At 44.5% G+C, this 115,343-nt stretch carries 104 protein-coding genes and 6 pseudogenes (1 of these 110 only partly in view); 52 read left to right on the top strand and 58 right to left on the bottom strand.

What is annotated here, in order from left to right; translation table 11 throughout:
• Nucleotides 1-575: 575 nt before the first annotated feature.
• The 9 genes and pseudogenes from NLZ44_RS11680 to rfbF form a co-directional block, all read right to left on the bottom strand.
• The gene (locus tag NLZ44_RS11680) at nucleotides 576-1,094 is read right to left on the bottom strand and encodes a DUF192 domain-containing protein (RefSeq protein WP_493752847.1); all 519 of its coding nucleotides are present in this window, start codon (nucleotides 1,092-1,094) and stop codon (nucleotides 576-578) included.
• A 31-nt stretch (nucleotides 1,095-1,125) separates the two neighbouring features.
• Nucleotides 1,126-1,821: a response regulator transcription factor NblR gene (gene nblR, locus NLZ44_RS11675; protein ID WP_493752846.1), complete on the bottom strand. Its 696-nt coding sequence runs from the start codon at nucleotides 1,819-1,821 to the stop codon at nucleotides 1,126-1,128.
• A gap of 47 nt (nucleotides 1,822-1,868) precedes the next feature.
• A pseudogene (locus NLZ44_RS11670) lies at nucleotides 1,869-2,785 on the bottom strand (NAD(+) kinase).
• A gap of 133 nt (nucleotides 2,786-2,918) precedes the next feature.
• Nucleotides 2,919-3,896, bottom strand: coding sequence for an SDR family oxidoreductase (locus NLZ44_RS11665; RefSeq protein ID WP_493752845.1), 978 nt, complete (start codon nucleotides 3,894-3,896; stop codon nucleotides 2,919-2,921).
• A gap of 283 nt (nucleotides 3,897-4,179) precedes the next feature.
• Nucleotides 4,180-4,281, bottom strand: coding sequence for a cytochrome b6-f complex subunit PetM (petM, locus tag NLZ44_RS11660; RefSeq protein ID WP_006618540.1), 102 nt, complete (start codon nucleotides 4,279-4,281; stop codon nucleotides 4,180-4,182).
• Between the two features lie 115 nt (nucleotides 4,282-4,396).
• A complete protein-coding gene (locus tag NLZ44_RS11655) occupies nucleotides 4,397-5,626 on the bottom strand; it encodes a class I SAM-dependent methyltransferase (RefSeq protein WP_493752844.1) in 1,230 nt (409 codons plus the stop codon).
• Between the two features lie 69 nt (nucleotides 5,627-5,695).
• Nucleotides 5,696-6,928 carry a methyltransferase domain-containing protein gene (locus tag NLZ44_RS11650; RefSeq protein WP_493752843.1) on the bottom strand — a complete coding sequence of 411 codons (1,233 nt, stop codon included), beginning with the start codon at nucleotides 6,926-6,928 and terminating at the stop codon, nucleotides 5,696-5,698.
• Nucleotides 6,929-7,146: 218 nt separating this feature from the next.
• Complete coding sequence (locus NLZ44_RS11645) at nucleotides 7,147-8,184, bottom strand: NAD-dependent epimerase/dehydratase family protein (protein WP_493752842.1); 1,038 nt, start codon at nucleotides 8,182-8,184, stop codon at nucleotides 7,147-7,149.
• Nucleotides 8,108-8,962 (bottom strand): glucose-1-phosphate cytidylyltransferase, encoded by an 855-nt coding sequence (rfbF, locus tag NLZ44_RS11640; RefSeq protein ID WP_493752841.1) that lies wholly within the window; start codon nucleotides 8,960-8,962, stop codon nucleotides 8,108-8,110. The genes NLZ44_RS11645 and rfbF overlap by 77 nt, the downstream gene beginning before the upstream one ends.
• A gap of 220 nt (nucleotides 8,963-9,182) precedes the next feature.
• Here rfbF and pdxA point away from each other — a divergent pair, with 220 nt between their 5' ends.
• Nucleotides 9,183-10,235, top strand: coding sequence for a 4-hydroxythreonine-4-phosphate dehydrogenase PdxA (gene pdxA / locus NLZ44_RS11635; RefSeq protein WP_008051579.1), 1,053 nt, complete (start codon nucleotides 9,183-9,185; stop codon nucleotides 10,233-10,235).
• Here pdxA and NLZ44_RS11630 read toward each other — a convergent pair.
• Nucleotides 10,219-10,731 carry a hypothetical protein gene (locus tag NLZ44_RS11630; protein ID WP_111893006.1) on the bottom strand — a complete coding sequence of 171 codons (513 nt, stop codon included), beginning with the start codon at nucleotides 10,729-10,731 and terminating at the stop codon, nucleotides 10,219-10,221. The two genes, pdxA and NLZ44_RS11630, sit on opposite strands and share 17 nt — an antisense overlap.
• A 142-nt stretch (nucleotides 10,732-10,873) precedes the next feature.
• Between NLZ44_RS11630 and rpsD the strand changes: the two genes are divergently transcribed.
• Complete coding sequence (rpsD, locus tag NLZ44_RS11625) at nucleotides 10,874-11,482, top strand: 30S ribosomal protein S4 (RefSeq protein ID WP_493752840.1); 609 nt, start codon at nucleotides 10,874-10,876, stop codon at nucleotides 11,480-11,482.
• A gap of 224 nt (nucleotides 11,483-11,706) precedes the next feature.
• Nucleotides 11,707-12,081 (top strand): annotated as a pseudogene (locus NLZ44_RS11620) (zinc ribbon domain-containing protein); the annotation flags it as partial.
• 22 nt (nucleotides 12,082-12,103) lie between these two features.
• Here the strand turns inward: NLZ44_RS11620 and moaA are convergent.
• Both moaA and NLZ44_RS11610 read right to left on the bottom strand, forming a co-directional pair.
• Nucleotides 12,104-13,094 (bottom strand): annotated as a pseudogene (gene moaA, locus NLZ44_RS11615) (GTP 3',8-cyclase MoaA).
• 41 nt (nucleotides 13,095-13,135) lie between these two features.
• A pseudogene (locus tag NLZ44_RS11610) lies at nucleotides 13,136-13,579 on the bottom strand (zinc ribbon domain-containing protein); the annotation flags it as partial.
• Between the two features lie 62 nt (nucleotides 13,580-13,641).
• On the opposite strand from NLZ44_RS11610, the gene NLZ44_RS11605 reads away from it, so the two are divergent.
• Nucleotides 13,642-14,518, top strand: a protein-coding gene (locus NLZ44_RS11605) for an IS630 family transposase (RefSeq protein ID WP_493752839.1) whose coding sequence is annotated in 2 segments (ribosomal slippage) — nucleotides 13,642-13,971 and nucleotides 13,973-14,518 — 876 coding nt in all. Because the reading frame shifts where the segments join, the coding sequence is not laid out codon by codon here.
• A gap of 15 nt (nucleotides 14,519-14,533) precedes the next feature.
• On the opposite strand, the gene NLZ44_RS11600 is transcribed toward NLZ44_RS11605, so the two are convergent.
• The 3 genes and pseudogenes from NLZ44_RS11600 to NLZ44_RS11590 form a co-directional block, all read right to left on the bottom strand.
• Nucleotides 14,534-15,073 (bottom strand): hypothetical protein, encoded by a 540-nt coding sequence (locus NLZ44_RS11600; protein WP_493752838.1) that lies wholly within the window; start codon nucleotides 15,071-15,073, stop codon nucleotides 14,534-14,536.
• Nucleotides 15,063-15,206, bottom strand: coding sequence for a helix-turn-helix domain-containing protein (locus NLZ44_RS11595; RefSeq protein ID WP_493752989.1), 144 nt, complete (start codon nucleotides 15,204-15,206; stop codon nucleotides 15,063-15,065). The genes NLZ44_RS11600 and NLZ44_RS11595 overlap by 11 nt, the downstream gene beginning before the upstream one ends.
• Nucleotides 15,169-15,773, bottom strand: a pseudogene (locus NLZ44_RS11590) (IS607 family transposase). The gene NLZ44_RS11595 and the pseudogene NLZ44_RS11590 overlap by 38 nt, the downstream one beginning before the upstream one ends.
• 650 nt (nucleotides 15,774-16,423) lie before the next feature.
• On the opposite strand from NLZ44_RS11590, the gene NLZ44_RS11585 reads away from it, so the two are divergent.
• The gene (locus NLZ44_RS11585) at nucleotides 16,424-18,049 is read left to right on the top strand and encodes an outer membrane protein assembly factor BamB family protein (RefSeq protein WP_493752837.1); all 1,626 of its coding nucleotides are present in this window, start codon (nucleotides 16,424-16,426) and stop codon (nucleotides 18,047-18,049) included.
• 28 nt (nucleotides 18,050-18,077) lie between these two features.
• Nucleotides 18,078-19,228 (top strand): annotated as a pseudogene (locus tag NLZ44_RS11580) (IS630 family transposase).
• Here NLZ44_RS11580 and NLZ44_RS11575 read toward each other — a convergent pair.
• A complete protein-coding gene (locus NLZ44_RS11575) occupies nucleotides 19,204-19,545 on the bottom strand; it encodes a hypothetical protein (RefSeq protein WP_493752836.1) in 342 nt (113 codons plus the stop codon). The pseudogene NLZ44_RS11580 and the gene NLZ44_RS11575 overlap by 25 nt on opposite strands.
• A gap of 584 nt (nucleotides 19,546-20,129) precedes the next feature.
• Between NLZ44_RS11575 and NLZ44_RS11570 the strand changes: the two genes are divergently transcribed.
• Nucleotides 20,130-21,752 (top strand): beta-alanine-activating enzyme beta-propeller domain-containing protein, encoded by a 1,623-nt coding sequence (locus NLZ44_RS11570; RefSeq protein ID WP_493752835.1) that lies wholly within the window; start codon nucleotides 20,130-20,132, stop codon nucleotides 21,750-21,752.
• Nucleotides 21,753-22,131: 379 nt separating this feature from the next.
• On the opposite strand, the gene NLZ44_RS11565 is transcribed toward NLZ44_RS11570, so the two are convergent.
• The 4 genes from NLZ44_RS11565 to metG form a co-directional block, all read right to left on the bottom strand.
• Nucleotides 22,132-23,136, bottom strand: a complete 1,005-nt coding sequence (locus NLZ44_RS11565) for a phosphoribulokinase (protein ID WP_410244206.1) — start codon at nucleotides 23,134-23,136, stop codon at nucleotides 22,132-22,134.
• A gap of 348 nt (nucleotides 23,137-23,484) precedes the next feature.
• A complete protein-coding gene (gene lptC / locus NLZ44_RS11560; RefSeq protein WP_493752834.1) occupies nucleotides 23,485-24,681 on the bottom strand; it encodes an LPS export ABC transporter periplasmic protein LptC in 1,197 nt (398 codons plus the stop codon).
• Nucleotides 24,678-25,295 carry a LabA-like NYN domain-containing protein gene (locus tag NLZ44_RS11555; RefSeq protein ID WP_006625038.1) on the bottom strand — a complete coding sequence of 206 codons (618 nt, stop codon included), beginning with the start codon at nucleotides 25,293-25,295 and terminating at the stop codon, nucleotides 24,678-24,680. The genes lptC and NLZ44_RS11555 overlap by 4 nt, the downstream gene beginning before the upstream one ends.
• A gap of 130 nt (nucleotides 25,296-25,425) precedes the next feature.
• The gene (gene metG / locus NLZ44_RS11550) at nucleotides 25,426-27,030 is read right to left on the bottom strand and encodes a methionine--tRNA ligase (RefSeq protein WP_493752833.1); all 1,605 of its coding nucleotides are present in this window, start codon (nucleotides 27,028-27,030) and stop codon (nucleotides 25,426-25,428) included.
• 451 nt (nucleotides 27,031-27,481) lie between these two features.
• Between metG and NLZ44_RS11545 the strand changes: the two genes are divergently transcribed.
• From NLZ44_RS11545 to NLZ44_RS11530, 4 genes are all read left to right on the top strand, one after another.
• Nucleotides 27,482-28,276 carry an alpha/beta fold hydrolase gene (locus NLZ44_RS11545; protein ID WP_006625036.1) on the top strand — a complete coding sequence of 265 codons (795 nt, stop codon included), beginning with the start codon at nucleotides 27,482-27,484 and terminating at the stop codon, nucleotides 28,274-28,276.
• A gap of 36 nt (nucleotides 28,277-28,312) precedes the next feature.
• The gene (locus tag NLZ44_RS11540) at nucleotides 28,313-29,242 is read left to right on the top strand and encodes a class I SAM-dependent methyltransferase (RefSeq protein WP_006625035.1); all 930 of its coding nucleotides are present in this window, start codon (nucleotides 28,313-28,315) and stop codon (nucleotides 29,240-29,242) included.
• Between the two features lie 171 nt (nucleotides 29,243-29,413).
• Complete coding sequence (locus NLZ44_RS11535) at nucleotides 29,414-31,585, top strand: alkaline phosphatase D family protein (RefSeq protein ID WP_493752832.1); 2,172 nt, start codon at nucleotides 29,414-29,416, stop codon at nucleotides 31,583-31,585.
• A gap of 159 nt (nucleotides 31,586-31,744) precedes the next feature.
• The gene (locus NLZ44_RS11530) at nucleotides 31,745-32,011 is read left to right on the top strand and encodes a DUF1816 domain-containing protein (protein WP_111893096.1); all 267 of its coding nucleotides are present in this window, start codon (nucleotides 31,745-31,747) and stop codon (nucleotides 32,009-32,011) included.
• A 23-nt stretch (nucleotides 32,012-32,034) separates the two neighbouring features.
• On the opposite strand, the gene NLZ44_RS11525 is transcribed toward NLZ44_RS11530, so the two are convergent.
• Genes NLZ44_RS11525 through NLZ44_RS11515 form a run of 3 tightly spaced genes read right to left on the bottom strand, consistent with a single transcriptional unit; the run spans nucleotide 32,035 to nucleotide 35,352 of the window.
• Nucleotides 32,035-32,868: an alpha/beta fold hydrolase gene (locus tag NLZ44_RS11525; protein WP_006625032.1), complete on the bottom strand. Its 834-nt coding sequence runs from the start codon at nucleotides 32,866-32,868 to the stop codon at nucleotides 32,035-32,037.
• 4 nt (nucleotides 32,869-32,872) lie between these two features.
• Nucleotides 32,873-34,228, bottom strand: a complete 1,356-nt coding sequence (locus NLZ44_RS11520) for a serine hydrolase (RefSeq protein WP_008048644.1) — start codon at nucleotides 34,226-34,228, stop codon at nucleotides 32,873-32,875.
• 53 nt (nucleotides 34,229-34,281) lie between these two features.
• Nucleotides 34,282-35,352 (bottom strand): RNA-guided endonuclease InsQ/TnpB family protein, encoded by a 1,071-nt coding sequence (locus NLZ44_RS11515; RefSeq protein ID WP_493752831.1) that lies wholly within the window; start codon nucleotides 35,350-35,352, stop codon nucleotides 34,282-34,284.
• A 1,243-nt stretch (nucleotides 35,353-36,595) separates the two neighbouring features.
• Between NLZ44_RS11515 and NLZ44_RS11510 the strand changes: the two genes are divergently transcribed.
• Nucleotides 36,596-38,320: a hypothetical protein gene (locus NLZ44_RS11510; protein WP_493752830.1), complete on the top strand. Its 1,725-nt coding sequence runs from the start codon at nucleotides 36,596-36,598 to the stop codon at nucleotides 38,318-38,320.
• Nucleotides 38,321-38,346: 26 nt separating this feature from the next.
• Here the strand turns inward: NLZ44_RS11510 and NLZ44_RS11505 are convergent, their stop codons facing one another.
• Nucleotides 38,347-40,503 (bottom strand): Tex family protein, encoded by a 2,157-nt coding sequence (locus tag NLZ44_RS11505; protein ID WP_493752988.1) that lies wholly within the window; start codon nucleotides 40,501-40,503, stop codon nucleotides 38,347-38,349.
• Between the two features lie 222 nt (nucleotides 40,504-40,725).
• On the opposite strand from NLZ44_RS11505, the gene NLZ44_RS11500 reads away from it, so the two are divergent.
• The gene (locus NLZ44_RS11500) at nucleotides 40,726-41,868 is read left to right on the top strand and encodes a SpoIID/LytB domain-containing protein (RefSeq protein WP_493752829.1); all 1,143 of its coding nucleotides are present in this window, start codon (nucleotides 40,726-40,728) and stop codon (nucleotides 41,866-41,868) included.
• Between the two features lie 24 nt (nucleotides 41,869-41,892).
• Here the strand turns inward: NLZ44_RS11500 and NLZ44_RS11495 are convergent, their stop codons facing one another.
• Both NLZ44_RS11495 and NLZ44_RS11490 read right to left on the bottom strand, forming a co-directional pair.
• Complete coding sequence (locus NLZ44_RS11495) at nucleotides 41,893-43,110, bottom strand: ABC transporter permease (protein ID WP_493752828.1); 1,218 nt, start codon at nucleotides 43,108-43,110, stop codon at nucleotides 41,893-41,895.
• A gap of 36 nt (nucleotides 43,111-43,146) precedes the next feature.
• Nucleotides 43,147-44,808, bottom strand: a complete 1,662-nt coding sequence (locus tag NLZ44_RS11490) for an efflux RND transporter periplasmic adaptor subunit (RefSeq protein ID WP_493752827.1) — start codon at nucleotides 44,806-44,808, stop codon at nucleotides 43,147-43,149.
• 107 nt (nucleotides 44,809-44,915) lie between these two features.
• On the opposite strand from NLZ44_RS11490, the gene era reads away from it, so the two are divergent.
• Entirely contained in the window at nucleotides 44,916-45,848 is a 933-nt protein-coding gene (era, locus tag NLZ44_RS11485) for a GTPase Era (RefSeq protein WP_493752826.1), read from the top strand.
• A 9-nt stretch (nucleotides 45,849-45,857) separates the two neighbouring features.
• Complete coding sequence (locus tag NLZ44_RS11480) at nucleotides 45,858-46,256, top strand: hypothetical protein (RefSeq protein ID WP_046319319.1); 399 nt, start codon at nucleotides 45,858-45,860, stop codon at nucleotides 46,254-46,256.
• On the opposite strand, the gene NLZ44_RS11475 is transcribed toward NLZ44_RS11480, so the two are convergent.
• Nucleotides 46,239-46,838, bottom strand: a complete 600-nt coding sequence (locus NLZ44_RS11475; RefSeq protein WP_008048661.1) for a TetR/AcrR family transcriptional regulator — start codon at nucleotides 46,836-46,838, stop codon at nucleotides 46,239-46,241. The genes NLZ44_RS11480 and NLZ44_RS11475 overlap by 18 nt on opposite strands.
• A gap of 128 nt (nucleotides 46,839-46,966) precedes the next feature.
• Between NLZ44_RS11475 and NLZ44_RS11470 the strand changes: the two genes are divergently transcribed.
• The 3 genes from NLZ44_RS11470 to NLZ44_RS11460 are packed head-to-tail and all read left to right on the top strand — an operon-like array spanning nucleotide 46,967 to nucleotide 50,342.
• Nucleotides 46,967-48,379 carry an HlyD family secretion protein gene (locus NLZ44_RS11470; RefSeq protein ID WP_493752825.1) on the top strand — a complete coding sequence of 471 codons (1,413 nt, stop codon included), beginning with the start codon at nucleotides 46,967-46,969 and terminating at the stop codon, nucleotides 48,377-48,379.
• Nucleotides 48,376-49,563, top strand: coding sequence for an ABC transporter permease DevC (gene devC, locus NLZ44_RS11465; protein WP_493752824.1), 1,188 nt, complete (start codon nucleotides 48,376-48,378; stop codon nucleotides 49,561-49,563). The genes NLZ44_RS11470 and devC overlap by 4 nt, the downstream gene beginning before the upstream one ends.
• 44 nt (nucleotides 49,564-49,607) lie before the next feature.
• Nucleotides 49,608-50,342 carry a DevA family ABC transporter ATP-binding protein gene (locus NLZ44_RS11460; protein ID WP_008048666.1) on the top strand — a complete coding sequence of 245 codons (735 nt, stop codon included), beginning with the start codon at nucleotides 49,608-49,610 and terminating at the stop codon, nucleotides 50,340-50,342.
• 3 nt (nucleotides 50,343-50,345) lie between these two features.
• Here the strand turns inward: NLZ44_RS11460 and NLZ44_RS11455 are convergent, their stop codons facing one another.
• From NLZ44_RS11455 to NLZ44_RS11430, 6 genes are all read right to left on the bottom strand, one after another.
• Nucleotides 50,346-50,834: a hypothetical protein gene (locus NLZ44_RS11455; RefSeq protein WP_006625021.1), complete on the bottom strand. Its 489-nt coding sequence runs from the start codon at nucleotides 50,832-50,834 to the stop codon at nucleotides 50,346-50,348.
• A gap of 60 nt (nucleotides 50,835-50,894) precedes the next feature.
• Nucleotides 50,895-52,910, bottom strand: coding sequence for a tetratricopeptide repeat protein (locus tag NLZ44_RS11450; RefSeq protein WP_493752823.1), 2,016 nt, complete (start codon nucleotides 52,908-52,910; stop codon nucleotides 50,895-50,897).
• 61 nt (nucleotides 52,911-52,971) lie between these two features.
• Nucleotides 52,972-53,916 carry a HEAT repeat domain-containing protein gene (locus tag NLZ44_RS11445; protein WP_006625019.1) on the bottom strand — a complete coding sequence of 315 codons (945 nt, stop codon included), beginning with the start codon at nucleotides 53,914-53,916 and terminating at the stop codon, nucleotides 52,972-52,974.
• A gap of 84 nt (nucleotides 53,917-54,000) precedes the next feature.
• Entirely contained in the window at nucleotides 54,001-54,783 is a 783-nt protein-coding gene (locus NLZ44_RS11440) for a calcium-binding protein (RefSeq protein WP_111893894.1), read from the bottom strand.
• A 121-nt stretch (nucleotides 54,784-54,904) separates the two neighbouring features.
• The gene (locus NLZ44_RS11435; protein ID WP_493752822.1) at nucleotides 54,905-55,747 is read right to left on the bottom strand and encodes a glycosyltransferase family 2 protein; all 843 of its coding nucleotides are present in this window, start codon (nucleotides 55,745-55,747) and stop codon (nucleotides 54,905-54,907) included.
• 214 nt (nucleotides 55,748-55,961) lie between these two features.
• Nucleotides 55,962-57,014 (bottom strand): glycoside hydrolase family 10-like protein, encoded by a 1,053-nt coding sequence (locus tag NLZ44_RS11430; RefSeq protein ID WP_006670802.1) that lies wholly within the window; start codon nucleotides 57,012-57,014, stop codon nucleotides 55,962-55,964.
• 370 nt (nucleotides 57,015-57,384) lie between these two features.
• Here NLZ44_RS11430 and NLZ44_RS11425 point away from each other — a divergent pair, with 370 nt between their 5' ends.
• Nucleotides 57,385-57,654 (top strand): hypothetical protein, encoded by a 270-nt coding sequence (locus tag NLZ44_RS11425; protein ID WP_493752821.1) that lies wholly within the window; start codon nucleotides 57,385-57,387, stop codon nucleotides 57,652-57,654.
• A gap of 194 nt (nucleotides 57,655-57,848) precedes the next feature.
• Entirely contained in the window at nucleotides 57,849-58,904 is a 1,056-nt protein-coding gene (locus NLZ44_RS11420; RefSeq protein WP_008048674.1) for a pentapeptide repeat-containing protein, read from the top strand.
• A gap of 15 nt (nucleotides 58,905-58,919) precedes the next feature.
• Here the strand turns inward: NLZ44_RS11420 and NLZ44_RS11415 are convergent, their stop codons facing one another.
• Nucleotides 58,920-59,081, bottom strand: a complete 162-nt coding sequence (locus NLZ44_RS11415; RefSeq protein ID WP_216082495.1) for a hypothetical protein — start codon at nucleotides 59,079-59,081, stop codon at nucleotides 58,920-58,922.
• 27 nt (nucleotides 59,082-59,108) lie between these two features.
• Here NLZ44_RS11415 and speD point away from each other — a divergent pair, with 27 nt between their 5' ends.
• On the top strand, nucleotides 59,109-59,549 hold the full coding sequence (gene speD, locus NLZ44_RS11410) for an adenosylmethionine decarboxylase (protein WP_008048675.1): 441 nt from the start codon (nucleotides 59,109-59,111) through the stop codon (nucleotides 59,547-59,549).
• Between the two features lie 93 nt (nucleotides 59,550-59,642).
• Here speD and NLZ44_RS11405 read toward each other — a convergent pair whose 3' ends face one another.
• Nucleotides 59,643-60,227, bottom strand: coding sequence for a hypothetical protein (locus NLZ44_RS11405; protein WP_315639050.1), 585 nt, complete (start codon nucleotides 60,225-60,227; stop codon nucleotides 59,643-59,645).
• 144 nt (nucleotides 60,228-60,371) lie between these two features.
• Between NLZ44_RS11405 and queF the strand changes: the two genes are divergently transcribed.
• From queF to NLZ44_RS11385, 4 genes are all read left to right on the top strand, one after another.
• Nucleotides 60,372-60,806 carry a preQ(1) synthase gene (gene queF / locus NLZ44_RS11400; RefSeq protein WP_035760159.1) on the top strand — a complete coding sequence of 145 codons (435 nt, stop codon included), beginning with the start codon at nucleotides 60,372-60,374 and terminating at the stop codon, nucleotides 60,804-60,806.
• A gap of 68 nt (nucleotides 60,807-60,874) precedes the next feature.
• On the top strand, nucleotides 60,875-61,072 hold the full coding sequence (gene rpmI / locus NLZ44_RS11395) for a 50S ribosomal protein L35 (protein WP_006617369.1): 198 nt from the start codon (nucleotides 60,875-60,877) through the stop codon (nucleotides 61,070-61,072).
• 40 nt (nucleotides 61,073-61,112) lie between these two features.
• Nucleotides 61,113-61,469 (top strand): 50S ribosomal protein L20, encoded by a 357-nt coding sequence (rplT, locus tag NLZ44_RS11390; protein WP_006617370.1) that lies wholly within the window; start codon nucleotides 61,113-61,115, stop codon nucleotides 61,467-61,469.
• A 90-nt stretch (nucleotides 61,470-61,559) separates the two neighbouring features.
• Nucleotides 61,560-62,108 (top strand): tetratricopeptide repeat protein, encoded by a 549-nt coding sequence (locus NLZ44_RS11385; RefSeq protein ID WP_315639041.1) that lies wholly within the window; start codon nucleotides 61,560-61,562, stop codon nucleotides 62,106-62,108.
• Between the two features lie 56 nt (nucleotides 62,109-62,164).
• Here NLZ44_RS11385 and NLZ44_RS11380 read toward each other — a convergent pair whose 3' ends face one another.
• Entirely contained in the window at nucleotides 62,165-63,022 is an 858-nt protein-coding gene (locus NLZ44_RS11380; protein WP_006625006.1) for a transporter substrate-binding domain-containing protein, read from the bottom strand.
• 136 nt (nucleotides 63,023-63,158) lie between these two features.
• Here NLZ44_RS11380 and NLZ44_RS11375 point away from each other — a divergent pair, with 136 nt between their 5' ends.
• A complete protein-coding gene (locus NLZ44_RS11375) occupies nucleotides 63,159-63,944 on the top strand; it encodes a hypothetical protein (RefSeq protein ID WP_493752820.1) in 786 nt (261 codons plus the stop codon).
• Here NLZ44_RS11375 and NLZ44_RS11370 read toward each other — a convergent pair whose 3' ends face one another.
• Both NLZ44_RS11370 and NLZ44_RS11365 read right to left on the bottom strand, forming a co-directional pair.
• Nucleotides 63,945-64,433: a DUF4168 domain-containing protein gene (locus tag NLZ44_RS11370; protein ID WP_493752819.1), complete on the bottom strand. Its 489-nt coding sequence runs from the start codon at nucleotides 64,431-64,433 to the stop codon at nucleotides 63,945-63,947. It lies immediately after the preceding gene.
• 75 nt (nucleotides 64,434-64,508) lie between these two features.
• Nucleotides 64,509-65,003 (bottom strand): DUF4168 domain-containing protein, encoded by a 495-nt coding sequence (locus NLZ44_RS11365; RefSeq protein ID WP_315639034.1) that lies wholly within the window; start codon nucleotides 65,001-65,003, stop codon nucleotides 64,509-64,511.
• A gap of 168 nt (nucleotides 65,004-65,171) precedes the next feature.
• On the opposite strand from NLZ44_RS11365, the gene ggt reads away from it, so the two are divergent.
• The gene (gene ggt / locus NLZ44_RS11360; RefSeq protein ID WP_493752818.1) at nucleotides 65,172-66,728 is read left to right on the top strand and encodes a gamma-glutamyltransferase; all 1,557 of its coding nucleotides are present in this window, start codon (nucleotides 65,172-65,174) and stop codon (nucleotides 66,726-66,728) included.
• A gap of 174 nt (nucleotides 66,729-66,902) precedes the next feature.
• On the top strand, nucleotides 66,903-67,982 hold the full coding sequence (psbA, locus tag NLZ44_RS11355; RefSeq protein WP_111893958.1) for a photosystem II q(b) protein: 1,080 nt from the start codon (nucleotides 66,903-66,905) through the stop codon (nucleotides 67,980-67,982).
• 90 nt (nucleotides 67,983-68,072) lie between these two features.
• On the opposite strand, the gene NLZ44_RS11350 is transcribed toward psbA, so the two are convergent.
• The gene (locus NLZ44_RS11350) at nucleotides 68,073-68,420 is read right to left on the bottom strand and encodes a hypothetical protein (RefSeq protein WP_493752817.1); all 348 of its coding nucleotides are present in this window, start codon (nucleotides 68,418-68,420) and stop codon (nucleotides 68,073-68,075) included.
• Nucleotides 68,421-68,800: 380 nt separating this feature from the next.
• Between NLZ44_RS11350 and tmk the strand changes: the two genes are divergently transcribed.
• Both tmk and NLZ44_RS11340 read left to right on the top strand, forming a co-directional pair.
• Nucleotides 68,801-69,496, top strand: a complete 696-nt coding sequence (gene tmk / locus NLZ44_RS11345) for a dTMP kinase (RefSeq protein ID WP_006624998.1) — start codon at nucleotides 68,801-68,803, stop codon at nucleotides 69,494-69,496.
• Entirely contained in the window at nucleotides 69,483-70,490 is a 1,008-nt protein-coding gene (locus tag NLZ44_RS11340) for a DNA polymerase III subunit delta' (RefSeq protein ID WP_008048691.1), read from the top strand. Before tmk ends, NLZ44_RS11340 begins: the two co-directional genes overlap by 14 nt.
• 39 nt (nucleotides 70,491-70,529) lie before the next feature.
• Here NLZ44_RS11340 and NLZ44_RS11335 read toward each other — a convergent pair whose 3' ends face one another.
• The 4 genes from NLZ44_RS11335 to NLZ44_RS11320 are packed head-to-tail and all read right to left on the bottom strand — an operon-like array spanning nucleotide 70,530 to nucleotide 74,382.
• Entirely contained in the window at nucleotides 70,530-71,426 is an 897-nt protein-coding gene (locus NLZ44_RS11335) for a coiled-coil domain-containing protein (protein ID WP_006624996.1), read from the bottom strand.
• A 59-nt stretch (nucleotides 71,427-71,485) separates the two neighbouring features.
• Nucleotides 71,486-72,412 (bottom strand): hypothetical protein, encoded by a 927-nt coding sequence (locus NLZ44_RS11330; RefSeq protein ID WP_493752816.1) that lies wholly within the window; start codon nucleotides 72,410-72,412, stop codon nucleotides 71,486-71,488.
• 53 nt (nucleotides 72,413-72,465) lie between these two features.
• Nucleotides 72,466-73,464 carry a hypothetical protein gene (locus NLZ44_RS11325; protein WP_315639023.1) on the bottom strand — a complete coding sequence of 333 codons (999 nt, stop codon included), beginning with the start codon at nucleotides 73,462-73,464 and terminating at the stop codon, nucleotides 72,466-72,468.
• Between the two features lie 18 nt (nucleotides 73,465-73,482).
• Nucleotides 73,483-74,382, bottom strand: coding sequence for a hypothetical protein (locus tag NLZ44_RS11320; RefSeq protein ID WP_493752815.1), 900 nt, complete (start codon nucleotides 74,380-74,382; stop codon nucleotides 73,483-73,485).
• A gap of 299 nt (nucleotides 74,383-74,681) precedes the next feature.
• On the opposite strand from NLZ44_RS11320, the gene NLZ44_RS11315 reads away from it, so the two are divergent.
• From NLZ44_RS11315 to NLZ44_RS11300, 4 genes are all read left to right on the top strand, one after another.
• The gene (locus tag NLZ44_RS11315) at nucleotides 74,682-76,097 is read left to right on the top strand and encodes a WD40 domain-containing protein (RefSeq protein WP_493752814.1); all 1,416 of its coding nucleotides are present in this window, start codon (nucleotides 74,682-74,684) and stop codon (nucleotides 76,095-76,097) included.
• On the top strand, nucleotides 76,067-76,141 hold the full coding sequence (locus tag NLZ44_RS11310; RefSeq protein ID WP_493752987.1) for a hypothetical protein: 75 nt from the start codon (nucleotides 76,067-76,069) through the stop codon (nucleotides 76,139-76,141). Before NLZ44_RS11315 ends, NLZ44_RS11310 begins: the two co-directional genes overlap by 31 nt.
• Nucleotides 76,142-76,233: 92 nt before the next feature.
• Nucleotides 76,234-77,706, top strand: coding sequence for an FHA domain-containing protein (locus NLZ44_RS11305; protein WP_493752813.1), 1,473 nt, complete (start codon nucleotides 76,234-76,236; stop codon nucleotides 77,704-77,706).
• 36 nt (nucleotides 77,707-77,742) lie between these two features.
• A complete protein-coding gene (locus tag NLZ44_RS11300) occupies nucleotides 77,743-79,806 on the top strand; it encodes an FHA domain-containing protein (RefSeq protein ID WP_493752812.1) in 2,064 nt (687 codons plus the stop codon).
• Between the two features lie 3 nt (nucleotides 79,807-79,809).
• On the opposite strand, the gene cobU is transcribed toward NLZ44_RS11300, so the two are convergent.
• Entirely contained in the window at nucleotides 79,810-80,376 is a 567-nt protein-coding gene (cobU, locus tag NLZ44_RS11295; RefSeq protein WP_493752811.1) for a bifunctional adenosylcobinamide kinase/adenosylcobinamide-phosphate guanylyltransferase, read from the bottom strand.
• A gap of 52 nt (nucleotides 80,377-80,428) precedes the next feature.
• Here cobU and NLZ44_RS11290 point away from each other — a divergent pair, with 52 nt between their 5' ends.
• The 3 genes from NLZ44_RS11290 (at nucleotide 80,429) to NLZ44_RS11280 (ending at nucleotide 83,187) form a co-directional block, all read left to right on the top strand.
• Entirely contained in the window at nucleotides 80,429-80,821 is a 393-nt protein-coding gene (locus NLZ44_RS11290) for a 6-pyruvoyl trahydropterin synthase family protein (RefSeq protein WP_006670643.1), read from the top strand.
• A gap of 45 nt (nucleotides 80,822-80,866) precedes the next feature.
• Nucleotides 80,867-81,883: a succinate dehydrogenase/fumarate reductase iron-sulfur subunit gene (locus NLZ44_RS11285; RefSeq protein WP_008048708.1), complete on the top strand. Its 1,017-nt coding sequence runs from the start codon at nucleotides 80,867-80,869 to the stop codon at nucleotides 81,881-81,883.
• 110 nt (nucleotides 81,884-81,993) lie between these two features.
• Nucleotides 81,994-83,187, top strand: a complete 1,194-nt coding sequence (locus NLZ44_RS11280) for a DNA-methyltransferase (protein WP_006624986.1) — start codon at nucleotides 81,994-81,996, stop codon at nucleotides 83,185-83,187.
• A gap of 83 nt (nucleotides 83,188-83,270) precedes the next feature.
• On the opposite strand, the gene NLZ44_RS11275 is transcribed toward NLZ44_RS11280, so the two are convergent.
• Both NLZ44_RS11275 and NLZ44_RS11270 read right to left on the bottom strand, forming a co-directional pair.
• The gene (locus NLZ44_RS11275) at nucleotides 83,271-84,212 is read right to left on the bottom strand and encodes an ADP-ribosylglycohydrolase family protein (protein ID WP_493752810.1); all 942 of its coding nucleotides are present in this window, start codon (nucleotides 84,210-84,212) and stop codon (nucleotides 83,271-83,273) included.
• A complete protein-coding gene (locus tag NLZ44_RS11270; RefSeq protein WP_493752809.1) occupies nucleotides 84,212-85,588 on the bottom strand; it encodes a nicotinate phosphoribosyltransferase in 1,377 nt (458 codons plus the stop codon). The genes NLZ44_RS11275 and NLZ44_RS11270 overlap by 1 nt, the downstream gene beginning before the upstream one ends.
• Before the next feature lie 410 nt (nucleotides 85,589-85,998).
• On the opposite strand from NLZ44_RS11270, the gene NLZ44_RS11265 reads away from it, so the two are divergent.
• From NLZ44_RS11265 to NLZ44_RS11255, 3 genes are all read left to right on the top strand, one after another.
• Nucleotides 85,999-87,402 carry a sensor histidine kinase gene (locus NLZ44_RS11265; protein WP_493752808.1) on the top strand — a complete coding sequence of 468 codons (1,404 nt, stop codon included), beginning with the start codon at nucleotides 85,999-86,001 and terminating at the stop codon, nucleotides 87,400-87,402.
• A 209-nt stretch (nucleotides 87,403-87,611) separates the two neighbouring features.
• Nucleotides 87,612-88,841, top strand: coding sequence for a DUF1501 domain-containing protein (locus NLZ44_RS11260; RefSeq protein ID WP_493752807.1), 1,230 nt, complete (start codon nucleotides 87,612-87,614; stop codon nucleotides 88,839-88,841).
• An 88-nt stretch (nucleotides 88,842-88,929) separates the two neighbouring features.
• On the top strand, nucleotides 88,930-89,844 hold the full coding sequence (locus NLZ44_RS11255; protein ID WP_493752806.1) for an aspartoacylase: 915 nt from the start codon (nucleotides 88,930-88,932) through the stop codon (nucleotides 89,842-89,844).
• Between the two features lie 489 nt (nucleotides 89,845-90,333).
• Here the strand turns inward: NLZ44_RS11255 and NLZ44_RS11250 are convergent, their stop codons facing one another.
• From NLZ44_RS11250 to efp, 3 genes are all read right to left on the bottom strand, one after another.
• Nucleotides 90,334-90,744, bottom strand: a complete 411-nt coding sequence (locus NLZ44_RS11250; protein ID WP_493752805.1) for a hypothetical protein — start codon at nucleotides 90,742-90,744, stop codon at nucleotides 90,334-90,336.
• Between the two features lie 50 nt (nucleotides 90,745-90,794).
• Nucleotides 90,795-91,328: an acetyl-CoA carboxylase biotin carboxyl carrier protein gene (accB, locus tag NLZ44_RS11245; RefSeq protein WP_493752804.1), complete on the bottom strand. Its 534-nt coding sequence runs from the start codon at nucleotides 91,326-91,328 to the stop codon at nucleotides 90,795-90,797.
• Between the two features lie 92 nt (nucleotides 91,329-91,420).
• Nucleotides 91,421-91,978 carry an elongation factor P gene (gene efp, locus NLZ44_RS11240; protein WP_006619604.1) on the bottom strand — a complete coding sequence of 186 codons (558 nt, stop codon included), beginning with the start codon at nucleotides 91,976-91,978 and terminating at the stop codon, nucleotides 91,421-91,423.
• Between the two features lie 140 nt (nucleotides 91,979-92,118).
• Between efp and NLZ44_RS11235 the strand changes: the two genes are divergently transcribed.
• The 3 genes from NLZ44_RS11235 to NLZ44_RS11225 are packed head-to-tail and all read left to right on the top strand — an operon-like array spanning nucleotide 92,119 to nucleotide 95,953.
• Nucleotides 92,119-94,077, top strand: coding sequence for an ABC transporter ATP-binding protein (locus tag NLZ44_RS11235; RefSeq protein ID WP_493752803.1), 1,959 nt, complete (start codon nucleotides 92,119-92,121; stop codon nucleotides 94,075-94,077).
• A gap of 58 nt (nucleotides 94,078-94,135) precedes the next feature.
• Complete coding sequence (locus tag NLZ44_RS11230) at nucleotides 94,136-94,411, top strand: glutaredoxin family protein (RefSeq protein WP_006624975.1); 276 nt, start codon at nucleotides 94,136-94,138, stop codon at nucleotides 94,409-94,411.
• Nucleotides 94,412-94,456: 45 nt separating this feature from the next.
• Nucleotides 94,457-95,953 (top strand): UDP-N-acetylmuramoyl-L-alanyl-D-glutamate--2,6-diaminopimelate ligase, encoded by a 1,497-nt coding sequence (locus NLZ44_RS11225; RefSeq protein WP_111892965.1) that lies wholly within the window; start codon nucleotides 94,457-94,459, stop codon nucleotides 95,951-95,953.
• Nucleotides 95,954-96,044: 91 nt separating this feature from the next.
• On the opposite strand, the gene NLZ44_RS11220 is transcribed toward NLZ44_RS11225, so the two are convergent.
• From NLZ44_RS11220 to NLZ44_RS11190, 7 genes are all read right to left on the bottom strand, one after another.
• Nucleotides 96,045-97,412 (bottom strand): ABC transporter substrate-binding protein, encoded by a 1,368-nt coding sequence (locus tag NLZ44_RS11220; protein ID WP_493752802.1) that lies wholly within the window; start codon nucleotides 97,410-97,412, stop codon nucleotides 96,045-96,047.
• 19 nt (nucleotides 97,413-97,431) lie between these two features.
• Nucleotides 97,432-98,892, bottom strand: coding sequence for a methyl-accepting chemotaxis protein (locus NLZ44_RS11215; RefSeq protein WP_493752801.1), 1,461 nt, complete (start codon nucleotides 98,890-98,892; stop codon nucleotides 97,432-97,434).
• 84 nt (nucleotides 98,893-98,976) lie between these two features.
• Nucleotides 98,977-99,165: a hypothetical protein gene (locus tag NLZ44_RS11210; RefSeq protein ID WP_006619610.1), complete on the bottom strand. Its 189-nt coding sequence runs from the start codon at nucleotides 99,163-99,165 to the stop codon at nucleotides 98,977-98,979.
• Between the two features lie 53 nt (nucleotides 99,166-99,218).
• Entirely contained in the window at nucleotides 99,219-99,986 is a 768-nt protein-coding gene (locus NLZ44_RS11205) for an HAD family hydrolase (protein ID WP_493752800.1), read from the bottom strand.
• A gap of 5 nt (nucleotides 99,987-99,991) precedes the next feature.
• Nucleotides 99,992-100,186 carry a hypothetical protein gene (locus NLZ44_RS11200; protein ID WP_008048752.1) on the bottom strand — a complete coding sequence of 65 codons (195 nt, stop codon included), beginning with the start codon at nucleotides 100,184-100,186 and terminating at the stop codon, nucleotides 99,992-99,994.
• 22 nt (nucleotides 100,187-100,208) lie between these two features.
• The gene (locus NLZ44_RS11195; protein WP_006668271.1) at nucleotides 100,209-100,631 is read right to left on the bottom strand and encodes a hypothetical protein; all 423 of its coding nucleotides are present in this window, start codon (nucleotides 100,629-100,631) and stop codon (nucleotides 100,209-100,211) included.
• 107 nt (nucleotides 100,632-100,738) lie between these two features.
• Nucleotides 100,739-102,553: a CapA family protein gene (locus NLZ44_RS11190; protein ID WP_493752986.1), complete on the bottom strand. Its 1,815-nt coding sequence runs from the start codon at nucleotides 102,551-102,553 to the stop codon at nucleotides 100,739-100,741.
• A 145-nt stretch (nucleotides 102,554-102,698) separates the two neighbouring features.
• Between NLZ44_RS11190 and NLZ44_RS11185 the strand changes: the two genes are divergently transcribed.
• The 5 genes from NLZ44_RS11185 to hrcA all read left to right on the top strand — a co-directional run bounded on the left by NLZ44_RS11185 (nucleotide 102,699) and on the right by hrcA (nucleotide 109,580).
• Nucleotides 102,699-105,704 carry a CHAT domain-containing protein gene (locus NLZ44_RS11185; protein ID WP_493752799.1) on the top strand — a complete coding sequence of 1,002 codons (3,006 nt, stop codon included), beginning with the start codon at nucleotides 102,699-102,701 and terminating at the stop codon, nucleotides 105,702-105,704.
• Nucleotides 105,705-105,764: 60 nt separating this feature from the next.
• A complete protein-coding gene (locus NLZ44_RS11180) occupies nucleotides 105,765-106,577 on the top strand; it encodes a tetratricopeptide repeat protein (RefSeq protein WP_187757690.1) in 813 nt (270 codons plus the stop codon).
• A gap of 128 nt (nucleotides 106,578-106,705) precedes the next feature.
• A complete protein-coding gene (rfbB, locus tag NLZ44_RS11175) occupies nucleotides 106,706-107,809 on the top strand; it encodes a dTDP-glucose 4,6-dehydratase (RefSeq protein ID WP_493752798.1) in 1,104 nt (367 codons plus the stop codon).
• 133 nt (nucleotides 107,810-107,942) lie between these two features.
• Complete coding sequence (gene petJ / locus NLZ44_RS11170; protein ID WP_493752797.1) at nucleotides 107,943-108,299, top strand: cytochrome c6 PetJ; 357 nt, start codon at nucleotides 107,943-107,945, stop codon at nucleotides 108,297-108,299.
• Between the two features lie 210 nt (nucleotides 108,300-108,509).
• Entirely contained in the window at nucleotides 108,510-109,580 is a 1,071-nt protein-coding gene (gene hrcA / locus NLZ44_RS11165; protein ID WP_008048758.1) for a heat-inducible transcriptional repressor HrcA, read from the top strand.
• On the opposite strand, the gene NLZ44_RS11160 is transcribed toward hrcA, so the two are convergent.
• Nucleotides 109,577-109,882, bottom strand: a complete 306-nt coding sequence (locus NLZ44_RS11160; RefSeq protein WP_111893040.1) for a YkvA family protein — start codon at nucleotides 109,880-109,882, stop codon at nucleotides 109,577-109,579. The genes hrcA and NLZ44_RS11160 overlap by 4 nt on opposite strands.
• A gap of 536 nt (nucleotides 109,883-110,418) precedes the next feature.
• Here NLZ44_RS11160 and NLZ44_RS11155 point away from each other — a divergent pair.
• Together NLZ44_RS11155 and NLZ44_RS11150 are read left to right on the top strand one after the other, a co-directional pair.
• A complete protein-coding gene (locus NLZ44_RS11155) occupies nucleotides 110,419-110,826 on the top strand; it encodes a hypothetical protein (protein ID WP_111893046.1) in 408 nt (135 codons plus the stop codon).
• Between the two features lie 251 nt (nucleotides 110,827-111,077).
• Nucleotides 111,078-112,079 carry an NAD-dependent epimerase gene (locus NLZ44_RS11150; RefSeq protein ID WP_111893042.1) on the top strand — a complete coding sequence of 334 codons (1,002 nt, stop codon included), beginning with the start codon at nucleotides 111,078-111,080 and terminating at the stop codon, nucleotides 112,077-112,079.
• A gap of 118 nt (nucleotides 112,080-112,197) precedes the next feature.
• On the opposite strand, the gene NLZ44_RS11145 is transcribed toward NLZ44_RS11150, so the two are convergent.
• Entirely contained in the window at nucleotides 112,198-113,295 is a 1,098-nt protein-coding gene (locus tag NLZ44_RS11145; RefSeq protein WP_493752796.1) for a thiamine phosphate synthase, read from the bottom strand.
• Between the two features lie 216 nt (nucleotides 113,296-113,511).
• Between NLZ44_RS11145 and NLZ44_RS11140 the strand changes: the two genes are divergently transcribed.
• Both NLZ44_RS11140 and NLZ44_RS11135 read left to right on the top strand, forming a co-directional pair.
• Nucleotides 113,512-114,795: a DUF1565 domain-containing protein gene (locus tag NLZ44_RS11140; protein ID WP_493752795.1), complete on the top strand. Its 1,284-nt coding sequence runs from the start codon at nucleotides 113,512-113,514 to the stop codon at nucleotides 114,793-114,795.
• Nucleotides 114,767-115,343, top strand: partial view of an SPOR domain-containing protein gene (locus NLZ44_RS11135; RefSeq protein WP_493752794.1) — the 5' portion only. The gene runs 188 nt beyond the window's last position; the window shows 577 of its 765 coding nt (coding positions 1-577); it begins with the start codon at nucleotides 114,767-114,769; its stop codon lies beyond the right edge, outside the window. The genes NLZ44_RS11140 and NLZ44_RS11135 overlap by 29 nt, the downstream gene beginning before the upstream one ends.

Raw genomic sequence — 115,343 nt, 5'->3', positions numbered from 1 at the left:
GATTGTTCCCTCAATTCAATTAATGTTTTGACAATATGAGGCTGAAGATACGAGAGTTTAAATTGTAATCTTTTTCGGTTGATTTCGTCAAACTTTCCCAGATGTGGCGATCGCATTACCCCTAAACTACTTAAAGCCTAGTAGAAGGCTACTAGGCTCTAAACCGACTGAGTAAACTCAGTTGACTCAAGCAGACGTTGGATAAGTTACTCAGAAAAATGATAGGATCTAAATTTGGTTAACAAAACTTGCAACAACCCTGACTCAGGGAACTCACCTTAGAAATCAAGCCGATACAGGCTCCGTTTATAGCACCGATCCCAAACAAACTCAACTTACGAGAGCCTCCAGGCCGGGAGTTTACCCCTTTGACGATGCCAACAAGTTATAGCTCGAACACACTGTTCAGACGCTGCAAGTGGACTCAAGCAGGCGGACACAGGCTCTAAGTCCGAAACTGGGTTACTCAAAGAATTAACTTCGTTTTGTGTCCCTATACTGGTAATATAGCACCATTTTGGGACTAGGCAAGCATAATTTACAAAGTTTTACAATAGGAGTGGCTAAAGACTATTTTATGGAGATTTGAGAAAGCGAACGGAGATGCGATCGCCCAATTGTAGCCCCAATTCCTCAGTTAGTCCCCCTCGCAACTCAATCACCCTGTCCACCATCACATCAGTAGGTCCATAGGTCGGACAAGGTTCAGCCTCGCAGGGGAGAGCATTAACCTGAATATAACGAACCACCCCATCACGCATAAAAACCATATCCAAAGGAATCTTACAGTTTTTCATCCAAAACTGTGCAAACTCAGGGCGCGCGAAGACAAATAACATACCGCGATTGTCGGGGAGGAAAGTCCGAAACATCAACCCCAAAGTCTGTTGTTCAGGAGTTCTCGCCACTTCGAGCTGAATTTCGCGATCGCCAATCATAGCTTTAGCCGTAATCGGTAGCATCTGACCCTGATTAAAAACCTGCACCATATCCTGATCCAACTGATTAGGAGGAACAGACACCATTGGCGTATCACAGCCTACCAAAAACCAGGTAATAGTCACACAACTTAATCCCAATCGCCGCCAATCCATGCGCCAGCCCCCGGACCCACCGCCACTCAACCTAGGCATCCCGCAAAACATATCCTACACCTCTGACAGTCTGAATCAATCGTTTTTCCCCTTCCTCCTCAATTTTTAGTCGCAAATAGCGAATATAAACCTCAATCACATTAGACTCTCCCAAAAAATCATATCCCCAGACATTTTCCAGGATCTGTTCACGAGTCAAAACTTCCCGAGGATGCTCCATTAAATATTTGAGCAAATCAAATTCCTTCATGGTTAAATCGATCGCCCGATGGTTACGAATAGCGCGTCTGGTAGCCAAATCTAAGACCAAATCCGCAAACCGCAACATATCCGAGTGATTATCTTCCGATTTGAGATATAGCTTCACCAAATCGAGGAACCCTTCACAGCGATAGGGTTTGAGAAAATAATCATCAGCCCCTGATTCCAAACAAGCCACCCGGTCATCAACCGTATCACGAGCCATAAATATTAATATAGGCGCAGTACAGCCCATTTCCCTCAGATGGCGACACAGAGACAATCCCGACTCTCCCCCCAGCATCCTATCTATGACAATCAAAGCCGGTTGCAGTTCCGTTACCTGATGTAAACCCATGGCGGTATTGTGAGCCACTACCGGAAAGTAACCGGACTCCTGCAAGTCTACACTGATATTTTCAGCCAACAGTTGATCACTTTCAATAATCAATATGGAAGCACGGGAATCTAGGGCGATCGCATTCATAGGGGAACAGTTTACCGTGTAAAATTAGTTAATTCGACTCAGTTGCCTCAAGGTAGTTCCACAGAAGTAGGTTTAGCAATATGAGGGAGTCCCCAGCCTAGTTTTTCTCGCAAAATTTGGAAAAATTCCGGTGGTTTCAGACGAATAAAACGAGCCGGAAAAGGCGATCGCTCAACTCGGACGTGATATTCTGGTAGAACATAACACCCGCCATTGCCATCAACCACCATCACCAATTGATTAGGACTAGCCGGGTAAATACTCACCACTTCCCGGTCTGCATAAACCAAAGCCCGCGAAGCCAGAGAATGGGGACAAATTGGCAACAATTGCAGAACTCCCACCCCCGGCGTAACTACTGCTCCCCCCGCCGACAGACAATAAGCAGTAGACCCAGTCGGGGTAGAAATAATCACCCCATCAGCAGCAATATCAACCGGAGCATGGCGACCGATTTCTATTTCAAAATGGCACATACAGGTCATCGGTTCCCGGTGTAGCACCATTTCATTTAAACATAGAGCCTCCCAGAGCAAACTTTCCTGGTTAAATACCCGCACCAATAGCATTGTGCGTTCCTCAACCAAATATTCCCCAGCCAACACCGCTTCTAAGGCTTGGGGTAACTGATTTAGATAAGTTTCCGTCAGAAATCCCATGTGGCCTGTATTTACCGCTAACATGGGGATACCCTGGGGCGCTAATTGTCGGGACGCAGAAAGAACAGTACCATCTCCCCCCAGGACAATAGCAAGACTCATATCGCGATCGAACTCTGGCGGCGCTAACCCCTCGATCGCAGTATGACACAGAGGGCGATCGGGATTAGAATAACCCAAAATCCCCCCATTCCTGTCGCCACAAAAACATCCCAACCCAGGTTGGTTAACTTGTCCTTTAATTCAATGGCACTGCGACAAGCAGCAGCCTTAGCATCGTTATAAAGAATCCCTACTTTTGGCACGGGGATAAACTTAATAATGGTTGAGCAACAATCATTGGGGCAAATTTACTTAGCGCCCCATTTTACCACAATCAGCCAAATAACTGACCGATTCCATTAGCCTACTACAACAAAAGCCTACAGCCAAATCTTCTCACGATTTGAACGGGCTGCGCTTTTGTTTACGTTTTTTCTGTTTTTCTCGTTCATATTCCAGCTCTTTCAGTTTTTTCATGATCCGACCAAAGTATTCTTGCAGGTAACTTTCCAGGGTAGTATTTTCTTCTGGGTTCATACCCAGTATCTGATACGTCTCATCCATTGACGCTTTCAGAGGTTGACCCGTCGCTAGAACTTCCACAAACGCCAGACGATCCGAAATGTTCAGACTCCACTGGAAAAATCGAGTAACTTTGCGGACAATACGGACAATGCTGTTAGGTGTGCGCGTGACTCTGGCTTGTTTCCCTGACAGTCTTTCGCACAAGCGGATAATTTCATCCGCTGTCCAAGCTCTCGAACCCACCACCGGAAACGTTTGATTTTCAGCTTCCGGAACTGATAACGCCCGGATCGTGATTTTAGCGATATCCTGAGTATCCATATAGGCGATCGGAGAACTTACCCCCGGAACCCATACAGACTGACCATCTAAAATCGGGATCGCAAATTGACCAATTAAGCCTTGCAAAAAGCCACAGGGTCTCAGAATTGTATATTTAAGGCCAGATTCAGCTAAAAACTTTTCTGTACAGCGTTTAATCTCTAATAATGGCACTTGCGTATATTTTTCCGCATCCAGGAACGAAAAAAACACAAATCTCTCTACTCCTGCCGCTTTAGCAGCCTGAATCAGGGCCACCTTCCCTTTCCAGTCTACATCTTTAATACTTAGCGAATCCGTCGGGCGCGCCGTCGCCGCATCAATTACCACCTTTACCCCCTCTAGCGCCGGTTTTAAGGTTTCTGGATCACATAGGTTCCCCGGAACCAGTTCTGCACCCCACTCTTTTAGGAAAGCAGCTTTTTTGTAACTACGCGCTAAACAGCGGACTTGGTAGCCTTCATCTAATGCTCGGCGGGCTATCTGTCTACCTAGAGTACCTGTGGCACCAACAATTAATAATGTCATGAATAACCAATATGGGGCTTAAACTTTACTTAAAATACTATCAAAGATTCTCTCATTTTTTTACAAAACTTCATAATTTGCTCAGATTAGAGTCCCCAGTGGGACCGCGCCAGCAGTCAATTATCCCCTATTGATTACCATTTCCCGGTCTGACACACCCTACTTATGCCCTTATTTGTCAAACAGGAGTAGCGCCAATGGCTATCACTACCATTAGCGCCAATAGCAATCAGCAACGGATAACTCCTTCCTGATTTACCTAGTGGGGTTCCGCCTCTGGTGACTATTCCCCACCTTGGATTTTCAGGAGGAGGAACCCGCCACCTAATCCCACCAGAATCAGAACAAAGGACAGAAACGCCGCATTGAAAATTTCACCAGCCATAAATTTTGGATCTCCTGTACAAGTCTAACAATTGCCCTATCTATTTTAGGGTGAACAGGTAGCGATCGCACCAAAAATAGGCATCAGCGCCACCCAGACCCGGTAACCACCCCCATTAACTCAAAGCAATCAGTTCTGTTGATACCCCCATCTCATCCAGCATTTTCTGGATTTCTCCACAGTAAATCGGGTTCATCACAATAATCTCATCCGGCTGATATTCCTTCAAAAATTCCGGCGACATAATTTCATGACCAACACCCGGAATAAACTGTCCGTGTCGGTGAGGATTAATATCCACAATATACTGCACCTGATTCTCAGTTTTTAAAGTCGTCAGAAACGCCACACATTTAGAGCCAGAACCCCAAACTACAACCCGCTTTCCTTCTTCCTGGGCGGTTTGTAGATGTTCTTTCCAATGGTTAATTTTACCTTGCACATGAGTAGCAAAATGTCTCATATCCTGTTTTACTTGGTCGGGACTTTCCTCAAAAGGATGAATTTTACCCGACAAATCCGAGACAGGTTCCGCCTCAATTAACAGATATTGGTCACTATATGCTAAATATACATCCGTCACCTCAAACCCAGAAGCGCGGAATAAACGAGCCAAAGTTCCTGGTGTAAAATAAGAACAATGCTCATAGTAGATATCCTCAAAAGCCAAATCCTTGAGAACTCGACCCATATCAGGAATTTCCAAAAACACAGAAGTTGGGCGATTCCCAATAGAGCGCCGCACCGTCCCCACAAATTCAGCCGTTGGGTAGATATGTTCTAAAGTATGGCGACAGCAGATAAAATCCCCTACATATTCAGTGTAGCGCTCTGAATAATAGTCTTGAATAAACCTAATGCGTTCCGTGGCTGGACTTTGGACTCGTCCCACCACCGCCGAAGGGTCAATACCTACCCCTCGGTTATTCCCTAACTCGCACATTAGCACCAAAAAATCACCCTTGCTACAGCCGATTTCAACTACATCTTTATCCCGGAGATTATACTTGTCAATCAGCCGATTCGCTAAATCCAGAGCAAACTGATTAAATGTCGGCGAAAAACTTTGCTGGTCTTCATAATTCGGGGCGTAGGCTGACCATTTAGAATCAAATTCCGTATTGGTAATAAAACCGCAATTTTCACAGTACCCTAACACCACATCCCCCCGCGGAAAATCTAAGGCTTCCTGTCTAGTTGGCATCATTAAACAACTATGAACTGGCACATCCCGCACCTCATAGAAAACCCACATTTCTTGATGACCGCAGTTCGGACAAGTATGCTCAACTAACTTAAACTCAGGTTCAGTATTCGCTCCCTTAGCTACCGATTGACTACTCATATTTATCTCCTAATTATTTGACCGATAAAAAACAATATGGGCGCTATTTAACTCACGATTTGGGGATCATCAATCTACAATTTTGGGCTCAGGTATGGGAATGATAAACTTACCACCCCGGTCTCTGTAAGCCTGTTGCTGCTTGATAATTTCTTCCGCAAAATTCCAAGCCAAAATTAAAACATAATCTGGCTGGTCTTCTACTAACCTCGAAGGTGGTACAATCGGTAAATGATTGATACTCATAAAACGTCCATGTTTAAAGGGGTTTAAGTCCGCCACATAATCTAACAGCGTTTTATCAATACCAAAATAGCTTAACAATGTCGTCGCTTTCGCCGCCGCACCGTAACCTACTACCCTTTTATCCTGTCGCTTTAAGTCCCACAGAATATTCAGTAAATTATCCTTAATAACTTCTATGCGATCGGCAAAATCTCTATAATAGTCCATACGGTCTACCTTTAATTCCCTTTCCTGTTCCAGCAGAGATTTCACCGAATCTTTAACCGCCTCCTTGGGTTCCACAAACAACCGCAAAGAACCCCCATGAATAGCCGTCCGCTGAATATCATTTAAATACAGAGAATGGCGGCGGAATAGCCTATCAAGGGCGGTTACTGAAAAATAGCACAAGTGTTGGTGATAGATAGTATCAAATTCACAATGATCTACTAAATCCACGACATACGGGGCTTCAATTACTGCTACACCATCTGGCTTTAATAGCGTATAAATACCTTCCACAAAGCCATTTAAATCCGGTACATGAGCCAAAACATTGTTAGCCAAAAATACATCCGCTTTTTTTCCCTCAGAATGTAATTTTTCAGCTAAATTTTTAGTGAAAAAATCATGAATTGTGGTAACTCCTGATTCTCTGGCTTTTTCTACCGGACCCGTCGCGGGGTCAATCCCTAAAACCGGAATCCCTTGTTCCAGAAATTTTTTCAGCATATATCCATCATTGCTCGCCGCCTCAATTACCAGACTATTACTATCCAATTTTCTGGATTTAATAATGTTTTGGGCGCTATCAGCAAAATGCTTCAGTAAGGAAGGAGAAACCGACGAAAAATAAGGATAATCTCGACCAAACAGAATTTCCGGGGGAACACTAACCGTTATCTGAACCAGTCCACAGTCTGGACAAAATACTAAATCCAGAAGGGCTGTATATTCCGGTTTATCAATATTCTCGCGGGTGATTAATCCATCAGCTAGGGGAGTATAGCCAAAGGAAATAATTAGTTCTAGGTTTTCCGAACCACAAGAACGACAGACTGGTATGGAATTAGGCATATTTTACAGATGTTTGATTGCTACAGGATCAGAATATTTTGACACGGACTGAATTAGGTAATCAGAAACCTATAGCTATTTGAGAGTTTTTAAGCAGTAATTAAGTTAAAAATATTGACTCATTTAACATACTTTTAACTACTATTAACTAACTGGTTTCTGATACTATTTTTTGATAGTGAGAAGATGATTTAAGCCTTGGCTAAATAGTTGTATATTTAGACATTTACGGGGCTTTTCCAGCGCAAGCTATTATCTAAACTTCCTTCTCCAATGAGTTTCTGAATGTGAGCAATACGTTTGTAGCGTTCACCCTCAAACTCTTCGAGAGTCAGTCCAATTTTTTGATAAGCTGCATAGAGTTCTGATGCACCACGACGGGCATTCCATTCCGGTTGAAACTCTGGTAAGGCTTCTAAAATCTTGCTACAATTTACCCGATAACAACGCTTGTCTGGCCCGCCATCTTCTGCATATTCAATGGTGCAATTAGGCACAATTTCTTCGACTATATTGGCTAGGTCGCGGATGCGGTAGTTATCCTCATTACGACCGACATTAAAGGCTTGATTATGCACTACTTCTCGCGGGGCGTGTAAGGTAGCAATGAAGGCGCGACAAATATCCTCAATATGAACAATTGGTCGCCAGGGAGTACCATCACTCTTGATATAAACCCGCCCGGTAGTGACAGCCCAAGCCACTAGGTTGTTTAATACTAAGTCAAACCGCAAACGGGGAGAAACACCATATGCTGTAGCATTACGCAGAAAAGTAGGACTAAAGTTGTCGTCTGCTAGTTTGCTAACATCTTGTTCAACCATTACCTTGGAAATACCATAGGGGGTTACTGGATTAAAAGGTGATTCCTCTGTTAGCCAGTCGTCTCCTCCTGCGCCATAGTTACTACAAGATGATGAGAAGATATAGCGACTTACTCCGGCTTCTTTGGCTAGTTTTGCTAACTTCACAGAAGCCTGATGATTGATTTCGTAAGTTAAGTCAGGATTTAGATTTCCTAGGGGGTCGTTTGACAGTCCCGCTAGGTGCAAAATTGCATCGAAACCCTCAACGTCTGAGGCTTCAATGTCGCGAATATCCTTACATATTTCGGGAATTTCTGTAATCCCTTCCCCAAATGTACACTGTTTGAATATGTCGCTGTCTAGTCCAATAACTTCATGCTTTTTTGCTAACAGCATTGGGACTAATATTGTCCCGATGTAACCCTTGTGTCCCGTCAGTAATAATTTCATCTTCTTCTCTCCAAGTTTTCCAAGGTGCTTGATTGGTTTCCCACAGTGCTTCTAACCGACGTTTATCTCGCAGAGTATCCATGCACTGCCAAAAACCGTCATATTGATAAGCCATTAATTGACCATCTTTGGCTAGGTTTTCTAGCGGTTCTTTTTCCCACTGCGTATCATCCCCAGCAATGTAGTCATAAATTCCGGGCTCTAGTACAAAGAAAGCACCGTTAATCCATCCTTCACTGATTTGAGGTTTTTCGGAAAATTCAACTACTTGATTTCCGTCTATTTTGGGGAGTCCAAAACGCGCGGGGGGGCGCACGACTGTCATGGTGGCTAGTTTGCCATGACTTTGATGGAATTCTAATAGTTTCTTGAGGTTAATATCGGAAACTCCATCCCCCCAGGTTAACATAAATGTCTCATTATTTACATGGGGAATAAGTTGCTTTATACGCCCACCAGTGTTGGTATATAACCCGGTGTCTAGTAGTTCAACTATCCAATCCTGACGGTAGCCTCCATCAATGTTAACTTTGCCTGTCCCTAGATTGACGGTGAGCTTATTACTGTTTAAAGAACAGTAATCTACCATGTATTTTTTAATGACTTCTGATTTGTAACCTAGGGCAATAATAAAGTCTTTAAAACCATGGTAGCCATAGTGCATCATGATATGCCAGAGGATAGGACGACCTCCGATTTCTACCATGGGCTTGGGTTTACTTTCTGTTTCTTCGGCGAGGCGGGTTCCCAATCCACCTGCTAGGATTCCAACTTTCATAGATGTTACTCAATGGGGAGTTTGGGTTGATACAATTTGAATCTGTCGAGTCTGGAATGAGCCTGAAAATTAACACATTGTTTAGTATAAGCTGTTGACTTAAATGGAGATAGAGGCTATTGTAAAACTTAACATCCTGATTGTGAAGATTTGGTAAAACGATCGCAGTTTATGAGAGACTGAACCTCAATAATAAAATTATGTTAAGTTGAGGGTATAAATGTTAAGACGTTTGGCGATTACTTTGGGAGATCCAGCGGGAATAGGGCCAGAGGTGGTTTTGAAGGCTTTGGCTAATTCCACTTGGACGGAAAACTGCGAGATAACTGTGGTGGGTACCCGTTGGGTGTTGGAAAATACCTATCAACAACTCAGGAAAACTACTCCAGCGATCGCTAATCCCGATCATCTCAATATTTTAGATATTAATGACGGACCCTCCCCATCCTCGATTAAATTTGGGGTCGGAAATGCCAGCAGTGGGGCGGCGAGTTTTGCTTATTTGGAAACAGCGATCGCCTCCACCCTCAAAGGGCAATTTCAGGGAATTGTTACCGGACCTATTGCCAAAAACCACTGGAAAGCCGCCGGACATGACTACCCAGGACAAACGGAACTTTTGGCGGTGCGTTCCCAAGTTAACCGCTACGGAATGCTATTTGTAGCCCGATCGCCCCATAGTAACTGGACTTTACGCACCTTACTCGCCACCACCCATATTCCCCTATCACAAGTCCCTCAAACCTTGACCCCTCAACTCCTAGACCAGAAACTAGATTTACTTATACTCTCCCTCAACCAGGACTTTGGTATTAAAACCCCCAAAATAGCCGTTTCTGGACTTAATCCCCACAGCGGCGAAAACGGTCAGTTGGGAACCGAAGAAAAAGATTGGCTAATTCCCTGGATACAACAAAAACGCGATCGCTATCCCCAAATTCAACTAGACGGACCTATCCCCCCCGATACATTATGGGTTAAACCCGGTCAAGCCTGGTATGGCCAAAACACAGCCGCCGCCCATGATGCTTACCTCGCCCTGTACCATGATCAAGGGTTAATCCCCGTTAAGCTAATGGCATTCGATCGCGCCGTTAATACCACCATTGGTTTACCCTTTATCCGCACTTCCCCCGACCACGGAACCGCCTTTGATATCGTCGGTCAAGGTATTGCTGACCCTTCCAGCTTTCAAGCCGCGATCGCCTTAGCCATAGAATTAGCCCATAGCGCGCAGCCACCATCCCCAGCCCATCCTATAACCTATCAGTAAACTGTTCTGGGGGATTTAGACAAACCCTAAGTAAGTCATTAACAGCAAATTCCGTACTACCGCGACCCATTCCCACCACACAAGAAGCATAACGTTCTGGTAGAAGAGAGCGACCGCAACCTTCCAATACAGTTAAAGGATTAGCCTCACTATTGCTCCTAGTAATATTAACCACACAATTAGCCAACTCCTGCGGGCGGCGGACATTCATACATCCCAAAACCGCCTCATCCCCAGCGATACCAGCATCACGAGTCATAAGAGTCACACACTCACCAATATTTGTAGGTCTAATCGCCATGCCACAAGCCGTCGCTGTAGCCCGAGGAGACACCCCAGCATCCTGCAATTGTTGCACACATCTAGCATAATCAGCCTCTGTCACCAATCGATAAGACGGGAAACCCTGAGCCGCCGATTTTACCGGAATCATAGCCCATACCAGGCTAACTACTGTCAGGGGAAGACCCCAAGCCAATTTTTGGGAATTCAACATTTGCCTAAATATAGCTAATCAAATTTTCGCTCATCATACCACTGCCCGTTTTGGAAAGCGATCGCTTCTGTCTCTTGCCCTTTTTGGTTTTAAGAACTTATAATAGAAGGTTGGTGAAATTTTTATGTTGAGAGGAACTTAGATGTCTCGATATCGAGGACCCCGGCTTCGGGTTGCACGTCGTTTAGGGGATCTTCCCGGACTAACCCGGAAAACAGCCCGACGTGCCTATCCCCCTGGTCAGCACGGTCAAGCTCGCCGCAAACGTTCAGAATATGCAGTCCGTTTAGAAGAAAAGCAAAAACTGCGGTTTAACTATGGTTTGTCCGAACGACAACTGTTGCGTTATGTCCGCAAAGCGCGCCGCGCCTCCGGTTCCACCGGTCAAGTCTTACTGCAATACCTAGAAATGCGTTTAGATAACACCGTGTTCCGTCTGGGTATGGCTCCCACTATCCCCGCAGCCCGACAGCTAGTTAACCACGGTCATATCACCGTTAACGGTAACGTTGTAGATATTGCCAGCTATCAGTGTCGTCCTGGGGAAACCATTGGCGTGAGAAATAGAGACAAATCTCGCGAAATGGTCAAAGCTAATCTTCAATATCCTGGTTTAGCTAACGTCCCTAGCCATTTGGAGTTAGATAAAAATAATCTCACTGCTACAGTAAATGGTGTGATTGAACGGGAATGGGTCGCTCTTTCCATCAATGAACTACTCGTCGTTGAATACTATTCCCGTATGGCTTAATTATTGGCATTCTCCCGTTACACAAACTTGATAACGGGAGCATGATTTAATCTCAAATTAGGTTAACATTTTACGGCAATACGGTATAATACCAAGTATGGTGCGAGACCTTCGGGTATGAAATAGAGCTGAAATGGGCGTGGGGACTACCCGGTGAGGACTTCAACCCCTTGGTTGATTGGGTCGCATCCCTGGCCATCCCATAACACAGCCTGATTTTTTAGCCCACCTTCGAGACTTCCAATATGGTTGCCAAGGTGAAGCGTCTAATCAGGTCTAAGACTGCCCGCGCCATGCTGACATGGGCGCATTATCGATTCAAACTAACCCTGAGACATAAGCGCGGAAATAACTGAACAGTTGTAGATGTGACCGAAGAATACACCAGCAAAACCTGTACTCACTGTGGTCATGTCCATTCCCAGCTAGGTGGCTCAAAAGTGTTCCGATGTCCGGAGTGCGGGTTCACTCTACCACGGGACTGGAACGGTGCTTTTGGAATCTTTCTAAAAGCTTTGCGGGATACCGCCTCTGTTACCTTAACGGGTAATAGTGCTATCGTTGCATTGTCCGGGAACAACCGGAAAAATGTCGCGTAAATGTATCAGAATATCAATTCCATTAACCACCAATTTGCGACATCGTGCGGCTGTATCCGTTGGGGGTTCCTGTGTCCCTGTCCTTAAAATTGATTTCCGGTTTTATACCTAGTAAATCCCTAACCTGTTTTTGTAGGTCCTCCACCGGAACACCCGACCGCAAAGCCGTTTTGAGGTCGATCTGACCTGTTTCGTTGAGTAAACAAGTGCCTTAACCAACCATCCGCTGATAGGCGCATTCGGTTACAGCGATCGCAAAAACATTCCGACATTTGGCTGATAAATCCTAGGGTTCCCTTAGCGCCCGGAATTTTAAAAACATCTGCGGGTCCGTTCCCTCGCACCTGGGATTCTGCTAAACCCCAACGACCCCGAATTTGCTCTCTCAACGTTTCCGAAGCTACCCAACCGCGATCGCCAAATAACTGGCCATTGCCAATAGGCATAAATTCGATAAACCGAACGTGCCAATCTCGGTCTATCGTTAACCCCGCTAAATCTAGGATTTCATGGTCATTTACCCCCGGAATTACCACCACATTCAGCTTCAGTGGGTTGAACCCTACCCGATAAGCCGATTGAATTCCATCCCAAACCTGTCGCCAGCGATCGCGCCCACGATTACCAATAATTTGATTAAAAATCTCAGGATCTAGAGAGTCTAAGCTAATATTAATCCGCCTTAAACCTGCCTGGTAAAGAGATTCTGCCATCGAGGATAGCAAAAAACCATTAGTCGTCATTGATAGATCCTCCGTTTCCGGAAATCCCGCGATTTTTGACACTAATTCCGTTACCCCAGGACGCAGCAACGGTTCACCCCCCGTTAGACGAAACCTAGTGAACCCCACCGGGATAAAAACTTCCCTCAGCAGTTTCAGCAGTTCCCAGTTGGTCAGTAAGTTCATCTCTAGGATATAGTCAATTTCCGCACCCTCCGGCATACAATACTGGCATCGAAAGTTACACCGATCTATTAGGCTCACTCGAAGATAATCAACAACATTATTCATCTGGTTTTTGCTAACTTATAAATTTCACCTGGCTGATACATTTACGCGACATTTTTCCGGTTGTTCCCGGACAATGCGACGATAGCACTATTACCCGTAAAGGTAACAGAGGCGGTATCCCGCAAAGCTTTTAGAAAGATTCCAAAAGCACCGTTCCAGTCCCGTGGTAGAGTGAACCCGCACTCAGGACATCGGAACACTTTTGAGCCACCTAGCTGGGAATGCACATGACCACAGTGAGTACAGGTTTTGCTGGTGTATTCTTCCGTCACATCTACAACTGTGGTTCCAGTTATTTCCCCTTGATGTCTCAGGGTTAGTTTGAATCGATAATGCGCCCATGTCAGCATGGCTCGGGCAGTCTTAGACCTGATTAGACGCTTCACCTTGGCAACCATATCGGAAGTCTCGAAGGTGGGCAAAAAAATTAGGCTGTAGTTGTGAGTCAAGTAGTGAGCAATTTGTTTGTGGGCTTCATCAACTATAGCACAAGACAGGAAAGTTAGGACGTATAATGGAGAGGACGAGATGACTAAGAAGACCAAAAATGCCAGCCCCCTATAGTTACGATCTCAGACAAAAAGTTATTAATGCAATTGAACTAGACGGTATGCCCAAAACAGAAGCCAGTCAAGTTTTCAATGTCAGCCGGAACACCATTAATCTCTGGCTGCAAAGAAAAGCACAGACCGGAGACTTCCTCCCTAAACCTAATCACCGACCTGGCAATAACCACAAAATTACCGACTGGCAGAAATTCAAGGCTTTTGCCCAAGAGCATGGCCACAAAACCTCCGCTCAAATGGCTCAACTTTGGGATGACGACATCTCTCCTCGCACCATATCCAGAGCCTTGAAGAAAATTGGCTTCACCAGAAAAAAAAACTTACGGCTACCAAGAACGTGATGAGCAACAGCGAGAGGAGTTTATTGCTCAGATTGAACAGATGGAGCCGGAAGAAGTGGTCTACCTCGATGAAGCCGGCATGAATAGTCAGGACTCGGATTACCCTTATGGTTACGGCGAGGAAGGAAAACGCTTCCATGCCCTCAAATCAGGGAAGAGGCAGGGCCGGGTGAGCATGATGGCCGCATGGTGTTATCAACAACTCTTAGCTCCCTTTAGCTTTGAGGGTTGTTGTAATCGGACAGTGTTTGAGTTGTGGTTGGAGTTCATCTTAATTCAAACACTGAAGCCAGGTCAGACTCTAGTATTGGACAATGCAACGTTTCATAAAGGGGGGCGGATTGCTGAACTGGTGGAGGCAGCTCAATGCCGTTTACTCTATCTTCCACCTTATTCGCCAGACCTCAACAAGATAGAGAAATGTTGGTCGTGGCTGAAAGCCCGTATTCGCCACTGTATTGAGCAGTTTGATTCTCTCCATGATGCCATGGATTCCGTTCTCCAAGCTGCGTCCTAACCACCTTGACTAATGCTATAGATTGCGGATTTTGGTTCTCATTCGTTGAGCCGCTTGCCTCATCCGTCGCCTTCTTGAACGACAGGGTTCCTTGGCGATTCGGCTCATCAAATCATCCAAATGTTGACATAGCCTAGTAATGCGTCCTATATCCCCGGAGCCCAATTCCAGAAACCGAGAGCCATCAAACCCGGTTATGAAAGTTCGGACACCTGGGTCTAATGCAATTACGCCAGTAGCTTCAGTTGGGGTAACGGCAACTGGTTCAGGGAAAATCGCCAACCATCGACCTTTGGTAAACACCAACTGAGTCCCTTGCCCGCAAGTTTTAGGGATGGGTTCGGAAACCATGAAAGTTAATCCTTTCGTTAGTCTTGGATACCAACTCCCTGAAGAGAAATTAGTATTATTGAACTTAATCCCTTGAGAGCTGTCACGACAACTTCTAAACCTGGCATCAGGACTGGCGGTCAAAGCCTGATAGGCATCAAAGATGGCATTTTGCCGAATGTGGCAGGGTGTTTCTTTGACCCATTCGGGTAAGTCACTCTGCATCACTTCCCCAGCGTAACTTTAACTTGCTTAGTCGTTTACCACTCCGGGATAATGCAATTGCTTGGTTGTAGCAATACCGACAAGCAGCCAGCCATTTACGCCAGACTTGATTTAGCTCCGGGCTGGGGTAAATCCGGATCTTCTTTGACCTGAGTTTTGTATTTACTCCGTCCGTATAATCTGGAGCTAAAGCAGTGGAAGAGGGCGAGGATGTCCTCAACCATTTCTCGTTCTGGACTGAGACTTGTCTCGTTGAGAACCACGAGTTCGCACCTGTTTTGCTCACAGAGCCATCGAAACAAGTCCAATCCAAATCTGGCCAATCGGCCCTTGTGGGCAACGACAACCATGCGGACATCTCCTGACAAGACTTGTCCCAGTAAGGCCAGCATTTTCTTTCCCTTGAAGTTGAGCCCGCCTCCGATTTCTGAGACGATTTCGGCTTCGGGGTTTCGGCTTGACAATGGGGCCACCTGTCGGTTGAGGTTTGGCTGTTGAGGGCGACTACTGACTCTGGCATAGATAACGACTTACGTTTATCATTACCTGATTTGGCAGTATATGACTCAACGTTGTATCGTCATTGCCCAGCGGGGGTTCTGATGGTCTCGATGGCTCCGTTTTCATCCCATCTGCACAGTGTTCTTTCATGGACTCCAAGGATGAACGCCGCTTCCTTGGGCTTGACATATCTGGCAATAGGTTCATCCTCAAGTATTCTCGCCTATTGTACCGCATCGCCCTAATTGGTTCAACTAATCTGCGATTCAATTAAACTCTGTATTCTCTATATTGTTACCCATCAGCTATTTACTGGCACTTTGTTAATTTTTGTAAAGTTTTGTTAACTTTTATAAAAAAATAGCCTTTTTTTGGGAGGGGGTTGCTTTTTGGTGAGGTTGCTGCTACACTTCTAGTATAATGGGATATTTTCAATTTTTTTATTTTTGCTAATGTTCAATTATTGAGCAATATGTCAATATTATAACCGCGATCGCCACCCCTTGTCAACCCCCCCGTCGGTTCAAGCTGACATGAAGGGAGAGGGGAGTCCGTATCTCAACAGCACCAGTAAATTTATGGTTCAATCTGGTGGCGAACTTAGTAACAGTCAAAAAATCAAAGAATCTGGAGGAATTCACCCTGTTTATCAGAGAGCGATGGTGTATTAAAATAATATAGCGATCGCTTTTTTGGGATTCATTTCCATCTAGCTGTTCATCCAGCCATCACCGCCAAAGTGTTACATCCTTTTTTAGAACTCTTACCCGAAAATCGGCGATCGACATTTAGACAGGGTGACCAAAAATTTATCCTCAAACCCAATTCAATTACCAAGTCTAGTCAGTTATGATATCCTACTGTCAAATTTTAAGCGATCGGCCTCAGCGCCGCCTATCCGAACCCGAAGTTAAAGCCATCCTCCAAACCATCTTAATCCAGTTAGTGCCTCTGCACCGTCAGGGAAAAGCCCATCAAACCATCTCCTTACAGACCTTGCAACAAGAAGGGGAACAGACAATTCTGTTACCCCCAGAACACCCCAATATCAGCGGTTCTCCAACCCAAGATATTTACGACCTAGGTTTAGTAGTTCTGGAATTGCTCACCGGACAAGTACCCAGTCCCCGCCGCATCGACCTAACCTGGGACTGGAATCAACACTGTTTAATCAGTGACCAACTCAACGCCATTTTGGAACAGATGGTCACTCCCAACCCCGACCAGCGTTGGCAGAATGCTAGTCAAGTTTTATCAGCCATGGGTGTAGCAGTTCCCCCCCTGAAACCCCCCCTGACACCATGGCAATTCCGACTCGTGGGTGCAGCGACAACATTAGTCCTCCTAGTCGGTGGTTTGGCAATTGGCAGCCAGTTTATTCCCGCCCTCAGACCCCTAGTCCCCAGCGCTATCTGGAGTTGGCAGATTGAACATGAGAATACTGCCATGTTTCGGGGTAATCCCCAGCGAACCGGAGTCTATCCTCCAGGGAGACCCACAGAATTGACTCGACTGGTGTGGAAGTTTACAACAGAAAGTTCCATTCGCTCTTCCCCAGCCATCTCTGAAGGGGTTATCTATTTTGGTAGTAGGGATAATCACCTCTACGCCCTAGATGCTAAAACTGGAAACGAACTCTGGCGTTTTAGAACACAAGGTTGGATTGACTCTTCCCCAGCCGTCGAAGCCGGGATTGTCTATTTTGGCAGTAGGGATAATCACCTCTACGCCCTAGATGCTAAAACTGGAAACGAACTCTGGCGCTTTACAACAGAAAGTGATATCCCCTCTTCCCCAGTCGTCTCTGAAGGTATTGTCTATTTTGGCAGTTACGATAATCACCTCTATGCCCTAGATGCTAACACCGGACAGCAACGCTGGCGCTTCAGAACAGAAAATTGGATTTTCTCTTCCCCAGCCGTCTCTGAAGGCATTGTCTATTTTGGCAGTGGCGATAATCACCTCTACGCCCTAGATGCTAACACCGGAAACGAACTCTGGCGCTTTACAACAGAAAATTGGGTTCGCTCTTCCCCAGCCGTCTCTGAAGGTATTGTCTATTTTGGCAGTTTCGATGGTTACCTCTACGCCCTAGATGCTAACACCGGAAACGAACGCTGGCGCTTCAGAACAGAAAATTGGATTGGCTCTTCCCCAGGCGTCTTTGAAGGCATTGTCTATTTTGGCAGTGCCGATAGTCACCTCTACGCCCTAGATGCTAACACCGGAAACGAACTCTGGCGCTTTAGAACACAAGCCGTCATTGATTCTTCCCCAGTCGTCTCAGGAGAGGTTGTCTATTTTGGCAGTTGGGATAGACACCTCTACGCCCTAGATGCTAACACTGGACAGCAACTCGCGCGGTTCCTAACAGAAAACTGGGTTCGCTCTTCCCCAGCCGTCTCTGAAGGCATTGTCTATTTTGGTAGTGGCGATAATTACCTCTACTGGACTGTTTCGGCTAAAATAGGGTAATAGATACCGAGGACGGAGGACTGCAATTATGGGAAGAGGTCGGCGAGATAAAGTCTATCTAACGGTCGAACAGAGAGAAAATCTGGAACAAATCAGTCGAAATGGTCATGCACCCGCCAAAAAAATCCTACACGCTCGTATTTTGCTGATGTCTGATGAAGGAGAAATGGCTCCGAGAAAATGGACAGACCAACAAATAGCAGAAGCTTTACAAGTCCATCAGAATACAGTGGGGCGGATTCGCCAAAGATTCCTTCACAAAGGGGAACAAGTGGCTCTCAATCGGCAACCGAGAAAAACTCCACCGACTCCACCCAAAGTAGATGGAGCCACCGAGGCTCAAATTATTGCCCTGTGTTGTTCGGACCCCCCATCTGGGAGAGCTCAGTGGACGCTCAGACTGTTAACATCCGAACTCAAAAAACGGCAAATTGTCACCGAAATTTCCTGTACGACCGTGTGGCGGACTCTAAAAAAAACCAATTGCGACCTTGGAAAACCCAACGATTCTGTATTCCCGAACGAGATTTAGCCAGATTTGTGGCTCAAATGGAAGTCGTTCTCGACCTCTACAGTAGCGTCCACAGTGAAGAGGAGCCTTTAATCAATATGGATGAAGCCTCAATCCAACTCCGAGGACATCTCTATGAGGCGGTCGCCATGAAACCCGGACATGACAAAAAAGAGGACTATCACTATACCCGTGAAGGGGTGCAAGCTTTGTTCATGTTTTTCGATCCCAATCGGGGCTGGCGACGGGTCAGCAACCGAGACTCTCGGACGAGGGTAGATTGGGCTGAGGAAGTGCGTCAACTTTTAGATGAAGACTATCCTCATGCTCGAAAAGTCAAGCTGGTGTGTGACAATCTGAATACCCATAACATCGCCTCACTTTATGAGGCTTTTCCGGCTCCCGAAGCCCATCGTTTCGCCCGGCGGCTGGAAATTTATCATACACCCCGGAATGGCAGTTGGTTAAATGTCGCCGAAATTGAACTGAGTATTTGATCCAAGCAATGTTTGGCCCGAAGGATCGCCACCAAAGAAGCGCTGCACCGGGAGATAGAAGCCTGGCAAAAAGAGCGAAATCAGACCGCATCTCGGGTAATCTGGAAATTTGCCACCGGCGATGCCCGCCTCAAATTAAAACATCTTTATCCGGTTTTTGAAATGGCTTGACCTCCAGAATTCCCCCACACTTTCTGAGAGTTAGTTGGGAGCGATCGCCCGTTTGGTGTTGTCCCTTTGACGCGATCGCCTGTTTCTTGCTGTCCGTTTTCGGCGATCGCCCGTTTGGTGTCGTCCTTTTGACGCGATCGCCTGTTTTGTGCTGTCCGTTTTCGGCGATCGCCCGTTTGGTGTCGTCCTTTTGACGCGATCGCCTGTTTTGTGCTGTCCGTTTTCGGCGATCGCCCGTTTGGTGTCGTCCTTTTGACGCGATCGCCTGTTTTGTGCTGTCCGTTTTCGGCGATCGCCTGATAGTTTTTGAGCGTCACTGTTTGTGGAGCATACTAAAGCAGCAAATTAGCCGAAACGGTCCACTACGCTGTCAAATAAAAACTAACCCTGTCCTGTGCTGTCCTGTGCTGTCCTGTGCTGTCCTGTGCTGTCCTGTGCTGTCCTTTTTCCCCCAACTTGAATTATCAAGCTAGGAATCATGTTAACTTTTGTAACTTTTTATTAACTTTTGTGAAAAAATCGGCTTTTTTTGGGGGGAGGGGTTGCCTTTGGCTGGGGTTGCTGCTATACTTCTAATATAATTGGATATTTGTAATTTTTTTGTTTTTGCCAATATTCAATTATTAAACAATATGTCAATATTGTAACCGCGATCGCCACCCCTTGTCAACCCCTTGGTAGTCCATTTAATTAATTGAATAAAAAATCAACACGAGAGGAATCCGGGGGGGTGCGATCGCTTTTTTGGGATTCATTTCTATCTGGCTGTTCATCCAGCCATCACCGCCAAAGTGTTACATCCTTTTTGAGAACTCTTACCCGGAAATCGGCGATCGACATTTAGACCGGGTAAAAACCAATATTTTGTTAAACTTAATTCAATCACAAACTCTAGTCAGTCATGATATCCTACTATGAAGTTTTAAATCATCGGAGCCAACGTAGACTATCCGAACCCGAAGTTAAAGCCATCCTGGAAACCGTCTTAATCCAGTTAGTTCCCCTGCACAGTCAGGGAAAAGCCCATCAAAAGATTTCCTTGCAGACCTTGCAACAAGAAGGGGAACAGACAATTCTCTTGCTCAAACACAACCCCAATGTCAGCGGTTCTCCGACTCAAGATATTTACGACTTAGGTTTAGTAACCCTGGAATTGCTCACCGGACAAGTCCCCAGTCCCCGCCGCCGCCACCCCGACTGGGACTGGGATAAGCACTGTTTAATTAGTGACCAACTCAACGCCATTTTGGAACAGATGGTCACTCCCAACCCCGACCTGCGTTGGCAGAATGCTAGTCAAGTCTTATCAGCCATGGGTGTAGTAGTTCCCGCAACTCGTCCCCCCCTGAAACCCCCCCTGAAACTATGGCAGTGGGGACTGGTGGGGGCCGCGACAACATTAGTCCTCGTAGTCGGTGGTTTGGCAATTGGCAGCCAGTTTATCCCTGCCCTCAGAACCCTAGCCCCCAGTGCTATCTGGAGTTGGCAGATGCAACGCGACGGTGCAACCATGTTTCGGGGTAATCTAGAGCGAACTGGAGTCTATCCTCCAGGTGGACCCACAGAATTGACTCAACTGGTGTGGAGGTTTAGCACACAAGCTGCGATTGACTCTTCCCCAGCCGTCTCTGAAGGAATTGTCTATTTTGGCAGTCACGATGGTAACCTCTACGCCCTAGATGTTAACACTGGACAGGAACGCTGGCGCTTCAGAACACAAGCTGTGATTGGCTCTTCCCCAGCCGTCTCTGAAGGAATTGTCTATTTTGGCAGTTGGGATAGACACCTTTATGCCCTAGATGCTAACACTGGACAGGAACGCTGGCGCTTCAGAACACAAGGTTGGATTGGCTCTTCCCCAGCCGTCTCTGAAGGAATTGTCTATTTTGGCAGTCACGATGGTAACCTCTACGCCCTAGATGCTAACACCGGAAACGAACGCTGGCGCTTCAGAACACAAGCTGTGATTGACTCTTCCCCAGCCGTCTCAGGAGGAATTGTCTATTTTGGCAGTCACGATAATTACCTCTACGCCCTAGATGCTAAAACCGGAAACGAACGCTGGCGGTTTAGAACAGGAGATGGTATTTTCTCTTCCCCAGCCGTCTCAGCCGGGGTTGTCTATTTTGGCAGTAGGGATAATCACCTCTACGCCGTAGATGTTAACACTGGACAAGAACGCTGGAAATTTAGAACAGGAGATGGTATTTTCTCTTCCCCAGCCGTCTCAGCCGGGGTTGTCTATTTTGGCAGTAGGGATAATCACCTCTACGCCCTAGACGCTAACACCGGAAACGAACGCTGGCGGTTTAGAACAGGAGATGGTATTTTCTCTTCCCCAGCCGTCTCAGCCGGGGTTGTCTATTTTGGCAGTAGGGATAATCACCTCTACGCCCTAGATGTTAACACTGGACAGGAACGCTGGAAATTTAGAACAGAAAATTGGATTGGCTCTTCCCCAGCCGTCTCAGCCGGGGTTGTCTATTTTGGTAGTGGCGATAATTACCTCTACGCTGTCAAATAACAACTAACCTCCCCTGTCCTGTGCTGTCCTGTGCTGTCCTCCCCTGTCCTTTTTCCCCCAACTTGAGTTATCAAGCTAGGGATTATGTTAACTTTTGTAACTTTTTGTTAACTTTTGTGAAAAATCGGCCTTTTTTGGGGGTAGGGGTTGCCTTTGGCTGGTGTTGCTGCTATACTTCTAATATAATGGAATATTTTTTATTTTTTTATTTTTGCCAATATTTAATTATCTAACAATATGTCAATATTGTAACCGCGATCGCCACCTTTTGTCAACCCCTAGGCGGGGACAATCTCAGGTTGAATAAAAAATCAACACTACAGTAAAAACAAGCCCTCAGCGAATAGCCAAGGGCGAGTTCAAATCAAATAGCGTATAGCTAAACAGCCGCCGCCACTTTTTCACCTTTTCCGACCAAGCGTTCATAAGTGGCTCGCATTTTCAGACCGACCAGAACTTGGAACAGTCCAGTGCCATCATTAGAACCGGGGTAATCTTGGTGTTCCCGCAACAGATGGGTGAGTTCACCGTAGTATTTGGTAGCAATATTGCTCATGTGACCTTCAACATAGATCATCTCTTCGAGGTTATCGAACTTCCCATCCACCTCTAGTACAGAGACCTCATTTCCATAGTAAGCATCAGGACCATAGAACATCTTGATACCGGGATAAGAACAAGTCAGCTTACGACCGCAAGGAGTCCAGTGGATAGTTGATCCCTCATCAAACAGATAAGCCGGTTCAAAACCTTCTACTCCATCGCGCTGCATGAGGCGTACCCGTAGGACTTTGTGTTCCTTATCATCAGGAATCAATTGGGTAGGTAGAATTTGGATGACCACATCTGCATATTGCTTCTGAGGATCGATATAGGCTTCAAAGTCAGGACGACGAGCATTAATAGAAGCCAGAACATCCTCATAGCGGTGTCCCCGTTCAGCCATATCTCGCTGTATTTTCCAGGAGATCTTGACCTCATCACTAATATCGAGGTAAACGCTAAAGTCTAACAGACCTCTGACACGCTCATCATACAAGGGGTGTAGACCTTCAATAACCACAATGTGATTAGGATCGATACGTTCTGGCGGATCGATCAGACCAGTTTCATGGTTATAGATAGGTTTATTGATAGATTGACCACTTTTGAGCGTTTTAATCTGCTCATACATCAGGTCGAAATTGTTAGCGCGGGGGTCGAGAGCGGTAATCCCGGTTTCCTTACGTTGCTTGCGATCGAGACTATGATAATCATCTAAACAGATGACCGTAACAAAATCTTCTCCAAAGATATCTGTTATACGACGCAAAAAGGTAGATTTTCCGCACCCGGAATCCCCAGCAACACCAATTAAAACTACGCGATCCGGCTGATTTACCATAGGTTCCCTCTAAGCAAAAAACTGTTTACAAGCTCAACCACTCTATTTTGAGCAGGACAACCCAGGCCAGTGTGATAATTGAGAATTGGCGACTACCCATGTAGGTATAGCCAATCTCCATCGGTAGACAGCTTACTGACTCCCCACTGACACAATGGCCTGGTTATCTGGTAAGCTAAGTATTTTATACTAACTTTAGATATTGATTTTACCAGAAGGGGATCATCCCTACAAGATGTAATCGTTCTCACTTAGCGCGAGAAAAATTGAAGCCAGAATAGGGGTTATTGACTTCGCAAGTGGTGTGGGGCTATTTTAACATCAATTGCCAGCGTGATTGAATTTAGTTTAGGGGAAAATTTCGGTAATTACCCGATCGCCCTGATTTCTGCCAGTGACCACGACAGTTTGAGTAGAAAATTGTCCTGTGGCTACTTCTCCCCGCAGAGTCATCTGGGGGTCAACTTGGCGGTAAATCACATCACCTTCAGCTTTAAATGCTTGTTGTGGTACATACCAGGTAAGTAGATCAGCATTAATTTGGGCCTGTCGGTTTTCAGCCACGCCCAGAACATTACCAATCAGGTTAAAAATTTGGTTGTCTAAATCTCCCCAGCCCTGATCACCCGAGAAGGTCAATTGCTGTTGGCGATCGATAATAGTGATTGGCCCTGGGGAATTAAGAGTTTGTTCTTGGTAGTTCCACTGTAATTTATCACTAGAAAGCTGTAATGGCGGGTTAGACAGGGCAATCTGAACATGATCTTTGAAAGTGGCTATAGCTGTAGTTAAATCTAGTTCGGCACTTTTAGCGACAGCGCGATCAGTAACCACCATATTTTCTAGGCGATCGATTTCCACCCGACGGTCAGAAATAAATCTTTCTTCTTCCCATCGCCAGATGACATGATCAGTGCGTAGCTGCACCCCTACTTCCTTAAAGTTGATCACCACTTGGTTCCAAAATTCCACGCGCTTGTCATCGTTGAACAATTGGACCTCAGTAGCGATCGCCTGCATTTTTTCATGTTCTCCGGTCACATTGTCACGAACAATCAGAATTTGCTCATTAACAATCCATTCCAACTCTTGACCGCGCAAAACAATACCATTTTCCAGATCAACAGCGACAATATCATCTCGGAGAAACAGTCGCTGACCATCTTGGTGCAGTTCCCCCTGTTTAGCTTCAATTTTATAGCGTAACTCACCCTTGACAAACAGTTCCCCCACAGGTTCAGTCACTGTGGCAATTTTCTGATCTTGACTATAACTTGCTTGTTTAGCCTCGACCTGCCACAGCAGTTGACCATCTTCGTCTACTTGTTCGAGTACCACATCTTCCAGGGTAAGGGTGTTCTCAAACTCTTCTGAGGGTTGCCCTTCAGTGGGGACAAGGTTGGCATTGTCTTTGGTGTCTGAAGGGTCAGGGGATTGACACCCTACCAGTCCCCCGCCAGAAATGACCAAGATCAGCAACAGAATTGCGCCCAGACGAAAACTGGGTATTTTCTGCTGGCTGGAGTTTGAGTTATTAAATATCACGCGCCTTCAACCTTTCCATCAATCAAACTGATGCTTGATAGCGGACGGTAGCTATATCCAGGACTGCGGGGTGTTTTTTGAATTTCGTCTTTGATGGCTTCAAGATCAATATAGCGATCGGCTACATTAATCAGGCTATCGCTAGTCATCGCCCGCAAACTAATCACTTCTACCCGCACACCTCTATAGCTTACACAATCGACGGCATAAGCTAAATCGCCATCGCCACTAACCAGCACTGCCGTATCATAAGCACCCACTAGAGCGATCATATCTACGGCAATTTCTACATCTAGGTTAGCTTTTTTAGAACCATCTGGCAGTTGTACTAAGTCTTTAGCAACTACCCGGTAGCCATTGCGACGCATCCACAGCAAAAATCCCTGTTGCTTTTCATTCGTGCGATCGACCCCGGTATAGAAAAACGATCGCAATAACCGGGAACCACTGGTTAGCCTGCACAGTAATTTGGTGTAATCAATTTCAATCCCTAATTGCAAAGCCGCATAAAACAGATTCGAGCCATCGATAAATATGGCCACACGCCCTCGATTTTCTAAAATCTGTTCAGGGGTGAATATGTCGTTACTACTGTTGTTGATATGATTCAACATGATTTTTAAACCTCATTTATTATTTATGATGCAGAACAAATAGGTGTATCTCAATCCAACCTTGAGTTGTCAATAATTAAGGGATTAAATCGGCTCCCTCGTCTCTGTAAGTCTCCGGGAGATAAATTTATCAGACCACAGAGCTGGGTAATTCCAGCTTTTTAAAAACTGGTTTAGCTTCTCCCAGGACTTGCTCGCTTGGTAAAATACCCCAGTGAGCATGGCTATCTAAAGCCGTGATTTTGGCTGCCAATTCAGGGTCTTGAAAATCCAGGGAGTATCCCAGTTGCTGGTAGACAGCGGTGCTAAGATTTGGCACAATTGGCGCTAATAAATAAGCCGATTGTCGGACGGACTCAAGCACGGAGTAGATCACTTCCCTCAGGGCTGATAGTTCCCCTTGTTTATACAGTGACCAGGGTGCTTGTTCGTCTACATATTTGTTACCAGCTTGAACTAGAATCAGAACCGCCTCACACACTTGGCTAAACGCCAGTTTTTCATAGAATTGACTAACGCTGTTACCGAGGGAACTACCAATGGATTTTAGGTGATTGTCTGTCTGGATATTATCTACAGCGATCGCCGGAACTCTACCTTCAAAGTATTTGGCAGCCATTTTCATAGTCCGGTTAAGTAAGTTTCCCAGATCATTGGCGAGGTCGGCGTTTAGGGTATTAATAAATCTGGTCTGATTATAATCACCGTCTTGTCCAAATTCTATCTCCTTTAAGAAATAGTAACGGACGGCATCGGTACCAAATTGGTTCACCAACTCTACGGGATTAAGTGTATTCCCTAAACTCTTACCCATCTTTTTACCATCTTTAGTTAGAAAACCGTGTCCAAAGATACGACCAGGTAAAGGTAAGTCGGCAGACATTAACATAGCTGGCCAGTAAACAGCATGGAAGCGTAAGATGTCTTTACCAATTAGGTGCAGGTCTATCGGCCACCATTTAGCGATCGCTTCAGAGAGGGTAGGTTCCGAGTCGGGATCAACTAGGGCGGTGACATATCCTAGTAGTGCATCAAACCAAACATATAGGGTTTGACTGGGATCAATGGGAACTGGGAAACCCCAGTCAAGATTCACCCTAGAAATGGAGAAATCCTGTAATCCTTGGTTGACAAAACTGATAACTTCATTCCGGCGACTTTCTGGCCCGATGAAGTCGGGGTGATCATGATAAAGGGCTTCTAGCTGTTTTTGATATTTTGACAGACGGAAAAAGTAGTTCTGCTCGTCCCTCCATTCTACTTCTTTATTCACGTGGATGGGGCAATATTTCTCGTCTATTAGTTCCCGTTTTTCTTTGAACTCTTCACAGCTGACACAATACCAGCCCTGTTGTTGGCTCAAATATATGTCGTCATTTTGCCACACCCGCTGGAAAAATTCTTTGACGATCGCCTCGTGACGGGGGCTGGTGGTCCGACTAAAACGATCATACTGAATTTCTAGCAGTTTCCACAGACTCTCAAAACTGCTGACTATCCGATCACAGTGAACTTGAGGAGAACATCCCGCCTCCTCGGCTGTCCGTTGAATTTTCTGGCCGTGTTCGTCGGTACCAGTAATTAGCAGCACTTCATATCCCTGTAGTCGCTTCCAACGGGCGATCGCATCGGCGGCGATCGTCGTGTAGGCGCTGCCAATATGGGGAACGTCATTCACATAATATAGGGGTGTTGTTAAGGAAAACGTCTTTTTAGTTTTTGGTGTCACATCCATGACTGATATACAAGTTTCTCTCTTAAACTGATCTTACTTAGGTTTGATCTGCCTTCGGGGCGGAGTCGGTTACCCTGACACCCGAACCCTGTCACGGGTCAAAACAGCCAAAATTTTGATACTGTTTTGACCATTCAAACTAAAGCCTATAAATGATAATACTTTTTAAAAAAATGTTAAAAATTCTCAACGAATTCTTAACTTTTTCACCAATATCTACAAACTCAATGGAGATACCAGCGCGATCGATTCACCGGGTCGGAGCGGTTGATTGGCAGATTTACCGCCAACTGTAGTTAGCCACTTATCCCCGTCTGTCTAGTGGTTTCCGCCGATGGTATAGATAGATCTCAATGACTGTGGAAAGAAGGTAAAGTAATGTTAAGCTAAAATGAGCTAATGGGATCAACTACCTGAGATCAACCATTATATTTCCCCAATCTAGCCAACGATGTATTTTTTGAACTCTACACCCGGTCAGTCGCACCTACCTCTATTTTTGTTTTTACCCGGGATGGATGGTACGGGTCGTCTCCTACGAACCCAACAGCGCCGACTGTCTCAGTTTTTTAACCTCCGCTGTTTGAGTATTCCTCCCGAAGATCTCAACCATTGGGATGGATTAACCGATCGCACTGTGGATTTAATTCAAAAAGAACTCAGCCTCAACCTCAATCAAGATATTTATCTATGCGGGGAGTCCTTCGGCGGTTGTCTGGCGATGAAGGTGGCTATGAAAATTCGTGCTCAACTCAAAGGTCTGATTTTAGTTAACCCGGCTTCTGCTTTTAAGCAACAACCTTGGATAGAATGGGGATCACATTTGACGGACTGGCTACCTAGTTGGTTATATCCCCTGTCTATGATCGGATTCTTGCCGTTTCTGGCTAAATTGCCAGGAATTTCTCCGAGCGATCGCCAAGCCTTGTTAGAGGCTATGCAATCAGTCCCTCAACGTACTTCCAGTTGGCGCTTGGGACTGCTGCGATCGTTTGATATTCAACCAGACCAACTCCGTCAACTAGATTTACCCGTTTTGGTGATTGCCAGTGGTTCCGATAGACTGCTACCCTCCATTAGAGAGGCTCAATTTTTAACCAGGAAGCTACCCAAAGCTAATATGGTTATCCTCCCTAACAGCGGCCATGCTTGTCTGTTAGAAACTGATGTTAACCTTTGTCAGATCATTCGAGATCATGATCTCGGTCAGAGTTTAACTAAAACCCAATTGGTTTGCCCAAATTAGGCACAGAAAAATTGTTGAGGCTAATTCACAGGCTATATGACCACAACTTTTAAGAATCCACCCATTGGACCAGCATCGCGACTGGTCAATGGTATTTTATCTATTAAACCCCTAGCTAAGTTCGCCAAACATCAAGCCCGCCAGATGATGATTGATCGGGCTGAAAAAATGGGGGTTCCGTGGCGCTCTCATGCCAATACCCTCCTACAGAGAGACTGGTCGGCAGAATTTCAGCAGGTGAATAGTTCTGCTCTGGCTTACCCAGAATATTATTTAAGGTCTTTTCATGCCTATGATAACGGAAATTTAAGCTGGCAGGCTGCTGTAGAGGTGGAAGTGGCGGCGTTGGCGGTTCACGCCAAAATCTGGCCTGATGCTGGGGTGGCGGGAGACGATCGCCTACGACAAAGTTATCATCATGTACTACAGCAGGTCTTACCCGAACCGCCCAAAGCTATTGTCGATCTCGGCTGTAGTGTCGGATTAAGTACCAATACCATGCAGCAGATCTATCCTGATGCTACTATGGTAGGGGTGGATTTGTCCCCCTATTTTTTGGCGATCGCTGCCTATAACACTAACCAAAAGTCCTCCGATCACCCCCCCACTTGGGTACACGCCCCCGCTGAGGCTACAGGTCTACCAGACCACTCCTTTGATTTGGTTTCCCTTTGTCTGGTCTGTCATGAACTCCCACAAGAGGCGACCCGAAATATATTTAAGGAAGCCCGCCGCCTATTGCGCCCTAACGGACATCTGGCGGTTATGGATATGAACCCCCAATCAGAGGTATTCGCTAAGATGCCACCCTATATCCTCACCCTCCTAAAAAGTACCGAACCCTATCTGGATCAGTATTTCACCCTAGATCTAGTTGAAACCTTCAAATCAGCAGGTTTTCAGACCCCTACCATTGTCTGTAACAGTCCCCGTCATCATACGGCGATCGCCAAAGTCAATGGATAATTAATAATTAATAATTAATAATTAATAATTATTAATCGTCGGGGCGGGTTCCGCTAATTCCTCGGCTGCCACCGAGAAGATGAATAAACCCGCCCTTTGGGGGAGAGGGAGAAGGCTGGGAGATGAAACCCGCCCCTGGGTAGAAGATTATTTTTTATGGCGTAATTAAGAATGTTGAACGCTGAAGATTTTTACAGCGAATCGTTTTATCTAGCCAATAACCCTGATGTAGCGCAAGCAGTTGATTTGGGAGTTATTAGTAGTGGCTTTGAACATTTTATCGAGTCAGGTCAGTTTCAGGTTAGACAACCGACACCGCTTTATGATGAATTGTATTATCTGACGACTAATCCTGATGTGGCGGCGTTGGTAACTGTAGGTGCGATCGCCAGTGGTTTTCAACATTTTATTAATTTCGGTCAGCGGGAAGCGCGCGATCCCAGTATTCTATTTAATACGGATTTTTATATAAATGAATATCCCTTTATTCAAGCAGCCATAGAAGCCGGAGATATCACAGCGATCGAGCATTTTGTGAAAGCCGGTCAATTTGAGGATTTTCGCCCTAGTGTATTGTATAACCCTAATTATTATTTAGCCCGTAATCCTGATGTGGCGGCGAGGGTAGAACGTGATGAACTGACCGGGATCGAGCATTATTTGGATATTGGGGCGGCTCAAAATCGTGATTTTAGTGCTTTTCTGGAGGTGAATGGTTCCGGTTTTCCCAACCGTGTCGCTAGTGGAGATACTAGGGAAAACAGCACAATTTTAATGGCGCGTAATACTGTGGTGGGTCCGATTACTTTTGAAACAGCCACCGACCCGAATTTTAATAATGTGGTTTCCGTGTTGACTACTAATAATTCTGATCCGACAGTTCCGGTGAAGGTATTTGTGTCGGATTTAACGCCAGGGACACCTTATTTTTATCGGGTTACTAATGCTATGGGGGAGAGCGATCGCGGTATTTTTCGCACTCCTTTATCTTTGGGAAGTCAAGGGGGTTTAAGGTTTGGGGCTGCTGGTGATTCTCAGGGGGAATTAATGCCTCATGTGGCGGTGAGAAATGCCCCAGAACGTGGTCTGGATTTTTTTGTCCAGTTAGGAAATACAATTTCTGCCAGTACCGAGTCTCCTGATTTACCCGGTGTTTCTCAGGCGGAAACTTTGTTAGATTTCCACACAAAACATAATGAGATTTATCGGGAGCGTCTGACTTTAAATCCTTGGGCAAATTTGCGGGTAGCAACTTCTATGTTTGGGGTGTGGAATGATGGGGAAATCATCGATAATTTTGCCGGGGGTAGTCTGGGGGAAGATGGAGAGGGTGATTGGTTGAATAATAGCGATATTTTTGAGACCGCGTTGGCGGGTTTTTTAGATTATCAACCTCGCCGACAGGAAAGTTATGGAGACATTAGCGATCGCCGGACCGCTAACCGAGAACAACTGTATCGCGCTACGACCTATGGAGATGATGCGGCGGCGTTTTTGTTGGATGTGCGATCGTTCCGGGATGCCCCCTTAGAACAGGTCGCCGAAACTTCTTTTCCCGAAGATATTGAGGCATTTTTGCGGGATTCTTTTGATGCTAATCGAACCATGTTGGGACGAACTCAGTTGCAACAGTTGCAGTTAAATTTACTGGGCGCACAGGCGGCGGGTTTAACTTGGAAGTTTATATTTTCTCCGGTCCCTATGCAAAATTTGGGGATTCCGGGTGCAAGCGATCGCTGGGAAGGATACGCGGCTGAACGAACTAGACTGCTGAAATTTATTGATGATAATAATATTGATAATGTCGTGTTTGTGTCGGCGGGAGCTGGGGGAACTGTAGTTAATAATTTGACATTTGCTGAGGAGTTTGGGGGGCCACAAATTCCTATCAATGCTATGGAAATTACCGTAGGTCCGGTGGGGGTACAAACCGATTTAGGATCGGGTCTAGTGGGGGCTACTTTGGGTCCGGTGGCTGTTGATGGGGCGACTGAATGGCAACTAACCCGACAAGGAAGGGCTACTTATGAGGGGTTACAGACGCGCTGGGAACGCGATCGCCTGGTGGAGAATCTCCTAAATACTCGCCTTGAGGATATGGGTTATAATCCTATTGGTTTGGAGGGTTCGGGAATTGATGCACAGGAAATAGTTCCGGGTTCCTATTTGGCCGCTCATACTTTTGGCTGGACCGAGTTCGTCATTGATCCCAATACTCAACAGCTTAGGGTGACTACTTATGGGGTCGAACCTTATACACAGGTCGATGTCCAAAGGGTTCCGGCGCGGGTAATTAATCGTCAACCCCAAGTGGTCAGCGACTTTGTGGTAAATCCTCAATAATTGGGCTTGAAAAATTTGATATAAGGCACTATAACAAACGGTAAAAATTCATAGGAAATTTATGTTTGGCGGCGATCATGATTAAGTCGGGTCGCTTTTGGGTAAGCGCTAGGAATCTACTCCATGTTAAAACTTCATCCCCCTAGGTCACAGAGAACAATGAAAAATTTTGTGGTTAGCCAGTTTAACACTTTTGGGTTGGCGTTTTGGGTTGAAATTATGACCGAAATGCCTCGATGTACCTATTACTTTGGGCCGTTTCTTACCGAAGATGAGGCGGAACAAGCAGAACCCGGTTATATTGAAGATATTCAAGGTGAAGGTGCCACGGGTCTACAGGTGGCAGTTAAGCGGTGTCAGCCTGATATTTTGACGGTGGCTGCGGATCTTGATCAAAATTTTGATAATCCCCTACAGTGGGCATAGTGGCTTAACTTGGGCGGGACAGGTCACCAGATATCAACAATATCAGGATGGTTTTTGATCCAGTTATCGATATCGGTGATCACTTGATCGGGGATCTCCCAAGGGAATAAATGGGCTGTGTTGGGGTAGCAGTTAAACTGCGAATTGGGTAAGTTTGCCGCCGTTTCTTGACTGGAGATGGCGGTAATATGTCGATCGCATTCTCCGGCTAATATGAGACAATGACAGCTAATATTTCCCAACTCAGCTAGACGGTTATATCGGTTTTTTAATGCTTGTCTCAGGGCTATGGTTGCTGGTCTGGAGGTTTGTAAATAGGCGGGTGTGGCTTGTTTGGCTATGTATTTATAGGCGGTGGCTGTATGCTGTTGGATTAAGTAGCGAAATAGCGATCGCTTACCGAAAAGGTTGATATTCCACTGACTAGCTGGCCATATCCAATTAATTATACCCGCAATTCCGGTTAATAGATTATCTAGCCATGAAATCGGAGGATGGTTCCCACGGGGATAGGCGGAAGTCGCCACTAAAATTAATCCCGTAAACCTTTCCGGGTTTGTTAATGCTAATTCTAGGGCGAGTATACCTCCCAAAGACCAGCCGATAATTAAACATTTATCTATTTTTAAGCCATCTAAAAGCTGTTCGATATCCTGGAGATGATCGGTCATCTCAAAGGGTTGTTTAACCTGACTTTTCCCATAGCCTCGCAGGTCTGGGGCGATGGTTTGATAGTTTTGGGATAGGTGATCTGTAAAAACTGACATACAGCCTCCTGACCCAGGATGACCATGAAGACACAGTATCGGAAATCCTTGACCGCGAATTTCCGAGTTTAAGGAAACAGCTAAACTCATCAGTTTATAACTGCCCTCTCATGATAATATGTTCGGCAATACCAGCGATCGCTCTGCGGACTTGGGGAATGTTTCCGGCTGAGTTATCGGTAATGGTAATAATATACCTTTCCCCGTCAATACTAGCCGCTAAAGTCGTGCCAATTACCCTAGAGTTTTGACCGGTTTTTTCCCCTAACCACTGCGCTTTTAATCCTTGTAAGGCTTGATAACCAATTTCGCGATCGTACTGATGACCTAAAGCGTCAATTAATAGTTCCGAGTGGGGGTGTTCATAGTTGTAGATTTCTACCATCATTTCCGTGAGTTCATCACTGGTCATGCTATTGCGACCTCTACCGGGTCTAAAAGGCATGATCCGATCGCCCATGAGTTTAAATTGCACCCGCGTTTTTTGATAACCGTGTCGTTCTAGTAGTTTATTGATATAATCGGCACTCAAATAGTCGATAAGTTGATTAGTAGCGATATTACTACTATGGTCAATCATTTGAGCCATTAACATTTGGAGAGAGTAGGATTGGCGGGCGCGAATTGAGGAAGCATCTTCGGTAAAATTACCCCCCTCGACATAGATTTCTTTATCAAAACTGACCTGTTCCTCAGCCGCTTTGTGTAATAAGGCGATCGCCACAGGAACTTTAATTAAACTCGCCGGACTCGCCGGAGTTTGACTACCCCGTAAACTAGCACAATGGCGGTTTAAATTACAAACGCTGATGGTCGCATTACGCGATAAACCACTCCTAACTCTAATTTCTTCTAAAATTTCCGATTGAGCGTTTCTTAACTGGAATTTGAGGCGATTATAGTTTTCTTGATACTCGGCAATTTTCGCGGTAGCTTGTCGGCTTAAAAACGAATCCTGGGGAATTTCCTGTAAATTAGCGATCGCCCTCTGCCAAAAGGTTGCCATTTGTTGTCTAGTTTCCCAGGATATCTGAGAACTTTTGCCAATATCTACCGCTTGATTGGCTAAACTTATCGCTTGTTTCCAATTATCATTAGCCCGCTGTTCAATCATGATTTGAACTTCTACGTGGCGCAATTGTTCGATTATCTGCTGAGAAGGTTCCCGCCTATGGTTAGGAAATAATGACATTAATTGACGGGAATTACCTGCTGATTCTGGGGGGTTTTCTAGGGTGTATAATAACTCGTCCCGGAGGCTAATCAATTCATTGAGAGAAGTAGCCCCATATAATGCTGAGGATGACCCTAGCATAGGTAAGGCTGGAGTTAAGCCAATACTGACAGCAATGGCAACAGCACCCAGCCACCGGGTTTTTGACTTGAGTGGGTTTAATAAACTGCGTTTGGGACTGCCTAAGTAGGGAAAATTGGTCGATTGTGCAGCCATTGTTTCTGCTCTATAAAACTTAAACAAAACGGGACATAGCCGGATCTTGATGTTTATTTCTTGCTTCGTCCGGGACTGTCGGCAGCACCCCGTCCACAAGTGTAATCGTCTGAACCAGGCGATTTTTCTAAATTTCTACTGGCGTTCAAATCTCTATCAATCTTCAGGCCACAGTTTGGACATTCAAAAGTCCGACGGACTAGGGGCATTTTTTGACGATAACCGCAATTAGAACACAGTTGACTGGATGGATAAAATCTATCGGCAATAATCAACTTTGAACCATAACGTTCTGCCTTGTAACCTAGTTGACGACGGAACTCATAAAATGAAGCATCAGCGATAGAACCCGCCAAACAATGATTTTTCAGCATACCTGACACATTCAAATCTTCAATGACTACTTGGCTGTGGTTCTTAGCCAAGAAAGTAGTTATTTTATGAATCGTGTCCCGCCGAATGTTTGCTACTCTTTGATGTAGCTTTTGAACTTTTAAGAGACATTTGGCCCAATTTTTCGAGCCTTTGACTTTGCGACTTAAATGACGTTGTAATCGAGCTAGTTTTTGGGTGGCTGCTTTATAAGCCTTGGGATTAGAGAATTGGGTCCCATCGGAGCAAGTCGCCAAATTGTTAATTCCTAGGTCTACCCCGATTCTCTCTCGATATTTCGGTGTGATTTCTGGTGTGATTTCTACGAAAAAGCTCATATACCAGTCACCTGCTTGGCGCGTTATAGTGACTTTCTTAACCCAACTTTCGGGTAGAGCCTCAAATGTAGAAACCCAGCCCACAAAAGGCAGCTTATGGCGAGTTCCTGACAGATTGAATGGCTTTCCGGAATTGTCAAGCGTAAAACTATCATGGTGGCCTTTCTTCTTAAATTTAGGATAACTGCTTATTCCCTTGAAGAAGCGCTTAAAGGCATCCCCTAGATTAATGAAGGCATATTGATAAACTTTAGAAGACAATTCAGACATCCAAGGATATTGAGGTTTTACATAATTCGTAAAAACCTTTTTGATGGAGTTGACGTTAGGCTTGAGTCCCTCTTCATAAGCTGACCTCCATAAGTGTAATCCCCAATTAAACACGAACCGAGCATAACCCGCGTGTTTGGCCATCAAGGTAGCTTGACGGTCATTGAGTTTTAGTTTTGTCCGGAAAGCTTTGTAAGGGTTATGGTCGAAAGGGAAGTCGCCTTCCCCAACTCCAATTCAAAACCGTGCTTGATACTTTCACATCACACGGCTCCTGATGTGGATACCCCTTTTGACATCGGGAACAGGGTAACGACTCCCTGCTTTTGTGATTTCAACTTTTGGAGCTAAATACAACATCGTAGTGTTTAAACTCGCTTTCGTCGTAAACACTCCTAATTGTCGCAGTCTCTATATCCACACCGTGACTAGTGGGCATATCCTAACCATTACAGTTAGGCATTGGCTTTCAGTCACATCCTTTCCCCTTAAAGGTATACGCTTACACTTTCACTACTCCGCAGGTACATCCTGCCACTTGAGAGCCTAAAAGGGGTTTAAACGTTCCGTTTATACGGGCATTCCATCTTTAGATTTGTCCTCTCCACCGGGGTACTTTTAAAAGTCTGTGTAGGTGATGTCATGATTACCCTACTTTTCCCCTTGCTCTTTTGAACGCAGCGTATCAACCTGTTTCGCTGCTAAATCATTACGATGGTTCAAGCCGGACATTCGGTTTCCCTAATCATGGATGGTTGGCAGTGGTCGCATTTGGTAGTAGGTTCTACTTCACGCCTTCCGTTCCCCGCTTCAATCCTGGGGTTATGATTCCCAAAACTGGGGGTGGCTATCGCCGTTACTCTCAACGCAATTGTTAAGGAATCATTAATATTTCCAGTTGGGCGTTTTGACCTTGAGTTCCCTGCCTTGTTTTGTATATTTCTATACCAAACGTTGGGACATATAAACAGTTATGGGATGGTCAGGGTACGAGTCCCTTATATTTCACCAAGGGGTGAAAGTCCCACTAGGAGGTTATTTCAGGCATTGCAGCCTTATTTGACTCCTAAACGTCTCGCACCATGATTGGATTTTACCATGAAGAATCCGACTTAATGAGTATGTCGTCAGGGAAATTTGGCATGGTCTGGGGTTTGACCGTATATTCATTATCGTATATTCATTATTGAGTTGCGAATCTTTTGGGGTATTGTACCTTATTGTCATAAGATGTCAAGCAAATCTTGGATTAAATTCTTGCTCCTCATCACCAACAGGAAGGATCATAGCAGCAACTGTCGCCATAGTGCGATCGCCTAGGGAAAAATTCCCAGTTTTTTGTGATCATCCTGAGATATACTGAGGAAACATTCAATCAGTCGGGACAGTGACATCAGAAACACCAAGCCTAGGGGGATCGGATTTACCCCCAGATCAATCTGTTGTATCCACGCTTGGGGACGATTCCTCAAATCGATGGTATCTAGGGCTGGATGTCGGGACGACCGGAATATCAGCCGCACTTTGGGATCGCCTGACTGAGGCTGTTTACCCTATATATTGGCTGAGTGATTCTCAGGAGAGCGATCGCATTTTTCGCCTTCCCAGTCGCGTCTACTTGCATCGAAAATCCGGCGGCGAAATAGGGGAAACAGAAGTTTTACAAGGATTTAAACCTTATCTGAGTTGGGCTATCCCCCATCATTTTGGTGAGGATTATGCGCCCTGTCCCCTGCTTGAGGTATCCCCAACCCAAAAGTTATTTTTAGGGACGTTTAAGCAGGCTTTACAGTTGCTATTATCGACTATTTCTCCTCAAGGTGGGGGTGACAATATAGACAGCGAAGATGGTGATTTGACTTTACCGAAAAACTATCAATCTGGTGCTAATGGTTTAACTGATCAGGAGTTCCAAACTGCTTTAGATAGTTTATCGGGGGTGGTGGTAGGATGTCCGGCTCAGGCTTCCCATGCTTATGCTTTTAATCTGCGGGAAACCATTTTGGCGGCGGGTTTGGTCAAGAGTCCCTCTCAAATTTGGATGTTGGAAGATGCGATCGCTACTTGGTTAAGTGAATGGGAACCGAAAATAGACGAACCTACCTTAATTATTGATGCTGGTGCTGCTACCACCGAGTTAATGGTGATGGGAATATCTCAGGAGCATGATTTAACTTATGCTGACTGTTTTGGTGTCAGTGTGACCTATGGTGGCTATGATGTAAATTTGGATATTATCTGTCAATTTTGCGCCGAAAATATGATTGATTGGGATGGTTCCTATTTAGTCCTACCTACTCCGGGAACATCCCAACGCACTCACCGCGATCGCCTTCAACAAAAGTTGGTTTTATCAGCTTTAATCAATGCGATAGAATCCCAAAAACCAAGTTTACAAGCTGGCAAAAATGTGACTATTTCTATACAAGAAAATCAAGTAAAAGTTACCGCTAATGAGTTAGATCGTCGCGTGTTAGTTCCTTTTGTGAAGAACCTCAACCGAGAGTTCAATCATCTGATTAGTAAAGTTGGGGTTTCGACCGTCGGAATTAAAAGGGCGATTTGTCGGGGTGGTAATGGTTCATGGTCGGTGTTGAGTCAATGGCTACGCCAAAAGTTACCTAATGCTAGTATGATCTCAATTACTGACCCAGAATCTTGGTGTAATTATGCGATCGCCAAAGGTTTAGCCAGACTTCCTTTATTTCCCGAATTGTTGAATTATTCTAGCCAACAATATGGGGATTATTTCTTGTTGGGTGAACTGCTGCGAGTGTTGGGGGATTTACCTTTATCTATCCCAGAGGTGATGACTCGTTTAGAAGAAAGAGGCGTGAATACTCGTTGCTGTAAATCTCAGATTTTAGCTATCCTCAAAGGTCAACTACCCGCCGGGTTCATTCCCTCGGAATTAGACACCCCCATAATTGTTCCCATATCTAAACATCCTGAAATCGATATAATTAACCAAGGTGCGATTTTTTACCAAGATGTTGACTCTAGCTATTTTGTCAACCTAGAAAGGTCAGAAATGTGTCTACAATATCTTCAGCAACTCTCACGGGAATATCACCAAGTGTTAACAGAACCTTTGGCGATCGTCCAATTGTAGGGAAGCAGCCGGGGGTAAGTCTGAGTTTAACTGCGTATTCTCATCGATAAACTAATCCGATTTAACTTTTCGTTGACTTCCAAAACCTTGACTTTCACCACCTGTCCGACCCGGACAATTTGTTGAGGGTCTTCCACAAAGCGATCGGCTAATTGGGAAATATGAACTAACCCATCTTGATGGACTCCTACATCTACAAAAGCCCCAAAATTAACCACATTAGTAACAATTCCCTCTAACTCCATTCCCGGTTTTAAGTCCGACACCTCTTTAATATCATCCCGGAAAGTAGCATATTTAAACTCAGCGCGTGGATCACGTCCAGGTTTCTCTAATTCGGCGATAATATCCTTGAGGGTAGGTAAGCCGACCGTATCTGTTACATAGCGTTTTAAGTCGATTTTTTTGAGTTTTTCAGCAGTTTTGCTAATCGCATTTAAAGGGATTTCCACATCCGCTAAAATTTGTTCAACTACCGAATAACTTTCCGGGTGAACCGCCGTATTATCTAGGGGATTAACACCCCCACGAATCCGCAAAAATCCCGCCGATTGTTGAAATGCTTTCGGCCCTAATTTCGCCACTTTTAAAAGCTGTTTACGATTTTTAAATGCCCCATTTTCATTGCGATATTTAACAATATTTTGGGCGATAGTGGGAGTAATTCCAGACACAAAAGTTAAGAGTTGTTGGGAAGCCGTATTTAATTCAACTCCCACATAGTTTACACAACTTTCTACCGTTTCATCAAGTTTTTTCTTGAGTAATTTTTGGTCAACATCATGTTGATATTGTCCGACACCAATCGATTTGGGGTCAATTTTAACTAATTCTGCTAACGGGTCTTGGAGGCGGCGACCAATACTAATCGCCCCCCGAATTGTCAGATCTAAATCAGCAAATTCTTCCCGCGCGACATCACTCGCCGAATAAATAGAAGCACCAGACTCGTTTACCATTACCGTAATAGGTGGAGATTCTAAAGAGGCGATCGCCTGATTAACAAACTCTTCCGTTTCCCGTCCAGCCGTACCATTTCCAATAGCAATTAATGCGATTTTGTACTTTTTAATTAAGTCTTGAATCGTTTTGGTCGCTTGTTGACGTTGTGACTGTGACTGGTGGGGAAAAATTGCCTGATATTCGCAAAACTTGCCAGTTTCCGACAATACCGCCACTTTACAACCTGTCCTGAAACCAGGGTCAATAGCTAAAGTAGGCTTCATTCCCGCTGGTGGAGATAGTAATAATTCCCGCAAATTAGCTTCAAACGTCTTAATAGATTCTAGGTCTGCGTAGGATTTGCGATCGCTCCTAATTTCACTAATTAATGAATTTTTCATCAGACGATTAAAAGCATCTTTAATCATATCCTGATAAAACTGGCGAATCTCCCTATTTTTAATGCGAATAACTTGAGATTCCAAATGATGCAGCACCAAAGACTCATCAAAATCTAAATCCACCTTGAGAACCCCCTCAGTTTCTCCCCGGAATAATGCCAACAGGTTATGGGGTTTAATATCCATCACATTTTCCCGAAAATTCCGATACATTTCAAATTTAGTCGAACCTTCTGGGTAATCATCTTTAATCTTGGATACAAACGCACCATCATTGATTAAAAAATCGCGCACATCTGCCCTTAAATGTGCCGTCTCTGCCACCTGTTCCGCTAAAATGTCGGCGGCTCCAGCCAGGGCATCTGCCACCGTTTTAACCCCCTTTTCTGCATCGATATATTGAGCCGCTTCTGACTCTAGGGAAACCTTGGGCGCTTGGGGTTGGTTAAGGGAACTAATCAACTCAGCTAGGGGTGCTAATCCTTTTTCCTTAGCCATAGTGGCGCGGGTGCGACGTTTGGGACGGTAAGGAAGATATAAATCCTCAAGTTCCGTTTTTAACAAACAGTTATCAATTTGGGTCTGGAGTTCATCCGTGAGTTTTCCCTGAGAGGCGATCGCCTCCAAAATGCTATTTTTTCGTTCCTCAAGTTCAGTTAAATAACTATATCTTTCCGCCAGAGTCCGCAGTTGAATTTCATCAAGAGAACCCGTCATTTCTTTGCGATAACGTGCAATAAATGGAATAGTCGCCCCTTCCGCAAATAATGCCAATGTATTTTCAACTTGAACCCGTTTTAACGAAAGTTCCTGAACTAGAATTTGAGTAATATTAAGCATATAATCTGAACCGACTTGATTTTGTGACCTGAGCTTGGTATACAAAATTATTGTAAATGCTACCCTCGCCAATAGTACAGTCAAGGTCAGTAGAGCCTGTTCAGAAATCATCTGATCACCTCTCAAAGTCCCTCTCCCTCTCTGGGATCCAGATTTAGGGTGAGGGCAATGTATTAAGCGACTGGTGAACAAGCTGTATCTCCCACATCTGATAGTTAAGATATGAGTTCAGGAATATTTTTGGTTTCACTCTTGATTCGTCCCCTCCAGCGTTATGGCTGGCTATCCCTGCTGCTGTGGCTGCTGATGATGTCCCCAGCAGCCGCTTCCGTGTTAATGCGGGTGGCGATAACCACTGACAGCAATCAAATTAAAGTCGGAAGTTCCACCCCAGCAACAGTGCGCGACGGTAGCGGTAGGGTCTTGGGACAAATTCCCAATATGGGCGCAACTGTCGCCCAATCTGCATCTGGTCAGGTATCCCTCAGTCAATGGAAAGCAGGTCAAATTTGGGTCGAACCCTCCCAAAATGGCAAAGTATGGATAGGTGATAATTGGTATCGGGGGCGGGTGTTATTAGTCCAGCGCAATGGTGGGCTAATGGCTATTAATTATGTCGATCTCGATCAGTATCTCTACAGTGTCCTAGGGGCGGAAATGGGGGGAAATTGGCCCCAGGAAGCCCTGAAAGCCCAAGCTGTGGCGGCGCGGACCTATGCACTGTATAAGCGCCAAAATAATAGCAGTCAGATTTATGATTTGGGGGATACTCAAACCTATCAGGTCTATCGCGGTGTGTCTGGGGAGTCGCCAGGGACTCAGACGGCGGTTAGGGCGACAGCAGGTCAGGTGTTAACTTACAATGGTCGGGTGATTTTGGCTGTTTTCCATTCTTCCTCTGGGGGTCACACCGAAAATGTTGAGGATGTCTGGGAAAATCCCTTACCCTACCTGCGGGGGGTTCCAGATTTTGATAGTGGTTCTCCCGTCTTTGAATGGACAAGGACTTTTTCCACTAATGACCTTAGTAACCGCATTTCAGGAGTTGGTCAAATTTCCTCTATGACACCAGAAAGAACCTCCGCTTTTGGAAGTGTAATTTCCATGAGAGTTGTCGGAAGTGGCGGAACTCGCACTATTAGCGGTGAGGATATTGCTAGGGCTTTGGGGTTGCGTAGCACCAGATTTAGGGTGGATCGTAACAATGCTTCTGGCAATTTTGTAGTCACTGGTCGCGGTTTTGGTCATGGTGTGGGTTTGAGTCAATGGGGGGCTTATAGTTTAGCTAATGCTGGATATAATTATCAGCAAATTCTCGCCCATTATTATCGAAATACAACTCTCGCTAGAATCCAAGTCCAATAATAATTATTCATTGCCTATCAACTATTAAATACTGCGGAGGGCGACGATTGGATCAAGGGCGGCGGCGCGTCTGGCGGGAACTACACCGAAAAATAAGCCAATACCCCCAGAAACGCTGACCGCGACTGCGATCGCACTTGTGGAAATTCCAGCTTCTAAAGGTGTTAGTATTCCCACCAGTAACACACCACTAACACCTAAACCTGTACCAATTAATCCCCCGGCTACAGATAAGATAATCGCTTCAATAATAAACTGAATGAGAATATCATTTGGGGAAGCGCCTATAGCTTTTCTCAGACCAATTTCCTGGGTTCTTTCTGTGACGGAAACTAACATAATATTCATAATTCCAATTCCCCCAACTAACAAGGAAATCGCCGCCGTGGCTGCTAACATCAAGGTTAAAGCGCCAGTAATTTGTCCGAGGATATTCATTAAATCCTGTTGATTACGAACCGTAAAATCATCTTCATCAGTAATTTTATGTCGTAAACGTAGCAAATTCTCAATTTGAAATTGTGCCGCCCTCATCTGATGTGCTTCTTTAATAGAAACGGAAATAAAGGTAACTTGTAAACCATAGGGAGAATTGCGCCCAGTAATGCGATTAGCCACGGTGGTAATGGGGATAAAAGCATTCATATCTTCATTACTTCCTAAACTTGAACCCTTGGGTTGCATGACTCCAATTACCTGCAATGTAATATCTTTGAGTCGGACTTGTTTACCGATGGGGTCTTCATTACCAAATAATTGTTCTGCTATTTCTGAACCGAGGGCGACTACCTGTTCATTTCGCTGAATATCCAAATCAGAAATAAACCTTCCTTGGGCAATATCAAAGCTACGAACGCTCATATATTCTGGGGTAGTGCCAATTATAGAAGCGGAGGCATTCCTACTCCGATAAGAGATTAATTCACTAGCTGTTAAGGAAGGGGCAATGGCTTCGACTGAGGGGACTTGTTCAGCGATCGCCAGTGCATCTTCTAGGATTAAATTTTGAGGGGGATAAACAGGTCTTCTCTGGGCTTCCGGGCTTCCGGGTACAATAAATAATACATTAGGACCCAAGGAATTAACTTGATTTTCGACAAAGGTTTGCGCGCCTTCTCCAATACCTATCATAGCAATAACTGAGGCATTACCTATAATAATGCCTAACATAGTTAGGCTGCTTCTCATTTTATTAGCCAATAATGTCGCCGAGGACATTTTGATACTTTCTACAATATGCATAATTAGGGATAAGTAGTTAAGGATTGAGATGCTATTTTATTGTATAATATCTTCAAGTTTTTGTCCGGGTGGCAATTCAATAAAAACGCGATCGCCTGTAGTAACTCCTTGCAAAATCTGGATTTCATTACCAATTTGTGAACCGATAGTAACCGGTTGAAATTCTGGTTGACCTTCCTGGTTAGGAATGAGTACACCGGTATTTCCCCGATTAGTAATAATCGCCACAGTCGGAACCACAACAGCTTGATTAAGTTGGCGACCGACAAACCGTAAATTAACATTCATTCCCGACTGTAATACATCCTGTCCGGTGCGAATATCAATCCTGGCTTGAAACAGGGTAACATCCCGTTCTTTAATAGCTTCCGGGGCGATTAAATGCACTGCACCTTCAAAGACCTGATCTGGGTAAGCATCGGCGACAATTTCCACCTTTTGTAATGGTTCAATTTGGACAATATCAGTTTCGGGGATTTTGGCTAAAACTTCCAAATCCTTAGCCAAAGCGACAATTGAAGTAGAGGTAGCAGAACTAGCATCAGATGCGGAAGTAGCCGGAGTGACAAAAGCGCCCTCAACGGCATATCTTTGAGTAATAATTCCGGCAAAAGGCGCACGAATATTAGTATCTTCTAACAGCACTTGATAATAGCGCAGTTGACTTTCAGCCTCGCGGACATCAGCTTCAGCGGCGGCAATATCTTCAGGACGAGTGCCATTTTCCAACTCATTCAACTGACTGCGCGCCTCGGTAACATCAGACTCAGCCTGTCTGATAACTTCAGGACGAGTGCCATTTTGTAACTGTCGCAAATTCTGACGTTCCTGTTCAACGGTAGCTTCCAATCGTTCAATTTGCGATCGCCTATTTTCCTGAAGTTGTGCTAGTCGCTGTTTAGCCTCATCCTGTAAAGCCTCCAAGCGGCGTTGATCTCGCCTATAGCCATCCAAAGTATCCTCAGAAACAGCCCCCTGACTTTTCAATTCTTCATAGCGCTGTACCCGTCCTTGGGCCAATTCCAACTCAGCTAAATTAGCTTGTATTCTTGATTGCGCTTGGTCAATTTCATTTTGCAGGCTCCCCGATCGGGCATCAAATAAGCGAATTTCCGCCTCTCTAAGCCTCGCAGATGCCACGGCAATTTCTTCTTGGCGTGTTCCAGCCTGCAACTCTGCTAGGCGTGCCTGAGTACCTTCTAGCCTAGCCTGGGCTCTGTTAATTTCTTCAGGACGGGAGCCATGGCGCAGTTTATCTAAGATGGCTTGGGTGCGTTCTAACCTGGCTTGGGCTTGCAATTCCTGGGCTTTAACTTCGTTACTCTCCATGCGCGCAATAATTTGACCGGCTTCGACACGATCGCCCTGTTCAACGTACAATTGAGCTAAACGCCCTTGAGTTTTGGGACTCAAATTGACCCGGCGCACGGGTTGTACAACTCCACTCGCCCTAACGGTTACAGTCAGATCCTTGGCTTCCACTGGTACAGTCAAGGCTTCTACCATTTGTAGTGAGTTAGGCTTGCGATGATAGACTCGGTGCGCGACCATGGGAACGGCGAGAATTCCTAAAGCCAGTAGTGCGATCGCCCACCATTTTGGTCTACGTCGGGGCGGTTTTGCTACTGCTGGGGGTTGGAAGTCATGCTTCACGAGACCGTTAGGGGACTCGGTTTCGGGTTTGGGATCTGTTAACATTATGGTTCCTCTCGATCCACGAACTGACCAACTCGATGATTATTTGCGATTTAATCTGATCAGTTAGTCATATATCAATTTTATCAAAATTTTAGGTAATTGGAAAGATGGACTCTATATTTCCGGTGAGTATTCCGGTCGCGCCAGAAGGCTACAAATCAGGTTTTGTCGGCATTATCGGCCGCCCCAATGTGGGGAAATCAACTCTGATGAATAAGTTGGTAGGACAGAAAATTGCGATTACTTCTCCTATCGCTCAAACTACTCGTAACCGCTTACGGGGAATTCTTACTACTGAGTCCGCTCAAATTATTTTCGTCGATACGCCGGGAATTCATAAGCCACATCATCAGTTAGGTAAGGTGTTGGTAAAGAATGCCAAATTGGCGATCGCCTCCGTGGATGTGTTAGTCTTTGTGGTGGATAGTTCGGTGATGTCGGGGGGTGGCGATCGCTATATCGTCGATTTACTGACTCATACTAAAGTCCCCGTGATTTTGGGTTTAAATAAGTGGGACTTACAGCCAGATCAATATGAGGCGATCGACCAGAGTTATCAGCAGTTTGCTGAGGCTAATCAATGGCAAATGGTCAAGTTTTCTGCCTCTACTGGTGCGGGGCTAGAAACATTACAAAATCTGTTAATTAACAGTTTAGATCCCGGTCCCTATTATTACCCTCCCGATTTAGTGACTGACCAACCGGAAAGGTTTATTATGGGTGAGTTAATTCGTGAACAGATTTTGCTACACACCCGCGAGGAAGTACCGCACTCTGTGGCGATCGCTATTGATAAAGTAGAGGAAGATGTTAAGATTACCCGCATTTTAGCCACCATTCATGTCGAACGTCTTTCCCAAAAAGGCATTTTAATTGGGAAGGGCGGACAAATGCTCAAAACTATTGGTAGCGCCGCCCGCCAACAAATTCAAAAGTTAGTAGATGGAAAGGTTTATCTCGAGTTGTTTGTGCGCGTTCAACCTAAGTGGCGACAGTCGCGAAATCAGTTGGCTGAGTTGGGTTATCGGGTCGAAGAATAAGGGGGCAATATGAGCGATATCGGCACTATATTTGGTTTTTTGGGCGGCACTGTTGTGGCTATTCAAGGAGGATATAAAGTCCTGCAATATCCGAAGCCAGATCGCGTATTTAAAAGACTGTCAGACGCGAAATGGTTTTTAACTCTCCGCTGGTGTGAACAGTTTACTACTCCGGCTGGGGTTCTGAATTTAGAGGGTCAGCTTTCTTTTTGTAATGCCGCAGTTATGGCTATGGGAGAGGATAAATTTTTACCCCCAGAACACCGACAGCCTATATTTAATTGCTGTTTATCTTTACCTCTCGGAGAAACCACTATTTATGCTAATCCGGCAATTCCCGAAATTGAGATCATGGCTATAGAAATTGATCAGCGTTTTGGACGAGTCGCCTTAGTCCGTTATTACTAATTTTACCAGACCTTCAATATAGCGATCGCGTTCCATGGGCATAATTTCTTCACCGTGCATAATTTCCTGGATGAGTAAGTAGTGTAATAATGCTCCCATAATTACCCTAGCAGTTACTTCCGCATCAGCTAACCTGAGTTGTGGGTAAGATTCTAAACTCTTAGTCAGCCTATTAATTCCGACTTTGACAACGTTACGAATAAAGGCTTGGGCTAGTTCTGGAAACCTTCCTGATTCCCCAATAATTAAGCGCAAAAAACACAGCAATTCTGGGTCATTTAAGATTTGATTAAAAATTGCAGTTGCCCATGTTTTTAAAAATATAGCCGGGTCTTCTGGTTCCTCAATTACAAAGTCCAAAATTCGTTTTTCCCCTAAATATTCAGTTAAGGCACTAAACAAACTTTCCTTATCCCCAAAGTGATTATATAGGGTGGCTTTTGATACTCCAGCCGTTTTAGCTACCCGATCCATGCTGGTAGCTGCAAAGCCGTGGGCCAGAAATTCCTCGATCGCCCCCTGAAGAATTTGTTCTGCTTTGGGGGCCATCCCTGTCTCTGGGTGAGATTGTCTCTTGGCCATCTAATTCTCTCCTCGTGCCGTGGCAGTCCTTGTGAATTTTTGTGATCTACTTGTCATTATACCAAACCGTTTAGTATACTTGAAAAGTAAACTAAACAGTCTAGTTTAATTATGGGGAGAGATATGTTATGCTACAGTCCCACAGCACCAGAGATTTCACCTCAACTGGTTTCCTAGGCCATAGGATCACCACCTGGGCGATGGTTGCCACTGTAGGGTTAGGAAGTGTTGCTGGCTATATGTTTTGGCAGTCTACCCAGGAAAGCCAGGAAATGCCCTTAGCGGTAGCTAGTCTACCCGTATCAATCAAGGTAACTGCTTTGGGGCGATTGGAACCTGAAGGAGAGGTGGTCTCAATTTCTGCTTCCGGTGGGATGGAAAATAACCTAATTCAGCAGTTGCTGGTCCAGGAGGGGGACTGGGTGCAGGAGGGAGATGTGATAGCAATTTTAGATAGTCGCGATCGCCTTCTAGCGGCCCTAGAAAAGGCCCAGGAACAGGTAGGTTTAGCAACAGCCAAACTCGAGCAAATTAAGGCGGGGGCGAAAATTGGGGAACTCGAAGCGGCTAGGGCTACTATCGCCCGCCTAGAGACCGAAAGGCTAACGAATATGCAGGCGGGACAGGCGATGATTGCCCGTTTAGAGACCGAACGCAGCACCGATATTGTAGCGACAGAAGCCAAAATCGCCCGTTTACAGGCTCAAAAGCAGGGGGAATGGCAGGCTGCCCAGGCAACAATTAACCGCATTGAGGCTGAATATAACAATGCTGTAAATGATGAACATCGCTATCAGGAATTGCATCAACAGGGGGCAATTTCTGAGGAGTTATGGAATTTAAAACGGTTGCACAGGATAACGACAGAAGAACAGTTACAGGAGGCACGGTTTAATTTAATTCGCATTGAAAATACTTATAACCAGCAAATTCAAGAAACCCAGGCTCAATTAACCCAAATTCGGTTAGCTAAACAACAGCAGATTGAGGAAGCTAAGGCTAATTTAGATGGTATGGACCGGGGAGGAACACAACAAATTCGGGAAGCCATGGCTACCCTTAATCGTATTGCAGAAGTGCGACCTGTGGATATAGCGGTAGCAGAAGCGGAGGTAAGATCAGCCCAAGCTGCCCTAAGACAAGCCCAGGCAGATTTGGCTTTAGCTGAAATTATTGCCCCCAGAAATGGGCAAGTTTTAAAAATTCATGCTCACCCTGGAGAAAAAATTGATAATTTGGGAATTTTGGAACTGGGAGAAACTCGGCAAATGGTGGCGATCGCTGAAGTTTATGAAAGTGACATTCACCAGGTTAAAATTGGACAATCTGCCCGGATTACTAGCGCGGCTTTAGAGGGGGAATTATCGGGGATTGTGGATCGGGTAGGTTTACAAATTCAACGGCAAGATGTGATTAATGCTGACCCTTCTGCCAATATTGATAGCCGGGTTGTGGAAGTGCGGGTGCGTTTAGATGAAACTTCCAGTCAGAGAGTGGCTGGGTTAACTAATTTACAAGTAGTAGTGGTCATTGAACAATGATTAAATTGATAAAGCCTTTACAACAATTAGCTAGACGGACTCCTTTAGGATGGTTACAGTTAACCCATGATAAAGGTAGGATGTTAGTCGCGATCGCCGGTATTGCTTTTGCTGATATTTTGATGTTTATGCAGTTAGGATTTCAGACAGCATTATATAATAGTAATACTCGTCTCCATCGAGCCTTAGAAGCTGATTTAGTGTTAGTTAGTCCCCAGGCTTTGAACTTAACCCGTATGTCTACTTTTACCCGTCGCCGACTTTATCAGGCAATGAATGTGCCGGGGGTGGAGTCGGTGGAACCTGTTTATGTCGCTCTCAAAACTTGGAAAAATCCCCAAACCCAGAAAGAAACCGCGATTTTGCTGCTGGGATTTAATCCAGATAAACCTGCTTTTGATTTTATCAAAAATCATCCCAATTTACCAGATATTAAGTTACCAGATCGGGTTTTATTTGACCGGGAAGCTAGGGGAGATTATCAACAAGCGATCACATCTATAGACCGGGGAGAAAGGGTGACAACGGAAATCGAACGGCGCACTATTACTATTTCTGGTTTATTTGAACTGGGGGCATCTTTTGCCGCTGATGGTAGTTTAATGACCAGTGATCAAAACTTTTTGCGCCTGATGCCCAGACAAGAATCAAAGAGTATTAATATCGGCTTGATTAAAATAGAAGCAGGGGCGGATATTTTGCAAACTCAAGCCCTGTTAAAAGCCTATCTACCCTCTGATGATGTTCGGGTTTTAACTAAGGCTGAATTTATCCAATTTGAAAAGAATTATTGGACGGCTAATACTCCTGTGGGTTTTGTGTTTAATTTGGGAGTAGCAATGGGTTTTGTCGTGGGAACTATTATTGTTTATCAGGTATTGTCAACTGATGTCGCTTCTCATTTGGCTGAATACGCCACTTTTAAAGCTATGGGTTATCGGACTATTTATTTATTGTCAATTGTGTGGGAGGAGGCTTTGATTTTATCCCTATTAGGTTTTGTGCCAGGTTTGGGGATTTCTATTGGCTTATATGCCATAACTAGAAATGCTACCAATTTACCTGTTTATATTACTTTATTTAGGGCGGTTCAAGTATTGATTTTAACAATTATTATGTGTGCAATATCGGGGGGTATAGCTACCCGGAAACTTCAGGGGGCTGACCCGGCTGATATTTTTTAGATTGAGATCAGGGGTTGTCAATTAGGGGGTTAACACCAGGGAAGATGATTATGAATTCGGCGAATATTATCAATGCCGGTATTTCAGAACCGGGCAAAAATTCGGTGATTGTAATTACCAGTCTGAATCATGACTTTGGTCATGGAAATTTAAAAAAGCAGGTTTTGTTTGATATTAATTTGGATATTAAATCGGGAGAAATTGTGATTATGACTGGGCCTTCAGGGTCAGGAAAAACTACCCTTTTGACCTTGGTAGGGGCTTTGCGATCGCCTCAATTCGGCAGTTTAAAAATATTAAATCAAGAACTTTGTGGGGCTAAGGATAATCAGTTAGTAATGATTCGCCGAAAAATCGGCTATATTTTCCAAGCCCATAACCTTCACCGTAGTTTAACAGCTTTACAAAATGTGAGGATGGGTTTAGAAATGCACGGCACTTTTTCCCCAGAGGAAATGCACCACCATGCTGCTGAAATATTAACAGAAGTTGGACTAGGCGATCGCCTTAATTATTACCCAGAAGACCTATCTGGGGGACAAAAACAACGGGTAGCTATTGCTAGGGCTTTAGTTAGCCATCCCCCTCTTGTTTTAGCCGATGAACCCACCGCCGCCCTCGATAGTAAATCGGGACGGGAGGTAGTTAATCTCATGCAAAAACTAGCTAAAGAACAGGGTTGTACTATCTTATTAGTTACCCATGATAACCGAATTTTAGATATCGCCGATCGCATTGTTACCATGGAAGACGGAAAGCTAACCTCTAGTCTCCGTTAACTGTTATTCCCCGTCATAATTAGTTTCTAAAGCTAATAATTCTGACCGCCGCTGACTCAGTTGAAATTCCAAAGATTCAATTTCCGCTAATAACTGTTGACGGCGTTTTTCTACCGACTGGGTTTGACTATTAAAATAGGCTTCTATTGGCGGCCATAATTCAATCGCCCAGTCGCGGCTGGCGGTTTTCATTTCATGAATTACTTTCACCGTCCCGTCAGGTTCCAACACAAAGAGGGTATATAAGCGATCGCAATTTCCCCGTTTTCGCCTTCCTTTTTGACAATAAAGATATAATCCCGGAACCTGTAAAGCTGATTGGTCAATTTGACTCACAAAAGGTCCCTCAATCGAATAACCATCAGTCTGACTGCGGTCTATTCCTTCTACTAATTTACACCAATTACCTAATTTAGGATTAAGGCAACTTTCCCAAAATCCTGGGGCGGTTAAAAATGCCTCTCTTAAATTAACTAAAATTGACGAACCCATATAATTATATCACTCGCAAATATTGACATCGAACTATAATCAACCCTACCGGAATTGAGCCTATTTAACTGGGACACAAGTTTGATAAAATTCTTCTAATCCCTCAATACATTTTAAATCATTATACAGACGAAATCGACGGTTTTTGATTTTCTGTTTAATGGCGGTTCTGGTTTCATGGTCTAACCCTAATTTTACCGCAATTTCTATATATTCGCTTTCGGAAGAGGCGATGGTTTCGGTAACTCTTAAGCGCCGTAAAATCCCCGCTGATTGGCGACTTCTCATGATTGTACCCTCATGAGTAACTAGGGGTAAATTAGCCGCGATCGCATCTAAGGTAGTCGCAAATCCGGTAAACTGAAACGTATCTAAACCCACATCAGCCAAACTCTGTAATTGCAGATATTCGGCATAATTTAAACGGGGCAAAAATAGACAGTAATCTTCCCCCGACAAACCCAATTTGTCAAAAGCAGCATACAGACGATTTTGGAATTTGGCGGTAACTTCCTGATACCAATGGGAGATAAATACAAATTTAGCTTGATTTACCCCTTGGGCAATTTTACCATAAATATCATCATATTGGGGTAAATATTTAAACAGAGACTGACAGGATAAATAGATGATATCATGGGCGGATATCTGCCAATCTGACCGAGATTTTTCTAAGGGGGGAAATGATGGCTGGTCTAGGTAAATCCCCAAATTAGGTAAACAAATTAAATGTTCGTTGTAGTAAGTTTCGGCGTGAGCAGGTTCCAGCAATTCAGCGGAGATAAAATAATCGATAGTTGGTAATCCTGTAGTGGCTGGATGTCCCCAGGTAGCACAATAAATAGGGGCGAGTTTTAGTCCGGCTATTTGTAGGGTTTGCGGACACATTCCCAACTCTAAAAATACCAGAATATCCAGGCGATCGCTATAAATTTGTTGGCTGACTTGTTCAATGTTATTATAGATATGATAAAATCCCTCCGAATATTGTTGATATAAATCCGTAATCTGATCCGCTTCCTGTCCGGTATAATAACAGTAGACCTGAAACTTTTGGCGATCGCTATTTTTCACCCATCCTAAAAATAGATTACCCACCGTGTGCCATTGTAAAAACGAACAGATATAACCAACTCTAATTTTCTCAGATTTTGCCCTGCGTCTAGGGGGCGGTGCTTCTCGCCATTGGGGATAGTGGGCGACCATTACCCGATGTAAAAAATCCCCATATTGGCGCTGTAAGTTTTTTTCAGACAAACCACCTTTAAATAACTGTTCATCTCCCTGATATTGCAGATAAAAATTTGTCCCTTCTCCCACAGCCTGGAGGGTAGCATTATCAAAAATCGAGGTTTCCTCAATCATGGCGTTGAGGTCTTTAGCAAACCCTTGTCGAGAGGCGAAAATTTCCGCAGTAGTATTGTAGATGATCGGGAATAATCGCAATTTGGCAAACTTGAGAGAAATCTGATCAGGAAAATTATTAACAGCCACAGTCGCCATAGTTATAGCTTCCGCAATTTCGCCGATTTCTGACAATGATAAAATCAAGTTAACATAAAGTTCCACAACTTGAGGGAATTCATCAATTAAACCGCGATAGATAGCCGCTGCATAATTATATTGATTTAGCCGTTGATAACAGTTAGCCAGGTTTACCTTAACTTCCAGATTAATAGATGATTCGTACTCTTGACAATTTGCCAAATACTGATTATAGTAATTAATAGCTGTTTGATAGTCACAACTATAAGAGGCTGACCATCCTAGATAATAATAGCCTTGGGGTTCATTTCCTAGGGCTAACCAAGCCAACCCTAGGGCTGAAAGAATTTCCGGGGTGCTGGTGTATTGAAGGGCTTTTTCATAGGTGTTTATAGCCTGTTGTGGTTGATTTTGCAACAACAATAAAGCACCATAGCCCAAGTAAGCATTAGTCAGACCTGGACAAATAGCGATCGCTTTTTGATATTCAGACTCCGCCGCCGCCAACCGTCCCGACTCCAGGAATTGCGACCCTAACTGACAATGAAAAGTCGCCAACTCAACATCAGGAGAAATTATTTGATCCGTCATGATTGGTCTCAGTGATGAAGCCCCCCTGGAGGGGGGGGACAGATAACCCACAGTAGAATTGCTAGATCTGCTGGTTAGGGGGATAGGCGGAGCCCCCCCCAGGAGACCGACGGAGACTGGAATTAGGACGGATAGGCTGAGAACCTCTAGGGGAAGGACTCGGACTGGTGTTAGGGCGGATAGGCTGAGAACCGACCGGAAAGGGACGATTAGCCTCAACCCTTCGATTGGTGGTCTTTTCCGGGGATTTAGCCACATTCTGATGCAGTTGGCGATCGCTATTTTCCAGGGCGGCGGTCATAGCTGGAATCAGGGCTGATTCAATCTTACCGAGGGCGAAAGCCGCTTTGGTGCGAACTTGCATATCCGCGTCCGTAAGTGCCTTAGTGAGGGCAGGAACCGCCGGAGAACCGATGCGCCGCAGGGCGATAGCCGCGCTAATCCTCACCTCCTCATCACTATCCTTGAGGGCAGCAATTAACTGAGGGACCGCCGGGGCTGCTTCTTTTCCCAGAGTTCCCAAGGCAAAAGTTGCCCCTTCCCTGACCGCCTTATCTTCATGGTTGAGGGCTTCGATAAAATCAGCGATCGCCGTTTTTTGGATCTGATCAGAAGCAGGTCCCAATTGCTGAAGCGCAACAGCCACATCCATTCTCACCGCCGGGTCTGGGTCTTTTAGGTGAGATAGCAAAGCGGCGATCGCATGGGAGTCCTGTAAACCCATTACCCCCAAACCATAGGCCGCGCTGCGACGGATAGCCGGGTCTGGGTCTTCTAAGGCTTCCACCAAAACCGGAACCACGGTAGACCCCATTTGTTTTAACACTTTCACCGCCGCTAGTCGATGTTGTCGGTTATCGCTACCGAGTTCCTGAATTTTAGTAATTACCTCTGCTGTAGCTGTCGCCTGGGTGGCGGTTGTTCCCATTAATAACAGCATCGCCGAAAAACAAAACCGGACTATTTTGGGGGATGTAAAAACGCTGGGCTTGGCATGGTTATCCATATAAAACACCTGGTTTGAGGACTTTGGGGGTTGACTCTCATCAATTCACGAGACTTCCCAAGTTAGATGCCATTTTAACCCATTTTAGATGAAAATAAAATCGATATCCAACAGCAACCGTCGCGGCAGGTTGCCATCGTTAATCAGAACCCCCAGAAAATCTCCGTTTTCCAACTCAAGAATAATGTCATTTAAGCCGTTACCATTGACATCATTTTGGCTGGGGCGCAAATCGGGGCGATCGCGTTCTAAACTCAATTCATCAATGCGAGTTCCCACCGGGACAGCAATTTTATCACCAAAAAACGGATTATTGACCACATTAAAACCGCGAATTTCATCAACATCTCGCAGTTGTGAACTCCTATGTATGGGGTCAAAGAAATAGGTATCATCACCCTCACCACCGATCAGGGTATTGCGACCGGATCCCCCGTAGAGAAAATCATTACCCAAATCTCCAAATAAGAGATTATCGCCATCATTTCCCCGGATCGTGTCATTTCCCTGACCACCATAAATGGTATCATTTCCCGGACCACCCTCTAATAAATCATCCCCTAAATTTCCAAATAGGAGATCATTACCAGGTCCACCATACAAGAAATCATCTCCTTGCCCCCCGAACAGTGTATCATTATTGCTTCCCCCACTAATGGTATCATTGCCTTGGTTGCCATTGACCAGTAAGGGATCCGTGATGTGACCTGCTTGGAGGCTATCATTTCCTGCTAGTAATAAAATCCCATCAGGAAACGGTAAAGACTGACCTGGAGTTGCAAAAATTATATCATCTCCAGGGGAACCCAATAAAGCATTAACTCCGAATATACCTAAGTTAGCGCTAGGGGTTAGAAAGCTGGTCATAATTTGGGACTCCTTTTCAAAACCATATCTGCTTAAACTTTACCAAGTTTATTGACAGAATCCTGATAGATTTGTTTCCCGTGAGGTGAGAGGGACTGATGATTGATGTAACTGGTCAGGTTTAATGTAGTTTTTGCCTGATGTTTAAGGGCAAAAAATCATAGTCTGGGTGAGAGGAAACCTTGGCAAAAAAGTTAATATCTGTATCTGTCCCTTCCCGGATATTTTGATATGTTTTTTGATGCTGATGTAGCCGAAAATAAGATAAAGTTTCATCAATAAAACCCACCTGATATTCTGCCATAATTCGCCACCATAAATCTAAATCAACTAATTGGTTTAAATGGGGGTCAAATCCTCCTAAGCGATCGCATACTTCCCGACGGAGTAAAACCGTAGTGGGTTCGCCAATTTTATTAATGGGATGTTCAAATAATCGCGGGTCTGACAATAAATCTCTACCCCATTGCACAGGTTTTAATTGAGACCAACCCGCCGCCAAATCCTGGAAATCCTGATAAACCATGATTAGATATGGGTCACTTTCTGCCCCTTGGTTAAAAAACATTTCTCGCCGGGAAAATACTAAGGATATTTCCGGGTAAGTTTCAGCCAAGCCAACCATTTGTTCTAGGCATTCTGGAGCCAACAAATCATCTTGAAATAGGAACTTAATATATTTACCCTGAGCCTGAGTAATACAATGATTACAATTCCCAGCAATTCCCCGCTGATTCTGATTAGTAATTACTCGAATTTCCAGAGATGAATTTTCCCGAAAAAAATTAGCGATCGTCACAGTTTCATCTGTCGAACCATCATCAGAAATAATCAACTCAATTCCGGGATAAGTTTGATATAAAACAGTAGAAATAGCCTCAGCCACAAACCTCTCCCCATTGTAGGTGGGAACACACACACTAACTAAGGGAGTGTCTCTGGTGACTTCCCCGCTATCATACATGACCAAATCCTAACAATTAATTACCATATATTTACCAACCAGGAGAGCCATCAACCCCCTCTCATCTAGGCGAAGGAATAGCAGCAGCTATCATCAAACAGAGAGGCAGTTAAAGTTACAGCGTTTAATTATGGTTAAATATCCCCATAATAAGCCGTCACAAAATAGCGTCATCTCTGCTTAAAATAGCCAGTTTTTTTTAAGTCAATATCATCTACAAACGAGCCCGAGTAGCATAAGGTCCTCGGCGGAGTGCTTTAGCCAACTCATCATTATTTTCCCGGAGTCCTTCATAAAAGAATAAAACCTCCCCTTTCACGCCGCGATGTCGGTTGTAGTCAATAGACTTTAAAAGTTCATCGGCACTAATTCGGTAGGACCCCACTTTAATCAAAACTCCTGGGGACAATTTAGGCAATTGCCAATCTCGGAATTGAACATCAACCAACTGATCAACCAACCCCTTATAACTCCAAAAATTGCGGCGGTAAAGTTGCGGGTGAATCATATCTACCAAATCGCGGTCAATCCAAGCAATATAATCCTGGAGGTATTCATTTAATCCCCAACTATAAACACTAGGAGACATAGAAACAATCAAATTGGGTTTAATAGCCTTAACCTCTCGTTTAATGCGCGCCAGAAAATCCGTGAGAATATTAGCGCGCCACTGTAGCCATTGAGAGTCCTTATGATGTAGGGGAGGTTGACGACCAAACTCTTTGACATAACGCTGCACCGTTTGCTGATCATATCCCCCTTCCGAAGGTAACGCGGGGAGTCTATCATCGCCTTGAATGCCATCAATATTATATTTACGGACGACCTCCAAAATCAGACTCATAATAAAGTCCTGAACTTCGCTATCAAAGGCATTCATCCACTCAAAGCCATTTTTCACCACCATACCCCCCTGCGAATTAATCGCCGACCAGTTAGGTTTTTGGTTAAGGATGCGGCCCCCATTCTGTTGATAGGAACTAGCAAACCCATACTCAAACCAGGGTATCACCTTGAGTCCGACGCGATGGGCTTCCTCAATCACTTCGGCGAGAGGGTCACGTCCGCGAACATAAAAATCAATCTCAACGCCAAATTTTTGGCTCATCACCTGAGATTTATAGAGAGTAACCCCTTTATTCCAAACCACTGGAAACACGACATTAAAGCCTGTGTCGGCTAAAAAGTCCATTGCTTCAGCAATAGTCGCCCTAGAGTAGAGAACCCTGCTATCGGTAGTAGTTAGCCAAATCCCACGAACTTCCATAGTCCCTCCGGTTGCCAGTAACTTGGTTTTCACATTGAGGATTTTCGGGGAATGAACCCGCCAATCCGTAGACTGTTCCCCATTTCTCAAATTGATTTGAGGGCAGTCTTGCTCAGTATATCCCTCAGCTATTATCTTTAGTTAAGGGGGAATTTTAACAATGTATAGCAGCAAACAGGAAATAGGGAACAGGGAATAGGGGTTCAAAAGAGTCCACCTCCCAGGTTTCAGGACAGTGGATGTCCTAAATGTTCTGGCTGCTGCTGCATCAAAGTTAATAGCATAAATCGACTAATTCCCCAGATGGGTGCTCCTGTCTTAGGTTAAATCAGAGTTTGACCTGGGTATTGGGGTAAGGAATACACACTTTATGGGAGTTGCAAGGGATCCGTCCGCTGTAGGTTGGCGATGGGTTAAGGGTTTTCCCAATCATCAGCCAAATGTGTTGTTAGCTAAAATCATCAAATCCTGGATTATTGAGGCGATCGCCTATCCCCATAACCACCACGATGGGGGTCAGTTTTGGCGAGTATATCTTCTCCTGTCATCTAAGACTTCCGAACCCTGGCACCTTGATTTAGTCCTAGTATCTTTAGCTTCCCAGGAACATTATGGGATGGTGGCTGGTGATACAAGCTGAATGGGGGCAATTAGCTAAAGCCTTCTGAGGCGGTCAGCAGGTAGCCTGTGGGTATCGACTCCGGGGCGAGTAGATCTTTTTGTTGTTAACCATCAGTTCACCCGCATATTCTATGAGCTTTTTCGGTTGGAGTTCATGGAAAATATCCCTTTTCAATTTCTATTCCAATAGAGTTAGTCAATTATTCCTTTTGTATGAGCAAGCCTAAAACGGTTACTGTTAATAAACTTTTAACTCGATATGCCCAAGGGGAGCGAAACTTTAGCGATATCTCCCTAGTGGCAGCAATTTTCAATGAAGTTACCCTAAATCGGATCAACTTGAGCGGGGCGAATTTGTCAGAAGCCCTGATGGTTCATACCCGCTTGATTGGTGCGAACCTGAGTAGATCTCAGTTGAGTTATGCGGATCTATCAATGGCGGTTTTGATTGATGCGAATTTGACCGGGGCTACTATGACGGAAACAGTTTTGCATCAAGCTGACCTGAGTGGGGCGAGTTTGAGCGGGGCGATTTTGTCTCAGGTTAATTTAACAGGGGTTAACCTCACGGGAGCAAGTTTGATTGGAACTTGTCTGCTGAATGGTTCTCAACTGACTGATGCTATTTTGGTTGGGGCGACCCTGACTCGATCTGTTCTCAGTGGGGCGCACATGACGGGAGCTAATTTAAACCGCTCTATTCTTAGTGAGATAGATTTGAGTGGGGCGAATTTAACGGGGGCTACTCTGATCCGGGTTCACTTAAATCAAGGAAATTTGAGTGGGGCGAATTTGACGGGGGCTGATTTGAGTGAGTCAGTTATACAAAATAGTAATTTCTGTATTGCCAATTTGACGGGGGCGAATTTGACGGGGGCGAATTTGACGGGGGCTAACCTCAATGGCGCGAATTTGACGGGGGCGAATTTGACGGGGGCGAATTTGACGGGGGCTAACCTCAATGGCTTAACGTTACAATCCGCTGATCTACGGTTGGCTAATCTCAGTAAAGCTGATTTACGGGGGGCGAATTTAACGGGGGCGAATTTGGCGGGGGCTAACTTGTTAGAAGCTGATCTGCGCTTGGCTAACCTGACTGATGCTAATCTTTGTGGTGCTGGACTGCTACTGACTTCACTACGGGGGGCGAATTTGGCGGGGGCTAACCTGAATCAGGCGAATCTGATTGGGGCGAGTTTGAGTGTGGCTAATTTGGATCATACTACTATGGAAGGAACTATTCTTCCTAATGGGGCTACCCACCAATAGCTCGATCGCCTTCTCCTAGAGGAGAGGTCCGGGGGCGGCTTCGGGGAACTGCCCAGGCGCGCCCCTAGGCGATCGCCGTATCTCAGAGTTAAGAGGGATTAAGAGGGAACGACAGGATTTTGTAATGGTGCGATCGCAATTTAACTGATGTGATAGACTGAAAAAGTTTGAGACCATTTAAGGGTGGAGGTAAAACCGCGCAGCATGAAACAATTGGGAACCCATCTGGTCATTGACGCTTGGCATTGTCCTGCATATCTTTTAAATGACCCTGAACGTATCCGCACTGCTATACTCGATGCAGTCACCGCAGGAGAAGCGACCCTGATTGACTTTTGTGTGCATCAATTTAGCCCCCACGGAGTGACGGCAACAGCTACCTTGGCTGAATCACACATTGCTATTCACACCTGGCCTGAGTATGGCTATTTTGCGGCTGATCTGTTTTTCTGTGGCCGTGGTAATCCTCGCAAAGCTGCTGAACATTTGGAAACTGCACTACAAGCGGGTGAGGTCAATAGACGTGAGTTTGAGCGCGGTTTTGAACCTTCAGTCAGTCTTGATACTTCCTCGGTTAGTGTTTCTGAAACCTCACCAGCCACTAATTTGACGGCTTTCCCAGAAACCAGTTTTGCTGGTCGTTAGACGATCGCCACCTAGAAAATTCCACGATCTTTAGTCATCTGCGATCGTGGAATTTGGGTCTGATTTGGGTCTGATTGTCCGGTTCATCAACGATTAGCGCCCTTGTTGCTGCAACAGGGGACGAACTACCCAATAGCCCATACCAAAGGCGGCTACTACAATTAGGGCGATGGAAACAATTAGCCAGACCCCACTTAATTCGCCTCTATCGGGTCTTGATGCGGGTCGCAGTCGTCCTTCTGGTTCCTCGGTAAATTGGGGCGGCGGGATGTCTGGCCCGTCGCTGGTTGGGGGAAAGACTAGATCTGGTTGGGGAGTCTCGGTTGTCGGCTGTTCATAAAAGTTCGGTGGCGGCGAGACGGGATTAACACTAAAGCTAGGATTGACAGGGGGAACTCCCATCGATGGGATCTGGTTTTTCCCTTGGACTGATTCAACGGCTAGATAGAATTGATTGGCCGCCTGAACTACATGATTAAGTTCTTGGCGCAAATTTTGATTTTCTTCGAGAAGTTGTTGATTTTGGGTTCTCAGGGAATTGATTAGGTTTTGAGACCCCTGTAATTCCGCTGTCACCTCTCGATATAGGGATATGGGGACTGAGGGTGAATAACTACTATTTCCGCCTTCGGGTGGGGTGGGGTTGGAGGCTGTAGAATTTTGTATAGGATTTGACATGGCTGTTATGGATAAACTTTGGGGTATGATCAACGGGATTAGTTAAATGGCGATCGCCTTGATGATATTGCTATTAGACCAACCACGGGTCATTTAGTCAAGGAAATGGGCGATCGCAATTGGTTGTTCATTGTTGATGCGAATATGAGTAACTCCCAGGTAAAATCCTCTGAGACTGAATCGGTTACTAATACAGAACTTAAATATGGTGAGAGACAGATTACTGAGGGACAGTTAATCACCTTCCCCAATCCCCGACCCGGACGCAGCTATCAAATTAACATAGTGTTACCGGAGTTTACCTGTAAGTGTCCGTTTTCTGGATATCCAGATTTTGCCACCATTGATTTAACCTATGTGCCTGATCAGTCGGTGGTAGAGTTAAAGTCCATCAAGCTCTATATTAACAGTTATCGCGATCGCTACATATCCCATGAGGAATCAGTTAACCAGATCCTTGATGACTTTGTAGCCGCCTGTGACCCCCTGTCAGTTCACATCAAAGGCGACTTTAACCCCAGAGGTAATGTTCACACCGTCGTTGAGGTGCATCATCATAAACAACATCCGGAAAGTTGATGAATTTTCCTTCTCATGAATCCCAGCAAATGCTATAATTATAGCTTGTGTCGAATTCCAGCCATTTCATGCCCAAACTCAAAACTCGTAAATCAGCCGCTAGGCGCTTTAAGGTAACGGGAAGCGGCAAACTCGCACGCCGCAAGGCTTTTAAGAGTCACCTGCTACAACACAAAAGTGCAACTCGCAAGCGCCGTTTGTCAAAAACGGCTATTGTCGATGAGCGCGATGCAGAAAACGTGCGTCTAATGATGCCGTATTTGTAACGTTATAGTTCGATCAACTCAATTTTAAGGAAAAACAACAATGACACGAGTTAAACGTGGTAATGTTGCCCGTAAACGTCGCAAAAAAATTCTGAAACTTGCCAAAGGATTTCGCGGCTCTCAATCCAAAAATTTCCGAATTGCTAATCAGCGGGTTATGCAGGCGCTGCGTAACGCCTATCGGGATAGAAAGAAACGCAAGCGCGACTTCCGCCGCCTGTGGATTACCCGGATTAATGCCGCTGCTAGAGTTCACGGCATCAGTTATAGTCAACTGATGGGAAATTTGAAAAAAGCTGACATTGAAATCAATCGCAAGATGCTGGCGGAAATGGCAGTTCTTGACCCAGATACCTTTGAAAAAGTGGTCGCTAAAGCTGCTCAAGCTCAATCCTAGGGGATTTTCACTTGGTAAACTTTGAACGAAGGATGGAGATAATTCTATCCTTCTTCAAGGTAGGATAAAATTGGTAATTTAAGATTAAAAATGGATAGTAATCTCGCAGTTGTTTATCTGGTATTACTGCTGGTTTTTTTGTCGGGTTCTGGCTTTTTTATTGTGCGTCAGATTTTCCGAACTCGCGAAGTTGAGAGTAAGATGTCGCAATTGCAACAGGAGCTTTCTCAGGGTAAAGGAACAGCTCAGGAATATTACCAATTAGGCTGTATTTATAATGATAAAAATTTGTATTCTCAGGCGATCGCTGTTTTGCAAAAAGCTCTGAAAGCAGTAGAGGAAGAGGAGTCGCCGGAGAACATAGCCATGATTTATAATGCCTTGGGTTATGCTCACTTTGCTAAGGAAGAATACGATATCGCGATTCGTAATTATAAGGAAGCATTAAAGCTAACTCCTGAATATGCGACGGCTTGCAATAATCTAGGTTATGCTTACGAACGCAAAAAGCTGACTTCTCAGGCTTTAGAAGCCTACGAAAAGTCTCTGAGTTTAGAACCCAATAATCAAATTGCTAAACGTCGCGCTGAGTCTTTACGGAAACGATTAGGTATTCCCACTTCGGAAACTGCTCAATAACATTCCCCGACCCTCCCCTGGGTGAAGAGGAGGGTTGATGAAAGCTAAGTGATTAGCTAACGGGTACACTTTTCTAAGGCGGCTTGTGTGGTGGCTACATAGGCGGAGTCGCGACCATAGAGACTTTGGAGAATTTCCAGGGTTTCCTCAACTAAAATCAATGAGTTGATGGTATTTAACCAGGCGATGTCTCCTTCGGGTACGATCATGCCGTAGAACTCACAGGTTAGCGGTTGTTGGGGGATTATGGCATAGTCTTGGGGGTTAATATCTGGTTGGCGCAACACTTCCCCAATTAGCAATAAACCATCACTGGCGAAGGCGTTGATTTCCCGATTAAGAACATCGCGCACGGCATCGGCGCGGCCTGATGTGCCATGATATTGCACGATTTGAGCTAGGGAATAACGACTGCTGATAAATCGCTGGGTAAGGGTGTTAGGAAGTACACCAATAATGATGTTTTCCATGGCACCATCTGGGTTGATTAAGGTTTGATTATCTGCGGCAACTAATAGGTGATTTCCTGTGGCGATAAAGCGATCGGAATAGACTATCCCAGGTGGAGGGGTGCGGGTGACAGTGTTGGGGCCACATTCTAGGTGGACGGTTCCATCAGCGACGATAGACTCCCGATTTTCGAGGGTGGACTGTAGCAGTTGGACTTGGACGGGTTGATTAAGTTGTAGTTGTTGGGTGAGGCGACTAGCTAGAAGTTCCATGAGTTGGATACAGTACCCTTCCCATTCTCCAGTTTCTGGAGACAGATAACCCAAGGGAGCGGCATCTTGTCTAACTCCGGCTTTGAGAATACCTGTTCTTCTGATGTCTTCGAGGACGGTTCCGGCGATCGCATTTAGGGGAAATAGGCTACACAGAGTTAGGGTCAGCAAAACCCGGATGATATTTCTCATAAAATCAATGTAGTGGACATTTGTTAACAGAAGTTCACTCAGAAATATAGCTTACCCTGTGTTCAACCAGGAATTATTAGAGGGGAGAGTGGGGATTTTGAACTGTCATCAGGGGATGTTAGGGTCGATCATAGTTATGGCACAAACTGAATTAATCTCACCCTATAGATTTTATCAGCTCTGCCAGGAGTTTTGTCTAAAAACGGGTACCAATAAGTTATACTTTGGGGAACCGATCGCCTCTTATTTAGACCCTGATAGAGGCTTGGGGGTATCCGAAATTAGGGCGTTTCTGGATGGCTTGGCAATTTATGTCCGGCTGATTAACACCACTAATTTTACTGTTAATTTTTGGATAAATTGTCTTGATAAAGACTCGGAAAAATCGATAAATATCACTGCTAAAATTATCGGTTGTGGGATGGTGGGTAGAGTGGCAAAAATCACCATAAATGGGGCAGAACCGATAGCATTTAAAGCATTTTTTGACCCCGATTTTATATGGGTTCATGGTCCCTGGGGTGAAATTCCGGTGGGGATTCGTTTAAAATATTGTGGGGTAACAAAAGATATGGCTGAGTTTTTATTTGCGAGTAAAAATTGGGTGGTGAGTGAGTGGATTGATGATGAGAAATCGAGGTTATGTAATCGCGAAGGTTTAACATATCAAGAATTTGCGGAGAAAGAAGGGTTGACTAAACTCAACCCCTTAAACTTAAATAACTATAGCCTTGAGGGTATCCGACTTGATCCGGGTGGCATTCAAAAAGAGTATCGCGGTCGGCGTTTGGTCGATTTGTATCGAGGGACTTGGTTTTATTTACGCAAAATCCGCCGAGATGAATGGAGGGGAATTTATGCGATCGCCAATCAGTTGTTGATGGGGATAATACAACACAGTCGCAGAATCCCCAATTCCTAACTATTGTGCATCAGGAGATTGCATAATTCGGAGAATTTCCGCTTGAATGCGCTCTCGGAATCGGCTATCAGATTGTTGATGGCGGGTGATTTCATTAAAGCGACTAACAGTTAATCCTTTGCTTTCAATAATGCGTTTGGCTTGGTCACAGTAGCTAACCGCAATTTGGGGAGCATTTCCAGGTAGCATATTAATGCTAGTCGGCTCGTCACAGACAATGCGCGGCACTTGTCCGACAATTCTTTTAATTTCCTCAACCGCCTGATGCCGTCTGGATTCTAGCGCGATCGCTGCTTGAGCGTAGCTGGTAATCTCCTGATTAGTAAAGGTAGGATTTCCGGCTCTAGCGGTGGTGCTAAAACTCGCGGTTAGGGATGGAGCCGTTAAATTAGGAACCCACCCCGTCACCAGTCCGACACTAGATAAAATAGTGATGGCAGTGGACTGAATGAGTAGCCGATGTAAATGCCCATGATGTAGTAGTTTCATAGTAGTTGGTTACTCCGTAAAGTAATAAATAAATAACACAAATTCCCCTAAAATGCTTAGGGGAGTAATATAGAATTAGTTGCCGTTACTACGCTGTTGACGAAGTAACTCTGCCTGAATTTGCCGTTGCAGTTGTGGGTTATCTTGTTGTAATCGAGTAATCTCGTTAAATCGATTAATGGTTAGATTGTGCTGTTCAATAAAATCTTTAGCCAGATTGCAATAATTAACGGCGATCGCCCTTAAATCTCGATTCAAGCTATTAATACGGCGGCGATCGCTACAGATCACCTCTGGAACCGTACCCCCTGCAATTCCCCTAATCTCATCATAGGCCTGTTTGCGCCTAGGTTCAATCAATAAAACGGCACGGGCATAATTGCGAATTTCATCATCAGTAATATTAGGGCCTTGCTGTGCGTGAGCGAAAGTCCCTGACCGACCTGTAGGGGACAACAAGTCCGGGACCACTCCGCTAAGGACTCCAAACACCGCGAAAATACCGACCAAAAGTGTTTGTAACCCTTTTCGGCTCATGGGATTATAGACAGAAGCCAGCCAAGAATTCATATATCCGCGTCTCCAAGCAGCAACAAGCATTAATCACCCCTCACTAAGGGGAAGTTGTATTTAGACATAGCCAACACCTGCCCCAGAATTCTAAGAATCCGAACAGGATCAGGCTATAACACAGCATAATTATTTTGAATTATTTTGTAGATCAGAAGTTCCTCAAATATGCAGAAACTAAATGGTGTCGTCGCAGCCGGCCATCAAGAAACCGCACTAGCTGGGTTAGCAATGTTCCCCCTGGGGGGTAATGCTTTTGATGCGGCCGTCGCGTCCATGCTGGCTGCTTGTGTGGCTGAACCCGGGTTAACTTCCCTAGGTGGGGGAGGTTTCCTGTTGGCTCACACCCACACCAATCAGAATATTTTATTTGATTTCTTTACACAAACACCAAGCATTAAACAATTAAAAAGTCAAGTAGATTTTTACCCGGTTGATGTCAATTTTGGTGGCAGTGTTCAGGAATTTCATATTGGTTTGGGTTCTATGGCTGTTCCGGGTGTGGCGGCTGGGGTGTTTAAGGTTCACCAGACCCTAGGAAAACTGCCTTTAAAGGTAGTGGCTGAACCCGCGATTAATTTGGCTAGAAATGGTTTAGAAATTAATACTTTCCAAGCCTATACTTTTAACCCGATTCTCTCGTCCATTTTATTGAGTTCCCCGGAAGGTCGGGAAATTTATGCTCCCCAAGGCTCGATTCTCCAAGCTGGTGAACGAATAGTTATGAAAAATCTAGCGAATACTCTGGAATATCTGGTGCAACAGGGATTTGAGGAGTTTTATCAGGGGGAAATTGCTCGGCAATTGGTGGCTGATTGTCAGCAGGGGGGTGGCTATTTGACTGAGGAAGATTTGAGACGGTATCGGGTGATTGAACGCCAACCGTTAAGAATTGGTTATCGGGGAAAACAGATTTTGACTAATCCGCCTCCCAGTTCCGGGGGAACGCTGATTGGCTTGGGGTTGGAACTGCTGTCGGGAATTGAAGTTGCTAATCTGGAGTTTGGTAGTTGTCGGCATCTCCGTATGTTAGCGGATGTAATGAGATTAACTAATACTGTTAGAAAACAGGGGTTTGACGATCGCCTTCATGAACAGAATATGGCTGCTGAGTTCCTGTCCCGAGAACATCTACAACCCTATCTACAAGAATTACAGGAGACGGTGAATAAGTGGGGGAGTACGACTCATATTAGTGTTGTGGATAGTGAGGGGAATGCGGCTAGTGTTACTACTTCTAACGGGGAGGGGTCGGGTTATATGATTCCGGGGACCGGGATTATGATTAATAATATGTTGGGTGAGGAAGATTTGAACCCCCACGGCTTCCACGAGTGGCGGGAAAATGTGCGACTATCCTCGATGATGGCTCCTACTTTGATTTTAGATGGCGATCGTTTAGAGATGGTGATCGGGTCTGGCGGGTCTAATCGTATTCGCACCGCCATTTTGCAAGTAATCTCCAATTATCTCGATTTTGGGATGTCCTTAGCCGCCGCCGTTAATCGTCCCCGTGTCCATTGGGAGAATTATCGTTTTGATATCGAACCCGGTTTTAATCAAACCGAGATTAATCATCTGCAACTTGCGGACCATAGCGAAATTGTCCAATGGGGGGAACGGAATATGTTTTTTGGTGGAGTTAATGGAGTCGCCACTAATGCTGATGGGACTATTTTAGGAACTGGGGATATCCGACGCAGTGGCGTGAGTTTAGGGATTTAGGGCAATTTATAAGCAAAACTTATGGGTATCATCAGTTTTATCAGATTAAATATATAACTAAATAGTCATAAAACGCTTGACATATATGAGTTAAGTGTGAGATATTACAGACACGGTAGAAAAACAACTACCGGATATGTACCTCGAAAACTCAATAACGCAATCATATTTGATATGACCACTACCTTACAGCAACGGGAAAATCTCAATGTTTGGGAACAGTTTTGCACTTGGGTAACATCTACCAATAACCGCCTTTATGTAGGTTGGTTTGGTATTGTGATGATCCCTACCTTGCTAACTGCCACCATCTGTTTTGTGTTAGCTTTTGTAGCTGCACCTCCTGTGGATATTGACGGCATCCGCGAACCCGTTTCCGGTTCTCTGTTGTACGGCAATAACATCATCACCGCCGCTGTTGTACCCAGTTCTAATGCGATTGGGTTGCACTTTTATCCCATCTGGGAAGCGGCAAATATTGATGAATGGCTTTATAACGGCGGCCCCTACCAGTTGATTGTTTTCCACTTCCTAATCGGCATTTTTTGCTATATGGGTCGTGAGTGGGAACTGTCTTATCGGTTAGGAATGCGTCCTTGGATTGCTGTTGCTTATAGCGCTCCTGTAGCTGCTGCGACGGCGGTACTGTTAGTTTATTCTATCGGTCAAGGTTCTTTTTCTGATGGTTTACCGCTGGGGATTTCTGGCACATTTAACTTTATGTTAGTGCTGCAAGCAGAGCATAATGTTTTAATGCACCCCTTCCATATGCTGGGAGTAGCTGGTGTCTTTGGTGGCGCTCTTTTCTCAGCTATGCACGGTTCTCTGGTGACATCTTCTTTAGTACGTGAAACCACTGAAATTGAAAGCCAAAACCGGGGTTATCGCTTTGGACAAGAAGAAGAAACTTATAACATTGTAGCTGCTCACGGTTACTTTGGTCGTTTGATTTTCCAGTATGCTTCTTTTAACAACAGTCGCGCTTTACACTTTTTCTTAGGTGCATGGCCTGTTGTTGGCATCTGGTTTGCATCTTTAGCAGTAGCTTGTTTTGCTTTCAACCTGAATGGGTTTAATTTTAACCACTCGGTTTTAGATTCCCAGGGTAAAGTCCTGAATACTTGGGCTGATGTGATTAATCGCGCTAATTTAGGCATTGAAGCTATGCACGAACGTAACGTTCACAACTTCCCGTTAGATTTGGCTTCTACTGAGTCTACACCTGTCAATTTAGTTGCTCCTAAAATCGGCTAATTTGTCGCTAATTTGTAGGTAAGAAAACAAAGCGTCTCCCCAATTGGGGTGGCGCTTTTTTGGTGTAAAAATTAACTTAAATTAAAATGACTAGAGTGCAATGCTTTCTAGTAATACCCACTGGCGATGGTCGATAATCATTTGGCTGACAAATTCAAACATTTGGCGACAGTGATTATCGGGTTGTAGGGGTAATTCTTCATTTTTAAAAACCACAGTCATTTTTGTTTCTGTGTCTGTGGAGGTGGCTGTATCAAATACTACCTCTACGGTGACTAATTGAGGTATAGAAACTTGACCGATCGCCTCCCTGGAAATAACTGAACTGGGGGTTTGATAAATCAGATCAAGGTTGCAAGATTCCATAATATCTATTAATATTTCTCTGGCATCTTCAATATTGATAGCAATCACAAAAAAAGCCGTATAACGAGCCATCGAAAAACTCCCGATAATTTCCAAGTTTAATTAATACCAATAAGCAGGTTACAGCCTGTTCAGAAATCATCTGATCACCTCTCAAAGTCCCTCTCCCAGAGAGGGAGAGGGATTTAGGGTGAGGGCAATGTATTAAGCGACTGGTGAACAAGCTGTAGTGCTATATTGACTAACTGTTTTTATGGTTCCCTGACAGAGACACTGGCATTTCTGGTCCACAACCCTAGAGATGGGTGATTAAGCCGGGATTATTATAGCGCTTCCGGTGTGGCTTAGTAAAAAATCCCCACCATATTTGCTAAAATTTTCGGATTTTGATTAACGAAACTGCCATAATATGCGATGACTGAATCAGATCTAGGGAGGTTCTAAATACAAAAATGGCGGGAAAACTAATTGTATTTGAAGGTATAGAAGGATGCGGTAAAACTACGCAAATACAGCAAATTCAACCGTGGTTAGCCGATCGCTTGTCGTTAAACCATTCTTCCGGGGGGAAACTCCACCAACGGGGGGTTCAAGTGACGCGGGAACCGGGGGGAACCCAGTTAGGTCAGCATTTGCGGGATTTACTACTTCACCATGATATCAGGGAACCTCTGAGCGATCGCAGTGAGTTATTATTATATGCGGCGGACCGCGCACAACATATCGAAACTCTGATTAAACCGCTGTTAGACCAGGGGACGATTATTTTATGCGATCGCTTTACCGACTCTACCCTAGCTTATCAGGGATATGGTCGGGGACTAGATTTGCAGCAAATTCATCAAATTAACCAGATCGCGACTGGGGGTGTTGTACCGGACTTGACTCTGTGGTTAAATGTTCCTGTAGAAGCAGGACTGACCCGGATTAAGGCTAGAAAAAAAGTCGATCGCATTGAACAGGCTGATCTAGAATTTCACTATCGGGTTGCTGAGGGATTTGCGACTCTAGCCAAAATGTATCCCCAGCGGATTGTCCCTATTGATGGAAATGGCGATCGCGATCGTGTTACCCAACAAATCCAAAATATACTCAACCAAAAACTCCTAGAATGGGGGTTAATCTCAAATAATTATGGATGCGTTTAGCGATTTAATTGGACAGCCTCAAGCGATCGAACTTCTGAGCCGAGTTATTGCCCAAAATCGGATCGCTCCCGCTTATTTATTCGTCGGGATACCCGGAGTAGGTCGTAGTTTAGCCGCTCAATATTTTATTGAATTATTATTGCAGAAAGGTCGCAAAAATCTGCTAAATTCATCCGAGGAAGACGCACACAAACAATCTATTAAACATCGAGTTAAGATGAGAAATCATCCCGATTTACTTTGGGTAGAACCCACCTATTTACACCAAGGAAAATTGCTGTCAGCAGCCGAAGCCGCCGCCTCTGGTCTCAAACGTCGCGCACCGCCACAAATTCGCCTTGATCAAGTCCGAGAAATTAGTCAGTTTGTCAGCCGTCCAGCTTTGGAGTCTCTGCGGTCTGTGGTGGTTTTAGAGGCGGCGGAAACTATGGCTGAGGGAGCGGCTAATGGTTTATTAAAAACCCTAGAGGAACCGGGTAAATCCGTGTTAATTTTAATTGCTCCCAGTGTGGATTCATTGTTATCTACCTTGGTTTCTCGCTGTGCCAAAATCCCCTTTTTTAGACTGTCAAATACTGATATAATTCAGATATTAACTCAAAAGGGTTATGGTGAAATTTGCCGTCATGCTGAGATCATGGCAATGGCGCAGGGTAGTCCCGGACAAGCGATCGCCTGTTGGGAACAATTACAAACTATTCCACCGGAACTATTAACCAAAGTCAAAAAACTCCCCCAAAGTTTACGAGAATCTCTCGAATTAGCCGCAGAAATTAGCCGTTCTCTTGACACTCAGGCTCAGTTATGGTTAGTGGATTATCTGCAACATTCCTATTGGGAACAATACCATAATCCGGGGGTTAACGGTAACAATAGTCTACCAGCAATTCCCGGATTACTTCACCAGTTAGAACAGGCGAGAAAACATCTGCTGGCTTACGTTCAACCTCGCTTAGTCTGGGAGTGTACCCTAATGGCGATCGCCAATATTTAACCATGATTTCACCCAGTCATCAGCAGCAGTTATCAATAATTACAAAATCCCTCCTAAAATACTTTTGAGGTCATCAAAAATACCGATCGCCGCATTTAAACCGGTGCTAGTAGTATCTGCTGCATCAACCATAGTATCTTTAGTCGTCACCACCGTATCACTGGTTTGGTCGATGATATTACTAATTTGTTCCATCATATCCTTTAAACGGTTAGCAGCATCCAACAACTCCTCAATTCTACCCTGTTGAGATTCCGTAATTTCCTCAATTGTATCTTCAGCCGTTTTTTCCGCCACTTCCTGTAAGTTTTGTACCTTGTCTGTTACCCCCTCAACAATTTCATTAACCTGTTGCGTAAATTCGCTCAACACATCTTTCAGTTCAGGAATAGTTGTCCCGATAAAAGTTTCAAAATCGCCACTCCGTTCCTCAATTTCTGACTGGTGAGTTTCGATATCACTTTTCACCTCTTCAGCTATAAACTCTTGAGTTTCCGATAAGTTTTGTTCCTGTTCTGTGCTCAGTTCCCCCGCCTTTTGCGTCAGAGCATTAAACGATTCTCCTACCTGGTTAATCACCTCAACCAACTCTGGCGTAACCGCTTCAACTCGGTTATAAAAATCAGATAAAGCAGCTTGAGTCTCTTCTAATTCTTGATTAACTTCTTCCTGTGCTGCTTCAATTTTTGACCGTAATTCCCCAAGTTCATTACTAACCGCTTCCCGTTCCGCCGCCAACTCTTCCCTCCCGGTCGCTATTTTTTCTAACAGTTCCTCAGCGCGTTCTTGTAGGCTTGACCAGTCAGTTTCCACTTCTTCCGTTATCGTTTCTAACTGTTGGCGAGAATTATCAATGCGGTCCTCTTCCAAGTCAATTTTTTCTAAAAATTGAGTCATCTTTAAAACCACTTCATTGGCTGCTTGTTCTAAAGTCATTTCTAACTCCTAATTTCCGTAATATCAAATTCTGCTGATTCCCATAGATTTAGGGTTATTTAACCAAAAGAAACCCCAACTTTACTCGCCAAACTTCGCACCGAGTCTACTAAAAGTTCCATAGGTTGAATAAAGTCCTCTAACTGGTCGATTAGCGGACTAATTACTTGTCTATGACTAGCCGCATCATCTTTCGCACCCCTGAGTTTATCCATCATGTTGTCAAGGGTTTCTCTCACCTCAGACACCGCAGAATCAGTCAAGTCTTTTAACTCCGTTTCGATTTTCTCCTGTAAATCATCCAGTAATTCATCAATTTTTGACTCAATAATGTCACTGGTAATTTCACCGATTTTAGTTTCAAATTCTCCCTGAATTTCCGTAAAACTATTACCCATTTCTTCCAGGCGATCGCTCACTTCCTCCTCAGCCTCATTCACCTGATCATTTAACTCTTCTACCTGTTCCTGAGCGCTATTTTTTGCCTCCTCAATTTTATCTCGCAAAACTTGAATAGCATCACTCAGGTTTTCTTGAGCCTCCAGAAGTCGCTGTTGACCCTCCTGCAACTTTGCCTGTAATTCAGTCAGGCTATTTTGTGCTTCTTCTCCCGCATTATTAATCTCATCATTACCCGACTCCAACTCCTCTTTCAGAGCGATTAATTTTTCCTGAGCCGTCTGCATTTCCGAGCTTAATTGTTGTTGAGCCTCACTAATAATTTCTTGCCAAGTTTCCGCAATATTATTAGTTTCTTCCACCTCACTTTCTATTTCCGTTTGTTGTTCCCCAACCTCCTGCTGAAATTCATTCAAAGCATCAGCTATTTGCTCCATCAAAGCCTCAATTAAACCCTGTTTTTCTTCAACATTAGACTCGAGAACACGCACCGCATCTTTAATTTCTGTAGCTCCCCCAATTAAACTATTTAATTTATCCGGTGCTACCGAAGACATTTGAGCCAAAGAATTATAAACTTCTTCCATTGTCACTTCTCCTTAATATTTGAATAAGCACAAGCAGCATTCAACCGTCAAACTCAAGATAAAATGCCTCCCAAACTCAAAACTTCTTTAATAGTTCCGGTGGCGACCTTAGCTGCTACAATTTGCGGTAAAATCGGAGTTAGTGATGAAGTAACGGTCGCTCCCACTTTCATCATAACCATATTTTCTCCTACCTCGTCAATCATATCCGAGACCACATCATCAATAGCATCTTTAAAGGAATCCTCCAAATTGTCCTTGAGCGAGTCCTCAGCATAATCTTTGACATTCTCAAAAATTGCGCTTCCCCTTTCTTGAAGATTATCGGCTACTGCCGTCGCTTGACTACCAAGGGTGTTATATACATCCGTCAAAACCCCCTTAAAATTACTAAAATCATCAGTAATTTCTGATAATTTATCTTGAGCCAAAAATTGGCTAAAGTTTCCCAACAATGATTCTAACGAGTCCCTATGATTATCGGAAATTTCCGTAAATAAACCCTCAAAATCACCTTCTGTTTCTTCCTGATTGGTTGTCACTCGTTCCTCAAGATCCGATATCGCATCACCCAAGGTTTCAAACACCCCGATAGTGGTTTCCATGGCTTGATTTATCGCTTCTGTTAGTTGCTCGAAGCTGTCTTTTAGTTCCTCAAATGTGGATTGGGTTTCATCCATATCCCCATCCATTTCCGCGATATCATTATCTAACTCAGATTCAAATGTGCTGTAATTTTCTTCGATATTGGCTGAGGTTTCATCTAGGCTACCTTCAGCATCAGAAATACTTTGTATTAGTTCTTCTAAGGCCGAAATCAACTCCTCTTGAGCCGAGGTAACATTAGACTCTTCAGTTTCTAGGGTTTCCACCAAATTAGAAAATGAGGTTTCGACAATTTCTGGGGTTTCTTCCAGGTCGTCACTCTCCCCTTCCAATTGTTCACAGAGTTGATCAAGTTGATCATAGGCTTGATCTAAGACATTTAACAAGTTGGTTAAATTCTCAGCCGATTCTTCTAATGATTGACCAAAATCTTCAGCGATCGCCATGGTCTTAACTCCCTAAAATTAACCTAATAAATCTCTAACTCTTGACAACACATCTAAAACCGGTCGCACCGCGTCCACCACATCATTAATATTATCGATAATATCCCCCAATTGTCCGTCTAACATTTCCTCGGATTTCTCTCCAGCTTCTCCTAAAGCACTGAGAGCCTCACTCAGAGATTCTGCACTTTCTAAAAGCTGACTTTTCGCCTCATCCACAAATTTATTAGTTATCGTATTGATAGCGTCTTCCGAAGCCGTATCTAAGGCATTTTCCATCTCGGATTTTTGGTTATTGCTTTCCGATCGCAATGTCTCAAAATCCGAGGCAATTTGTTCAATTTTTTCCTGAATTTCACCTTGTAAAGCCTCGAATTGCTCAAAAAGGCTGTTTTTTTGACTATTAAAACCCTCCTGCAATTGTTCTATTTTATTGCGAAATACCTCCACATTAGCCTTAGCAGTTTCACTTTGGGTCTGGGTTTCCGCCTCTGATGTTTCCACCTGTTGGGAAAGTTCCAATAACCCCGAATTGGTTGACTCAGCCTCCGACTCTAAATCTGATAATATCTCGGCGGCGTGGCTTTTTAACTCATCTAACTTAGCTTTAATCTCCGCTAAAGTAGATTCTACTTTTTCATCAACTTGGCTAATTTTTTCCTGGAGACTGGTTAGGTTTTCTTTCGCCGTTTCTAGTTCACTCTCTATGGCTTCGTCGGTGCTGTTGAGAGCAGCGAGCATCGTTTCAAATTGAGCCTTAGCGGTGTCGCCAGCGACGGTTAAGTTATTATCGATCGCTGTCAGAAACTGCTCAACCTGAGTTACACTGATCATGGCTCGATCTACTTCTTCAGATAAGGCTTGGGTTCTCGCCTCATTCTGTTCGATTAAATCTTCAATGGTTGCAATATCTGCCATACTAACGTCCTCCCAATTTAATGATGGGGATGGGTTGAGAAAATTGCCGTGCTTTTATTATATGCTAACTCACACTGAGATGCCCACAATTACGTTACAATTTTTGATAGAAAGCATGGCGGGTTGCTTATCTTACCATATTTATCTAATTTTGAGCAGAAAATTTAGGTTTTTTTTACAATTGACGAGGGAGGCAAAATCGAGCATAATATATTCAGATAACTTAACTTAATCAGGGAGCGGACACCCTATATTGTGCATAACCCCCCAAATTATTATAGTTGATTGGATTAGTCGATATGTCTGAATCTAACCTAAACAAATGTGCTGTCATTAAATTGTGTATCCCCGGTAATAAACAACCAGATCATCCTGTGTTTCAGTATGATTTATCGGCGGCTAAAGAAGTTATTTTGGGTCGTGGTAAAGATGCTCAGATTGTAGTTGATTCTCTTCAATATACAATGGTATCGCGGTATCACGCTAAAATTAAGCCAGTATTAGAAGGTTCTGTGGAACTGTGGGAAATTGAGGATCTTAATAGTGTCAATGGCACTTTTATTAATGGTGTGCGTATGGTGGTAAATCATCCCCTCCAAGCAGGCGATCGCATTAAACTTAGTGAGGATGGACCCGAATTTGTATTTGAATATCAAACCAAGCCTCAGCCGCCAACTTCTGATAATTCTCTCCCACCCATTGCGGAACCGATAATTGAGTCGGAACCTGAACCTGTAGCGGAGTCGGAACCCGAACCGATAATTGAGTCGGAACCCGAACCGATAATTGAGTCAGAACCCGAACCTGTAGCGGAGTCAGAACCCGAACCTGTAGCGGAGTCAGAACCCGAACCGATAATTGAGTCGGAACCCGAACCGATAATTGAGTCAGAACCCGAACCTGTAGCGGAGTCAGAAGGGGAAGACGAAAAGAGTCAGAGTAAGATTTTCGGGATACAAGCAGGGGAAATATCAGCACCGGGTCGAAGTTTGTGGACTCTGAACCCAGAAGCGGATATCCGAACTTTAGGGGGACATTCTAACTCAGTGCGATCGGTTGCTTTCAGTGGAGATGGTAAAATGTTAGCCAGTGCGAGTGCTGACAAAACCGTTAAACTTTGGAACCTGAGTAATGGGGAAGAAATCCGCACATTTGAGGGACACAGATCAGGAGTTAACGCAGTTGCTTTCAGTCCCGACGGTCAAATTATAGCTAGTGGTAGCCAAGATAAAACCATCAAACTTTGGGATATTAATACAGTAGAAGAAATCCAATCCTTAGCGGGTCATAAAATGGCAGTTAATGCTATTGCTTTTGCGCCGAATGGTGAAATTATCGCCAGTGGCGGTGGTGATAAAATCGTGAAATTATGGAGTCGCGAAACTGGTTTAGAAACTCTCAATATATCAGGACACAGATTAGCTATAACTGCCTTAGCCATCAGTCCTAATAGTGAAATTATCGCCAGTGGTAGTGGAGATAAAACCATTAAACTATGGCAGGTAAAAACAGGGGAGGAAATCTTGACTATTGAGGGTGGTAAAACGGCGATTAATGCTCTGATGTTTAGTCCAGATGGCAAAATTTTAATTGCTGGAATTGATGATAAAACGGTGAAAGTTTGGCAATGGGAAACGCAGACAGAAATCCGCACTATTTCCGGTTATAGTTGGCAAGTAGGACGATCGCCATTAGTCCCGATGGACAAAATCTAGCTAGTGGTAGTGAAGACAATCAGATCAAAATTTGGTGTATCTAAGATTTACAAAATGTTAAAAGATTAACCCAATCCAGGGAATATCTACTAAAATGGAGTAGAGAGTTTCCAGTATAATAGCAGGCGGCAGATTCATGGCTGAACTAACCTTAGAGTGGGCAGAAGAGGGAAGGTTGAATAGCGCCAGTATTCGAGCCAACCAACCCAGCAAACATCCGGGAGTTTTCCGTATAGGTAGAGATGGGAGTCGCTGTGATTTAGTGTGCGTGGATCAGACGGTATCCGGTCTACATATCGAAATTTTTTTTAGTCCAGAGAATCACCAATTTTATCTACGATCGCTACGGGAAAGTAACCCGCCAATTGTAGATGGTAAATTGCTACCTGTGGGTGAGGAACCCCTAAATAATGGCAGCCATATTCAGTTAGGAAATATAGATTTTAAAGTCACAGCGATCGCCGCTGGAACCCAGCCAGTGTCGGGAGGGTTAGAACTACCGCCACCACCACCGGAACCGCCACCACCGCCGCCAGTTTCTCCGGTTAAGAAAGCATTACCCTGGTTGGGTGGAGTGGTATTAATGATCGGCTTGGGATGGGGAGGATTTTGGGTGTATAAATGGCAGGCTGCTGCACCGATCAGAAATGCGATCGCGGAGGCGGAACAAGCACTAGACCAGGGAGCTAGTTATCATCAACAGGGTAATATGGTAGCATCCCAGGAGTCTTATGAGACTTGTAAAACGGCATTAACCATAGAACCGACAACTACCGGGATGACACCTGTATTAAAATCCGAGTTAACAAGACTGTTAAAAAGTTGTGAGGATGGTCATGCGGCGGTGTTAATGAAACAGGCGAATAGTTTAGCGGAAGCGGGTTCTTGGCGGGGTGCGATCGATATGGCTTTACAGGTTCCCGAAAATACTTCTTCCTACTCAGAAGCGCAAAATTTCTTTAAGCAAGCATCTCAACGGATGGAGGAATTAGCGCAGGAACAATATCGCCAAGGTAATTATCAGCAGGCGGTAAAAATTGCTGAAGCTATCCCCGAAACGAGTCCCAACGCCGCCAGAGTTAAGCAAGAACTTTCCCAATGGGAGCAGGAGTGGAATCGGAATGAGAATTACCTAGAAAATGCGAGACAGGCGTTGAACCGAGAGGCTTGGAGGGAGGCGATCGCCGAAACTGAAAGGGTAGCATTATTGGAGGAACCACCGCGACAAGATAGCGAATATTGGAAACAAAAAGTGCAACCAATTATCGATCGCGCTAATGATCAGAAACGGGAGGAAGAAAGACGCATTGCGGAACAACAGCGCCAAGAAAGGCTGAATGCGGAAGCAGCAGAAGCGAGGAGACTAGCGGAGGAAGCCAAGCGAGAAGCGGAAGCCGCCAAGCGAGAAGCAGAAGCCGCCAAGCAAGAAGCGCAACGACAAACCAATCAGCCACAGCCACAGCCACAGCCACAGCCACAGCCACAGCCACAGCCGCAGCCGCAGCCACAACAAACCAATCAGCCACCCGCAACCACGGGAGATGTTCCACCACCTCCAGCAACACCATCAGCAATTCCTGAGCAGGTAGAAGGTCCTCTGCTGTGGTAATAGGCTAAATTAAAGTTAAGTTTTGGGGATTCGATTATGTCTTTAAAAACTGATAAAATCGCGACTAGAATACAGGAAATTCACAGATTTTTGGGGTTGAGAAGTGACCGAGACCCAGCTTATCTGGAAATTGCCAAAACCCTGGAACAGCTAGAGTCTGAGTTAAACAGCGGAAAACTGAGAGGTAAAATTGTTAGTAGTTCCCCGGAGATAGGCGAGAGTTTTTACAATCTATTAAGCGATCGCCCTAATTTGTTAGAATCCTATGAATGGGAAACTCAGGTAATCAGCCAAACCCGACCCCAGTTATCTCCAGAATTAATTATTGTTGATGGATTAAGCGGGTCAGAAATCCAGCGTTATCCTCTTTCGGAACATGAGATTATCCAAGTGGGTCGCCATCGTAGTTGTCGGGTAAAAATTGCCAATGAGTATCATTTGATTAGTAACAAACACGCGGAAATTAAACCCATTTTTAACGGTAATATTCGCGGCTGGGAAATTAACGATCTGAACAGTACCAATGGCAGTTTTATTAATAATGCGCCGCTAGAAAATCATCATTTATTAACTGGTGATGAATCGATTTTTTTGGGTTCTGCAATACCTATTACAGGCTGTATTTGTTTACATCTGCAAGCATCACAGCCAGTTAATCCATCAATGAACAATGGAGCCAGCGCCAAGGCGTTAACTGATGGGGATATACTATATATAATCATTGATGAGGAACAGCTACTCTCAGAGAGTCATAAATCGGCAATTCAGCAAGCAATTAAAAACCAAATAGAGCATATATTTGTAATTTTAGATTGTCAAAAATTTGAGGATATATATAACAGTTTAAATACCGAATATCCTGGGGTTGAGGTAATCGATTTACCAGGAGATTTGGCAGCATATAATCCCGGAGATATTGAAGCAGAAGTGAAGCAGAAACTAGATAAACATTATGATTTTTTAGAAAAACTGGCAGCCAATCAGGGAGAAAAATTATTATTAAAACGCTTCAGCCAAAATATTCTTGAAAAACTAGAGGCGATCGAACAGGTTTTAGAACGAGAAATTGAGGCAATTAAACAGAGTTATCAACAAATGGAAGCACAGCTTAGTCTTTTACAGGCTAATGATTTAAAAGATGATATGAAAAAGGCTTTAAAAAAAGCTGGAGATGAGAAGGATAAGTTTTTCCGAATGCTTAAAAATGACTTAAATCAATCAAAAAATAATTTATTAGATGAGTTTAGGAAAAGTAGTTTATTCTATAAAATCCAACAGTTTACTGATGATTTACATTCCAGCGGAGTCCAGCGGGGCGGATATTTATATGTGCGACTACAAGCAGGAGATAATCCTAATGCTACGGGTCAATATCTGCACTTAAAAGCCATTCATGTTTGTCAAACAGAGTTGATAAAATGGTCTTCTGAAGAATGGCAAAGGATTGGTAATTTTTATGGCGGTGATGGTTTAAATGGGCTGCTAAAACGTATCTATGATATCCTGAACTTTGTGCCTAATTTATCATGGTCGGAATCCCTATTTCACCCCCCAGAAGATATAGATTTTAGAAGCATATTACAGGCTTCTGTGATTGAACCAACTTTTGAGAGTCGATATAAACAACCGAGTTTGTTCGGTTATTTATTTAAAAATCTGAAAGGTCAGGTAATATCTGGCGTGGGAACTATTATGCTGATGGGTAGTTTATTTATTCCAGCGGGTGGGGATGTCAAAGGTAGGATAGTGGCGATCTTGTTACCTATTTTTATGGTGACTACGCTGATATCTTATCATCAAGATAAAACCGCGAAAATTCAAGATAATACTGAAAAACTCAAGAAAGATATGAATAGCTATTATCAATCTTTTATTAAAAATGTCAGCAATAATATTGTCCAAAATATGGGCTATGCTTTAGAACAGGAGGAAAGAAGAATTAGAGATGATTTAGAGGCGGTTAATGAGTGCTATAATGCTTATTTACTCAATAGCGAAAAACATCAGTTAGAGTTGCGGATGCAAAAAGACCAATATCAATCTAGCCAACGGAATTTGGAAAAAGATTTCGCGGAAGTGCAAAAATTCAAGAGACTTTAATTATTAATCAGGGGATATTTTGACACCTAAGCGAGTTAAGTCTAACGCATAACCCCCAGTAACTAAATAAACGGAATCAGCATGAGTCCCCAGCAGTCGGACTAAACCCCCTAGCCGATCGCGAAAAAGGCGGCCCAAGGGATAAGGGGGAACCAACCCCCAACCGACTTCCTCAGCCACTAAAATCACGGGTCCAGTGACGGTTAATAAAACCTGTAATAACTCCGTAACCGCCTGTTCCCATTGTGATTCTTCCCAGTCCAATAAATTAGCCAACCAAGTCCCCAGAGAATCTACTAAAATACAATTATCCGCCGTTGCCACAGATGCTAAAGTAGTTGATAATGTGATGGGAACCTCTAAAGTTGTCCAATCGGAAGGGCGACGATCGCGATGTTTTTGAATGCGATCGCACCATTCGCGATCGTCATCATCAAAACCAGATGTGGCTATATAAATCACCGACTTGCGGTAATTTATAGCGTAATTTTCCGCCCAATTTTCCGCCCACTCACTCTTACCCGATCGCACCGGACCAGTTACTAAAATTAATCTTCCTGTATCAGTCATCCCAATTTTTTGCTAATTGTCAACAGTTACCAAAACCACAGGTCAGCCACCCATGTCTAAATGGAAACTAACAACCGAATTTACATTCGATAGCGCCCACTATATCAAAGATTACAACGGCCCCTGTGGTCGCCTCCATGGACACACCTATAAAGTCCGAGTAGAAGCCACATCAAACCAACTGCACGGATCCGAATTTTGTCCCCACCCGGTGATGGTTGCCGATTTCCGCAGCCTGCGATGGGCCAAGAAAGATGTCAGCAAAGGCGGACTTGATCACGGTCTTCTCAATGAAATATTACCCCCCAACTACGAAACCACCGCCGAAATGATTGCCAAATTTATCTATGATGAAACCAAAAAGCGAGTCCCAGAGGGAGTACAGCTAAAAGTCATGGTTTCCGAAACAGCCAATTCCTGGGTTGAGTATGAAGACGAAACCTGATTTATTATAATAGGCAAAAATAGGCAAAGACCTTGGTTTGATCACATGAAAGTTCAATTTAATATTATCCGGCAAACTGCTTCAAGCGCGCCGCAAGTGCAAAGTTATCAGCTAGATGTTGATCCAGCTACTACTATTTTAGATAGTCTAAATCGGATCAAATGGGAACTTGACGGCACTTTAGCCTTTCGCAAAAACTGCCGAAATACCATCTGCGGTAGTTGTTCAATGAGGATTAATGGTCGCGCCGCCCTAGCTTGTAAAGAAAATGTGGCCAGTGAAGTCAAACGCCTACAAGACATTGCTGCTGCTAATTCAAGTTATACAGGCGGCGATGAGATTCCTGTATTAACCATTGCGCCCATGGGTAATATGCCTGTAATCAAAGACCTAGTGGTGGATATGACCCAATTCTGGGATAACCTGGAAGCGGTGGAACCCTATGTTAGTACACAGGCGCGTAAAATTCCTGAGCGGGAGTTTCTCCAGACTCCCGAAGAAAGGGAAAGTTTGAATCAAAATGGCAATTGTATCCTCTGTGGCGCTTGTTATTCTGAATGCAATGCCAAAGAGGTTAACCCGGCTTTTGTCGGTCCTCACGCCCTGGCTAAGGCTCAGAGAATGGTTGCTGATTCTCGTGACGCACGCACTGAGGAACGTTTAGAACAGTATAACCAGGATATTCAGGGAGTTTGGGGCTGTACCCGTTGCTACAACTGCAATACAGTTTGTCCGATGGAAGTGGCTCCTATGGACCAAATTGGTAAGATTAAGCATGAAATATTAGAACGTAAGCAGCCATCTGATAGTCGTCCTGTGCGCCACCGTAAGGTTATGGTTGAACTGGTGAAGCAAGGGGGATGGGTTGATGAGCGTAAATTTGGCTTAATGGTTGTGGGTAACTACTTACGAGATGTCCGAGGTATTCTCAGTATTGGTCCTTTGGGTGTTCGGATGCTTTTACGGGGTAAGTTTCCGTTTAGTTTTGAACCTTCTGAGGGAACTAAAACAGTGCGATCGCTCATTGAGTCTGTCCAAAGTTTGGAGAAGGAAAAGCCATAATTTCCCTGAACAATTAGCAGATTAAGTTAGCAGATTAAGCTACTAGGGTGGGTTGAGCAGTCTCGCATAACCCGCCCTTACTGTTTCTAGAAAATATTGAGTAATTAACTATGAGTGCATTAGTTTATCAAGGTGATTGCCTTAATATCATCAGCACTTGGGAGAAAGATAGCATTGATTTAATCTATCTTGACCCGCCATTTTTTTCGCAAAAAACCCATAAATTAACAACTAGAGATAGCCGCAAAGAGTTTTCTTTTCAAGATTTGTGGTCTTCTCATCAAGAATATGGGAATTTTATCTATCAACGTTTGCAAGAAATGTGGCGAATTTTGTCGCCATCTGGGTCTATTTTTGTTCATTGCGATCGCCATGCTTCACACCTGATTAGATTGTTGTTGGATGATGTTTTTAGTCCGCAAATGTTTCGCTCTGAAATTATTTGGCACTATAAACGCTGGTCTAATTCCCAGAAAGCCTTGCTACCAGCACATCAAACTATTTTTTACTATACCAAATCTGATGATTATACATTTAATTTTATTTATGGCGAATATTCGGAAACTACCAACGTAGATCAAATTCTCCAGCGCCGAAAACGAGATGAATATGGCAAGTCTATTTATGACAAAGACCTAGATGGTAATATTATCCCTAGTGGCGGTAAGAAAGGGGTTCCTCTTAGTGATGTTTGGGAAATACCCTATTTGAATCCTAAAGCTAAAGAAAGGGTCGGTTATCCTACCCAAAAACCGCTGCTTTTACTGGAACAAATTATTAAGATAGCTACCAATGAAGGTGATTTGATTTTAGATCCTTTCTGTGGTAGCGGTACCACTTTGGTGGCGGCTAGTTTACTCGGACGAAATTCTGTGGGAATTGATATATCTACTGATGCTGTCGAATTAACTAAAAAACGTTTGAGTGACCCGATTAAAACTAATTCTAATCTACTCACTAAAGGTCGCGATTCTTACAAAAATGTTGATGAAAGTGTGTTAGGACTACTATGGGGATTAGATTTTGCTGTGGTTCACAGAAATAAAGGAATTGATGCAATTCTTAGGTCTGATGTTAATGGTTGTCCTATTCCGGTTAGGGTTCAACGTAATCATGAGACTATAGTTGAGGCGGCTAACTATCTCTATAACGCCTCAAAAAATAAGAATGCTTTAGTTATGTTTTTGATTGCGATAAATGAAGGGGGCTATTTTTCGGATTTGGTCAGTTTACCCCCAGGTGTTAGGGTTATTAATGCGCCTGGATTATCCATCCTCAATTCATTAAGCCAATTAGATGATTGACCATCCATCTAGTTACCCAACCACCTCCCCGGTTAATTAACCCAAGAAATGGGTTAAATCTCTAGAGTTATTTTACTCAAAAATTAACTATTTTCTGTGGCTTTAGCTAGACGGTTAGCTAAATCGATGATATCCTCTCGACGCGCGATCGCCTTGACCCACTCGGAAGGTATTTGTTCAAAGCCATAATAAATCCCTGCTAGACCTCCTGTAACCGCGCCAGTCGTATCGGTATCAGAACCTAAATTAACTGCTGTTAGGACAGCTTCAGCATAGGAAGAAGTGTTTAATAGACACCACAGAGATGCTTCTAAGGTATGAACTACATAACCATCAGAGGCGATCGCATTTTCCGGTAAACTTTTAATTTCACCAGTCCACACTCGTTTCAACTCTGATAATTCAGACTTAAAGGGTGGTTTAGTATAAATAGCTTTAACCGCTTTAAGTCCTTCAATATAGGCGGTTTTAATATCCATACCCTGTAATAAACCCACAGCAATACTAATGTAAATACCACAAGCCATTTGCGATCGCGGATGACCATGGGTAAGGCGAGAACAGTCGTGAACCCGTTTAATTAATTCGGGAAATTCCAGGGAATTATAACCATAAGCCAAAGGTAAAATTCGCATTAACGAGCCATTCCCATTATCACGAATATCTGTTCCTCCTGCTGCTATAGGTTCCACCCCTTCACGCAATCTACTAATCGCCCTGTAAGTAGTCCCACCAATATCAAACGCATTACCATAAGGTGTCCAGTAACCCTCATACATCCACTTACAAAAAGCCTTAGCTATCTCATGCAAATTATAGCCATTACAGAGACTTTCAGCCAAACAAAAAGTCAGAGAACTATCATCAGACCAAGTTCCTGCGGGTTGATGGTAAGTACCATAGCCGACCATAGTTGTTATCGGTTTTTCTTGACAATCACTGCGGCTATTAAATTCTACCGGAACTCCCAGAGCATCGCCTACACAGACTCCCATTAAACCAGACAAAACTGGAGAATATTGCATTATTTTACCTCAATTGACTTGCTAACTTTTTGCCTCAAATTTGCCAATTCTTCGGAAATTTCAAGGGTCGGGAAAATCGGATGATCAAACCTACGACATTCTGGGGGAAGACTGGCAACCGAGGCGGCGGTGCGTTCAGCAATGGCGGCTAAAGGCTCTGGCTGATTGACCAGTTTTCCGTCTTTCATGACCAATTGCAATAAGCCGATAGATGATGGATTAATACTCTCGCTTTCGTCCATTAAACAGAGGCGATCGCCTTTCATTTTACCCCCTTCCATGAGCCGATAAATTTGCTTACGTCCCGGATAAGTCACCTTACTACTAGACTCTTTCATCACCGGAATACCATCAATTTCTACCAGCTTATAAACTCCATTAACTGGAGTTCCACTCACCAGTTTAGTCCCAATTCCGTAGCCATTAATAGGAGCCTCAGCCCCTTTTAAACGAGCAATTTCTACCTCGTCAATATCCCCACTAGCAAAAATTTCCACCTCTGGTAATAGCGATCGCACTTGTTTAGATAATTCTACCATATCTCCCGAGTCTAATCTTACCCCCTGCACCTGAATTTTTCCAGCTTTGACCTGTTCAGCTAACCGTTGTGCTGCTTTCACCGTGTCATAGGTATCAATTAACAAAGGTGCGCCGGGGAAATAATGGTGAAAAGCCTCAAAAGCCGCATCTTCATTTTCATCAATAGCAGCGATCGCCATTACCAAAGCATGAGCCATTGTTCCCCTTGGTTTTCTACCTAATTTCAAAGCCGCCAACACATTAGAAGTACCATCAAAACCCGCCCCCAAAGCCGCCCGCGCCGCCCACAAAGATGCTTGGGGACTAAAAGCCCGCCGAGTTCCAAACTCCAATAATTTCGCATCAGGTCCCGCTGCATCGCGCATTCTGGCTGCTTTGGTAGCAATTAAAGTTTGATAATTTATGGTATTTAAAAGGTAAGTTTCTACAATTTGAGCTTGCCATAAAGGAGCCTCAATTCGCAAGATTGGTTCATTCGCAAATACCGCCGTACCTTCCGGGACAGCCCACACATTCCCGCTAAATTTGGCTTCGGCTAACACCGACCAAAAGCGATTATTAACATTCCTGAAAATTTCCAAGGATTGCAGTTGTTCAATTTGAGATGAGTTAAACTTGAGGTTTTCCAAATAGTCTAATGCTTGGGTTAAACCCATAGCTATTAAGTAACCAAAGTTATCCGGTAACTTTCTGGCGAAAAGTTCAAAACTGGCGGGTTTATTCTCAATTCCTTCCCCCACATAACAGGCTGTCATTGTTAATTGATACAGATCTGTTAGTAAGCTATACTCATCAGGACTTAAAGACATAGCACGGTCTTCTGATGCAAAGTCCATGGGTTAGATACCTTGATATATATACTGTCTTTTCTAATTATATAGCAATTGGCGATGTACATCTAAACTTCCCTCGCCCTATCTGACTATTTGAGACAGAGGTTGGGGTGAAGGCGACGGATATCATCATGTAGGGGCGGGTTCCGCCCCCCCTCTCACAGGGGGCTGTTAATTACATATAGCACTGACAAGATTCATAAACCCGCCCTCTGGGGTGAGGGAAATTTACGGTGCATATAATTAATCCCAGCACTAACCCCTAAAGGTTAAACATTAATTAAGATTTGGTTAATTTTGGCTAAATTCCTGGTCAGAGCATTAAACCATGATAGACTTATAAATGGAGACTAGCATCTACAGAAGGCTAACGGCAAAATATCATACAATGAGTTAGGTTGAAAAAATTAGTCATGAACGTTTGTATTGAAGATTGCACCCCTCGGTCTACATCGGTATTTTCACATACAAATTTGCGCTTAGAGTCTAGCCTACAAGAATTGTCTCTGTATGACTTTCAAGTAGATCTAGATCAAGTGGGAATGGTGTTGGCTAAAATGTTTGAAACTAACCCCACTATCCCCGGAGTTATTTTAAACCATGATAGCCAGTTTATTGGCATGATTTCCCGGCGGCGTTTTTTGGAGCATCTCAGTCGTCCTTATGGTCGGGAACTGTTTTTACCTAGGTCTATTCGAGCCCTCTATAAATTGTCTCAGGTGGAGTTATTAATACTTCCCGGAGATACTCTGATAGTTGATGCAGCACGGCTGGCTATTATGCGATCGCCTGAACAAATTTATGAGCCGATTATTGTACAAATTTCCGAGAGTGATTATCGGCTATTAGATACTCAACAACTATTAATTGTTCAGTCTTTTATTCATCAACTAGCCACCGAATTATTACAAGAACAAACCCAGTCCCAATTAATGCAAACTGAAAAGTTAGCAAGTCTAGGTCAAATGGTCGCGGGAGTGGCTCACGAAATCCGTAATCCTGTAGGCTGCATTGTCGGAAATACTCACTGTTTAACTCAGTATTATGAAGATATTATGCAGTTAATTAACGCCTACGAACAGGAATTAATTACTCCCCGACCAAGTATTGAAGAGTTAAAAGAAGATATTGATTGGGAATTCCTCAAAAATGATGGCTTGCAAATGCTCAAAAGTATTCAAGTTTCTTCTGAACAGTTGAACCACCTAGTCAACAGTTTACGCACCTTTTCCCACATGGAGAATAAACAGAGGCGGGAGACAGATATTCATGAATGTTTAGACAGTACCCTGATCATCTTAAAAAACCGCCTAAAAGTTGGGATTGAAGTTATTAAAAATTATGGAAATTTACCCAAGTTTTTGGGTTATTCTGGGCTGCTAAGTCAAGTATTTATGAATCTGTTGGCTAATGCGATCGATGCTTTAGAAGAAACCGCCAATCATAGCCCTAATACTGCCAAAATCTGGATTTCCACCCATGTAGCGGATAGTTGTCCTTCCCAATTACGATCGCTCATAATTCCCCCCAAAAATCACCCAGAATATCCCCAAAATACCGAATCATCAGAAGACCCATCAACACCGAATAGCCAATATATTGTGATTCGGATTACCGACAATGGCCCTGGCATCCCCAAAGAAATCCAAAACCGGATTTTCGATAACTTTTTCACTACCAAGTCCGCCGAAAAAGGCACAGGTTTAGGACTAGCAATTAGTCATCAAATTATTTACGAGAAACATGGTGGTTGTTTGCATCTCCTTTCCACCCCCGGAGTCGGCACCGAATTTGAGATAGTCTTACCTTTGATTTAGGAGTATGATATAATCCGGTAAGTACCCCACCCACATACATCTAAGTAAGTATTAGGTACAAACAGCAATGGCGGTAAAGACTAAGCCAATTTCCCTATCAGCCTCATTAACCAGACTAGACTTGCGGTTGATTTTCCCACAACCGGGAAAACTTAACTTAAAATAGCAGTATGGGAAATTAATCAGCCGATAGATAGGAAGCGGTCAATATGCGAAGACGACAACTTTTAACTTTTGGCGCTCAATTGTGCGCCGCCACGATCGCCACATTAGGAAGCCACGGTTGGATCGCCAGAAGTGCCGCCACCACCCCTAACCCCAAAAGGTTAATCGTCCTATTTTTGCGGGGAGGAATTGACGGATTAAATGTAGTTGTCCCCTATGGCGACAGCGACTATTATCAGGCTAGACCAGCGATCGCCATTCCCCGACCCCAACAGGAGGGAGGCGCAATTAAGCTAGACCAACACTTTGGCTTACACCCCAGCCTAAACTCCCTGCTTCCGCTATGGAACCAAGGAAGTTTAGCTTTTGTTCACGCCTGCGGTTCTCCTGACCCCACCCGGTCTCACTTTGAGGCTCAACACTATATGGAAGTGGGTACACCAGGAAATAAAAGAACCCCCGACGGTTGGATGAACCGCCTACTGGGCTTGTTACCAGGACAAAACCCCGTAGATGCGGTGAGTGTCGGTCAGTCGATATCTTCCATTCTATCAGGTTCTCAGCCAGTTAGCAATATCTCCCTAGGTCGCAATGCCTCCCGCCAAATGCCCATAGATCGCGATCAGGTGCGAGCCACCTTTGACCGACTCTATGCCAATAATGACCCCCTCAGCGTGGCTTATCAGGAAGGTAGAAGCGCCCGCGATCAACTCATTAGGGAATTAGAGGCGGAAATGGTCGCCGCTAATAATGGCGCGCCTCTACCTGCTGGTTTAGCTGGGAATGCTCAACAATTAGCGACTTTGGTAGTGCGTGACCCACAGATTAGATTAGCATTTCTCGATGTTGGGGGATGGGATACCCATGTTAACCAGGGTTCAAGTCGGGGGTTAATGGCGAACCGTCTGGAAAGGTTAGGGGAGGGCTTGGTGGCGCTAGTGGATAGGCTGGGTTCCGTTTATAGCAATACCACTATTGTGGTGATGTCAGAATTTGGTCGCACAGTGCGAGAAAATGGCAATGGCGGCACTGATCACGGACGTGGTAATGTTTTATGGGTTTTGGGTGGTTCCGTGCGTGGTGGTCGCGTTTATGGGAGTTGGCCAGGTTTGTCTGACTCCGAGTTATACGAGGGACGGGATCTGGCTGTGACGACGGATTTTCGAGATGTGATTAGCCCGATTTTAACTTCTCAGTTTGGGTTAACTGCTTCTCAGTTAGGGCAGGTATTTCCAGGATACCGCCCCACTGGCAACTTTTCGGAGATTGTTTAATTGATGGAGGTTGTCCGGTTTGGGGTGTTCCCGGTCAGCCAACTTATTAACTATCCATCATCAATTGATTAATTGGGCATAATATCTCATGGGATTAACAGCAGAAAATCATGGTAAAATCAAACGAGTTGCCATTGTGGGTGGCACTCATGGCAATGAATGGACGGGAGTTTATTTGATTAAGAAATTTGAGCGATCGCCTGAATTATTGCGGCGTTCTAATTTTGAGACTTTCACACTATTAGCTAATCCCCGCGCCTGGGAAATTAATCGTCGCTATGTTGATCGTGATTTAAACCGCTGTTTTCGGCGGGAAGATTTAGAACATCCCAATTCTGATATTTATGAAATTCAGCGATCGCAATGGATAGCCAGCCAGTGGGGACCCCAAAGCCCATCTCCTGTTGATACCATCATTGATTTACACAGCAGCACCGCCCACATGGGATTAACCTTAATTTGGGTGAAAAATAATGCTTTTAATCGCCAAGTTACCGCCTATTTAAAAAGCATTTTTCCCGAAATAAATATCTACAGTTGGATCGAATCCGAATCGGAACCGGAAAACCCCTCCCTCAAATCTTTGTCTAATTACGGATTTTCCATCGAAGTCGGACCCATTGCGCCAGGGATGTTAGATGCGGCATTATTTCTGAAAGCGGAAAAGGTGATTTATGCGATTTTAGACTACATAGAAAAGTATAATCGGGGGGAGATTATCCACAGCGATCGCACTCTCACCATATACCAGTTTATCAAACAGATAGACTATCCCCGCACGGCGACGGGGGAACTCGCCGCCATGATTCACCCACAACTACAGGGGAGGGATTATCAACAGCTAAACCCGGGCGATCCGATGTTTTTACAGTTTGACGGAACCACCATTTATTACCAGGGAGAAACCCCCGTCTGGCCGATTTTTATCAATGAGGCAGCCTACTACGAAAAAGCGATCGCCATGATTTTCACCGAACCCCAAACCATCGAAATCTACGAATAATTAATAATTAATAATTAATAATTAATTATTGTCGGGGTGGGTTCCGCCGTCAATTATCCATCCCGACGACGATATTAATAAACCCGCCCCACCGCCGATAATTAATTGTAGGGGCGGGTTCCGCCGTCAATTATCCATCCCGACGACGATATTAATAAACCCGCCCCACCGCCGATAATTAATTGTAGGGGCGGGTTCCGCCGTCAATTATCCATCCCGACGACGATATTAATAAACCCGCCCCACCGCCGATAATTAATTGTAGGGGCGGGTTCCGCCGTCAATTATCCATCCCGACGACGATATTAATAAACCCGCCCCACCGCCGATAATTAATTGTAGGGGCGGGTTCCGCCGTCAATTATCCATCCCGACGACGATATTAATAAACCCGCCCCACCGCCGATAATTAATTGTAGGGGTGGTGCGTCAGATGAATCAAATTTGCCGTTCACCCGATAGGTTATCCCTCTCACGCACCCTACGAGTCTACGAGTCACGGGGAGCAGTTAATACATCCCAAGCCGCTTGAGCCGCTTTCCAGATGCGATTACTCCACTCATTCATCTCCTCAAGCACTCCTTTCCAGTTTTTCTCAGCTTCCGATTCAATGTTTTTCACCGACATTTCCATCTGTTCTCTGGTGACACCTTGGAAGCGCTCCAGAGTAGCCCTAGCATTACGCACTGAGCGAATATAAGCCTCCCTGGAGAAATCCCCCGCCGCCTGCATTTCCGAGATAGCCAGCCGTCGGATAGCATCCATTAGTTCCTGGGTTTCCTTTTGGACTTCATCAAGACTGGGTTTCTCATCAGTGGGGGTAGTTGCATCTTGGGGAACTAGGCTGGTTTCTGTGGGTTCCACAATAGCGGACTCCTTGGGTAAATTATCTTCAGTCATAGTTTATTTCTCCCGATTCATCTACTGAATATACTATCGCGCCGGACAAATTAATCGGGGTCGATTCGCATCAGGGGTTGTCCATATTCCACAGGTGCGCCATTAGCTACCAAAATTTCCATAACTTGACCAGAAACCTCGGCCTCAATTTCATTCATCAGCTTCATGGCTTCGATGATACAGACAGTTTGACCGTTAGTGACTCGATCGCCATTATCCACAAATGGCGGCTCATCAGGAGCCGGAGAACGGTAAAAAGTTCCCACCATGGGGGATGTTACCTCTACCCATTTAGCGTCAACCGGACTAGAGACCTTTCCTGTGGCGGCAGTAGTCTGGGTGCTGGTGGCGGTTGATTCTGATAAGCGATCGCCAGTAGAAACCGTCCCTGGAGGCGACACCAACTCCGCACTAGGAAACCCACCACTGAGGGCGACATCAACAGAAGATAGCGGGCGATCGATAGAACTGCCACCTTTGCGTACCATCAACTCAAAATCACTACTTTTGAGCGTCAGTTCGGAAATATTAGTTTTATCGATGTCAGCCAGCAGTTCTCGAAGCTGGTTGAGATCTAGTTGCACAGTTGGTATATCTCCCTAAAAATAACATTGTCGAAAATTATGGGCGATCGCCCATATCATGTTACCCAGAAATTGGGTTAACACTGGAAGCATTAATCGCGACCCTGATAACTATCGTTGCGGGTATCGATGCGAATGCGCTCACCCACAGAAATAAACAGAGGAACCATCACAGTTGCGCCTGTTTGTAGGGTAGCTGGTTTCGTGCCACCCGTCGCGGTATCGCCTTTAACTCCTGGATCTGTTTCCGTGACTTCTAGGCTAACGGAGTTGGGAAGTTCCACCTCTAGCACTTGGTCATTCCAGTAGAGTACATTAACTTCCATACCTTCGATCAGGTATTTAACCCCATTACCAATCTGATCAGGAGTTAGGTGAGCTTCCTCGAAGGTGTCCATGTCCATGAACACATAATCATCACCATCTTTATAGGTATGTTGCATGGTCTTTTTCTCCAGGTTCGCCTGGGGAACTGTCTCCCCAGCCCGGAATGTCCGTTCCATAACGTTACCCGTCTGTGCGTTTTTTAGTTTGGTGCGGACAAAGGCGGAACCCTTTCCTGGCTTAACGTGGAGGAATTCTACCACCCGCCACACAGTTCCGTCTAATTCAATACTGACACCTGTGCGAAAGTCGTTACTCGAAATCATGGGAGCATCTTCACCTGGGCTGAACAATCGGCATTCATTTTACCCTAATCGGTGCTTTACGATGGGATTCGGTGAGAGTTCTTAACAATTCTGCTAAAATCGGGGAAATTTCCCGCAAGTCCTGAAAACTCCCCCTAGCTATGCCAGATTTTGTCCTTGATGTCAAAAACCTACAGGTTCAGTTTAAATCTGACCAGAGAATCACCCGCGCGGTCGATCAGATCTCCTTTCAGGTCAAACCCGGACAGACCCTAGGAATTGTTGGGGAGTCCGGGTCGGGAAAATCTGTCACATCTTTAGCAATTATGGGGTTGCTGTCCCCGGCTACATCTCAAGTGGGGGGAGAAATCTGGTTTCGGCCAGGAAACCCCCAGGCGGATGAAGCTGATCACAACAATGATAGCACAGAAGGAGCGATCGATTTACTACAACTGCCAGAATCTCAAAAGCAGCAATTTCGCGGCGGTGAAATCTCTATGATATTTCAGGAACCGATGAGTTCCCTCAACCCGGTTTATACGATTGGTTTTCAACTGATAGAAGCTATCCGACAGCATCAGGATATTACCCCCCGTGAAGGATTATGGAAAGCGACGAGTTTATTGCAGGAAGTCAAACTGTTACCTAGTGATGAGCAAATCCTCAAGCAACTACAGTTAGAAACTCCCCCGAATAATGATGATATTAATAACCCACCCTCACAGCGGGAGTGGCAAACTCGGATCAATGACCAAAAACGAGCATTTCTCGATCGCTATCCTCACGAACTCTCTGGGGGTCAACTGCAACGGGTAATGATTGCGATGGCTATTTCCTGCAATCCCACATTATTGATTGCTGATGAACCGACGACGGCTTTGGATGTGACAGTACAAGCGACTATTTTAGACCTGCTGCGAGAATTACGCGATCGCCGAGGAATGTCGATAATTTTCATTACCCACGATTTCGGAGTTATTGCCGAAATTGCCGATACAGTCGCGGTGATGTATCAGGGTAAAATCGTGGAATTAAACCCGATTAACCAACTGTTTAATAACCCCCAACATCCCTACACCAAGGGATTGCTGGCTTGTCGTCCCACATTGGAAACCCGACGGGGTGAAAAACTTGCCACGATTGCGGATTTTATGGAAGTTGTCACCACGGAAACAGGCACAGAACTTAGTGCCATTGAATCTCAAAAAAACATCCCCAATGAGACGCGGGAGACAGCGGGGAAGGTTCCCAGCAACCCGGATAATTCGCCGTTGTTATCTGTGCAAAATTTGCGAGTAGGATTTAAAATCCCTGGGGTGTTAGGAGGTACTCAAAGACTATTTATGGCAGTTGATGATGTGTCTTTTGATGTATTCCCCGGAGAAACATTAGGATTGGTGGGAGAGTCTGGCTGCGGGAAAAGTACCCTATCTAGGGCGATTTTACAACTGATTCTCCCCCATAGCGGTCGGGTGATTTTTGCTGGGGAAGATATTACAAATTATCAGCCTTCTGGTTCTTGGATTAATCGTTTAAAAGACTATCGCCAGCGCCGGGAATTTCAGCAAAAAATGAAGTGGGTGCGGCGGGAGATGCAAATTGTGTTCCAAGACCCGTTTAGTTCCCTTGACCCCCGTTTAACCATTGGGGATGCGGTGATGGAACCCCTGTTAATTCACTCGGTCGGGAGCTATAAACAAAGACGCGATCGCACTGCTTATTTATTAGAAAGAGTCGGACTGAACCCGGATTTTATGAGACGCTATCCCCACGAGTTTTCGGGAGGACAAAGACAACGGATTTGTATTGCTAGGTCTCTGGCTTTAAACCCCAAATTTATCATCTGTGACGAGTCGGTGTCAGCTTTGGATGTTTCTGTACAAGCCCAGGTGTTAAACCTGCTGAGGGAGCTACAAAGGGAGTTTGAGCTAACATATATCTTTATCTCCCATGATTTGAGTGTGGTTAAATTTATGAGCGATCGCATTGTAGTCATGAACCAAGGCAAAATCGAGGAAATCGGGGACTCAGAGGAGATTTATCGCCATCCTCAACAGGAATATACCCGCCGACTAATCGCCTCTATTCCCACCGGAGATATCCAACGAGTTGCCAGTTAACTATAATCTTCGATAACTAACCCCAATAAATAGATTGAACCCGGAACTTTAGTCCTCAATGAAACTCATACTTTATAGTAAACCTGGCTGTCATTTGTGCGAAAACCTCCAGGAGAAACTGGAAGAAATTCAAGCAGATAGCAATAGTCCCTGTCAGTTTGACCTGGAAGTGAGGGACATCACCACCCGACCGGACTGGTATGCACTCTATCAATACGAAGTCCCAGTCCTGTATAAATGTGGCGATCGCAGCCTGACCGAAGAACCCATCCCCAGACCATCTCCCCGTATTTCCGCCTACCAGTTGGAACAAATCCTACAAAAATATTGGTAAAACATTAGATTAACAATAATCATCAAATTGGCAGGAGTTTGACCCGTGAAACTCAAAGATTTACTCAACCCCAACTTACTACCCCCAGAGTATCACCCCGCCTTAGACATGGAAATCACAGGCTTGGCGACTAACTCCCACGCCTGTAAGCCAGGGGATCTGTTTTTAGGAATGCCGGGAACAAGAGTTGATGGAGGGGATTTTTGGCCAAGTGCGATCGCCTCCGGTGCCGTAGCCGCCATAGTTTCCCAGTCCGCAGCCAGCAATACCCCACCAGAGACAGACTCTGATACCATTCCCTGTGTCATTCCCGCGGCCGACATGACCACAGCCTGCGCTGAGATAGCCACAGCATTTTATAACCATCCCGCCCAAACCCTCAAATTAGTGGGGGTGACCGGAACCAATGGCAAAACCACCACCACTCACCTGATCGAATTTCTCCTCAGCAACCTTGACCAACCTACAGCCTTACTGGGAACCCTTTACACCCGTTGGCCGGGGTTTCAAGAAGTCGCTGTTCATACTACCCCCTTTGCGGTGGAACTTCAACACCAATTAGCTGACGCAGTAGGCGCAGGCTGCCAGTTTGGGGTCATGGAAGTTAGCTCCCATGCTTTACACCAGGGCCGGGTTTTGGGGTGTCCGTTTCGGGTGGCAGTATTTACTAATTTGACTCAGGACCACCTAGACTATCATCCCACCATGGATGATTACTTTGAGGCGAAAGCCTTGCTATTTACTGATGATTATCTCCAGGGTAAGGCGATTATTAATGCTGATGATGACTATGGTAAAAAGTTGATGGCACGGTTGGGGAGCGATCGCTTTTGGAGTTATAGCGTCAGTGACCCCAGCGCCGATTTATGGGCAGATAGCCTCGTTTATCAACCCACAGGGGTTAAGGGAGTTCTCCATACCCCCATGGGATCGGCTTCATTTTCCCTACCCTTAGTCGGTCAATATAACCTCTCTAACCTATTGGCAGCCCTGGGGGCGGGTTTAGCCCTCGGTTTGGATTTGTCGGCTATGGTGGACTCTCTACCAGCCTTTGGCGGCGTTCCTGGTCGCATGGAAAGGGTCCAGCTTTCCCCAGATCAGGATATTACCGTCATTGTTGATTATGCCCATACTCCTGATAGTTTGGAAAATCTACTGAAAGCCTCCCGTCCGTTTATTCCCGGTCGGATGATTTGCGTGTTTGGGTGTGGGGGCGATCGCGATCGCACTAAACGCCCGAAAATGGGTAAAATTGCGGCGGATTTATCCGATTTAGCGGTAGTCACATCCGATAATCCCCGCACCGAAGATCCTGACCGCATTTTGCAAGATATTCTCGCGGGAATTGCTGATCATGTTAAACCTATAGTAATTGGCGATCGGGCTAAAGCTATTCGCACCGCTATCGACGAGGCTCAACCCGGCGATGGTGTCTTAATTGCTGGGAAAGGTCACGAAGATTATCAAATTATTGGCACGGAAAAAGTGCATTTTGATGATCGTGAACAAGCGCGAGATGCCTTAACAAATAAGTATTCTTAACTTGATTTCTGGTGCGTCAGTCTTCCCCGGTCATATATTCATGATGATTCAGGATTTCTGACGCTACCCTTTTCTGGTGGGTTAATTGCCATTAAAAACCTAACTTTTCAATCTGTTGTCTAGCGTAGTTTTCCGGTTGACTGGGGTCGAAAGTATCAAATTTTAATGATTCATATCGCAGGGTGATGGTAGGGGGTTGCTGACCTAACTGTTTAGCCATTTGGCGTGCGAGTCCAGTTAGAAACATATTGGCGGCGATCGCTTCATGATTAAGGCTTCCCATGGGAGCATATCCCCAGCGTTCAAATTGTGAAGTAATCCAGTAGGAAAAACTTTTCCACGGGTAAGGGTCAAAATCAATGCGATCGGGAATATTCAGAGATTCACCTAAGCGGTTAACAAACTGTCCGGTCATCACCTGTCGCAGCACATCTTCCGACGCATCCAGATATTGTAACTGTGCTAGTCGCCGCGCTACGTCTGTGCGGTTCTGACTTTGGCTGGCATAATAGGAACCCTCAATGATTGCTTTATTTATAGCACGGAAGGTGTTAGGATAACGGTCGATCCATTCCTGAGAAGTAGTGAAAGAACAGCAGGGATGACCCGGCCACAGGTCTCTAGTTAAAAGATGAATAAAACCCAGACCTTGATTAATTGCTATTTGGTTAAAAGGTTCAGGAGCCACCATAGCATCAATTTCGCCACTTCTTAACCTGTTCAGCATATTTGGCGGCGGTGTAACCACTAATTCTACATCCCGATCTGGGTGAACTTTGCTATTAGCCAGATAATACCTGAGTAGGAGATTGTGCATTGAGTGAGTGAAAGGAACAGCAATCCTAAATCCTTTAAAATCTTCGGCGGTTTTGACTTTTTCTCGATGTTTGATGGCTACCGTAATCGCACTACCATTGATGTTTTGAATACTAGCCAGTCTGATGGGAAATCGACGAGATTCTAACCCTAAACTAATGGCGATCGGCATGGGGGAGAGCATATGATAAGCGTCAAGTTCTCCGGCGATCGCACTCTCTCGGATTTGCTCCCAGCTATTCATTTTCACCAGTTGTACATCTAAACCATATTTTTCATAGAGGTTTAAAGATTCACAAATCAGAATAGGCGTAGCACAGGCGATCGGCAAAAAACCAATTCTTAGCTGAGTTTTTTCCAGCATAACACCCGACGAATTACCTTGAGAGTTGGGGTCTGGAGATGCCGCACAATTGCTGAGAACTCCCAAAGCTGATGTCCCTGCTAGTCCTAACAAAAACTGTCGCCGTCTGATGGAGTTTTTAGACAACATTCGGGGATGATTTAATCCCTTAGTTACCGCCTCGCTGAGATTGACCGATAAATCCTGACTGTCCAAATTTACATCATGAAATCGACCACATTTGTAGCATATTTGTGGGGTTTTGTCAAGGGATTTGCTGAATTTATTAGGAGTTTTCATGATAGATTTACCCTAAATTTTACCGTAAATTAATCAGAGATTCATTGAGTCGTTGAGTATTGGTTCTTAACAAGGCAATACTCTCCGCATTTTCACGAGCAACCTGATTAAGACTATTCATGGCTTCGCTGACCTGCTGTAGAGCCAGTAATTGCTGTTCTGCGGTTCTCGCAATAGTTTGATTATTGAGATACACCTGATGAAATGCTTGGGATACACCCGCAAAAGAACTAGACATATTGTGAGCAGATTTCACACTTTCACTAACGCTTAATTTGCCTGATTCGGTGACTTTTACCGTGGTGTTAATGGCATTTTGAATATCCAAAACCAGGGTATTAATTTCTGCTGCTGACTGTTTACTGCGATCGGCTAATTTACGGATTTCCACCGCCACCACCCCAAAACCCAACCCCTGTTGTCCCGCGCGCACCGCTTCCACAGAAGCATTTAAGGCTAGTAAATTGGTTTGATAAGCTAGGTTACTCACTGACTGAGCAATATTATTAATCTGTAGGGATTTCTCACTTAATTCTAGGCTACGATTAGCGATCGCTTCTACTGTTTGTCGCAGTGTTTCCATTCTATCCAAAGTTTGTTGAACCGCCGCACTACCTTTTTCCGACAAAAGCAAAGCGCGATGAGCTTCATCAGTAGCAATTTTCGCCTGTTCTGTAGAGTTCTGGACTGCCGCATTTAACTCATCAATAGTCGTCGTAGTTTCATTAACTGAAGTCGCCTGAACTCCTAAGCTGCGTTCCTGTTCCTCCAAGGCGCTAGTAATTTCCTTAGAAGAGTTAGAAATTTGCGCCGTTTCGCGGTCAATAGTAGCCGAAATTCCCAAGCCAATAGTTAGGATAACTACCGCACCAATGGCTGTACTGCCAAATATTAAAATTGTCAGCCATCTTAATAGGTTAATTTGCCGATTTTGTTGGTCATTAAGTTGCTCTCGCTTGGTCGCATCAAAACCTCTCACCAATTGTTCTAACTGTTCTGTAATGGCTTGATTTTCGGCTTTTTGTAAGACCTCAGTCACTTTGTCTGGTCTTCCTAATTGCACGTAGGAAATTAAACGGCGATCGAACTCATTAACCTGATCACCAATATTAATGATCCGATTTAATGTTTGGCGCTGTTCCGTTTCTTGAATTCTACTACGCAAATTTTCCGATTGTTCATAAAAGAGGGTATCCCATTCTTCGTACTCCTCCAACTCTCTCAAGTCTCTACCTAAAATATAGCCCCTAGCCGCCCGCTGCATTGCTACAATGCTAAATGCTAGATTATTAACCTCTTCAATTTCCCCATAAATTTTGTCCACATTTTTGATTTGTTGTTGGACAGGCTGAACACCGATAAAATAGACCAAGCCAGCGACTATTAAAAATAGGATTAACGGAATCAGATAACCTTTAAAAATTCTTTGGCGCAGGCTACCTTGTTGGAAAGAAAATAGACTCCAAAGGCTTTTTAGCATGACTTAATTACCCCATTAATAAATAGATGAAATGCTTGGGGAGGGCTTCAGATGCCTTACTGTTCAGTTGATTAGTTATAGATATTAACTAGGTTTAGTTGGTTTCAGTAGTAGTGATGCGACTAAAGCCGCCGTCCCTCCTATTAGTCCTAAAATTAACCAAACACCGAGGCGACGACCTTTTTGGAAGGCGATCGCCGCCGCTACCCCTCCAATCAAACAGTGGCCACTCAGCAACAAATAAAGATTGGGGTCAATGGGAAAATCTGACATAGAACTTGCTAATTACAAAGCCACCAGGGATATTTTGATTAAACTGGTCGCTATTATATAACACCTGTTGATATTTGGTGGATATATCTTAATAAATCTAGGGTGACATAACCGCTATTCAAGGCTGTAGAGGCGATCGCTTCACAGGAAATATCCGGTTCCCCCAAATGATTGATCACCAAGGCAGCACCTAAAAAATCTTCGTTTTTTGTATAATTATTTACAGTAATAATCGTGGTTAACCCCACTCCTCGCGCCGCCAGTAACCCCTGTCGGGAGTCTTCGATCGCCAGACAATCCGATGCAGTCAAACCCAATTTTTCTAATACATAATTATAGATATCTGGGGCGGGTTTTTTGTGGGGGACAATATCTCCAGCCGCAATTACTTCAAACCAATGGGGGTTTAAGGTTTCTTCCAAAAGTGCGATCGCATTAGGAAAGGCGCTGGTAGTAGCGATCGCCAATCTGACCCCCTCCCCCAGAGCCTCCGTGATTAATCGCTTCACCCCAGGACGCAGGGGAATATCTCCCTTGGCTAATAACTCCCGATAGTGGCGAGTTTTAGCTTGGTGAAGTTTCGCTATCCACTCATCCAAATTATTGGGGGGTTGACCATTAGGATGGTAGCGTTTGATATAATAATCTATACGCTCCTTACCCCCCGAAACCGTCAACAATTCCCCATATAATTCAATAGACCAATCCCAATCTAAACCCGCTTCAGCAAATGTTTGATTAAAGGCTAATCTGTGACCATCCCTTTCCGTTTCAGCGAGGGTCCCATCCACATCAAAAATGATTGCTTTTAGATGACTCATCAGTGCTAAAGTTGCGGTTTGACAATTTTTTCAGGAATTTCTGGACAGCGATCGCTCACTTTCAGATCATAGCCCTGGTGTTTAAGTTCATCCACAAAATGAGTCGGATCAGCCTCCACTTCTCGACTGTTTTGGGTGTCCGCAGTCGGATTAGTCTGTTGTTGCTTTCGCAGATGTTTAAGTTTAGCTTTTCTGCCCATTTTTACTGAGTATCTATGTTAACTATGATTGGTCACTTTTCGATCCGGTAATTTTTTCGCGATCGCCTTCAAAAAACCTATCCAAATCAATCGCCTCATCCCCTTTATCTTCCCAAAGATTCAGCATTGATCCCAACTGTAGCCAAATCAATAAAGCCGTAGGAAAAACCACAATAGCCCCCCCCAAAGTAGCCAACCAGTAAATCGGAATAAACACCAGCAAACTGGAAGACACAGCCACAAACACACAAACCGACATAGCTACATAAGCCACCTTAGCGTTAGGAGTTTTATAGTTAATCCTATTTTTCCGGTCATCCTGTCGCCAAACTGCCACCTGATATTCTAGCATATCCTTAAAAATTAGACCCAAGATAATCGAGAATATCGTAGACGCAATCACCACAATATAAATAGGTTCAACCACCAAATTTTCCGAGTTCATAGTCTTATGCCAATTTCCCAAACAACAGCCAGACTGTAGTATAATATAAAACCCAACTTTTAGCAATTTAGCTTTTATTCAGGAGCGATCGCCGTTGAGGTTTCCGGTTATGGTTGAGACACGAAAATATTACCCTGATCATCAATTTCCAAAGGAGTATCAGGAAAATCACTTTTAGTTAAACGTCGCATTAACCCCACAGTCCGCAAAGAATTATCCAGAGACGGAATCCCTTGGCCATCAAGATGAACCGGAATAATTCTACCCTCCACAAAATTACCCATGACATCAAGTTGAGTTTCCAAAACTAGAGAATATCCCAATTCCGCGCGAGTTGATAAAGTGCGATATCCCAAAAAATTACCCAAAGAATAAGCAATCAACTTACCATTATATAATTCCAAAGCCCTCGGCACATGGGGGCCATGTCCTAACACCAAATCCGCCCCAGCATCAATCATTGTGCGTGCAAATAATACCTTATTACCGCGATTTTCCCCATAAAAATATTCGGTTCTATTCTGAATGCGTAAAGCCGCAGTACCTTCCGCCCCTGCGTGTACAGAAACCACGACAATATCAGCATTTTCCGCCGCTTCCTTAACCACCGCTTTGGACGCTTCCAAATCATTCATATTATTATGATAATTAAAATAACTAAAGCCAATAAATGCCACATTTACACCCCTCACCTCATGATAGACAATCTGACCTTTTTTGCCGACCGCCTTCATTCCCGCTTTTTCAATATTAGCGATCGTATCTTTAAAGCCAGTTTCAAAAAAATCAAACGAGTGATTATTCGCCACACTCAAAACATCAAATCCAGCATCCCTTAAAAGTGCCGCATATTCCGGCGGAGTCCGAAACGCAAACACCATACCACGACCCACATTTTTAGCACTATTAGGATAGTTAGTTAGGGTACTTTCAAAATTACCAAAGACTATATCCGCATCTTGTAAAGCTGGTTTCACCCCCGCAAATAATACCTGCTTGTTGCGATTTAATTTATTGTAAGGATAATTGGTTCCCGGAATAATATCACCCACCGATTTAATCGTAATCCGCATATCAGGGTCAATGGGATTCCGTAGTGATGAAATAGTCAACTCAGATATATTTCGGATCTGTTCAATAGTCGCCTGAGTCAGCAATGGTTCAACGGCCACCGGGGCATTTTCAGCATTAGACCCAAATGAGAAATTAGGTAATTGGGGGAGTTGTTCCAGCACCGCTTGAGAAGCCGTCGCCAAAGTCGGTGGGATAGTCGCCAAAGATGCCGAAACTCTATCCCATTTAGCACCGACAATTAACCCAGACAAAGGCAAAATCGCCAGAGTCATATAACCCACTAAAGATAAAGATTTTGGTCGTCTAACTTTAACTCTCTGGGTTTTATTAGTTTCCGAATTTGCCGAATTAGGCGCAATTTCCGAAGTAGCCATCTGAGATACTACTGGGGAAGCCGTCGCCACTTTTTTGGTTTTATTCTTGGTTTTTGGTGGCGCAGAAGTCTGAGTTTTTTTCGGAGTCTTAGGTGAAGGCGATCGCTTAGTTTTTTGAGGAGGTTTAGGGTCAGAAACCGGAGCATTTTTAGGGCTAACCTGGTTAACCACCACAGGCGGCGACTTTAGTACCAGAGTCTCAATCCAAGCTGGGTGATGATCATCGCCTAATTGTGCCGCAATCGTAACACACCAGATAGATGCAGGCTCAAGACGCATTAATCCCTTGTGAATCACACGGACAGATGCAGCTTGGTCGGGAATTGTGGGAGACTCTAGGCTAATATAGAGATGATTATATTCCAGAGTTAGATGTGCTTGCACCTGTTTAGGTTTCAAGGCTTGGTTGAGTAAAATAGCGATCGCTTTTGGATCTCCCTGATAGGCAGACCTAAGAATTTCTTGCTGACTCACTGACAGATCTCCTGACACCACTTACTTGTCAAACTCCCCAGCTGAATGGGAACTCTTAGGATATCTTATATCTTAATAGTCCGATTCGTTTAACCACCTCAGCCCGGCGGAAATTATCCCATTTAGGTCATTGGAGGCAAAAATTATGCTTAGTCCCCTAGGGTTATGGTGTGGCAGTACACAGATGATCATAGCCTTAGTCTGGTCAGTGGCAGCCCAGGGAATTGAGGCAAACCCACAGCCACAGATAGCATACCCTCCTCTACTGGTGCAGATGACTCCAGAAACCCAACAACAGGAGGCAGAGGCACTTTATCAAGCTGGTGTAGCCTTATTTCAGCAGGGTACAGCATCATCATTGACAGAGGCAATTATCAAGTTTGAAGCAGCCATTCCCATTTGGCAAACATTAGGTAAACAATATGAAGAAGCATCCACCCTGAAATATATCGGTGATAGCTATAGCCTTTTAGAGGAGCCACAAAAATCATTAGATTACTACCAGAAAACCTTAAATATTATCGCCACAATTGACAAACAATCAGCCGATGCCGACCAATTAGCACCCTTAGAAGCATCCACTTTATTGGGGATTTCTATCATATATTTAAAAGAACTCGAAGATCAACCCAAAGTCATCAACTTTATGCGGGAATATTTGCGGGTAAATCCACCAACTGAACAACTGATTTCAGCCATCGAATTTTTCTTTGGTGGTTATGGTAATCTTTTGGTTGATGATATGAGTTCACGGTTTTTGCTGGCTGATGTTCAGGAGATCGAAATGCTTTTTTATCAAGCCTTGGGCAATCCGGTCAAGATAGCATCTCAACTTCATCTTTTGGGTAGTTCGTATTTTTTCGGATTAGCAGAATGGCAAAAAGGCTTAGACCATGTAAACCAATCTTTAGCTATATATCGACAACTAAGCGATCGCCATGGTGCAGCCAATGTGATGATATCTTTAGGTTCAATGTATCAACGCATAGGCGATCCAGACAGAGCTCTAGAATCTTATAATCAGGCACTATCATTTTTTCAAAGTTCAGCAGCCGATGATTATTTATCACCCTTAACCGTCGCTAATATCAAATATTTTATGGGGGAAATATATACTCAAATCGGAGATTATCAAACAGCTTTATCTGTCTATGAACAGGCTTTAAGAACTACAGAAAATCTGTTATCTATTAATCCCCATGACCGAGATATTTTAATTTTCAAAACATCTATTATATCATGCTTTGGGCAAGTTTATCAAGCTCTCAAAAATTACCCACAGGCTTTAACATACCATCAGGAAGCATTAGACTTATCAAAAACCGTCAATGATATCTACGTCGTGGCATTTATTTTTCAGAATCTGGGGGAAGTTTACGCCCAGTTAGGAGACCACCCCAAAGCCTTAGAATATTATCATCGAGCCTTGCCGATTTTTCGGGAAGCAGGCTTATTAGATAGAGAAACTTATACCCTTTATAATATTGCTCTGGTAGAACGTAATCAAAATCAACTCAATTCAGCCATAGCTAATATGGAAGCCGCCATTAATATTATTGAAAATTTGCGGACAAAAATTGGCTCCCAAGAACTACGGCAAACCTACTTTGCATCAGTCCAAAACTATTACCAGTTATATATCGACCTGTTGATGGAACTGCATCAACAACAGCCCGACCAAGGCTATGATAGCCAAGCCCTTCACGCCAGCGAACGCAGTCGCGCCCGCAGTCTCCTCGAACTCCTGGCTGAAGCCAACGCCAATATCCGTCAAGGAGTTGATCCGCAACTGCTGGCGGAAGAACAACGGCTACAACAACAACTCAACGCCCTAGAATACCAACGTTACCAATTAACCAGGGGTCAATATACCCAAACCCAACTAGAAAACCTCAAACAACAAGCCGACAACACCCTCGACCAACTCCGAGAACTCAGCAGCCAAATTCGTCGCACCAGTCCCCGTTATGCTGATTTGCAATATCCCCAACCCCTGACTCTCCCAGAAATTCAGCAACAGGTTCTCGATGAAAATACCCTGCTACTGCAATATGCGTTAGGAGAACAACAAAGCTATCTCTGGGCGGTGGATAAAACTGGGATAACTAGCTATATTTTGCGATCGCGCTCAGAAATTGAAGCCGCAGCCCAAACCTTCACCGACTCCCTCAAAAGCATTACTACCAGCCTTGAACCGGGTCAGCCATTAAGTCAAATAGTTCTCGGTCCTGTGGCTGACAAATTAGCTAATCACAGGTTGCTTATTGTCGGGGATGGGGTCTTACAGTCCCTTCCCTTTGCAGCCCTACCCCTTCCCAACCAACCTAATACTCCCCTACTGTCTCAAAACCCAATAATCACCCTACCCTCAGCTTCTACGGTTGCGATCCAACGGCGACACTTACAAAACCGCCCTCCTGTAGCCAAAAAATTAGCGGTAATTGCCGATCCCGTTTTCGGTAGTGATGACCCTCGTTTGACGGGTCAATTGGTTTCAACTACCCTAGATAGTTCTAGGGACTCTGCCCTAACTCGCGCTACTCGCAATTTAGGCTTAGGGGATGCTGGTCCCGTGCTGAACCGTTTGCCGTTTACCGCTAAGGAAGCCCAAACTATTCTGAGTCTAGTACCAGAGTCCGAAAGACGACAAGCCCTAGGTTTTGAAGCCTCGCGGCTAACTATTACTAATCCTGAGTTCAGCCAATATCAGATCGTTCATTTTGCCACCCACGGCTTGATTGATCCAATTAATCCTGAGTTATCGGGGGTGGTTTTGTCTCTTTATGACCAAAGGGGACAGGTGCAGGATGGATTTTTGCGACTTCATGATATTTTTAACCTAAATTTACCCGCTGAATTGGTGGTGTTGAGTGCCTGTGAAACTGGTTTAGGGCGATCGTTGCGCGGGGAGGGTTTAGTTGGTTTAACTAGGGGTTTTATGTATGCGGGAGCGCGACGGGTGGTGGTGAGTTTGTGGAGTGTGAGTGATGTGGGTACGTCAGAGGTGATGAGTCGGTTTTACCAAAGGATGTTGGATGGCGGAGAAACTCCAGCCACAGCACTTAGGGGGGCACAGTTGGAAATGTGGAATTCTGACCAGTGGAAATCTCCCTATTATTGGGCGGCGTTTACGGTTCAGGGTGATTGGTAATTGGCAAAAACTCTGAATTTTTACGATATGGTGGCAACAAATTGATAGGCGGACCAAATTATGATTAATTTGACTCGGGTTTTGGCAATGGGGCTGATAGCAGGGTTAGTTTTACCGGGACTAACCGCCTCCGCATCGGAAATCCTATCTATTCGCTTACCAAGGTTGGTGGCTCAGGAGAACCCACAGGACCAGGCAAACCAATTATTTCAAGAAGCTATTTTCCTGACCAAACAGGGAACACCATCCGCATTGCGGGAGGCGATCGCTAAATTTAAAGAGGTGATGCCCTTATTAGACCAAATCGGGGATTCTTTTGCGATCGCTGCCACTATGACCGCTATAGGTTCCGCTTACTCGGAATTAGGAGAAAATCAACCCGCCCTGGATTATTTAAATCAAGCCCTGTCAATGTGGGATATAATCGATTCGCCAGAGGAACAAAGGCTACCCCCTGGGTTTGGTAAAGCTAACACTTTGCAAAGTATTGGTCAGGTTCACCTAAGCATGGAGGAAACTACCACAGCCTTAGATTATTACCAGCAAGCCCTATCTATCTTTGACGAAATAGGGGAACCTTATCGGAAAGTTAATATACTTAATGAGATCGGTGAGGTTTATGTAAACCTAGGGGAAATCTCTGGTGGTTTGGAGTATTACCAGCGGGCTTTATCAATTTCTCAATCAGTGGGATATCTATCAGGGGAAGCGCAAACCCTCAATAATATTGGTCTAGCCCACTTAGCTTTAGGGGACAGACAACAGGCCCTAGATTATTTAAATCAGGCCTTTTCCCTGTGGCAGTCTATGGGCGATCGCCAAAGAGAAGCCGAGACCCAGGAGAACATCGATAAATCAACAGGCATTGAATAACCGAGTAATAAGATATATTGGCCAGCTTTGGTTAACCACTAGGTTCAAGATACAATAGTTGCCATCAATCAAAATATACTTAGTGATCAGTTAGCGCCAGTCCAGAAGACTGTTTGGAGGAAAACACTTTGGCAGTTCAATATAGCTACGATAGTAGTGAAAATTTGTATCCTCGTCGGGTTCTAGTCACTGGGGGGGCGGGGTTCATTGGTTCAAATTTTGTCCACCACTGGTGCAATGCTTACCCAGAAGATCGCATCGTCGTTTTAGATGCCCTCACCTACGCCGGAAACCGCCAGAACCTAGCCACCTTAGAAGACCAGGAACAGTTTAGGTTTGTCGAAGGTAATATCTGCGATCGCACTTTAATTGACAAATTACTAGAAGAAGAGGCGATCGACACCATTGCCCACTTGGCCGCCGAGTCCCATGTCGATCGCTCAATTCTCGGTCCCGATGCCTTCATTCAAACCAACGTTGTCGGAACCCTAACCCTATTAGAAGCCTTCAGACACTATTGGAACCACCATCAACAGCCTGATCATTACCGGTTTCTGCACGTCTCCACAGACGAAGTATATGGCAGTCTCGGCCCCGAAGATCCTCCCTTTACCGAAACCACCCCCTACACCCCCAACAGTCCCTATTCTGCCTCAAAAGCTGGTAGCGATCATCTAGTGCGCGCCTACTATCACACCTACAACCTACCCACCATCATCACCAATTGTTCCAATAATTACGGCCCCTATCACTATCCAGAAAAACTCATCCCCCTGATGTGTATTAATATCCTGTTGGGTAAACCCCTACCCATTTATGGAGATGGGCAAAATGTGCGAGACTGGCTATATGTACTGGACCACTGCCGCGCCCTCGATGTAGTCATTCACCGAGGTAAACCCGGAGAAACCTATAATATCGGCGGGAATAACGAAGTAGCCAATATAGACCTGGTGAAGATGCTATGTCGGATTATGGACGAACTAGCCTCCCACCACCTACCCGTCAAACCCTCATGCGACCTGATCACCTTTGTTAAAGATAGACCCGGCCACGATCGCCGTTATGCGATCAATTCCACCAAGCTAAAAACCCAGTTAGGATGGGCTCCCCTAGTCACCGTAGAAGAAGGGTTACGGCAGACCGTTGGCTGGTATCTTACCCATCGCCATTGGTGGGAACCATTACTATCCGAAGAATACCAAGCCTACTATCGACAGGTTTACGCCTAGTCCCACCATTGTTAACCCCCATCTATCTTCAACAAAAAACAGTTGATCAGTTTTCTGGAGTGGGCAGACTCCGGTAAAATAAAACCCGTTGACATTTAACTGTCTGTTTAACCTAAAGAAGAGGAGAACGATTTTGAAAAAGCTGCTGTCAGTTATTTTACTCTGTGTGGCTCTGTTGACCTTGGCACTGCCACGTCCCGCTTTGGCTGGTGGTGATCCTGTCGCTGGCGCTTCTGTTTTTTCCGCTAACTGTGCAGCCTGCCACATGGGCGGACGCAATGTGATTGTTGCTAACAAAACCCTCAGCAAGTCTGATTTGGCTAAATATCTGAAAGGATTTGATGAGGGTCCAGAGAGTGCAGTGTCTGCAGTGCTTTACCAAGTCATGAATGGTAAAAACGCCATGCCTGCATTTAATGGCCGACTCTCTCCCAAGCAGGTCGAAGACGTTGCTGCTTATGTTGTAGAGCAAGCGGAAAAAGGCTGGTAAGTCCCTAGGTTAATCAGAAACCAACAGTTTAGACTACCTTTCCCCTAGGGGTGAGGCTTTCGGGCAAACGGTCAGGTGTTCAACTCTTGACTTGTAGCCGGAAAGTTTCGCCCCTCTGTTTTCTATTCCCTAGCGATTTATCATAAAGTGTGTCAAGGTATGTGCAGAGCTTGAATCTTAACAATTGTTCGGTAACTGAATTTTAGTGCAATGTTTGTTCAATCCAAGTTAACCGCACGACAACAACAAATTCTCTGGGCAACTGTTCGCCACTATATCGCGACAGCAGAACCTGTTGGCTCAAAATCCTTAGCCCAAGAGTATAATCTCAATGTCAGTCCCGCTACTATCCGCAATGGTATGGGAGCCTTGGAAAAAGCCGGACTACTCTATCAACCTTATACTTCCGCCGGACGAGTACCTTCTGATTCTGGCTATCGGATTTATGTCGATCGCCTGATGACTCCCTCTGATACTCTCGCTAAGGAAGTCGCTAGACTCCTACGGGAACAGCTAAATTTTGATAGTTGTAGTTTGGAGGCTGTGCTACGAGGTGCAGCCCAAATTCTTTCTACCCTCAGTGGCTATATTTCCCTGATTACTATGCCCCAAACCAAGACCGAAAGGCTCCAACATTTGCAACTGGTTCCTATGGGGTCAGGAAAAATTATGGTAGTTGTGGTGACTCATACCTATCAAACCCAGTCCATTTTGATGGAAATTGCCCCGGGAGTTGAGGATATCGGCGACGATACCGAAATATTAGAACAGGAATTACAGATTCTCTCTAATTTTCTCAATCACCAACTTAGGGGACTAGCTTTGGCTGAATTGTCAACTTTAGACTGGACTGAGATAGATCAAGGCTTTCAGCAATATAGTAATTTTATCGAACAGTTGCTCAAGAGTTTAGGCGATCGCCACCAAACTCCAGAATATACTAGGATTCAGGTTAGCGGTGTTTCCGAAGTCCTACGACTGCCCGAATTTTCAGAACTTCAGCAAGTCCAAACTATTCTACATCTCCTCGAAGATGAACAGGAGCAACTCTGGCCCCTGATTTTTGTGACCCCAGAACCCTCCCAACAGGTAAACATCCGCATTGGTTCGGAAAATCCCCTCGAACCCATCCGCAGTTGTACCCTCATCTCGGCTCAATACCGCCAAAATTCCCAGCCTATTGGTAGTGTGGGTATATTGGGACCTACTCGCATGGTCTACGAAAATGCGATCGCTCTTGTGGAAGCGACCGCTAATTACTTGTCCGAAGCCCTTAGTTAAAACTCCTGTGCCGCTACATCTACCACTGATGCTTTAACATCAGTTGCTTCCCCAACTTCTGAGGTACTGTCATCACCCTTCCGTTTCTTGATTTTTTCCAGAACCAAGGCCGAAACTTCTGTCACCAGCATCGTGGCAATAATACCATCATCTATCCATCCAATCACCGGAATAAAATCAGGCGCAATATCAATCGGCGATATCAGATAAATCAGAGTCCCACCAATTAGCAGCCAGCGATATTTCGCATGGCGCAAGGTTTGCCGATACCAGAGATAAAAGGACTGCACAATATTTTTCATGTCTGGGCCACACCATATCGAATCTGTTGATGATTCTAGCTTGACAAATTATCCCGCCCCATGAAAGTGTAGATTTGCCACCCCTAATGTAGGGGAGTTACCACCATTCAATTTCGGGAATTTTGGTGAATTCCGGTGAGCCGTTAGATTTGGGGGGATGAGCTAGGGAATGGGGCCACAGGCTATAGGTGTGGATTGTTTATTTTTATTACTTATGATTGCAAAAAGTTATTTTTTGTTAAATCTTCTTTACTAAAGACACGGATAGATTTTACAATGCCAGCACCTGTGGTGAGATTTTTTAAGTTCCAGCATCCCCCAAAATGGGGCTGTAATTAGGGAACATCAAACGCTAGAATTAAGATGAGGGACTAAGTTGCCCGGGCAATTTTAGCATGAGGCAGCGGGTTAGTTCCATTTGATAAACAAGGTATTTAACTATGGTGGTTAACTCTTCTGGTTCAAATAGGAGGAACACAAGTAGACGAACCCGTAGCAATACAAGAAAGGATACAGATAATCAGCCTCAAAATCAAGTGACTCCAGCCGATGAAGTTGAAACTCAAGCGGCTGACGCTGACAATGTACCTGAATCAGATACTCTCAAGGAGAAATTAGACGTGGCTAGTAAATCAAGTTCGACAGAAGGTAATTCAGCACCAACTCAAATTCAAGTATCGCCAGAACCCTCGGCGATCGTTAATCATCGTCCGGTGGGACAAAACCAATTTGAAATAGCGGGAATGTTAACCGCCAAACGCCCTATTGGGAAGGCTGTTCATGCAGCTTCAGTAACTTTTATTCAATCGGAAAATCCTACTGGTTCTATGGCTAACCGTCCGGTTTCAGCCACTGAACTACAAATTTCTTCGATGGTGATGAACCGTCCCATTGCTTCTAATGACATTGATGATCCTGATCTATTGATGGGATATTTAGACTAATCAATTGTTGGTTTTAAATGTCAACTAACAAACTGATTGATAATTAAGATCCCACCTAACAGTAGTCAGGTGGGTATCTTAATTTTAATGATTGACTATCTAGCCAATTAGCTATAATATAGCCAAACTGTGCCACCAATTGTCTAGGCGGCGATCGATGGTTAAATCCGTTGTCTAACCCCCACGAATAGTAGCACAGACTATCTGTAATAATCTAAATACCCCCATATAGATGATGAGGAGAAAAAACCGTGAAAATATTAGTAACTGGTGCGGCGGGATTTATTGGATTTCATCTGTGTCAACATTTATTGAAAAGGGGGGATACAGTCATTGGCATTGATAATCTCAATGATTATTATGCAGTATCTTTAAAAGAAGACCGGATAGCCCAACTGAAACCCTTAGAAAAATTTACCTTTTATAAACTAGATTTATGCGATAAATTCGGCATCAAAAACCTGTTTTCCGAACATCAATTTGAGGCGGTAGCCCACCTCGCCGCCCAAGCTGGAGTCCGTTACTCACTGCAAAATCCCTACGCTTATATTGATAGTAATTTGGTGGGGTTTATCAATGTTTTAGAAGGCTGTCGTCATCATCAAATCCCACACTTGGTTTTTGCTTCTTCTAGTTCGGTTTATGGTTCCAATAAAACTGTACCTTTTTCGGTAGGGGATTATGTAGATTATCCAGTTAGTCTGTATGCAGCCACTAAGAAAGCTAATGAATTAATGGCTCATAGCTACAGTCACCTGTATAATATTCCCACGACGGGATTACGATTTTTTACGGTTTATGGTCCTTGGTATCGTCCTGATATGGCGATGTTTATTTTTACGAAAGCTATCTTAGGCGACCAACCGATTCCGGTATTTAACTATGGTAATATGGAGCGAGATTTTACCTATGTTGATGATGTGGTGGAAGGAGTAATTCGAGTAATTGATAAGATTCCACAACCGGGAAGCAATCAAGCGGAAATTCAGGGAGTTAAAACTACGGCACCCTATCAAATTTATAATATCGGTAATAATAAGCCGGTGAATTTATTGTATTTGATTGAAGTCCTGGAAAATGTCTTAGGCAAAAAAGCCCAGAAAAATCTGCTTCCCATGCAGCCGGGAGATGTGCCGATTACCTATGCTAATGTAGATTCATTGATAGCAGATGTAGGATTTAAACCAAGTACACCCATAGAGGTGGGAGTAGAAAAATTTGTGGCTTGGTATAAATCCTATTATGGTATTTAACCGGATGGGAGACAGGACTCGCCGTCACAGATATGGGGACGATATTATGATCGCATCTACCAACCACCTCGCCCCCCAAGGCTCAATTATGGATGATTAAGGCAAGCGCCCTAGCAGGTCAGGAAAAATCTGCCGGAGTATTTTCGGGTACAATCTGGCGATCGCGTAAAGTTTGAACACGGGTAAACTGGGAGAGGAAATATTGAGTTACCAAAGTAGGTTGTTCCGCCTGCATCAAAGATCGAACCACAGCCACCCTAGTCGCCCCAGCCATCAAAACATCATCAAAATTGTTCATATTAATGCCGCCGATCGCAAACCAGGGAACCGAAGCATGACGAGCCGCATGGCGTACATATTCCAAACCCGCCGCCTGCTTATCAGGCTTAGTGGGAGTAGCATAAACCGGACCGACCCCAATATAATCGGCACCCTCAGCGATCGCCAATTTCATCTCTTCGGGATTAGTAGTTGATTTACCGACAATTTTTTGAGGACCCAAAAGCTGTTTAGCCACAGCAATAGGTAAATCCTGCTGTCCCAAATGTACCCCATCAGCATTAACAGCGATCGCAATATCCACCCGGTCATTAACCAAAAACAGGGCATTATAACGGTGGCAAAGCTGACAAAGCTGGCGGGCATTTTTCCAACGCTGATGATCATCAGTATCCTTATCGCGATACTGAACCACCTTTAATCCCCCTTGTAAAGCCGCCTCTACCACTGACATCAACCTTTCCGAGGGAGAAGTCACCAAATACAAATTCGCCCTTTGTAGCGTCTGATGTCGTCCGTAGGCGAGTAAATTACTTTCCAGCGTATAGACCCGGTAGCGCATCTGCTTAACCGCCGCCCCCATATTGGGATGGTAAACCTTACCATATTCCTCCAGGACTCGCAAAGCCTCCTCTACCCGGCAAAAATTGACCTGTATCACCTGTTCGAGACTTTCTCGGTTTTCCTCCGAGGGATGACTCAACTGAGTACCCACATCCGTGGTAGTATCCCGGGACATCCGCAACTCATTACTGTGCCACTGTGCCAGTTGCTGTCGCAAATTCTTGCACTCCGCAGCCATTTCCGAATTATCCAAGCCAAACCTAAACCATTCCTCAATAGTTCGGATACCCTCCCGCGCCCGGTCTAAGTTGGCATCTAAAATCCGATAAAGTGCTGGTTGTCCCAGTTTAGTCTTATGATTCAAATCGCCCATCGAAATCTCCTCACCAACTCCATCAAGCCAAATAATCAAGCCCAATCATGATCAACCACGGCGCAGGTTAATATATCAGATTTTCTTTAGCCGTGGGCGGAACCACCATTACGAAAATTAATCATATAAAAAAACCAGGTGTTGCCATAATAGGGGATACTGGACCAAAATAGATTAATTTTCCCAATTAATATTACAGTTTGTCGGAGTTTTGCCGTGAGTTCTAAATCCCCCCGCAACTGTCAATATCCTAAAAAGCAAACCTCACCCGAGGCTTTTTCATTGACAGACACCCAGCCCAACAGTTCCCTGAACTCACCCTCGTCAGCCTATGATGGGAACTTAACTAGCAGCGATCTGAAGCTGCTATCCCGCCCTCTCTTCCCCCTAGGTTCACCTAAGCCTACAACAGCTTGGTTATCTCTAAAGCTGATTTTAATGATTATAGTCTCCAGTGTGGGATTAGTGGGAATCGCATCAGCCGCATTCGCTACCCCCTGTAGAGACGGGTGCAGAGAGCAACTATCGGAGACACCAGCCAACTATATACACCCGCCCCTACTACTGGCTCAAGCACCTTCCGCCGATCCCAATTCAGTCAATGTAATTTATGTGAGTTCATCTACGGGAAACGACTCTGGGGAAGGTACACAGGCTTCACCGCTGAGAAGCATAACCCAAGCCTTGAGAGTCGCCCCACCGAATACGGCTATTTTATTAGCACCAGGAACCTATAGCGTCGAGACGGGAGAGGCGTTCCCCTTAATACTTAAACCTAATATTACAATTCAGGGTAATACCGAGAATAAGGGTCGGGATGTGGTTATTTATGGCGGGGGAGTGTTTAGCAGTCGGGTTTTTGCTAACCAGAATGTAGCTATTGTGGGAGCGAATGCAGCCCGGTTAAGTGGGGTAACTGTGACTAATCCTCACCCGCGCGGTTATGGTTTATGGATTGAATCTAGCTCGATGGTTGTATCTAATAATACCTTTACGGGCAATATTCATGATGGTATTTCTGTGGTGGGAACCAGTGCGCCTTTAGTTCAACAAAACAGTTTTGCTAATAATGGAGCGAATGGCATTACTGTCTATGGTTCATCTAAGCCGGAAATCCGCGATAATGATTTTGAAAACACTGGTTTTGGTATTAATATCGCCCAACAGTCAGAGCCGTTTGTCGTGGGTAATCGAATTGCCTATAATCGTGATGGCATAGTGATTCAATCGAGCGCTCGTCCGGTACTACGCAATAACTATATCGAACAAAATGAGCGTGATGGTATTGTGGTTATTGCTCAATCTTTGCCGGATTTGGGAACGCCAACGGAACCGGGAGAGAATGTGATCCGCAATAATGGCCGCTATGATGTGAACAATGGTACTAAGGGTTTAACGATTCTTGCCTACGGTAATGAGTTGGCTATGACTAAAAATGCTGGCTCTGTAGAGTTGGCGGGTAGTTACCAGAGTGGGGCTGGGCACTTCTGCGATCGCTAATCGCATTATGGGAAGTTATACTGAGGAGGGTGGTCAAAATCATTCTTCGTCAATTTCTCCCATTAATCAAGCGGCTTCGTTACCTATTTATCTACCTGAGTCTAATGTGACTCCACTTTCAAACACGGCACCGCCTCCGATTCCTGTGGATGACTCGGAGGCGATTGTAATTCCGGTACCGCCGCCAGAACGTCCTCAGCCTGTGATGTCTGCCCCTGTAGCAGCGGGTTCCCCACCTCCACCAGTGAGGCTCCAGACGGCGGCGGAAAACCCGTCTACGGGCTCGCTGTTGCTGTCTCTGGTGAGACGGGCTGTGACCAGTGCCTCTAATCCTGAAGAAAACTCCCAAACAGTTTATATCCCGGTACCACCACCCCAGAGACAATCTACGATTACATCCCCACCGCCACCAGCTTCGTCTGATGTTCTCCGGGTTCCTGGTGGTAATATTCCTATTGGTACTGGGGGAGGACAACTACCAAGCCAAGTAACGGCAGGTCTTGCGCCTGCAACTACGGCGGGTATATTGGGGTTGCGATATAGAGTGG

This window comes from Arthrospira sp. PCC 9901 (assembly GCF_059013425.1).
The sequence above is the reverse complement of the archived record's forward strand: the minus strand, read 5'-3'. Positions and strand labels throughout refer to the sequence as shown.

Bases quoted from the DNA above. Each gene is read 5' to 3' on its own strand.
- NLZ44_RS11680 (WP_493752847.1), bottom strand. From the start codon at position 1,094: ATGGATTGGCGGCGATTGGGATTAAGTTGTGTGACTATTACCTGGTTT.
- nblR (WP_493752846.1), bottom strand. From the start codon at position 1,821: ATGAATGCGATCGCCCTAGATTCCCGTGCTTCCATATTGATTATTGAA.
- NLZ44_RS11665 (WP_493752845.1), bottom strand. From the start codon at position 3,896: ATGACATTATTAATTGTTGGTGCCACAGGTACTCTAGGTAGACAGATA.
- petM (WP_006618540.1), bottom strand. From the start codon at position 4,281: ATGGCTGGTGAAATTTTCAATGCGGCGTTTCTGTCCTTTGTTCTGATT.
- NLZ44_RS11655 (WP_493752844.1), bottom strand. From the start codon at position 5,626: ATGAGTAGTCAATCGGTAGCTAAGGGAGCGAATACTGAACCTGAGTTT.
- NLZ44_RS11650 (WP_493752843.1), bottom strand. From the start codon at position 6,928: ATGCCTAATTCCATACCAGTCTGTCGTTCTTGTGGTTCGGAAAACCTA.
- NLZ44_RS11645 (WP_493752842.1), bottom strand. From the start codon at position 8,184: ATGAAATTATTACTGACGGGACACAAGGGTTACATCGGGACAATATTA.
- rfbF (WP_493752841.1), bottom strand. From the start codon at position 8,962: ATGAAAGTTGGAATCCTAGCAGGTGGATTGGGAACCCGCCTCGCCGAA.
- pdxA (WP_008051579.1), top strand. From the start codon at position 9,183: ATGTTAAGACGTTTGGCGATTACTTTGGGAGATCCAGCGGGAATAGGG.
- NLZ44_RS11630 (WP_111893006.1), bottom strand. From the start codon at position 10,731: ATGTTGAATTCCCAAAAATTGGCTTGGGGTCTTCCCCTGACAGTAGTT.
- rpsD (WP_493752840.1), top strand. From the start codon at position 10,874: ATGTCTCGATATCGAGGACCCCGGCTTCGGGTTGCACGTCGTTTAGGG.
- NLZ44_RS11600 (WP_493752838.1), bottom strand. From the start codon at position 15,073: ATGCAGAGTGACTTACCCGAATGGGTCAAAGAAACACCCTGCCACATT.
- NLZ44_RS11585 (WP_493752837.1), top strand. From the start codon at position 16,424: ATGATATCCTACTGTCAAATTTTAAGCGATCGGCCTCAGCGCCGCCTA.
- NLZ44_RS11570 (WP_493752835.1), top strand. From the start codon at position 20,130: ATGATATCCTACTATGAAGTTTTAAATCATCGGAGCCAACGTAGACTA.
- NLZ44_RS11565 (WP_410244206.1), bottom strand. From the start codon at position 23,136: ATGGTAAATCAGCCGGATCGCGTAGTTTTAATTGGTGTTGCTGGGGAT.
- NLZ44_RS11555 (WP_006625038.1), bottom strand. From the start codon at position 25,295: ATGTTGAATCATATCAACAACAGTAGTAACGACATATTCACCCCTGAA.
- metG (WP_493752833.1), bottom strand. From the start codon at position 27,030: ATGGATGTGACACCAAAAACTAAAAAGACGTTTTCCTTAACAACACCC.
- NLZ44_RS11545 (WP_006625036.1), top strand. From the start codon at position 27,482: ATGTATTTTTTGAACTCTACACCCGGTCAGTCGCACCTACCTCTATTT.
- NLZ44_RS11540 (WP_006625035.1), top strand. From the start codon at position 28,313: ATGACCACAACTTTTAAGAATCCACCCATTGGACCAGCATCGCGACTG.
- NLZ44_RS11535 (WP_493752832.1), top strand. From the start codon at position 29,414: ATGTTGAACGCTGAAGATTTTTACAGCGAATCGTTTTATCTAGCCAAT.
- NLZ44_RS11530 (WP_111893096.1), top strand. From the start codon at position 31,745: ATGAAAAATTTTGTGGTTAGCCAGTTTAACACTTTTGGGTTGGCGTTT.
- NLZ44_RS11525 (WP_006625032.1), bottom strand. From the start codon at position 32,868: ATGAGTTTAGCTGTTTCCTTAAACTCGGAAATTCGCGGTCAAGGATTT.
- NLZ44_RS11520 (WP_008048644.1), bottom strand. From the start codon at position 34,228: ATGGCTGCACAATCGACCAATTTTCCCTACTTAGGCAGTCCCAAACGC.
- NLZ44_RS11515 (WP_493752831.1), bottom strand. From the start codon at position 35,352: ATGGCCAAACACGCGGGTTATGCTCGGTTCGTGTTTAATTGGGGATTA.
- NLZ44_RS11505 (WP_493752988.1), bottom strand. From the start codon at position 40,503: ATGCTTAATATTACTCAAATTCTAGTTCAGGAACTTTCGTTAAAACGG.
- NLZ44_RS11500 (WP_493752829.1), top strand. From the start codon at position 40,726: ATGAGTTCAGGAATATTTTTGGTTTCACTCTTGATTCGTCCCCTCCAG.
- NLZ44_RS11495 (WP_493752828.1), bottom strand. From the start codon at position 43,110: ATGCATATTGTAGAAAGTATCAAAATGTCCTCGGCGACATTATTGGCT.
- NLZ44_RS11490 (WP_493752827.1), bottom strand. From the start codon at position 44,808: ATGTTAACAGATCCCAAACCCGAAACCGAGTCCCCTAACGGTCTCGTG.
- era (WP_493752826.1), top strand. From the start codon at position 44,916: ATGGACTCTATATTTCCGGTGAGTATTCCGGTCGCGCCAGAAGGCTAC.
- NLZ44_RS11480 (WP_046319319.1), top strand. From the start codon at position 45,858: ATGAGCGATATCGGCACTATATTTGGTTTTTTGGGCGGCACTGTTGTG.
- NLZ44_RS11475 (WP_008048661.1), bottom strand. From the start codon at position 46,838: ATGGCCAAGAGACAATCTCACCCAGAGACAGGGATGGCCCCCAAAGCA.
- NLZ44_RS11470 (WP_493752825.1), top strand. From the start codon at position 46,967: ATGCTACAGTCCCACAGCACCAGAGATTTCACCTCAACTGGTTTCCTA.
- devC (WP_493752824.1), top strand. From the start codon at position 48,376: ATGATTAAATTGATAAAGCCTTTACAACAATTAGCTAGACGGACTCCT.
- NLZ44_RS11460 (WP_008048666.1), top strand. From the start codon at position 49,608: ATGATTATGAATTCGGCGAATATTATCAATGCCGGTATTTCAGAACCG.
- NLZ44_RS11455 (WP_006625021.1), bottom strand. From the start codon at position 50,834: ATGGGTTCGTCAATTTTAGTTAATTTAAGAGAGGCATTTTTAACCGCC.
- NLZ44_RS11450 (WP_493752823.1), bottom strand. From the start codon at position 52,910: ATGACGGATCAAATAATTTCTCCTGATGTTGAGTTGGCGACTTTTCAT.
- NLZ44_RS11445 (WP_006625019.1), bottom strand. From the start codon at position 53,916: ATGGATAACCATGCCAAGCCCAGCGTTTTTACATCCCCCAAAATAGTC.
- NLZ44_RS11440 (WP_111893894.1), bottom strand. From the start codon at position 54,783: ATGACCAGCTTTCTAACCCCTAGCGCTAACTTAGGTATATTCGGAGTT.
- NLZ44_RS11435 (WP_493752822.1), bottom strand. From the start codon at position 55,747: ATGTATGATAGCGGGGAAGTCACCAGAGACACTCCCTTAGTTAGTGTG.
- NLZ44_RS11430 (WP_006670802.1), bottom strand. From the start codon at position 57,014: ATGGAAGTTCGTGGGATTTGGCTAACTACTACCGATAGCAGGGTTCTC.
- NLZ44_RS11425 (WP_493752821.1), top strand. From the start codon at position 57,385: ATGGGAGTTGCAAGGGATCCGTCCGCTGTAGGTTGGCGATGGGTTAAG.
- NLZ44_RS11420 (WP_008048674.1), top strand. From the start codon at position 57,849: ATGAGCAAGCCTAAAACGGTTACTGTTAATAAACTTTTAACTCGATAT.
- NLZ44_RS11415 (WP_216082495.1), bottom strand. From the start codon at position 59,081: ATGGTCTCAAACTTTTTCAGTCTATCACATCAGTTAAATTGCGATCGC.
- speD (WP_008048675.1), top strand. From the start codon at position 59,109: ATGAAACAATTGGGAACCCATCTGGTCATTGACGCTTGGCATTGTCCT.
- NLZ44_RS11405 (WP_315639050.1), bottom strand. From the start codon at position 60,227: ATGTCAAATCCTATACAAAATTCTACAGCCTCCAACCCCACCCCACCC.
- queF (WP_035760159.1), top strand. From the start codon at position 60,372: ATGAGTAACTCCCAGGTAAAATCCTCTGAGACTGAATCGGTTACTAAT.
- rpmI (WP_006617369.1), top strand. From the start codon at position 60,875: ATGCCCAAACTCAAAACTCGTAAATCAGCCGCTAGGCGCTTTAAGGTA.
- rplT (WP_006617370.1), top strand. From the start codon at position 61,113: ATGACACGAGTTAAACGTGGTAATGTTGCCCGTAAACGTCGCAAAAAA.
- NLZ44_RS11385 (WP_315639041.1), top strand. From the start codon at position 61,560: ATGGATAGTAATCTCGCAGTTGTTTATCTGGTATTACTGCTGGTTTTT.
- NLZ44_RS11380 (WP_006625006.1), bottom strand. From the start codon at position 63,022: ATGAGAAATATCATCCGGGTTTTGCTGACCCTAACTCTGTGTAGCCTA.
- NLZ44_RS11375 (WP_493752820.1), top strand. From the start codon at position 63,159: ATGGCACAAACTGAATTAATCTCACCCTATAGATTTTATCAGCTCTGC.
- NLZ44_RS11370 (WP_493752819.1), bottom strand. From the start codon at position 64,433: ATGAAACTACTACATCATGGGCATTTACATCGGCTACTCATTCAGTCC.
- NLZ44_RS11365 (WP_315639034.1), bottom strand. From the start codon at position 65,003: ATGAATTCTTGGCTGGCTTCTGTCTATAATCCCATGAGCCGAAAAGGG.
- ggt (WP_493752818.1), top strand. From the start codon at position 65,172: ATGCAGAAACTAAATGGTGTCGTCGCAGCCGGCCATCAAGAAACCGCA.
- psbA (WP_111893958.1), top strand. From the start codon at position 66,903: ATGACCACTACCTTACAGCAACGGGAAAATCTCAATGTTTGGGAACAG.
- NLZ44_RS11350 (WP_493752817.1), bottom strand. From the start codon at position 68,420: ATGGCTCGTTATACGGCTTTTTTTGTGATTGCTATCAATATTGAAGAT.
- tmk (WP_006624998.1), top strand. From the start codon at position 68,801: ATGGCGGGAAAACTAATTGTATTTGAAGGTATAGAAGGATGCGGTAAA.
- NLZ44_RS11340 (WP_008048691.1), top strand. From the start codon at position 69,483: ATGGATGCGTTTAGCGATTTAATTGGACAGCCTCAAGCGATCGAACTT.
- NLZ44_RS11335 (WP_006624996.1), bottom strand. From the start codon at position 71,426: ATGACTTTAGAACAAGCAGCCAATGAAGTGGTTTTAAAGATGACTCAA.
- NLZ44_RS11330 (WP_493752816.1), bottom strand. From the start codon at position 72,412: ATGGAAGAAGTTTATAATTCTTTGGCTCAAATGTCTTCGGTAGCACCG.
- NLZ44_RS11325 (WP_315639023.1), bottom strand. From the start codon at position 73,464: ATGGCGATCGCTGAAGATTTTGGTCAATCATTAGAAGAATCGGCTGAG.
- NLZ44_RS11320 (WP_493752815.1), bottom strand. From the start codon at position 74,382: ATGGCAGATATTGCAACCATTGAAGATTTAATCGAACAGAATGAGGCG.
- NLZ44_RS11315 (WP_493752814.1), top strand. From the start codon at position 74,682: ATGTCTGAATCTAACCTAAACAAATGTGCTGTCATTAAATTGTGTATC.
- NLZ44_RS11305 (WP_493752813.1), top strand. From the start codon at position 76,234: ATGGCTGAACTAACCTTAGAGTGGGCAGAAGAGGGAAGGTTGAATAGC.
- NLZ44_RS11300 (WP_493752812.1), top strand. From the start codon at position 77,743: ATGTCTTTAAAAACTGATAAAATCGCGACTAGAATACAGGAAATTCAC.
- cobU (WP_493752811.1), bottom strand. From the start codon at position 80,376: ATGACTGATACAGGAAGATTAATTTTAGTAACTGGTCCGGTGCGATCG.
- NLZ44_RS11290 (WP_006670643.1), top strand. From the start codon at position 80,429: ATGTCTAAATGGAAACTAACAACCGAATTTACATTCGATAGCGCCCAC.
- NLZ44_RS11285 (WP_008048708.1), top strand. From the start codon at position 80,867: ATGAAAGTTCAATTTAATATTATCCGGCAAACTGCTTCAAGCGCGCCG.
- NLZ44_RS11280 (WP_006624986.1), top strand. From the start codon at position 81,994: ATGAGTGCATTAGTTTATCAAGGTGATTGCCTTAATATCATCAGCACT.
- NLZ44_RS11275 (WP_493752810.1), bottom strand. From the start codon at position 84,212: ATGCAATATTCTCCAGTTTTGTCTGGTTTAATGGGAGTCTGTGTAGGC.
- NLZ44_RS11270 (WP_493752809.1), bottom strand. From the start codon at position 85,588: ATGGACTTTGCATCAGAAGACCGTGCTATGTCTTTAAGTCCTGATGAG.
- NLZ44_RS11265 (WP_493752808.1), top strand. From the start codon at position 85,999: ATGAACGTTTGTATTGAAGATTGCACCCCTCGGTCTACATCGGTATTT.
- NLZ44_RS11260 (WP_493752807.1), top strand. From the start codon at position 87,612: ATGCGAAGACGACAACTTTTAACTTTTGGCGCTCAATTGTGCGCCGCC.
- NLZ44_RS11255 (WP_493752806.1), top strand. From the start codon at position 88,930: ATGGGATTAACAGCAGAAAATCATGGTAAAATCAAACGAGTTGCCATT.
- NLZ44_RS11250 (WP_493752805.1), bottom strand. From the start codon at position 90,744: ATGACTGAAGATAATTTACCCAAGGAGTCCGCTATTGTGGAACCCACA.
- efp (WP_006619604.1), bottom strand. From the start codon at position 91,978: ATGATTTCGAGTAACGACTTTCGCACAGGTGTCAGTATTGAATTAGAC.
- NLZ44_RS11235 (WP_493752803.1), top strand. From the start codon at position 92,119: ATGCCAGATTTTGTCCTTGATGTCAAAAACCTACAGGTTCAGTTTAAA.
- NLZ44_RS11230 (WP_006624975.1), top strand. From the start codon at position 94,136: ATGAAACTCATACTTTATAGTAAACCTGGCTGTCATTTGTGCGAAAAC.
- NLZ44_RS11220 (WP_493752802.1), bottom strand. From the start codon at position 97,412: ATGAAAACTCCTAATAAATTCAGCAAATCCCTTGACAAAACCCCACAA.
- NLZ44_RS11215 (WP_493752801.1), bottom strand. From the start codon at position 98,892: ATGCTAAAAAGCCTTTGGAGTCTATTTTCTTTCCAACAAGGTAGCCTG.
- NLZ44_RS11210 (WP_006619610.1), bottom strand. From the start codon at position 99,165: ATGTCAGATTTTCCCATTGACCCCAATCTTTATTTGTTGCTGAGTGGC.
- NLZ44_RS11205 (WP_493752800.1), bottom strand. From the start codon at position 99,986: ATGAGTCATCTAAAAGCAATCATTTTTGATGTGGATGGGACCCTCGCT.
- NLZ44_RS11200 (WP_008048752.1), bottom strand. From the start codon at position 100,186: ATGGGCAGAAAAGCTAAACTTAAACATCTGCGAAAGCAACAACAGACT.
- NLZ44_RS11195 (WP_006668271.1), bottom strand. From the start codon at position 100,631: ATGAACTCGGAAAATTTGGTGGTTGAACCTATTTATATTGTGGTGATT.
- NLZ44_RS11185 (WP_493752799.1), top strand. From the start codon at position 102,699: ATGCTTAGTCCCCTAGGGTTATGGTGTGGCAGTACACAGATGATCATA.
- NLZ44_RS11180 (WP_187757690.1), top strand. From the start codon at position 105,765: ATGATTAATTTGACTCGGGTTTTGGCAATGGGGCTGATAGCAGGGTTA.
- hrcA (WP_008048758.1), top strand. From the start codon at position 108,510: ATGTTTGTTCAATCCAAGTTAACCGCACGACAACAACAAATTCTCTGG.
- NLZ44_RS11160 (WP_111893040.1), bottom strand. From the start codon at position 109,882: ATGAAAAATATTGTGCAGTCCTTTTATCTCTGGTATCGGCAAACCTTG.
- NLZ44_RS11145 (WP_493752796.1), bottom strand. From the start codon at position 113,295: ATGGGCGATTTGAATCATAAGACTAAACTGGGACAACCAGCACTTTAT.